At 70.3% G+C, this 112,493-nt stretch carries 103 protein-coding genes, 2 tRNA genes and 1 riboswitch (1 of these 106 cut by a window edge); of the genes, 44 read left to right on the plus strand and 61 right to left on the minus strand.

Going from position 1 to position 112,493, the window contains the following annotated elements:
* Positions 1–46: 46 nt before the first annotated feature.
* From ACIBCK_RS28760 to ACIBCK_RS28770, 3 genes are read left to right on the plus strand one after another with little or no spacing between them, the layout of a single operon-like run.
* Positions 47–1,009, plus strand: coding sequence for an ABC transporter substrate-binding protein (locus tag ACIBCK_RS28760; protein ID WP_399394880.1), 963 nt, complete (start codon positions 47–49; stop codon positions 1,007–1,009).
* 35 nt (positions 1,010–1,044) lie between these two features.
* Positions 1,045–1,983, plus strand: coding sequence for an amino acid ABC transporter permease (locus ACIBCK_RS28765; protein WP_399394882.1), 939 nt, complete (start codon positions 1,045–1,047; stop codon positions 1,981–1,983).
* On the plus strand, positions 1,980–2,741 hold the full coding sequence (locus tag ACIBCK_RS28770) for an amino acid ABC transporter ATP-binding protein (RefSeq protein ID WP_399394884.1): 762 nt from the start codon (positions 1,980–1,982) through the stop codon (positions 2,739–2,741). The genes ACIBCK_RS28765 and ACIBCK_RS28770 overlap by 4 nt, the downstream gene beginning before the upstream one ends.
* A gap of 59 nt (positions 2,742–2,800) precedes the next feature.
* Here ACIBCK_RS28770 and ACIBCK_RS28775 read toward each other — a convergent pair whose 3' ends face one another.
* Positions 2,801–3,562: a class I SAM-dependent methyltransferase gene (locus tag ACIBCK_RS28775; protein ID WP_399394886.1), complete on the minus strand. Its 762-nt coding sequence runs from the start codon at positions 3,560–3,562 to the stop codon at positions 2,801–2,803.
* 104 nt (positions 3,563–3,666) lie between these two features.
* Here ACIBCK_RS28775 and ACIBCK_RS28780 point away from each other — a divergent pair, with 104 nt between their 5' ends.
* Positions 3,667–4,296 carry a CGNR zinc finger domain-containing protein gene (locus ACIBCK_RS28780; RefSeq protein WP_399394888.1) on the plus strand — a complete coding sequence of 210 codons (630 nt, stop codon included), beginning with the start codon at positions 3,667–3,669 and terminating at the stop codon, positions 4,294–4,296.
* Here ACIBCK_RS28780 and sodX read toward each other — a convergent pair.
* Positions 4,200–4,640 carry a nickel-type superoxide dismutase maturation protease gene (gene sodX / locus ACIBCK_RS28785; protein WP_399394890.1) on the minus strand — a complete coding sequence of 147 codons (441 nt, stop codon included), beginning with the start codon at positions 4,638–4,640 and terminating at the stop codon, positions 4,200–4,202. The genes ACIBCK_RS28780 and sodX overlap by 97 nt on opposite strands.
* A 144-nt stretch (positions 4,641–4,784) precedes the next feature.
* On the opposite strand from sodX, the gene sodN reads away from it, so the two are divergent.
* Positions 4,785–5,180 (plus strand): superoxide dismutase, Ni, encoded by a 396-nt coding sequence (gene sodN, locus ACIBCK_RS28790; RefSeq protein ID WP_190081992.1) that lies wholly within the window; start codon positions 4,785–4,787, stop codon positions 5,178–5,180.
* 74 nt (positions 5,181–5,254) lie between these two features.
* Here the strand turns inward: sodN and ACIBCK_RS28795 are convergent, their stop codons facing one another.
* Positions 5,255–5,548 carry a DUF3303 family protein gene (locus tag ACIBCK_RS28795; RefSeq protein WP_399394892.1) on the minus strand — a complete coding sequence of 98 codons (294 nt, stop codon included), beginning with the start codon at positions 5,546–5,548 and terminating at the stop codon, positions 5,255–5,257.
* Between the two features lie 32 nt (positions 5,549–5,580).
* Positions 5,581–6,231, minus strand: coding sequence for a LysE family translocator (locus tag ACIBCK_RS28800; protein WP_399394894.1), 651 nt, complete (start codon positions 6,229–6,231; stop codon positions 5,581–5,583).
* Positions 6,232–6,404: 173 nt separating this feature from the next.
* Here ACIBCK_RS28800 and ACIBCK_RS28805 point away from each other — a divergent pair, with 173 nt between their 5' ends.
* Both ACIBCK_RS28805 and ACIBCK_RS28810 read left to right on the plus strand, forming a co-directional pair.
* Positions 6,405–8,426 (plus strand): GTP-binding protein, encoded by a 2,022-nt coding sequence (locus ACIBCK_RS28805; protein ID WP_399394895.1) that lies wholly within the window; start codon positions 6,405–6,407, stop codon positions 8,424–8,426.
* Positions 8,427–8,672: 246 nt separating this feature from the next.
* Complete coding sequence (locus ACIBCK_RS28810; RefSeq protein ID WP_399394897.1) at positions 8,673–9,140, plus strand: pyridoxamine 5'-phosphate oxidase family protein; 468 nt, start codon at positions 8,673–8,675, stop codon at positions 9,138–9,140.
* A 26-nt stretch (positions 9,141–9,166) separates the two neighbouring features.
* Here the strand turns inward: ACIBCK_RS28810 and ACIBCK_RS28815 are convergent, their stop codons facing one another.
* The 6 genes from ACIBCK_RS28815 to ACIBCK_RS28840 form a co-directional block, all read right to left on the minus strand.
* Complete coding sequence (locus ACIBCK_RS28815; protein WP_399394899.1) at positions 9,167–10,348, minus strand: HAD-IA family hydrolase; 1,182 nt, start codon at positions 10,346–10,348, stop codon at positions 9,167–9,169.
* Complete coding sequence (locus ACIBCK_RS28820) at positions 10,345–10,530, minus strand: hypothetical protein (RefSeq protein ID WP_399394901.1); 186 nt, start codon at positions 10,528–10,530, stop codon at positions 10,345–10,347. Before ACIBCK_RS28820 ends, ACIBCK_RS28815 begins: the two co-directional genes overlap by 4 nt.
* A gap of 496 nt (positions 10,531–11,026) precedes the next feature.
* Positions 11,027–11,410 carry a hypothetical protein gene (locus ACIBCK_RS28825; protein WP_399394903.1) on the minus strand — a complete coding sequence of 128 codons (384 nt, stop codon included), beginning with the start codon at positions 11,408–11,410 and terminating at the stop codon, positions 11,027–11,029.
* 116 nt (positions 11,411–11,526) lie between these two features.
* A complete protein-coding gene (locus ACIBCK_RS28830; protein WP_399394905.1) occupies positions 11,527–12,162 on the minus strand; it encodes a GNAT family N-acetyltransferase in 636 nt (211 codons plus the stop codon).
* A gap of 210 nt (positions 12,163–12,372) precedes the next feature.
* Complete coding sequence (locus ACIBCK_RS28835; RefSeq protein WP_399395316.1) at positions 12,373–13,431, minus strand: family 2 encapsulin nanocompartment cargo protein polyprenyl transferase; 1,059 nt, start codon at positions 13,429–13,431, stop codon at positions 12,373–12,375.
* A gap of 117 nt (positions 13,432–13,548) precedes the next feature.
* Positions 13,549–14,955 (minus strand): family 2B encapsulin nanocompartment shell protein, encoded by a 1,407-nt coding sequence (locus ACIBCK_RS28840; RefSeq protein WP_399394907.1) that lies wholly within the window; start codon positions 14,953–14,955, stop codon positions 13,549–13,551.
* 243 nt (positions 14,956–15,198) lie between these two features.
* Here ACIBCK_RS28840 and ACIBCK_RS28845 point away from each other — a divergent pair, with 243 nt between their 5' ends.
* The 3 genes from ACIBCK_RS28845 (at position 15,199) to ACIBCK_RS28855 (ending at position 17,180) form a co-directional block, all read left to right on the plus strand.
* Positions 15,199–15,447: a hypothetical protein gene (locus tag ACIBCK_RS28845; protein WP_367044902.1), complete on the plus strand. Its 249-nt coding sequence runs from the start codon at positions 15,199–15,201 to the stop codon at positions 15,445–15,447.
* 137 nt (positions 15,448–15,584) lie between these two features.
* A complete protein-coding gene (locus tag ACIBCK_RS28850) occupies positions 15,585–16,175 on the plus strand; it encodes an N-acetylmuramoyl-L-alanine amidase (RefSeq protein WP_399394909.1) in 591 nt (196 codons plus the stop codon).
* Positions 16,176–16,241: 66 nt separating this feature from the next.
* Positions 16,242–17,180: a 1-aminocyclopropane-1-carboxylate deaminase/D-cysteine desulfhydrase gene (locus tag ACIBCK_RS28855; RefSeq protein WP_399394911.1), complete on the plus strand. Its 939-nt coding sequence runs from the start codon at positions 16,242–16,244 to the stop codon at positions 17,178–17,180.
* Here ACIBCK_RS28855 and ACIBCK_RS28860 read toward each other — a convergent pair.
* Positions 17,159–18,757: a Na+/H+ antiporter gene (locus tag ACIBCK_RS28860; protein ID WP_399394913.1), complete on the minus strand. Its 1,599-nt coding sequence runs from the start codon at positions 18,755–18,757 to the stop codon at positions 17,159–17,161. The two genes, ACIBCK_RS28855 and ACIBCK_RS28860, sit on opposite strands and share 22 nt — an antisense overlap.
* Positions 18,758–18,803: 46 nt before the next feature.
* Here ACIBCK_RS28860 and ACIBCK_RS28865 point away from each other — a divergent pair, with 46 nt between their 5' ends.
* The 3 genes from ACIBCK_RS28865 (at position 18,804) to ACIBCK_RS28875 (ending at position 20,786) form a co-directional block, all read left to right on the plus strand.
* On the plus strand, positions 18,804–19,064 hold the full coding sequence (locus tag ACIBCK_RS28865) for a UBP-type zinc finger domain-containing protein (protein ID WP_160507162.1): 261 nt from the start codon (positions 18,804–18,806) through the stop codon (positions 19,062–19,064).
* Between the two features lie 247 nt (positions 19,065–19,311).
* Positions 19,312–19,725 (plus strand): anti-sigma regulatory factor, encoded by a 414-nt coding sequence (locus tag ACIBCK_RS28870; RefSeq protein WP_135332116.1) that lies wholly within the window; start codon positions 19,312–19,314, stop codon positions 19,723–19,725.
* Positions 19,726–19,742: 17 nt separating this feature from the next.
* Positions 19,743–20,786 carry an RNA polymerase sigma factor SigF gene (locus ACIBCK_RS28875; protein ID WP_399394915.1) on the plus strand — a complete coding sequence of 348 codons (1,044 nt, stop codon included), beginning with the start codon at positions 19,743–19,745 and terminating at the stop codon, positions 20,784–20,786.
* A 95-nt stretch (positions 20,787–20,881) separates the two neighbouring features.
* Here the strand turns inward: ACIBCK_RS28875 and ACIBCK_RS28880 are convergent, their stop codons facing one another.
* Positions 20,882–21,334, minus strand: a complete 453-nt coding sequence (locus ACIBCK_RS28880) for a hypothetical protein (RefSeq protein ID WP_399394917.1) — start codon at positions 21,332–21,334, stop codon at positions 20,882–20,884.
* A gap of 92 nt (positions 21,335–21,426) precedes the next feature.
* Between ACIBCK_RS28880 and ACIBCK_RS28885 the strand changes: the two genes are divergently transcribed.
* Complete coding sequence (locus tag ACIBCK_RS28885) at positions 21,427–22,395, plus strand: diacylglycerol/lipid kinase family protein (RefSeq protein WP_399394918.1); 969 nt, start codon at positions 21,427–21,429, stop codon at positions 22,393–22,395.
* 319 nt (positions 22,396–22,714) lie between these two features.
* Positions 22,715–22,972 carry a WhiB family transcriptional regulator gene (locus tag ACIBCK_RS28890; RefSeq protein ID WP_016639615.1) on the plus strand — a complete coding sequence of 86 codons (258 nt, stop codon included), beginning with the start codon at positions 22,715–22,717 and terminating at the stop codon, positions 22,970–22,972.
* Between the two features lie 193 nt (positions 22,973–23,165).
* Here ACIBCK_RS28890 and ACIBCK_RS28895 read toward each other — a convergent pair whose 3' ends face one another.
* Both ACIBCK_RS28895 and ACIBCK_RS28900 read right to left on the minus strand, forming a co-directional pair.
* The gene (locus tag ACIBCK_RS28895) at positions 23,166–24,632 is read right to left on the minus strand and encodes a sensor histidine kinase (RefSeq protein ID WP_399395318.1); all 1,467 of its coding nucleotides are present in this window, start codon (positions 24,630–24,632) and stop codon (positions 23,166–23,168) included.
* A 271-nt stretch (positions 24,633–24,903) separates the two neighbouring features.
* Positions 24,904–25,521 carry a TetR/AcrR family transcriptional regulator gene (locus tag ACIBCK_RS28900; protein ID WP_399394920.1) on the minus strand — a complete coding sequence of 206 codons (618 nt, stop codon included), beginning with the start codon at positions 25,519–25,521 and terminating at the stop codon, positions 24,904–24,906.
* A 93-nt stretch (positions 25,522–25,614) separates the two neighbouring features.
* On the opposite strand from ACIBCK_RS28900, the gene ACIBCK_RS28905 reads away from it, so the two are divergent.
* Together ACIBCK_RS28905 and nagB are read left to right on the plus strand one after the other, a co-directional pair.
* Positions 25,615–26,361 carry an SDR family oxidoreductase gene (locus tag ACIBCK_RS28905; RefSeq protein WP_399394922.1) on the plus strand — a complete coding sequence of 249 codons (747 nt, stop codon included), beginning with the start codon at positions 25,615–25,617 and terminating at the stop codon, positions 26,359–26,361.
* 234 nt (positions 26,362–26,595) lie between these two features.
* Positions 26,596–27,381: a glucosamine-6-phosphate deaminase gene (gene nagB, locus ACIBCK_RS28910; protein ID WP_399395320.1), complete on the plus strand. Its 786-nt coding sequence runs from the start codon at positions 26,596–26,598 to the stop codon at positions 27,379–27,381.
* 146 nt (positions 27,382–27,527) lie between these two features.
* On the opposite strand, the gene ACIBCK_RS28915 is transcribed toward nagB, so the two are convergent.
* The 4 genes from ACIBCK_RS28915 to ACIBCK_RS28930 all read right to left on the minus strand — a co-directional run bounded on the left by ACIBCK_RS28915 (position 27,528) and on the right by ACIBCK_RS28930 (position 32,234).
* Positions 27,528–29,021, minus strand: coding sequence for a glycoside hydrolase family 3 protein (locus ACIBCK_RS28915; protein WP_399394924.1), 1,494 nt, complete (start codon positions 29,019–29,021; stop codon positions 27,528–27,530).
* Between the two features lie 7 nt (positions 29,022–29,028).
* Entirely contained in the window at positions 29,029–29,835 is an 807-nt protein-coding gene (locus ACIBCK_RS28920) for a carbohydrate ABC transporter permease (protein WP_399395323.1), read from the minus strand.
* A 38-nt stretch (positions 29,836–29,873) separates the two neighbouring features.
* Complete coding sequence (locus ACIBCK_RS28925; RefSeq protein ID WP_399394926.1) at positions 29,874–30,854, minus strand: carbohydrate ABC transporter permease; 981 nt, start codon at positions 30,852–30,854, stop codon at positions 29,874–29,876.
* Between the two features lie 105 nt (positions 30,855–30,959).
* Entirely contained in the window at positions 30,960–32,234 is a 1,275-nt protein-coding gene (locus ACIBCK_RS28930; RefSeq protein WP_399394928.1) for an extracellular solute-binding protein, read from the minus strand.
* A 274-nt stretch (positions 32,235–32,508) separates the two neighbouring features.
* On the opposite strand from ACIBCK_RS28930, the gene ACIBCK_RS28935 reads away from it, so the two are divergent.
* The 5 genes from ACIBCK_RS28935 to mctP all read left to right on the plus strand — a co-directional run bounded on the left by ACIBCK_RS28935 (position 32,509) and on the right by mctP (position 37,793).
* Positions 32,509–33,315 carry a GntR family transcriptional regulator gene (locus tag ACIBCK_RS28935; RefSeq protein ID WP_399395324.1) on the plus strand — a complete coding sequence of 269 codons (807 nt, stop codon included), beginning with the start codon at positions 32,509–32,511 and terminating at the stop codon, positions 33,313–33,315.
* A gap of 99 nt (positions 33,316–33,414) precedes the next feature.
* Positions 33,415–35,562, plus strand: a complete 2,148-nt coding sequence (locus ACIBCK_RS28940) for a carbon starvation CstA family protein (protein WP_399394929.1) — start codon at positions 33,415–33,417, stop codon at positions 35,560–35,562.
* Complete coding sequence (locus tag ACIBCK_RS28945) at positions 35,559–35,756, plus strand: YbdD/YjiX family protein (protein WP_399394931.1); 198 nt, start codon at positions 35,559–35,561, stop codon at positions 35,754–35,756. The genes ACIBCK_RS28940 and ACIBCK_RS28945 overlap by 4 nt, the downstream gene beginning before the upstream one ends.
* 121 nt (positions 35,757–35,877) lie before the next feature.
* Positions 35,878–36,147 (plus strand): DUF3311 domain-containing protein, encoded by a 270-nt coding sequence (locus ACIBCK_RS28950; RefSeq protein ID WP_399394933.1) that lies wholly within the window; start codon positions 35,878–35,880, stop codon positions 36,145–36,147.
* Positions 36,144–37,793 carry a monocarboxylate uptake permease MctP gene (gene mctP / locus ACIBCK_RS28955; protein ID WP_367044886.1) on the plus strand — a complete coding sequence of 550 codons (1,650 nt, stop codon included), beginning with the start codon at positions 36,144–36,146 and terminating at the stop codon, positions 37,791–37,793. Before ACIBCK_RS28950 ends, mctP begins: the two co-directional genes overlap by 4 nt.
* 66 nt (positions 37,794–37,859) lie before the next feature.
* Here mctP and ACIBCK_RS28960 read toward each other — a convergent pair whose 3' ends face one another.
* Positions 37,860–38,597 carry a hypothetical protein gene (locus tag ACIBCK_RS28960; RefSeq protein WP_399394935.1) on the minus strand — a complete coding sequence of 246 codons (738 nt, stop codon included), beginning with the start codon at positions 38,595–38,597 and terminating at the stop codon, positions 37,860–37,862.
* 125 nt (positions 38,598–38,722) lie between these two features.
* A riboswitch (cobalamin riboswitch) is annotated at positions 38,723–38,800 on the plus strand.
* A 158-nt stretch (positions 38,801–38,958) separates the two neighbouring features.
* Between ACIBCK_RS28960 and ACIBCK_RS28965 the strand changes: the two genes are divergently transcribed.
* The 3 genes from ACIBCK_RS28965 to ACIBCK_RS28975 all read left to right on the plus strand — a co-directional run bounded on the left by ACIBCK_RS28965 (position 38,959) and on the right by ACIBCK_RS28975 (position 43,634).
* A complete protein-coding gene (locus tag ACIBCK_RS28965) occupies positions 38,959–41,355 on the plus strand; it encodes a ribonucleoside-diphosphate reductase subunit alpha (RefSeq protein WP_399394937.1) in 2,397 nt (798 codons plus the stop codon).
* On the plus strand, positions 41,355–42,377 hold the full coding sequence (locus ACIBCK_RS28970) for a ribonucleotide-diphosphate reductase subunit beta (protein ID WP_399394939.1): 1,023 nt from the start codon (positions 41,355–41,357) through the stop codon (positions 42,375–42,377). Before ACIBCK_RS28965 ends, ACIBCK_RS28970 begins: the two co-directional genes overlap by 1 nt.
* A 252-nt stretch (positions 42,378–42,629) precedes the next feature.
* Positions 42,630–43,634, plus strand: a complete 1,005-nt coding sequence (locus ACIBCK_RS28975) for a helix-turn-helix domain-containing protein (protein WP_399394941.1) — start codon at positions 42,630–42,632, stop codon at positions 43,632–43,634.
* Here ACIBCK_RS28975 and ACIBCK_RS28980 read toward each other — a convergent pair.
* The 10 genes from ACIBCK_RS28980 to ACIBCK_RS29025 all read right to left on the minus strand — a co-directional run bounded on the left by ACIBCK_RS28980 (position 43,588) and on the right by ACIBCK_RS29025 (position 53,694).
* The gene (locus ACIBCK_RS28980; RefSeq protein ID WP_399394943.1) at positions 43,588–44,937 is read right to left on the minus strand and encodes a cytochrome P450; all 1,350 of its coding nucleotides are present in this window, start codon (positions 44,935–44,937) and stop codon (positions 43,588–43,590) included. The two genes, ACIBCK_RS28975 and ACIBCK_RS28980, sit on opposite strands and share 47 nt — an antisense overlap.
* Positions 44,934–46,055 carry an epi-isozizaene synthase gene (cyc1, locus tag ACIBCK_RS28985; RefSeq protein ID WP_399394945.1) on the minus strand — a complete coding sequence of 374 codons (1,122 nt, stop codon included), beginning with the start codon at positions 46,053–46,055 and terminating at the stop codon, positions 44,934–44,936. The genes ACIBCK_RS28980 and cyc1 overlap by 4 nt, the downstream gene beginning before the upstream one ends.
* A 305-nt stretch (positions 46,056–46,360) precedes the next feature.
* Positions 46,361–47,011 carry a peptide deformylase gene (gene def, locus ACIBCK_RS28990; RefSeq protein ID WP_399394947.1) on the minus strand — a complete coding sequence of 217 codons (651 nt, stop codon included), beginning with the start codon at positions 47,009–47,011 and terminating at the stop codon, positions 46,361–46,363.
* Positions 47,012–47,075: 64 nt separating this feature from the next.
* Positions 47,076–48,056, minus strand: a complete 981-nt coding sequence (locus ACIBCK_RS28995; RefSeq protein WP_344530122.1) for a hypothetical protein — start codon at positions 48,054–48,056, stop codon at positions 47,076–47,078.
* A 102-nt stretch (positions 48,057–48,158) separates the two neighbouring features.
* Positions 48,159–49,508: an HD-GYP domain-containing protein gene (locus tag ACIBCK_RS29000; RefSeq protein ID WP_399394949.1), complete on the minus strand. Its 1,350-nt coding sequence runs from the start codon at positions 49,506–49,508 to the stop codon at positions 48,159–48,161.
* A complete protein-coding gene (locus ACIBCK_RS29005) occupies positions 49,412–50,764 on the minus strand; it encodes an HD-GYP domain-containing protein (RefSeq protein ID WP_399394951.1) in 1,353 nt (450 codons plus the stop codon). The genes ACIBCK_RS29000 and ACIBCK_RS29005 overlap by 97 nt, the downstream gene beginning before the upstream one ends.
* Before the next feature lie 192 nt (positions 50,765–50,956).
* Positions 50,957–51,301, minus strand: coding sequence for a mycothiol system anti-sigma-R factor (rsrA, locus tag ACIBCK_RS29010; protein ID WP_399394953.1), 345 nt, complete (start codon positions 51,299–51,301; stop codon positions 50,957–50,959).
* Entirely contained in the window at positions 51,298–51,978 is a 681-nt protein-coding gene (locus ACIBCK_RS29015) for a sigma-70 family RNA polymerase sigma factor (RefSeq protein ID WP_367044877.1), read from the minus strand. Before ACIBCK_RS29015 ends, rsrA begins: the two co-directional genes overlap by 4 nt.
* Positions 51,979–52,199: 221 nt before the next feature.
* Entirely contained in the window at positions 52,200–52,877 is a 678-nt protein-coding gene (locus ACIBCK_RS29020) for an alpha/beta family hydrolase (RefSeq protein WP_399394955.1), read from the minus strand.
* A 1-nt stretch (position 52,878) separates the two neighbouring features.
* Positions 52,879–53,694 (minus strand): SOS response-associated peptidase, encoded by an 816-nt coding sequence (locus tag ACIBCK_RS29025; protein ID WP_399394956.1) that lies wholly within the window; start codon positions 53,692–53,694, stop codon positions 52,879–52,881.
* Between the two features lie 61 nt (positions 53,695–53,755).
* Here ACIBCK_RS29025 and ACIBCK_RS29030 point away from each other — a divergent pair, with 61 nt between their 5' ends.
* The 4 genes from ACIBCK_RS29030 (at position 53,756) to ACIBCK_RS29045 (ending at position 57,299) form a co-directional block, all read left to right on the plus strand.
* Positions 53,756–54,478, plus strand: coding sequence for a M50 family metallopeptidase (locus ACIBCK_RS29030; protein WP_399394958.1), 723 nt, complete (start codon positions 53,756–53,758; stop codon positions 54,476–54,478).
* A 41-nt stretch (positions 54,479–54,519) separates the two neighbouring features.
* Positions 54,520–55,836, plus strand: a complete 1,317-nt coding sequence (gene aroA / locus ACIBCK_RS29035; protein WP_399394960.1) for a 3-phosphoshikimate 1-carboxyvinyltransferase — start codon at positions 54,520–54,522, stop codon at positions 55,834–55,836.
* A gap of 16 nt (positions 55,837–55,852) precedes the next feature.
* Entirely contained in the window at positions 55,853–56,866 is a 1,014-nt protein-coding gene (gene rsgA, locus ACIBCK_RS29040; protein WP_399394961.1) for a ribosome small subunit-dependent GTPase A, read from the plus strand.
* Positions 56,867–56,975: 109 nt separating this feature from the next.
* Positions 56,976–57,299, plus strand: a complete 324-nt coding sequence (locus ACIBCK_RS29045; protein WP_344525002.1) for a multidrug efflux SMR transporter — start codon at positions 56,976–56,978, stop codon at positions 57,297–57,299.
* A gap of 44 nt (positions 57,300–57,343) precedes the next feature.
* On the opposite strand, the gene ACIBCK_RS29050 is transcribed toward ACIBCK_RS29045, so the two are convergent.
* Entirely contained in the window at positions 57,344–57,949 is a 606-nt protein-coding gene (locus ACIBCK_RS29050) for a TetR/AcrR family transcriptional regulator (RefSeq protein WP_399394963.1), read from the minus strand.
* A 162-nt stretch (positions 57,950–58,111) separates the two neighbouring features.
* Here ACIBCK_RS29050 and hisN point away from each other — a divergent pair, with 162 nt between their 5' ends.
* The gene (gene hisN / locus ACIBCK_RS29055; RefSeq protein WP_361181617.1) at positions 58,112–58,912 is read left to right on the plus strand and encodes a histidinol-phosphatase; all 801 of its coding nucleotides are present in this window, start codon (positions 58,112–58,114) and stop codon (positions 58,910–58,912) included.
* A 146-nt stretch (positions 58,913–59,058) separates the two neighbouring features.
* Complete coding sequence (locus ACIBCK_RS29060; RefSeq protein WP_399394965.1) at positions 59,059–59,460, plus strand: cyclic nucleotide-binding/CBS domain-containing protein; 402 nt, start codon at positions 59,059–59,061, stop codon at positions 59,458–59,460.
* An 89-nt stretch (positions 59,461–59,549) separates the two neighbouring features.
* Here the strand turns inward: ACIBCK_RS29060 and ACIBCK_RS29065 are convergent, their stop codons facing one another.
* A complete protein-coding gene (locus ACIBCK_RS29065; RefSeq protein WP_399395326.1) occupies positions 59,550–61,019 on the minus strand; it encodes a catalase in 1,470 nt (489 codons plus the stop codon).
* Positions 61,020–61,145: 126 nt separating this feature from the next.
* On the opposite strand from ACIBCK_RS29065, the gene ACIBCK_RS29070 reads away from it, so the two are divergent.
* The 4 genes from ACIBCK_RS29070 (at position 61,146) to ACIBCK_RS29085 (ending at position 64,548) form a co-directional block, all read left to right on the plus strand.
* Positions 61,146–61,562, plus strand: a complete 417-nt coding sequence (locus ACIBCK_RS29070; RefSeq protein WP_399394967.1) for a Fur family transcriptional regulator — start codon at positions 61,146–61,148, stop codon at positions 61,560–61,562.
* Between the two features lie 110 nt (positions 61,563–61,672).
* Positions 61,673–62,467 (plus strand): ABC transporter ATP-binding protein, encoded by a 795-nt coding sequence (locus tag ACIBCK_RS29075; protein WP_399394969.1) that lies wholly within the window; start codon positions 61,673–61,675, stop codon positions 62,465–62,467.
* Positions 62,464–63,342 (plus strand): ABC transporter permease, encoded by an 879-nt coding sequence (locus ACIBCK_RS29080; protein WP_399394971.1) that lies wholly within the window; start codon positions 62,464–62,466, stop codon positions 63,340–63,342. Before ACIBCK_RS29075 ends, ACIBCK_RS29080 begins: the two co-directional genes overlap by 4 nt.
* A gap of 54 nt (positions 63,343–63,396) precedes the next feature.
* Positions 63,397–64,548, plus strand: coding sequence for an ABC transporter substrate-binding protein (locus ACIBCK_RS29085; protein WP_399395328.1), 1,152 nt, complete (start codon positions 63,397–63,399; stop codon positions 64,546–64,548).
* A 58-nt stretch (positions 64,549–64,606) separates the two neighbouring features.
* On the opposite strand, the gene ACIBCK_RS29090 is transcribed toward ACIBCK_RS29085, so the two are convergent.
* From ACIBCK_RS29090 to ACIBCK_RS29105, 4 genes are all read right to left on the minus strand, one after another.
* Positions 64,607–64,680 (minus strand) — tRNA-Met (locus ACIBCK_RS29090).
* Between the two features lie 135 nt (positions 64,681–64,815).
* Positions 64,816–66,615, minus strand: coding sequence for a sel1 repeat family protein (locus ACIBCK_RS29095; protein ID WP_399394973.1), 1,800 nt, complete (start codon positions 66,613–66,615; stop codon positions 64,816–64,818).
* A 219-nt stretch (positions 66,616–66,834) separates the two neighbouring features.
* Positions 66,835–66,908 (minus strand) — tRNA-Met (locus ACIBCK_RS29100).
* Between the two features lie 50 nt (positions 66,909–66,958).
* Positions 66,959–69,880, minus strand: a complete 2,922-nt coding sequence (locus tag ACIBCK_RS29105; protein ID WP_399395330.1) for a UPF0182 family protein — start codon at positions 69,878–69,880, stop codon at positions 66,959–66,961.
* Positions 69,881–70,025: 145 nt separating this feature from the next.
* Between ACIBCK_RS29105 and ACIBCK_RS29110 the strand changes: the two genes are divergently transcribed.
* On the plus strand, positions 70,026–70,565 hold the full coding sequence (locus ACIBCK_RS29110) for a PPA1309 family protein (protein ID WP_399394974.1): 540 nt from the start codon (positions 70,026–70,028) through the stop codon (positions 70,563–70,565).
* 67 nt (positions 70,566–70,632) lie between these two features.
* Here ACIBCK_RS29110 and ACIBCK_RS29115 read toward each other — a convergent pair whose 3' ends face one another.
* The 4 genes from ACIBCK_RS29115 to ACIBCK_RS29130 all read right to left on the minus strand — a co-directional run bounded on the left by ACIBCK_RS29115 (position 70,633) and on the right by ACIBCK_RS29130 (position 73,796).
* Positions 70,633–71,721, minus strand: coding sequence for a PDZ domain-containing protein (locus ACIBCK_RS29115; protein WP_399394976.1), 1,089 nt, complete (start codon positions 71,719–71,721; stop codon positions 70,633–70,635).
* 66 nt (positions 71,722–71,787) lie between these two features.
* Entirely contained in the window at positions 71,788–71,958 is a 171-nt protein-coding gene (locus ACIBCK_RS29120) for a hypothetical protein (RefSeq protein WP_363209163.1), read from the minus strand.
* Between the two features lie 140 nt (positions 71,959–72,098).
* Positions 72,099–72,563, minus strand: a complete 465-nt coding sequence (locus tag ACIBCK_RS29125; protein ID WP_399394979.1) for a molybdenum cofactor biosynthesis protein MoaE — start codon at positions 72,561–72,563, stop codon at positions 72,099–72,101.
* Positions 72,564–72,683: 120 nt separating this feature from the next.
* Positions 72,684–73,796 carry an NAD-dependent epimerase/dehydratase family protein gene (locus ACIBCK_RS29130; protein ID WP_160507120.1) on the minus strand — a complete coding sequence of 371 codons (1,113 nt, stop codon included), beginning with the start codon at positions 73,794–73,796 and terminating at the stop codon, positions 72,684–72,686.
* A 191-nt stretch (positions 73,797–73,987) separates the two neighbouring features.
* Here ACIBCK_RS29130 and ACIBCK_RS29135 point away from each other — a divergent pair, with 191 nt between their 5' ends.
* Complete coding sequence (locus ACIBCK_RS29135; RefSeq protein WP_399394981.1) at positions 73,988–75,433, plus strand: zinc-dependent metalloprotease; 1,446 nt, start codon at positions 73,988–73,990, stop codon at positions 75,431–75,433.
* Positions 75,430–75,954, plus strand: coding sequence for an NUDIX hydrolase (locus ACIBCK_RS29140; RefSeq protein ID WP_399394984.1), 525 nt, complete (start codon positions 75,430–75,432; stop codon positions 75,952–75,954). Before ACIBCK_RS29135 ends, ACIBCK_RS29140 begins: the two co-directional genes overlap by 4 nt.
* A gap of 108 nt (positions 75,955–76,062) precedes the next feature.
* Here ACIBCK_RS29140 and ACIBCK_RS29145 read toward each other — a convergent pair whose 3' ends face one another.
* The 4 genes from ACIBCK_RS29145 to ACIBCK_RS29160 all read right to left on the minus strand — a co-directional run bounded on the left by ACIBCK_RS29145 (position 76,063) and on the right by ACIBCK_RS29160 (position 79,908).
* The gene (locus ACIBCK_RS29145) at positions 76,063–76,818 is read right to left on the minus strand and encodes an AIM24 family protein (RefSeq protein ID WP_399394986.1); all 756 of its coding nucleotides are present in this window, start codon (positions 76,816–76,818) and stop codon (positions 76,063–76,065) included.
* Between the two features lie 16 nt (positions 76,819–76,834).
* Positions 76,835–77,515, minus strand: a complete 681-nt coding sequence (locus tag ACIBCK_RS29150; protein WP_399394988.1) for an AIM24 family protein — start codon at positions 77,513–77,515, stop codon at positions 76,835–76,837.
* A gap of 11 nt (positions 77,516–77,526) precedes the next feature.
* Entirely contained in the window at positions 77,527–79,194 is a 1,668-nt protein-coding gene (locus ACIBCK_RS29155) for a TerD family protein (RefSeq protein ID WP_399394990.1), read from the minus strand.
* Between the two features lie 117 nt (positions 79,195–79,311).
* A complete protein-coding gene (locus ACIBCK_RS29160) occupies positions 79,312–79,908 on the minus strand; it encodes a M48 family metallopeptidase (protein ID WP_399394992.1) in 597 nt (198 codons plus the stop codon).
* Between the two features lie 226 nt (positions 79,909–80,134).
* Between ACIBCK_RS29160 and ACIBCK_RS29165 the strand changes: the two genes are divergently transcribed.
* Entirely contained in the window at positions 80,135–81,283 is a 1,149-nt protein-coding gene (locus ACIBCK_RS29165) for a ThiF family adenylyltransferase (RefSeq protein WP_399394994.1), read from the plus strand.
* Between the two features lie 41 nt (positions 81,284–81,324).
* Positions 81,325–82,680, plus strand: coding sequence for an ABC1 kinase family protein (locus tag ACIBCK_RS29170; protein WP_399394995.1), 1,356 nt, complete (start codon positions 81,325–81,327; stop codon positions 82,678–82,680).
* Between the two features lie 20 nt (positions 82,681–82,700).
* On the opposite strand, the gene ACIBCK_RS29175 is transcribed toward ACIBCK_RS29170, so the two are convergent.
* From ACIBCK_RS29175 to ACIBCK_RS29195, 5 genes are all read right to left on the minus strand, one after another.
* Entirely contained in the window at positions 82,701–82,901 is a 201-nt protein-coding gene (locus ACIBCK_RS29175; protein ID WP_399394997.1) for a hypothetical protein, read from the minus strand.
* Between the two features lie 119 nt (positions 82,902–83,020).
* A complete protein-coding gene (locus tag ACIBCK_RS29180; protein ID WP_399394998.1) occupies positions 83,021–83,344 on the minus strand; it encodes a hypothetical protein in 324 nt (107 codons plus the stop codon).
* On the minus strand, positions 83,341–83,712 hold the full coding sequence (locus tag ACIBCK_RS29185; protein ID WP_344522157.1) for a WhiB family transcriptional regulator: 372 nt from the start codon (positions 83,710–83,712) through the stop codon (positions 83,341–83,343). Before ACIBCK_RS29185 ends, ACIBCK_RS29180 begins: the two co-directional genes overlap by 4 nt.
* A 167-nt stretch (positions 83,713–83,879) precedes the next feature.
* The gene (locus ACIBCK_RS29190; RefSeq protein ID WP_399395000.1) at positions 83,880–84,254 is read right to left on the minus strand and encodes a hypothetical protein; all 375 of its coding nucleotides are present in this window, start codon (positions 84,252–84,254) and stop codon (positions 83,880–83,882) included.
* Between the two features lie 168 nt (positions 84,255–84,422).
* Complete coding sequence (locus tag ACIBCK_RS29195) at positions 84,423–86,735, minus strand: ATP-dependent DNA helicase UvrD2 (protein ID WP_399395332.1); 2,313 nt, start codon at positions 86,733–86,735, stop codon at positions 84,423–84,425.
* 45 nt (positions 86,736–86,780) lie between these two features.
* Between ACIBCK_RS29195 and ACIBCK_RS29200 the strand changes: the two genes are divergently transcribed.
* A complete protein-coding gene (locus ACIBCK_RS29200) occupies positions 86,781–87,020 on the plus strand; it encodes a mycoredoxin (RefSeq protein ID WP_344522160.1) in 240 nt (79 codons plus the stop codon).
* On the opposite strand, the gene nudC is transcribed toward ACIBCK_RS29200, so the two are convergent.
* The 6 genes from nudC to ACIBCK_RS29230 all read right to left on the minus strand — a co-directional run bounded on the left by nudC (position 87,017) and on the right by ACIBCK_RS29230 (position 97,861).
* The gene (gene nudC, locus ACIBCK_RS29205; protein ID WP_399395003.1) at positions 87,017–87,964 is read right to left on the minus strand and encodes an NAD(+) diphosphatase; all 948 of its coding nucleotides are present in this window, start codon (positions 87,962–87,964) and stop codon (positions 87,017–87,019) included. The genes ACIBCK_RS29200 and nudC overlap by 4 nt on opposite strands.
* A gap of 58 nt (positions 87,965–88,022) precedes the next feature.
* A complete protein-coding gene (locus ACIBCK_RS29210; RefSeq protein ID WP_399395004.1) occupies positions 88,023–89,444 on the minus strand; it encodes a dipeptidase in 1,422 nt (473 codons plus the stop codon).
* Between the two features lie 10 nt (positions 89,445–89,454).
* Positions 89,455–93,006 (minus strand): UvrD-helicase domain-containing protein, encoded by a 3,552-nt coding sequence (locus ACIBCK_RS29215; protein WP_399395006.1) that lies wholly within the window; start codon positions 93,004–93,006, stop codon positions 89,455–89,457.
* 90 nt (positions 93,007–93,096) lie between these two features.
* On the minus strand, positions 93,097–93,792 hold the full coding sequence (locus ACIBCK_RS29220) for a hypothetical protein (protein WP_399395008.1): 696 nt from the start codon (positions 93,790–93,792) through the stop codon (positions 93,097–93,099).
* 113 nt (positions 93,793–93,905) lie between these two features.
* Positions 93,906–97,286 carry an ATP-dependent helicase gene (locus ACIBCK_RS29225; protein ID WP_399395009.1) on the minus strand — a complete coding sequence of 1,127 codons (3,381 nt, stop codon included), beginning with the start codon at positions 97,284–97,286 and terminating at the stop codon, positions 93,906–93,908.
* Positions 97,287–97,453: 167 nt separating this feature from the next.
* On the minus strand, positions 97,454–97,861 hold the full coding sequence (locus ACIBCK_RS29230; RefSeq protein WP_399395011.1) for an MGMT family protein: 408 nt from the start codon (positions 97,859–97,861) through the stop codon (positions 97,454–97,456).
* A 200-nt stretch (positions 97,862–98,061) separates the two neighbouring features.
* On the opposite strand from ACIBCK_RS29230, the gene ACIBCK_RS29235 reads away from it, so the two are divergent.
* The 3 genes from ACIBCK_RS29235 to ACIBCK_RS29245 all read left to right on the plus strand — a co-directional run bounded on the left by ACIBCK_RS29235 (position 98,062) and on the right by ACIBCK_RS29245 (position 104,233).
* Complete coding sequence (locus ACIBCK_RS29235; RefSeq protein WP_399395012.1) at positions 98,062–100,938, plus strand: lysylphosphatidylglycerol synthase domain-containing protein; 2,877 nt, start codon at positions 98,062–98,064, stop codon at positions 100,936–100,938.
* 93 nt (positions 100,939–101,031) lie between these two features.
* Positions 101,032–102,576, plus strand: a complete 1,545-nt coding sequence (locus tag ACIBCK_RS29240) for an alpha/beta hydrolase (RefSeq protein WP_399395014.1) — start codon at positions 101,032–101,034, stop codon at positions 102,574–102,576.
* A 91-nt stretch (positions 102,577–102,667) separates the two neighbouring features.
* A complete protein-coding gene (locus ACIBCK_RS29245; RefSeq protein ID WP_399395016.1) occupies positions 102,668–104,233 on the plus strand; it encodes an alpha/beta hydrolase in 1,566 nt (521 codons plus the stop codon).
* Positions 104,234–104,313: 80 nt separating this feature from the next.
* Here the strand turns inward: ACIBCK_RS29245 and moeZ are convergent, their stop codons facing one another.
* From moeZ to ACIBCK_RS29280, 7 genes are all read right to left on the minus strand, one after another.
* A complete protein-coding gene (moeZ, locus tag ACIBCK_RS29250) occupies positions 104,314–105,492 on the minus strand; it encodes an adenylyltransferase/sulfurtransferase MoeZ (RefSeq protein WP_399395018.1) in 1,179 nt (392 codons plus the stop codon).
* 63 nt (positions 105,493–105,555) lie between these two features.
* Positions 105,556–106,305 (minus strand): spherulation-specific family 4 protein, encoded by a 750-nt coding sequence (locus ACIBCK_RS29255; RefSeq protein ID WP_399395020.1) that lies wholly within the window; start codon positions 106,303–106,305, stop codon positions 105,556–105,558.
* Entirely contained in the window at positions 106,293–107,246 is a 954-nt protein-coding gene (locus ACIBCK_RS29260) for an NAD-dependent epimerase/dehydratase family protein (RefSeq protein WP_399395022.1), read from the minus strand. Before ACIBCK_RS29260 ends, ACIBCK_RS29255 begins: the two co-directional genes overlap by 13 nt.
* Positions 107,247–107,424: 178 nt before the next feature.
* Positions 107,425–108,663 (minus strand): hypothetical protein, encoded by a 1,239-nt coding sequence (locus ACIBCK_RS29265; protein ID WP_399395024.1) that lies wholly within the window; start codon positions 108,661–108,663, stop codon positions 107,425–107,427.
* The gene (locus ACIBCK_RS29270; protein WP_399395025.1) at positions 108,660–110,438 is read right to left on the minus strand and encodes a DUF3492 domain-containing protein; all 1,779 of its coding nucleotides are present in this window, start codon (positions 110,436–110,438) and stop codon (positions 108,660–108,662) included. The genes ACIBCK_RS29265 and ACIBCK_RS29270 overlap by 4 nt, the downstream gene beginning before the upstream one ends.
* Positions 110,439–110,672: 234 nt before the next feature.
* Positions 110,673–112,454: a DUF3152 domain-containing protein gene (locus ACIBCK_RS29275; RefSeq protein ID WP_399395027.1), complete on the minus strand. Its 1,782-nt coding sequence runs from the start codon at positions 112,452–112,454 to the stop codon at positions 110,673–110,675.
* A gap of 8 nt (positions 112,455–112,462) precedes the next feature.
* Positions 112,463–112,493 carry the 3' portion of an alpha/beta fold hydrolase gene (locus tag ACIBCK_RS29280; protein ID WP_399395028.1) on the minus strand. 959 nt of this gene lie beyond the right edge of the window, so only the last 31 of its 990 coding nucleotides appear in the window; the start codon falls outside the window, past its right edge; it ends in the stop codon at positions 112,463–112,465.

Here is a 112,493-nt window from a genome sequence, read left to right on the forward strand (position 1 = left end):
GTGTGCACGACCGCTCGGCAACTCCCTCGTCCGCCGGAGGACCCTCATGACCGCACGCTCCGTTTGTCGTACCACCGCCGGTAAGTCCGCGAAGTCCCGGATGGCCACGGTCGGCGCGATCGCGGTCGCCGGCGCGCTGCTGCTGACCGGCTGCGGTGACCAGACCAAGAGCAAGGACGAGGGCGGCGAGAAGGTGAGCAACGCCCCGCTCGCCGACAAGCTCCCCAAGGACATCCGGGACGCCGGTGTCATCAAGGTCGGTTCGGACATCGCGTACCCGCCCGTCGAGTTCAAGGACAAGTCGGGCAAGACCGTCGGCATCGACCCCGACCTGGGCGAGGCACTGGGCAAGCAGCTCGGCGTGAAGTTCGAGTTCGCCAACGGCACCTTCGACACCCTGATCGGCGGTCTGCGCTCCAAGCGCTACGACCTCGCGATGTCGGCGATGACCGACACCAAGAACCGCCAGGAAGGCGTCGACGAGGAGACCGGCAAGAAGCTCGGCGACGGCGTCGACTTCGTGGACTACTTCACGGCGGGCGTCTCGATCTACACCAAGAAGGGCGACGACCAGGGCATCAAGACCTGGGCCGACCTCTGCGGCAAGAAGATCGTCCTGCAGCGCGGCACCGTCTCGCACGACCTGGCCAAGGCCGAGGCGAAGAAGTGCAAGGGCGGCAAGGACATCGCCATCGAGTCCTTCGACAACGACCAGCAGGCCCAGACCCGGCTGCGCTCCGGCGGCGCGGACGCGGGCTCGTCGGACTTCCCGGTCGCGGCGTACGCGGTGAAGACCTCCGGCGGCGGCAAGGACTTCGAGCTGGTCGGCGAGCAGGTCGAGGCCGCTCCGTACGGCATCGCGATCTCCAAGAAGAACTCCGAGCTGCGCGACGCGATCAAGGCCGCGCTCGACGCGATCATCAAGAACGGCGAGTACGGAAAGATCATCTCGAAGTGGGGCGTCGAGGACGGCGCAGTCGAGGAAGCCAAGATCAACGGCGGCAAGTGACCGCGTAACCGTCCCGCCGCTGAAAGGCCACCCCCGTGACAACCGACATCACCAAGAAGGGCCCGGAGGACACACCCCCGTCCTCCCACCCTGAGGCCATCAAGGCCATCCCGGTCCGGCACTACGGCCGGTACGTCTCCGCGGTCATCGCCATCGGCGCGCTCGCGGCCATCGTCGCCGCGTTCGCGCAGGGCGACATCAACTGGAACGCGATTCCGGAGAACTTCTTCGACGACCGCATCCTCAAGGGCGTCCGGGAGACTCTGCTCCTGACGTTCCTCTCCATGCTCATCGGCGTGGTCGGCGGCATCCTGCTCTCGGTGATGCGCCTGTCGAAGAACCCGGTGACCTCGTCGATCGCCTGGTTCTACATCTGGTTCTTCCGGGGTACGCCGGTTCTGGTCCAGCTCTTCATCTGGTTCAACCTCGGCTTCGTCTTCGAGTACGTGAACCTCGGCCCCGTCTACAAGGACGAGTGGTCGGACTTCATGACGCCGTTCCTGACGGCGCTGCTCGGCCTGGGGCTCAACGAGGCCGCGTACATGGCGGAGATCTGCCGCGCCGGACTGCTCTCGGTCGACGACGGACAGACCGAGGCGTCCCACGCGCTCGGCATGAGCCACGGCAAGACGCTGCGCCGGGTCGTGCTGCCGCAGGCGATGCGCGTGATCGTGCCGCCGACGGGCAACGAGGTCATCAACATGCTCAAGACGACCGCGCTGGTCGCCGCGGTCCAGTACTTCGAGCTCCTGCGGTACGCCCAGGACATCGGTACCTCGTCCGGCGCGGTGGTCGAGGCGCTGCTGCTCGCCGCCACCTGGTACCTGATCATGACGTCGATCCTCAGCGTCGGTCAGTACTACCTGGAGCGTTACTACGCCCGCGGTTCGTCGCGCGCCCTGCCGGACACGCCGTGGCAGAAGATCAAGGCCAACATGCTGTCCCTGAACAGCCCGCGGGGAGGCACCGCATGACCGCCATGGTGAAGTCCGAAGGCGTCCACAAGTCCTTCGGCAGCGTCGAAGTGCTCAAGGGCATCGACCTGGAGGTCAAGTCGGGCGAGGTCTTCTGCCTCATCGGCCCGTCCGGCTCCGGCAAGTCGACGTTCCTGCGCTGCATCAACCACCTGGAGAAGATCAACGCCGGGCGGCTCTACGTCGACGGCGAGCTGGTCGGCTACCGGCAGAAGGGGGACAAGCTGTACGAGCTCAAGGACAGCGAAGTCGCCCTCAAGCGCCGGGACATCGGCATGGTCTTCCAGCGCTTCAACCTCTTCCCGCACATGACGTCTCTCGAGAACGTCATGGAGGCGCCGGTCCAGGTCAAGGGCGAATCGAAGGCGGCGGCCAGGGAGCGTGCCGGGCAGCTCCTGGAGCGGGTGGGCCTCGCCGACAAGGCGAAGAACTACCCCTCGCAGCTCTCGGGCGGCCAGCAGCAGCGCGTGGCCATCGCCCGCGCGCTCGCGATGGAACCGAAGCTGATGCTGTTCGACGAGCCGACGTCGGCGCTCGACCCGGAGCTCGTCGGCGACGTCCTCGACGTCATGCGCGACCTCGCGGAGTCCGGCATGACGATGATCGTCGTCACGCACGAGATGGGCTTCGCGCGCGAGGTCGGCGACAGCCTCGTCTTCATGGACGAGGGCGTCGTGGTCGAGTCCGGCCACCCGCGGGAGGTCCTGACGAACCCGCAGCACGAGCGGACGCAGTCGTTCCTCTCCAAGGTGCTGTAACTCCTGATCACGCAGAGGGCGGTACGGATCCCGGATCCGTACCGCCCTTTGCATACCCGCTACTTGAGTCCGAGCACCATCGCATCCGAAGGCGAGGACCACACCGTCCGCGCCTCGCCGAAGCCCGCGTCGCGCAGCGTGCGCGCGTGCCACTCGGGCGAGGGGGTGTCGCCGTCCGCGTGCTCGCCGTAGATCTCGAAGCGCTTGGCGGTGGGCCCGGCGAGTACCGGGTCCGCGGCGGCCAGCTGCCACCACTCCCGCCAGTCCACGGCGCCCTCGGCCTTGGCCGCTTCCATCCGGGCGTGCCGCTGGGCCCGGTCGGCGTCGTTCAGGCGGGGCGTCGCCGGGTCGGGCATGTGGTCGGCGTTCATGAAGACGCCGCCGTCGCGCACGACGCCCGCGATCTGCCCGTAGAGGGTGGTGAGGGGCTCGCTGTGCAGCCAGTGCAGGGCGGTGGCGGTGAGCACGGCGTCGTACGCGTCGTACGGGAGCTGGGCCGTCCACTCGGGGTCCTTGAGGTCCGCGGTCACGAACGTGACGCGGTCGTCCCCGGCGAAGGTGCCCTCGGCGATGGCCAGGAGCGCGGGGTCGAGGTCGACGCCCGTACTGACCGCGTTCGGGAACCTCTTGAGCAGCCGGTCCGTAATACTCCCCGTACCGCACGCGAGGTCGAGGACGCGTGGCTCGGTGCCGACGACGGCCTCGACCATGTCCAGCATGACCCGGAACCGCTCCTCGCGGTCCGGCAGATACCACTCCTGCTGCCGGTCCCAGCTGTCCTGCCAGGCACGCCAGTCGGCCTTGGCCACCGTTTCCGTCATGAGAAGCCCTCCCGTACGTAATACGCTCTCGTAATACCCTAGAAGCGCGCGCAACTGTTACTCACGCACCTGACGAAGATAGCCCGCCCCGGTAAGGACTACAAGTGGAACTGGCCTATTACTCGGACTACGCCGTACGTCTGGTCAACAGCGAGGAGCCGGGTCGCAACAAGGACACGCTGACGTCGGTCGACGCGGTCCGTGAGCTGTTCGGAGGCAATGCGCAGGCGGCACGTCGCGCCACGGACTCCGACGTCACCCGCTTCCGTTCGGTGCGGGCCAGGCTGCGGGGGGTCTTCGAGGCGGCCGACGGCGGGGACGAGACCCTCGCGGTCGACCTGCTGAACTCACTGCTCATGGAGTTCCCGGTCAGCCCGCAGATCTCGGGCCACGACCACCGCGACGACAACGGCAACCCGTTGTGGCACATGCACCTCGCGGACCACCCGTCGAACGCGACGTCCGGGTACGCGGCGATCGCCGCGATGGGCCTCGCCTTCCACCTCACCGAGCACGGGGTCGACCGCCTGGGCCTGTGCGAGGCAGCGCCGTGCCGCAACGCCTATCTGGACACGTCGACGAACCGCTCCCGACGCTACTGCTCGGACCGCTGCGCGACCCGCGCCAATGTCGCCGCCTACCGCGCCCGCAAGCGCCTGGAGACGGAGCGGTCGGCGAGCACGGGCCGCGCGGCCGAAACGGCCCAGCGCAGCAAGCTGAACGGCGAGCGCTGACCGGACCTCGACGGGGGCGGGCGGTAGCGGAACCACACCTTCCCCAGGACGAGTTCCTCGGGCACCGTGCCGTAGTCCGTGCTGTCCCCTCCCGCGTACGTGTTGTCCCCGAGTACCCACCAGCCGCCCTCGCGCCGCTCGGCGGCGCGCTTGACGACCAACAGGTCCTGCTGGAACGGATGGCGGAGCACCACCACGTCACCCGCTCGGACCCGCGCGCCCCACTGCACCACCAGGCGGTCCCCGTGGTAGAGCGTGGGCACCATCGAAGGGCCGGTCACCTCGGCCGCGCCCAACGGCAGGATGGCCCTTCTGCGTTCGCTCCCCTGCGACAGCTCCGGCATCACCGCACCTCCCCGGTCCTATCCTCCACGAGTCCCAGTCTGACCCTGGACTTTTGTCCTAAGCCCATGGGGGCACTCGCGAAAACCCGTCTCTCACGGAGTAATGTCCCACCTGAGAAGACGATCACGAGGAAGGACCGCTGCATGCTTTCCCGCCTGTTTGCCCCCAAGGTAAAGGTCAGCGCCCACTGCGACCTCCCCTGCGGCGTGTACGACCCGGCCCAGGCCCGCATCGAGGCCGAGTCGGTCAAGGCCGTCCAGGAGAAGATGGCCGGCAACGACGACGCGCAGTTCCAGACGCGCGCCATCGGCATCAAGGAGCAGCGCGCGGAGCTCGCCAAGCACCACGTGTCGGTGCTCTGGAGCGACTACTTCAAGCCCCCGCACTTCGAGAAGTACCCGGAGCTGCACCAGCTGGTCAACGACACCCTCAAGGCCCTCTCGGCCGCCAAGGGCTCGTCGGACCCGGCCACGGGCCAGAAGGCGCTGGACTACATCGCCCAGATCGACAAGATCTTCTGGGAGACGAAGAAGGCCTGAGCCTTCGCGTCACGTCAGCTGAAAGCACCCGGCATCCGCGCGGAGCCGGGTGCTTTCGGCGTTCCGCCCCCTGATCAGCCCTGCTGTGCCGCAAGGCCTTTGCGCAGGTCCTCCGCGTTCATCACCGGGTGGATCTCGATCTCCGCGCCGAGTTCCAGGAGGAACGGCTCGGCGACGGCCGGGATCTCCGAACTGTCCTGCATGTCGAAGACGAAGGTGGCGGTCCTGCCGCCGTCGGACGGACCGAAGTACGCCGCCTCCGGCTTGAGCTGTTCCGTCACCGACTGGATGAGCTTCGGCAGCGTGCCGTTCCGGTACGCCTCGTTCGTGACCTGGGTGTCCAGACGCGCTCTGAGCATGACTCTCATGGCACTCACTTCCTCCCTTCCAGGGTCCCGCATCAGGCCCGGTCGTGCAGCGCCAGGTTCGCGGCGAAGCCGAGGAACGCCACCCCGCTGAACTGCTCGAGACGGCGCCGGAACGACGGACGGCGGATGCGCTCGCCCAGCGCTGATGCCGCGTAGGTGACGATCCAGTACCAGAGCGCGAGTTCGACCAGGTCGACCGCTGTGAGCAGCAGCGTCGCGCTGAACACGGGGGCGCCTTCCGGGATGAACTGCGGAAGCAGGCTCATGTAGAAGAGCCCGGCCTTGGGGTTGAGCAGGTTCGTGGCGAGCCCTGCGCGGAAGGCCGCCCAGCGGTCCCGGGGAGCGGGCGACTCGGCCCGCGTCTTTTCCTCCCGCTCCGGGGCCGGCTCCCGTACCCGGTGGCGCGAGCGCCACAGTGCCGTTCCCCCCAGCCACGCCAGGTACAGGGCGCCCCCGATGCGCAGGGCGTCGTACGCGAAACGGGACGCCGTGAGGACTGCCGTCAGGCCGATGGCCGTCGCCACGCCCCAGGCCAGACAGCCGGTGAGGATGCCCAGCGCGGCGGCGAGACCGCCGTCCCTGCCGTGCGCCATGGAGGTGCGCAGGACCAGGAGTGTGTCCAGGCCCGGCGTGATGTTGATGATCGCGGCGACGCCCGCGAACGCGAGTACGGCGGTGAGCATGGCGGGAGGCTAGTGGCCCGCCGCTGTGTCGCGCCTCCCGATAAATCGGTTGCCGCCGCACGTCGCCCCTGTTGCACTTGCCGAACACCCGACCCGTCAAGGAGACGCAATGCGCCGTTTGTTCATGTCCAGCCAGAAGGGAATCGCCACCGACCCAGAGGACATGACACCCAGTGCATACGTCGAGCACGTGCAACACCCTGAACTTGGGCATCCTGGCGCATGTTGACGCCGGTAAGACCAGCCTGACCGAGCGGCTTCTGCACGCCGCCGGTGTCATCGACGAGATCGGTCGCGTCGATGCGGGCAGCACCCAGACCGATTCCCTGGCCCTGGAGCGGCAGCGCGGCATCACGATCAAGTCCGCCGTCGTCTCCTTCGCCGTCGACGACGTCACCGTGAACCTCATCGACACCCCCGGGCACCCTGACTTCATCGCCGAGGTGGAACGGGTGCTGAGTGTGCTCGACGGCGCCGTACTCGTCGTCTCCGCGGTCGAAGGCGTGCAGGCGCAGACCCGCGTGCTCATGCGGACGCTGCGGCGCCTCCGCATTCCCACGCTCGTCTTCGTGAACAAGATCGACCGGCGCGGCGCGCGCCACGAGGACCTGCTGCGGGACATCTCGGAGCGGCTGGTGCCGGACATCGTGCCCATGGGGGCTGCCCACGGCCTGGGGGGCCGCGACGGGACCTTCGTGCCCTTCGGTGACCGCGACCCCTTCTTCACCGCCCGCCTCGTCGACGTACTCGCCGCGCACGACGACGAGCTGCTCGCCGCCTACGTCGACGACTCGGCGGCTCTCTCCTACGGGCGGCTCCGCGCCGAACTCGCCACGCAGACCAAGCGGGCCCTCGTGCACCCGGTGTTCCTCGGCTCGGCCGCCACCGGCGCGGGCGTCACCGAACTCATGGCGGGCATCCGGGAGTTGCTCCCCTCCGCTGACGGATTTCTGCGGGCCGACGATCCGGTCTCCGGCACCGTCTTCAAGGTCGAGCGCGGGGACGCCGGGGAGAAGATCGCCTACGTACGAATGTTCGCGGGGACGATCCGCACCCGGGACCGGTTGCCGTTCGGCGGCGGGCGCGAGGGCAAGGTCACCGCGGTGAGCGTCTTCGACCGCGGATCGGCCACCTCGCGCGAGGGCGTGTCCGCAGGGCAGATCGGGAAGTTGTGGGGGCTCGGCGACATCCGGATCGGTGACGTCATCGGCGTACCGCACGCGAAGAGGGGCGGGGACGGGCAGCGCTTCTTCTCGCCACCCACCCTGGAGACCGTCGTCGTCCCCGCCCGCCCCGGCGACAAGGGGGCGCTGCATCTCGCGCTCGCCCAGCTCGCCGAGCAGGACCCGCTGATCAACTTGCGGCAGGACGATCTCCGCCAAGAGGTGTACGTGTCGCTCTACGGCGAGGTCCAGAAGGAGGTCATCCAGGCGACGCTCCTCGACGAGTACGGCATCGACGTGGCGTTCCGGGAGACCACGACCATCTGCGTGGAACGCGTGAGCGGCAGCGGCTCCGCCTTCGAGATCATCGACAAGGACGACAACCCCTTCCTGGCCACCGTCGGCCTGCGCGTCGAGCCCGGCCTGCCGGGCTCCGGCGTGGAGTTCCGCCTGGAGGTGGAGCTCGGTTCGATGCCGTACGCGTTCTTCCGTGCCGTCGAGGAGAGCGTGCGCGAGGCCCTGCACCAGGGCGTCCACGGGTGGGAGGTCGACGACTGTGCCGTCACCATGACGCACTGCGGGTACTGGCCCCGGCAGAGCCACGCGCACGGCACCTTCGACAAGAGCATGTCGAGCACGGCCGGCGACTTCCGGCAGCTGACCCCGCTGGTCCTGCTGAGCGCGCTGCGGCGGGCGGGCACCGAGGTGCACGAGCCGCTGCACCGCTTTCGGCTCAGTGTCCCGGACGACGTGTTCGGGCAGCTCCTGCCCGCGCTCTCACGGCTGCGGGCGGTCCCGCACACCCAGACGGCGCGCGGCGCCTCGTACGTGGTCGAGGGCGAGATCCCGGCGGCCCGCGTCCACGAGCTGGAGCAGCTGCTGCCCTCGCTGACGCGTGGCGAGGGCGAGCTGGAGTCGGCCTTCGAGCGGTACCAGCCGGTCCGGGGCGAGGCCCCGGACCGGCCGCGGACCGACCGCAACCCGCTCTGCCGCAAGGAGTACCTGCGGGAGGTGGCCGGTGTCCGGCGCTAGAGCGAGGGGGCCTTGGTACGGGTCAGCGCCGGAACGCGGGCAAGTCCGAGCTGCGGCAGGCGACTGCCTTCAGATGCGGCCGGTGGTCTTCGAAGCGGGCCGCCGGCGCCTCGTCACCCTCGACGCTCGGCCCACCGCTGACTTGTTCTGATCCATCTGATCCAGCTGACCCAGCTGTCACATTTCCTCGTCGCGGTACGTCGTACAAGTGACGCACCGTGCCAGGGCACTTGGAGGTAAGAAGTAATGAACACGCAGACGCCGGGGCCCCGAACTCCCGAGCGGCGCAAGCAGGACGCGCTGCACCGTCTCGTCCACGACATCGACGCCTGGGTGGCCACGGCCGACGCGGAGAGCGGGACCCCGTACCTCATCCCGCTGTCCTTCCTCTGGGACGGCGAGAGCCTGCTGGTGGCCACCCCCGACGCCAGCGTCACCGGACGCAACCTCCGGGCCACCGGCAGGGCGCGGGTCGGTCTCGGGCCGACCCGCGACGTCGTCCTCATCGAGGGGGCCGTACGGGCCCTGGGCGAGGACGAGTTGACCCCTGAGGACCGGGACGCCTTCGCCGAGAAGACGGGCTTCGACCCCAGCAAGCTCACCACCGTCTACACCTACTTCCGCATCACCCCCCAGCGGCTCCAGGCCTGGCGCGAGGCCGACGAGCTGGAGGGCAGGGAGCTGATGCTGGGCGGGCGGTGGACGGTGCGGTAGCCCGGCGGCGCTCAGGGCGGGTCGGGTCAGGGCCGGCCGAGCACCGGGGCCAGCGCCTCCCTGAGGTCGTCGGGTCCCGTGTAGTGCAGCCCGGTCATGCCGAGCGCGACGGCCGCGTCCACGTTCTCCTTGCGGTCGTCCACGAACAGGCAGCGCGCGGCGGGGACCCCCGTACGCTCCACGGCGATCTCGTAGATCCGGCGGTCGGGCTTCACGATGCCGACGTCGGCGCTGCTGACCACGGTGTGCGCGAGGTCGGCGATGCCGAGTTCGGCGAGGTCCTGGTCGAGCCAGGGGGTCGCGTTCGTCACGAGCGCCACGTGCAGGTGCGCGCGGGCCCGCCTCAGCAGGTCCACCACCGTGGGGTCGGCGGAGAAACCGGCCTCGGCGAGCGCGGCACCCAGGGCGTGCCCGCGCTCGTAGGGCACCCGGTCCGCGAGGCCGTGCGCGATGGCCTCCACCCACTCCTTCTTGCCGATACGCCCGAGCATCAGCGGCAGGTCGGTCTCTGGCGCGAAGGCGAACTCGGCGGTGCTGCCGTGGGGCAGACCGGCGGCGCGTTCCATCTCCTCCATCTGCGACATGTCGTAGAAGCGGATCACGCCGTCGAGATCGCAGAGCACGGCGTCGAACGGCAGCGGGGGTTGCGGCGAGGGCTGCCGCAGCTGCCAGCCGAAGCGCAGCTTCTCCTTGGCCTCGGCGCCGATCCGGCCGTAGAAGCGGATGGCGCCCTCGTTCCACGCGGGCGTCTGCCACTGGACCTCGGTGAGGCCAAGGGCACGGGCCTCGGCCGCCACCGCGTCCGTCAGCAGCTCGCCGAGGCCGAGTCCCCGGTGGCCGTCACGCAGGAAGAGGCAGTCCATATGGAGGTACTCGGCGCCGTCCCAGGTGGAGATCTCCGGCGCACACGTCGCGTAACCGACGACCTCGCCGCCACCGGGCAACTCGGCCACCAGACAGCGCAGCCGCGGGTCGGGCACCCCGAAGAGCAGTTCGCCGAGCCGCCGGTCGAGCCCGGGGGCAGGCGGGGCGCCCTTCTCGTACGCGGCATGCTCGGCGACGAGCTCCACGATGCGGGGCAGGTCGGCGGGCCGGGCACGCCGGACGCGGGCGCCGCCGGTCCGGACGGGGGGTGCTTCGCCGTTCCGGGGGCGGGAGCCGCCGTGCGCCGCTGCGCCTTCGTGCGCGATGGGGCTGTCGTACGTCATCGCGTGGCCCCCTCTACGACGTCCCGGCCCCACGCGGTGAGCCGTTCCGCCTTCCCGGGGCGCCCGCTGGCCTCGCCGGCACCCAAGAGCCCTGCGGTGCGGGCGTGATGGCCGTCGGCGAGCGCGAGCAGCCGCTCACCGCCGAAGGCCGACGGAAGGTGATCCAGCGCGGTCATGTCCATGAGCCCATGATGCAGATGCCCGCCACTGCTCGCCCAATACCCGCTTCACTTCCCGCCGAGCGCCCGCCTCACTTCTCGCCCAGCACCCGGATCACTTCTCGCCCTGCGCACGCTGTACTTCTCGCCTAGTACCCGCGTCACTTCTCGCCCGGCGCCCGCATCACTACCAGCCCAGCCCTCGCGTCACTTCCCGCCGAACACCCGCATCACCTCTCCGCCGAACACCCGCATCACCTCTCCGCCGAGCACCCGCATCACTACCCGCCTAGCACCCGCATCACATCTCGCCCGGCGGCCGCATCACTACCCGCCTAGCACCCGCATCACATCTCACCCAGCGCCCACATCACTTCCCGCCCAGCGCCCACATCACTACCCGCCCAGCGCCCACATCACTACCCGCCGAGCGCCCGCATCACATCTCACCCAACGCCCGCATCACTTCCCGCCGAGCACCCGCCGAGCGCCCGCATCACCTCTCGCCGAGGCGCCCGCTTCACGCCCGCAGGGCGGTGTCCACGAGGGAGCGCACCTCGTCGGCCGAGAGGCCGAGCTGCTGCGCTTCGGCGACGAATACCCGCACCCGGTCGGCCAGTTGAGCCCGCGCCTGCACCGCGGCGGTGTCCACGGCGATCGGCCCGGGGCCCTGCGGCAGCTCGATCGGCCGGAGCGAGTCCGGCCCCGTCTCGGCGTCGGCTGCTTCGCGTGCGTCGACGCACGCGTCACACCGCGGGTTGTGGCAGGGACCGGGGCCCCACACAGGGACGTACACCCCGCGCAACTTGCGTCGTCTGATGGCCGTGCCGACAGGCCGTCCGCAGCTCGCGCACACCGGCTCGCTCCGCGGGCGGGGGCCGGACGGGCTCCCATCGCTGCCCATGCGTTCAGGGTAGGGCGGGTCGACCCGGCCGGATAGCCCGGCGAGACGGGACCTTGGCGGAATCCCCCGTCACCCGAAACGCCGAGACGCCGAGCAGCTCCACGCAGCGCACGGCTTCATGCGAAACGGTCGGTGTCGCCACCGTCCGTGCCGTAAGGCCGGGGCTCCCGCCACATCGGCCACAGGTGCGGGCCGTCCGGCAGGTCTATGGCCTTTCCGGTGAAATGGAATCCGAGCCGTGTGTACAGCGCGCGGCTGCGGCTGCTGCTCGCCTCCAGATAGGCGTGCAGCCCTTCCCTGTCGCAGCGTTCGAGCACGGCACCGATCAGCGCGGAGCCGAGCCCCTCGCCCTGCCGCTCCGGGCTCACGCCGACCATGTGCAGATACTGGTGGGGCCGGTCGGTCGGGTGCGCCTCGTCGGTCAGCCTGCCGATCTCCTCGATCCGCGCGTTGTCCGGGTCGATGGCCGCACGCAGCTGCGCGGGCCCCTCTTCCCCGCCCTCGCCCGCGTCTGCGCCCGCGGGCACGGACCACCACAGCGCCACGGCCGAGCCGTCCTCCGCGACGTCCACGTAGCCCTGACTCAGCGCCAGGTCGTAGAAGGCCTCCATCAGAGCGCCGTGCCTGCGGCGGCGGTACTCCTCGCCGGGGAAGACCCAGCTGCTCACCGGATCGTTCTGGAACGCCACGTCGAGCAGCCGGACCACGTCCGCTCTGTCGCTCTCCCCGGCCCTCCGGATGATTACGCCCACAGCCCCGCCCCTTCGCCCCTCGCCCGCGCTCAACTGCGCTTACTTCCCCACCGGTTGCTTCGGTCGCAGCCTAGGCGATCGGGCCCCCACACGCGGGCGAGCCCCGCACCCTGACCGGATCCCGGCGGGGTGCGGGGCTCGTCTCCCCTCAGTTCCTCTCGGTTCCTTTCGTCTCCTCCCCGTGCGTTCCGTGCGTTTCCGTACGTTCATTCAGTGCGTGCGCCGCGTCACGAACTCCGCGAGCGCCAACAGGCTGCCCGCCGCCTCCGGCACCGGCACCGCGCCGGCCAGCTGGTTGATCGCGCGGGACATCCGGTCGCCCGCGTGCAGCAGCGCCCAGTCCCTGCCGCCCGCCGTCTCGACGGCCTGCGCCATGCGGTCCAGGTCGCCGTCGGCCGACGGGTGTCCGTACAGCTCGGCCAGTTCGGCGCCTGCCGGGGTGCCGGAGGCCAGCGCCGCGACCACCGGCAGGGACTTCTTGCGGGCGGCGAGGTCGGCGCGGGCCGGCTTGCCCGTGTGCCCCGGATCACCCCAGATGCCGATCACGTCGTCGATGAGCTGGAAGGCGAGCCCCGCCTCACGGCCGAACCCGTCGAGCGCATCCACCTCGCTCCGCCCCGCCCCCGCGTACAGCGCCCCGACCGCGCAGGCGCAACCGAGCAGCGCCCCCGTCTTGGCCTCGGCCATCGCGAGGCATTCGTCGAGCGTGACCTCGTCGGGCCCGCGCCGCTCGAAGGCGCCGTCCGCCTGCTGGCCCGCGCAGAGCTCCACCACACAGGAGGCGAGCCGGGCGGCCGCCGCCGGGGCCCCGGGGTGCGGGTCCTCGGCGAGCAGCCGCTGCGCCAGCGCCTGGAGCGCGTCACCGGCCAGGATCGCGTCGGGTTCACCGAACACGGTCCATGCGGTGGGCCGGTGCCTGCGGGTGGTGTCGCGGTCGATGACATCGTCGTGCAGCAGGGTGAAGTTGTGGGTCAGCTCCACCGCCGCCGCGGCCCGGACGGCCAGGGCCTGGTCCCCGCCGAGGGCGCCCACCGCGGCGAGCACGAGCGCGGGCCTGATCGCCTTGCCCGCGTGCCCGGCCGCCGGTGTGCCGTCCGCGTGTTCCCAGCCGAAGTGGTAGAGCGCGATGCGGCGCATCACTCCGGGCAGGGACTCGATCGCCCGGCGCAGCTCCGGGTCGACGCACGCCCGCGCCGACGCCAGGATCTCCGCCGCTTCGGACGATTCGTGCCCCGCCTGGTCCTCCGGCTCCGTCGTGTCCGTGGTCATGTCCGTAGTCGTGTCCGTCATGGACTCACCCCGGGAAGGATGCGGACGGTGGCGTTTCCTGGGCCTGCGGGCGCGTACGGATGGGGTGTACCCGGCGGCGCGCCCACAGACACGGCCTCATCGCCAGCGGCCGATCTCGACGTTCTCCAGCACGCCCAGCGCGTCGGGCACCAGGACCGCCGCGGAGTAGTAGGTCGACACGAGGTACGAGATGATCGCCTGCTCGCTGATCCCCATGAAGCGCACGGACAGGCTCGGCTCGATCTCGTCCGGAAGGCCGACCTGGTGCAGGCCGACGACGCCCTGCTCCTCCTCGCCCGTACGCATACAGATGATCGAGGTGGTGCGGGCCTCGGTGACCGGGATCTTGTTGCACGGGTAGATCGGCACCCCGCGCCAGGTGGGAATGCGGTTGCCTCCCACGTCGATCGTCTCCGGCACGAGCCCGCGTTTGTTGAGCTCGCGGCCGAAAGCGGAGATCGCGCGCGGGTGGGCCAGGAAGAGCTTCGACCCCCGCCTGCGGCTGAGCAGTTCGTCCATGTCGTCCGGGCTCGGTACGCCCTCGTGGGGCTGCAGCCGCTGCTCGTACTCACAGTTGTTGAGCAGCCCGAACTCGCGGTTGTTGATCAGCTCGTGCTCCTGGCGCTCCTTGAGCGCCTCGACCGTGAGCCGCAACTGCTGCTCGGTCTGGTTCATCGGCTGGTTGTAGAGGTCGGCCACGCGCGTGTGGACGCGCAGAACGGTCTGGGCGACGCTCAGTTCGTACTCACGCGGCGCCGACTCGTAGTCGACGAACGTGCCCGGCAGCACGGCCTCGCCGATGTGCCCCGCGGAGAGGTCGATGGGCGATTCGCCGAACTTGTTGGTCCGCTGGGCCGGAATGGAGCGCAACCGCCGCAGGTGCTCGCGCAGCGATTCCGTGCGCTCGGCGACCTGCTCCAGGTCCTGGCGCGGCAGGGTGAGCACGGTGCACGCGGTCACCGCGCGCGTCGTGTACTCCCAGATGGCCTCCGGGTCGAGCAGTGCCTGCTCGCCGAAGTAGGCACCGTCGGCGAGCGTCCCGAGGACCGTGTCGTCCCCGTAGGGCCCGGTGCCGATCTTCTCGACCCTGCCGTGCGCGAGCAGGTACACCTCGTCGGCCTGGCTGCCGAAGGAGGTGATGACCGAGCCGGCCTCGAACTCCCGCTGCTGGCAGCGCTGGGCCAGCTCCCCCAGGACCTCGACGTCCTCGTAGTCCCGCAGGGTCGGCAGTTCGCCGAGCTCCGCCGGGATGACCTGGACCCGGTCCCCGGTCTTCACGAACGTCACACGGCCGTCGCCGACCGAGTAACTCAACCTCCGGTTCACTCGATACGTACCGCCCTGCACCTGCACCCACGGCAGCGTCCGCAGGAGCCAGCGGGAGCTGATCTCCTGCATCTGCGGCGCGGACTTGGTGGTGGTGGCCAGATTCCGCGCGGCCGACGTACCCAAGCTCTGTTGCTGCTCGGACTGTTCCGCACGGACCTCTTCGCCTACCGACATTGGCTATGCCCTCCCGATCAAGCGCTGATCTGCGACGACAACCCTTCCAGCACGGTGCGTGTCGGCGCCATTACACAAACGAGCGGGAATGGATCGGGCGAGAACGGGGCACTCACCCGCGTACCAGGAACGGGGTTCTCAGGGACGGGGAACTCCAAGATCCGTGCATCCGTTGAACAGGACACAACGGCCGATACTGTTCGTACCGATATGCACCACTCCGCACCCCCGTAGGAGACGGCAATGGCAGGCTTCCTGGATCGCGCCAAGGAACAGGCGCAGCGCGGACTCAATCAGGGCAAGCAGAAGATCGACGAGGTCCAGGCGCAGCGCACGGGCAGCGACCTGCTGAAGAAGCTGGGCGCCGCGTATTACGCACAGCAGCACGGCACGGGAACCCCCGTGGCCACGCAGCAGGCCCTGCAGGCGGTGGAGGCCCACATCGCGACGAACGGCGACGCGTTCCTGCACAGCGGCGACCACCGCGGCTGACCAAATCGGCTCGCACGGTGCCCGAACAGCAACGGAATCCTTCCCAACGGCTGGTCCGGGCACCGTGGTTCCGGTAAAAGCGGGCGTACAAGACGGTCCGCGGCAGGCGGCCGTCGTGCTCCGCAAAGGAGTCGGCCATGGCCCCACCCATGTCCGCGGGCAAGTTCCTGGACGTGCTCAAGGACGAAGGTGTGACGGTCGTCGAAGTCGGCGACTGGCCGCACCACAACCGCAACCACAAGGGGCCGTGGGGGCCCGTGCACGGCGTGATGATCCACCACACGGTCACGTCGGGCAGCGAGCGGACGGTGGAGCTCTGCCGTGACGGGCACCCGTCACTGCCGGGCCCGCTCTGCCACGGCGTGATCACCAAGGACGGCCGCGTCCACCTCGTCGGGTACGGCCGCGCCAACCACGCGGGCCTCGGCGATGACGACGTCCTGCGCGCGGTCATCGCCGAGAAGGCGCTCCCGCCGGACAACGAGGCGAACACCGACGGAAACCGCCACTTCTACGGCTTCGAGTGCGAGAACCTCGGCGACGGCGAGGATCCGTGGCCCGACGCGCAGCTGGAGGCCATCGAGAGGGTCTCGGCGGCCATCTGCCGCCACCACGGCTGGACCCACCGGTCGGTGATCGGCCACCTCGAATGGCAGCCGGGCAAGATCGACCCCAAGGGCTTCACCATGAACGCCATGCGGGAGCGCGTCGAGGAGCGCCTCAAGTAGGGCAAGCGCCCCGGGCGGGCCGACCGTGACCGTGCCCGTCCGCACGGTGCCGGGCAGAATGGCGGGGTGAGCACCACCCCGCCGACCACCCCGCGCCCCCGACTCCCGTCCCCGCTGCAGGAGCTCCAGGACGACCGGTTCGCGCGGCACGGCGTCACTCTCACACTCAAGCGGGACGACCTGATTCACCCGGACCTCCCGGGCAACAAGTACCGCAAGCTCTTCCTGAACCTGGACGCCGCCGTCGCGGCGGGGCACAAGGCCCTGCTGACCTTCGGCGGCGCCTACTCCAACCACCTCAGGGCGACCGCCGCTGCGGGCCGCCTCCTCGGCATGGAGACCATCGGCGTGGTCCGCGGCGACGAACTCGCGGGCCGCCCCCTGAACCCGTCGCTCGCGCACTGCGCGGCCGACGGAATGCGCCTGCACTTCATCGACCGGGCGACGTACCGCAGGAAGACCGAGCCAAAGATCCTGGCCGCCCTCCTGCACGCGACAGGCGCCGAAGATCCGTACGTCATCCCCGAAGGGGGCAGCAACTCCCTGGCCGTACAGGGCTGTACGGCCCTGGGCGAGGAGCTGCGCGGTCACACCCACACGGCGGCCGTGGCCTGCGGCACCGGCGGCACCCTGGCCGGGATGGCCGCGGGCCTCGCCCCGGACCAGTGCGCGCTCGGCATACCGGTACTCAAGGGCGGCTTCCTCGGCCCCGAGATACAGGCGCTGCAACAGCGGGCCTTCGGCGTCCCCACCACCAACTGGCACCTGGACGAGCGCTTCCACTTCGGCGGGTACGCCCGCACTCCCCCCGAACTCACCGCGTTCGCAAACGACTTCGAGGACCGCCACGGCCTCCCCGTGGAGCCCGTCTACGTGGCCAAGCTCCTGTACGCGCTGACAGCCCTCTCCGAAGAGGGCGCGTTTCCCCCCGGCAGCAACGTCACGGCCGTGATCACCGCGACGGACGCGGCGCCGCCCGCGGCTCAGTCCTCGACCTCCCGGTAGGCCGCCGCCTCCTCCAGGTCCAGCTTCCGCAGCAGCGTCCGCATCATCTCGTCGTCGATGCGCCGTTCGTCCCGCATCGTCACGAACACCTCCCGCTCCGCGGCGATCGCCTCGCGGGCGAGCCTGCGGTAGGTGTCGTCGGCGGACTCCCCCGTCACCGGGTTGGACTGACCGAGCCGCTCCCACACGGAGTTGCGGCGCCGCTCGAGGACGGTGCGCAGACGGTCCTGGAGGGGCTCTGGAAGGCGATTGCGCTCCTCCCGCATGAGTTCGTCCACCCGACGCTCCGCGGCCTGCGAGGCGGCGTTCTGCGCCTGCGCCTCCGCGAGCGTCTCCGCCTGCGCGTCACGCCCCGGAAGCTTCAGGACCCCGATCAGCCACGGCAGCGAGAGCCCCTGCACGACCAACGTGCCGATCACCGTGGTGAAGGTCAGGAACAGGACGAGGTTCCGCGCGGGGAACGGCTCCCCGTCGTCCATGACGAGCGGGATGGAGAAGGCGATCGCCAGCGACACCACACCGCGCATCCCGGCCCAGCTGACGATCAGCGGCCGCCGCCAGTCCAGGTCGGACTCCCGCTCCTTGATCCGCGTCGACAGGAGCCGCGGCAGATAGGTCGCCGGATACGACCACACGAAGCGCACGAGGACGACGAAGAAGAAGACCCCCAGCGCGTACCAGGCCGCCTGGAGGCCGCTGTACTCGCCGAGCCCCTTGAGCACGAGCGGCAGTTGCAGACCGATGAGCGCGAAGACCGCCGACTCCAGGATGAACGCGACGACCTTCCACACGGCGGCTTCCTGGAGCCGCGTCTCGAAGTCGACCTCCCAGGAGCGGTGCCCGAGGAACAGGGCGACGACGACCACCGCGAGCACTCCGGAGGCGCCGACCTGCTCGGCGGCCGCGTACGCGACGAAGGGAATGAGCAAGGAGAGGGTGTTCTGGAGCATCGCCTCCTTCATGTGCCGGCGCAGCCAGTGGAGCGGCACCATGAGGATCAGCCCGACACCGACCCCGCCGACCGCGGCCACCAGGAACTCCCTGATCCCGCCCGCCCAGCTCGCGCCCTCGCCGACCGCCGCCGCCAGGGCGACCTTGTAGGCGGTGATCGCGGTCGCGTCGTTCACCAGCGACTCGCCCTGCAGGATCGTGGTGATCCGCGACGGCAGCCCCACCTTCCGCGCGATGGCCGTGGCCGCCACCGCGTCCGGCGGCGCGATCACCGCGCCGAGGACCAGCGCGGCGGTCAGCGGCAGATCGGGGATCAGCAGGTAGGCGAGATAGCCGACGGCGAGGGTCGCGAACAGCGTGTACCCGACCGAGAGCAGCGCCACGGGTCTGATGTTGGCGCGCAGATCGAGGTACGAGCTCTCCAGGGCCGCGGTGTGCAGCAGGGGCGGCAGGATCAGCGGCAGCACGATGTGCGGGTCCAGGTGATAGTCCGGCACCCCGGGCACGTACGCGGCGACGAGACCCACCGCCACGAGCAGCAGCGGCGCGGGCACCGGGGTCCAGCGGGCGGCTCCTGCCACCGCCGCACTCGCCGCGATCAGTGCCACCAGGGGCAGTACGTCCATCGGTCAGGCCCTCCGCGATACGCGTTCCCGTCGTAACCTGGCAATCATGAACGAGTGCCCGCATGTGGCAGCGCTGCCGCACCCCGAACCCGCGCCACTGAGCGAGACCTGCCCCGAGTGCCTCGCGGTCGGCAGTCACCCGGTGCAACTGCGGCTCTGTCTCGACTGCGGTCACGTGGGCTGCTGCGACTCCTCGCCCTTCCAGCACGCGACGGCACACTTCAAGGACACCGGGCACGCGGTGATGAGGACGTTCGAACCCGGCGAGAGCTGGCGTTGGTGCTTCGTGGACGGTTCGATCGTCTGAGGCCTGGGTACGTCAACCCGACGCCCGTACTCTCCAATTGGGACCGCGAGACCCCTAGCCACTCTCCGTACCCTTAGGCTTACTATGAGTGACAGCAACGGAGCGGGGTCCCCGGGACACGGAACTGGGGAGCGCGGTAGCGTCACCGCATAACTACGTGGTGCGTTACCCGTGTGACGCAGTCCGGACCGCCGTGGGACGGCGGACCTGGAGCCCCGAAAGTGCTTGTACCACCTTGGAGGTGAGGGTGTCCCAGATCGCAGGCGAGCCCGGGAATCAGGACTTCGTCGAGGTCCGCCTTCCGGCTGCGGGTGCCTACCTGTCGGTGCTGCGTACGGCCACGGCCGGTCTCGCGGCGCGTTTGGACTTCACTCTCGACGAGATCGAGGACCTCCGCATCGCGGTCGACGAGGCCTGCGCGATCCTGCTCCAGCAGGCCGTGCCCGGATCGGTGCTCAGCTGCGTCTTCCGGCTCGTCGACGACTCCCTGGAGGTGACCGTCTCGGCGCCGACCACCGACGGCCGGGCCCCGGAACGGGACACCTTCGCCTGGACTGTGCTGTCCGCCCTCGCGGGTCAGGTCGACTCCTCCGTGGCCGAGGACAACACCGTCTCGATCAGTCTCTACAAGAAGCGCGGCGCGGGACCCGGGCCGGCGTGAGGGGCAGGGAGGGGCCGGTGCGGGACGAAGAGCGCGGCACACGGGGTCTGCCCGGTGGCCGGGGAGGGACGCCGACGAGGGGGCGCGAGGCCCCGGTGGAGCCGGCCCTCACCAGCATCCCCGAGCAGCAGGCCAGGCCGCACCCCGAGGACCCGGAGCAGCCGGGTCCGTCGACTGTGGCTGACGCGTCGGAGCAGGCAGAGCCGACCGCCCAGGAGGAGCGCGCCAAGCCCTCCGCCCGGGGCGGCGCGCAACGGGCGGGATACATGAGCGAACACGGTGAGCAGCAGCACACCCGGCACGATCCGCAGGACCGCAGCGGTGCACGCGCGATGTTCATCGAGCTGCGCGAGCTGAAGGACGGCAGTCCCGAGTACGCGGACCTGCGCAACAAGCTGGTCCGTATGCACCTGCCGCTCGTCGAGCACCTGGCCCGCCGCTTCCGCAACCGCGGCGAGCCGCTCGACGACCTGACGCAGGTCGCCACGATCGGCCTGATCAAGTCCGTGGACCGCTTCGACCCGGAGCGCGGCGTGGAGTTCTCCACGTACGCGACGCCCACGGTCGTCGGTGAGATCAAGCGTCACTTCCGCGACAAGGGCTGGGCGGTCCGGGTCCCGCGGCGTCTCCAGGAGCTGCGGCTCGCGCTGACCACGGCGACCGCGGAGCTGTCCCAGCTGCACGGCCGCTCACCCACGGTGCACGAGCTCGCCGAGAAGCTGGGCATCTCCGAGGAGGAGGTCCTGGAGGGCCTGGAGTCGGCCAACGCCTACTCCACGCTGTCCCTGGACGTCCCGGACACGGACGACGAGTCCCCGGCGGTCGCGGACACCCTGGGCTCGGAGGACGAGGCCCTGGAGGGCGTCGAGTACAGGGAGTCCCTCAAACCGCTCCTGGAAGACCTTCCACCGCGCGAGAAGCGCATCCTGCTGCTGCGGTTCTTCGGCAACATGACGCAGTCGCAGATCGCCCAGGAGGTCGGCATCTCCCAGATGCACGTCTCCCGGCTTCTCGCCCGCACGCTCGCGCAGCTGCGCGAGAAGCTCCTCGTCGAGGAGTGACGAAGGAGCAGACCGCCCCTCCTGGTCTGCTCCTTCGGAAGGTCTGTCGCCTTCGGAAAGTCTGTCGCTCTCGGAAGGCCTGTCGTGCCGGACGGCTACTTCACGTCGTCCTGTACGTTCCCCGGGCCCTTGATGCCGAGCGCCTCGGTCGTGGCGGGATTGACCAGCAGGACGAGCGCGGCCACCGCGACCGCGGCGAGCGCGATGCCGCCCGGGATGGCCACGCTGTCGGCCTGCAGCAGCTGCCAGGCCACCGGAAGCGCCATGATCTGCGTGATGATGGCGGGCCCCCGGCTCCAGCTGCGGCGGCGCAGGAGGCCGCGGGCGGCGAGCAGGGGCAGGAGCGCGAGGACGATCAGCGTGACGCCGCCCGTCGTGGCCTGTTCCGGGTTGTCGGGGTCACCCGCGAGGCCCATCACGAGCATGTAGACACCGGCGGCGATGAGTGCGACGCCCTCCAGCGCGGCAAGGGCCGCTGCGGCCGTCAGACGTCCGGGACGGGGGCCTGATTCCGGGGCTTCGGGGGTGGGGTTCCGCTGTGTACTCACCCTTGCAGGGTAGCTGTGCGTGTCCGTGCTCCGGCCTCCGGTCCGCCCCCTCGGTCTAGGCCCGTTCATGACCGCTAGGTACGCTGCTTCGCATGCGTGCACTCCTTGTGGTCAACCCGGCGGCAACCACCACCAGCGCGCGCACGCGTGACGTACTGATCCACGCGCTGGCGAGCGAGATGAAACTAGAGGCGGTCACCACGGAGTACCGCGGGCACGCCCGGGACCTCGGAAGACAGGCCGCCGAGAGCAAGGACATCGAGCTCGTCGTCGCGCTCGGCGGGGACGGCACGGTCAACGAGGTCGCCAACGGCCTGCTGCACAACGGCCCCGACCCGGACCGTCTGCCACGCCTCGCCGTCGTCCCCGGCGGCTCCACGAACGTCTTCGCGCGCGCCCTCGGTCTGCCGAACGACGCCGTGGAGGCGACCGGCGCTCTGCTCGACGCCCTGCGTGAGGGAAGTGAACGCACAGTGAGTTTGGGCCACCTGTCGGGAACTCCCGGCACGGAGGACGAGGCGATTCCCGGGCACTGGTTCACCTTCGCCGCCGGATTCGGTTTCGACGCCGGAGTGGTGGGACGGGTCGAACAACAGAGGGAGCGCGGGAAGCGGTCCACCCATGCGCTGTATTTGCGCCAGGTGTTCCGTCAGTTCCTCGACGAGCCGCACCGCAGACACGGAATGATCACGCTGGAACGGGCCGGCGAGGACCCGGTGACCGACCTCGTGCTCTCCATAGTCTGCAATACCTCTCCGTACACCTACCTGGGCAATCGCCCGATGTACGCGTCGCCGCAGGCCTCCTTCGACACCGGCCTCGACGTGCTCGGTCTCAGCAAGCTCTCGACCACCGCGGTGGCCCGCTACGGCACCCAGCTCCTGACGTCGACGCCCGAGCGCGGACCCCACGGCAAGCACGCGGTTACGCTCCATGACCTGACCGACTTCACCTTGCATTCGAAGGTGCCGCTCCCCCTTCAGATGGACGGTGACCACCTGGGGCTGCGCACGAGCGTGACGTTCACAGGCGTACGCCGTGCACTGCGTGTGATTGTGTGAGTGGAAGGGCCCAAACTCCTTTCACTCGAACGTTTAGGCCAGGGTCCACCCCATGGAAGTACGGCTGTGACCCAGTCGACACTGAGGAATCAAAAAAAACTTGCCGGAAGGGGTTGTATCCGCCGCCGAGGTTTGCGAATCTCTACATGGCGATCGGGACGGCCCGCAACATCGGCCCCACAGAAAGCCAGAACCCCCTCCTCAACGCATAGGACATCGTCGCGTATGTGACGAAAGTCCCTTCCGTCGTCGAGGGATTCGTGAAAGCGTTCACATTCACAAGCAAGCTTGTACGTAATACCAAGGAGAGGTAGCAGCCATGGACTGGCGTCACAACGCCGTTTGCCGCGAGGAAGACCCCGAGCTCTTCTTCCCCATCGGCAACACCGGTCCTGCGCTGCTGCAGATCGAGGAAGCCAAGGCCGTCTGCCGCCGCTGCCCCGTCATGGAGCAGTGCCTGCAGTGGGCGCTCGAGTCCGGCCAGGACTCGGGTGTCTGGGGTGGCCTCAGCGAGGACGAGCGCCGCGCAATGAAGCGCCGTGCCGCTCGCAACCGTGCACGCCAGGCAAGCGCCTGACGGTCACGCCCCCCTACGAGCTTTAGCCCGGCGGCGCGTACAGCGAGTACGCATCTCCCGCCCCCGAGCCGCAGCCGCGCAGTACCCCCCGATGCGCAATGCAACGTGAGCAGTGAGCCCCGGACCACTTCGGTCCGGGGCTCACTGCTTTGCGTATGCGCGTTCCGTGGGCGAAGTCCCGTACCCGCGTGCGCTATTTGTCGGCGCGCACTGGGATGTCGAGGATGACCTGCGTGCCGCGCTCCGGGGCGCGCACCATGTCGAACGTGCCGCCCATCTCGCCCTCCACCAGGGTGCGGACGATCTGAAGGCCGAGGTTGCCCGAGCGCTGCGGATCGAAGCCGTCGGGCAGGCCGACGCCGTCGTCCTGGACGGTGATGAGGAGACGGGCGTCCTTGCTGGTGCCGCCGCGCACGGCCGAGACCTCGACCGTGCCGGTGTCCCCCTCCTGGAAGCCGTGCTCCAGGGCGTTCTGCAGAATCTCCGTGAGGACCATCGACAGCGGGGTCGCGACCTCGGCGTCCAGAATGCCGAAGCGGCCGGTGCGCCGGCCGGTGACCTTGCCGGGAGAGATCTCGGCGACCATCGCGAGGACGCGGTCGGCGATCTCGTCGAACTCCACCCGCTCGTCCAGGTTCTGGGACAGCGTCTCGTGCACGATCGCGATGGAGCCCACGCGGCGTACGGCCTCTTCGAGGGCCTCGCGGCCGGTGGCGGAGTCGATGCGGCGCGCCTGGAGGCGTAGGAGAGCGGCGACCGTCTGGAGGTTGTTCTTCACCCGGTGGTGGATCTCCCGGATGGTCGCGTCCTTGGTGATCAACTCCCGCTCGCGACGGCGCAGTTCGGTGACGTCACGGAGCAGGACGAGCGAACCGATGCGCGGGCCCTTGGGCTTGAGCGGGATCGCGCGGAGCTGGATCACGCCGTCGCCTCCCTCGATCTCGAACTCGCGGGGCGCCCAGCCGCTGGCGACCTTGGCGAGCGCCTCGTCCACCGGGCCGCGGGACGGGGCGAGTTCGGCGGTCGCCGTGCCGAGGTGGTGGCCGACCAGGTCCGCCGCGAGGCCGAGTCGGTGGTACGCGGAGAGCGCGTTCGGCGACGCGTACTGGACGATGCCGTCGGCGTCGAGCCGGAGCAGACCGTCGCCCACGCGCGGGGAGGCGTCCATGTCGACCTGCTGGCCGGGGAACGGGAAGGACCCCGCGGCGATCATCTGGGCCAGGTCGGACGCCGACTGAAGGTAGGTCAGCTCAAGGCGCGAGGGGGTGCGCACCGTGAGCAGGTTCGTGTTGCGGGCGATGACCCCGAGGACCCGCCCTTCCCTGCGTACGGGGATGGACTCGACCCGCACCGGGACCTCTTCGCGCCACTCGGGGTCGCCCTCGCGCACGATGCGGCCCTCGTCGAGGGCGGCGTCGAGCAGCGGGCGGCGGCCGCGCGGGACGAGGTGGCCGACCATGTCGTCCTGGTAGGAGGTGGGCCCGGTGTTGGGCCGCATCTGCGCCACGGAGACATAGCGGGTGCCGTCGCGGGTGGGAACCCACAGCACGAGGTCGGCGAAGGAGAGATCGGAGAGCAGCTGCCACTCCGAGACCAGCAGATGCAGCCACTCGAGATCGGAGTCACCGAGAGCGGTGTGCTGGCGTACGAGGTCGTTCATGGAGGGCACGTGTGCGAGCGTACCTGGCACGTCCGGCGGGCCCGCTCCGGGCGATTCCCGACGAGCCGCGGCGCCAGGGCGGGACCCTCAACCCACCCACGGCACCGCAGCCCTTCAGGAACACCGACCACCGGAATGTGCGGTACCGGACGGTCGATCTAAGGATCCGACACGGTCAGGGCAGAGAGTGCCGGTTCCTCGGTCCGCCCTCCTGTGCGGGAAGGGCGGATGCTTTTACCAACGCATTGTGGACTAGACCATTCGCTTGTGTCTACGCGTCGGCAGATGTTTGTTGTACATCGGGCCAGACCCGCATGGCCAGCCCGGCCACCGCTTCCAGCTCCTGTCGGCTGGCGCCGTCGCGGGACTGCTGGGACATGCCCTGGAGCACGGCTCCGGTGTAGCGGGCCAGAGCGGGGGCGTCGGTCTCCGGGGGGAGCTCGCCCGCGGCGACGGCGGCCCTTGTGCGGGACTCGATGGAACTGATGTTGGCGTTGCGCCGGTCGCGCAGGCCGGCCTCGATCTCCGGCGTCGTGCAGTTCGTGGCGGCGCAGATGACCAGGCAGCCGTGCGGGTGTCCGGCTTCCGTGTACTTGTCGGCGGCCTCGTACAGCATCCGCGCGACTGCGCCGCGGACGGTCGGCTCCTCCGCGAAGGCGCGCTCGCCGAAGGAGCCGTGCGTCTGGCCGTACAGCAGCACGACCTCCTCGAACAGTGACCTCTTGTCACCGAAGGCCGCGTACATGCTCGGGGCGCCGATGCCCATCGCCCGGGTGAGGTCGGTGACCGACGTCGCCTCGTACCCCTGCTCCCAGAAGGTGCGCAGGGCCTGCTCCAGTGCGGTCTCGCGGTCGAAGGAGCGGGGGCGGCCGCGCTGTTTCGTCGCCATGGAGTGAATTGTATAGCGGCCGCTAGAAAAACGGCGCGGAGTGGGTTACGGTTCTTTCTGTAGCGACCACTAGAGAAATAGGGGGCGGCTCTCATGGGCACGCTTGCGGGGAAGACGGCACTGGTCACGGGCGGCAGCCGCGGTATCGGGCGGGGCATCGCCGAGCGGCTCGGGCGGGACGGCGCGCGGGTCGCCGTGCATTACGGCAGCAATGAGGTGGCGGCGAAGGAGACGGTCACGGCGATCGAGGCCGCGGGCGGCTCCGCCTTCGCGATCGGGACCGAGCTGGGCGTCCCCGGCGACGCCGAGGCCCTCTGGGCCGAGTTCGACCGTCACGCCGACGGCCTGGACATCCTGGTGAACAACGCGGGGATCGGGCTCTACAGCCAGGTGGGAGAGGTCCAGGAGGCGGATTACGACCGGGTGTTCGCGGTCAACGCGAAGGCGCCGTTCTTCATCATCCAGAAGGGCTTGTCGCGGCTGCGCGACGGCGGCCGGATCATCAACATCTCCTCGGGCGTCACCCGCATCGCCTTCCCGATCACGATCGGGTACTCGATGACGAAGGGGGCGCTGAACGTCCTGACGCACACTCTGGCGCAGGACCTGGGTCCGCGCGGGATCACGGTCAACGCGGTGGCGCCGGGGATCATCGAGACGGAGATGATGGACGGGATTCCCGAGGCACAGCGCGCCGATATGGCCGGGTACTCGACCTTCGGCCGCATAGGCCGGCCCGGGGATGTGGCGGACATCGTCAGCTTCGTCGCCTCGGACGACGCACGGTGGATCACCGGTCAGTACATCGACGCGACGGGCGGCTCGGCGCTCGGGGTGTGAGGCCCCGCGCCAAGGGGCTCGACCTGCGGGGGCGCTCCGGAGAGCCGAGCATGGAACGGGAGCGACGCGTCGACGGTAGGCGGAAACGCGTGACGGAAGGCGGGAACCCGAAGCCCCGGAAGCGGGGTACCTGGCGGGCCAGCTCTGCTAGATTGGTCTATACCACATAGCCAGTTGTCCCCCGTGGGTCCTCTCTCCGGGCCCGTGAGCCCTCTCCAGATCGGCAGGCCCAGCGTGGAAGTTGTCATCGTCCCGGACGCCAAGGCAGGCGGCGAGCTCATCGCGGAGGCCATGGCCGCCTTGGTCCGCCGCAAGCCTGACGCCCTGCTCGGTGTCGCCACCGGATCCACCCCGCTGCCCATCTACGAAGCCCTGGCCGCCAAGGTCGGCTCCGGTGCCGTGGACGCGTCGCAGGCGCGGATCTGCCAGCTCGACGAGTACGTGGGGCTGCCCGCCGGGCATCCCGAGTCCTACCGCTCCGTGGTGCTGCGTGAGGTAGTCGAGCCGCTGGGGCTCAGCGAGAAGTCCTTCATGGGGCCCGATGGCAGCGCGCAGGACGTGCAGGCGGCCTGCGAGGCGTACGACCAGGCGCTCGCGGACGCCGGGGGTGTGGACCTCCAGCTGCTCGGGATCGGCACGGACGGGCACATCGGGTTCAACGAACCGTGTTCCTCGCTCGCCTCGCGTACGCGGATCAAGACGCTGACGGAGCAGACGCGGGTGGACAACGCGCGCTTCTTCGACGGGGACATCGAGCAGGTGCCGCACCACGTGATCACGCAGGGGATCGGGACGATCCTCGAGGCGCGGCATCTGGTGCTGCTCGCCACCGGTGAGGGCAAGGCGGACGCGGTGGCCGCGACGGTGGAGGGGCCTGTCGCCGCGATTGTTCCGGCTTCGGCTCTGCAGTTGCACCGGCATGCGACGGTCGTCGTGGACGAGGCGGCTGCCTCCAAGCTGAAGCTCGGCGAGTACTTCCGGGCCACATATGCGGCGAAGCCGGCCTGGCAAGGGCTTTAGTCGGGCCCCTGGGCCCTGAGCGGAGGTGCCGGGCCTGCCCCCTGCTGGGGGCGGGCCCGGCACCTCTCTGGTTGTAGCCACACCTGCCGGTGCGTGGGGGCTCGGCGCGCAGTTCCCCGCGCCCCTTGCGGGGCGCCCCCTGGCGCCTAGCCCCCCGTGATCACCTCTGCTGCCGCCAGGCCGCAGACCCTTGCCGCGCCGTGGGTGGCGATGTGGAGGGAGCCGGTCGGGGGTGATTGGGGGACGCCCATCTCGACCACGATCGTGTCGGGGCGGGCGGACAGCAGGGTGTCCAGGGACTCCGCCATCCACGCGTGGCGGTGGGCGTCGCGGACCACGGCCACGATGCGCCGCTCCCCCGCCTCCGCGAGGGCCAGCGCACCCGCGTCCGCGCCCGTGAAGCTGCCGGTCTCGGTGCCCGGGAGCAGGCGCTCCAGCTCCGCGGCCACGCCCCACGGGGTCTCGTCGCCCACCGCGATGTTGGCCATCGGCGTGAAGGCGGCGACGAACGGAGCTTCGGTGAGCGGGGCCGCGTAGGTCTCGCCCCGGGTGACCGTCAGGGCGCGGCGGGCCGCGACCAGGCCGATCTCGGTGCCGGGCGCGCCCCCCGAACGATCGGCCGCGCCCGACACCGAAGTCCAGTGGGCCAACGCCCGTACCCGCGTGGCCGCGTCGGCGAGGCGCTCCTCGGAGAGCTCGCCCGCGCGCACCGCCCCGACGAGCGCGTCGCGCAGGCGCAGGACCGTGTCGTCGTCCGCGAGGCCGCCGCCCACGCAGATCGCGTCGGCGCCCGCGGCGATGGCGAGGACGCTGCCGCGCTCGATGCCGTAGGTGGCGGAGATGGCCTGCATCTCCATGCCGTCCGTGACGATCAGGCCGTCGTACCCGAGTTCCTCGCGCAGGATGCCCGTCAGGATGCGGCGCGAGAGCGTCGCCGGGTACTCCGCGTCCAGCGACGGGACGAGGATGTGCGCGCTCATCACAGCCCGCGTGCCCGCGGCGATGGCGGCCCGGAACGGCGCGAGGTCACGCGCCCTGAGCACCTCGGGGTCGACGCCGATGCGCGGCACGTCATGGTGCGAGTCGACCGCGGTGTCGCCGTGCCCCGGGAAGTGCTTGGTGCAGGCGGCGACGCCCGCGGACTGCAGCCCCTCGACGTAGGCGGCCGTGTGCCTGGCCACCAGGAGCGGGTCGGCGCCGAAGGAGCGCACGCCGATGACGGGGTTGTCCGGGTTGGAGTTGACGTCGGCGGACGGCGCCCAGTTGAGGTTGACGCCGCACGCGGCGAGCCGGCGGCCCAGCTCGGCGGCCACGTCACGAGTGAGCGCCGTGTCGTCGACCGCGCCGAGCGCGTGGTTGCCGGGGAAGGAGGAGCCGGAGCGGACCTCCAGGCGGGTCACGTCACCGCCCTCCTCGTCGATGGCTACCAGGACGTCGTCGCGCTCGGCACGCAACTGGGCCGTCAGTGCGGCCAGTTGTTCGGGCGAGGCGATGTTGCGGCCGAACAGGCCGACCGATGCGAGGCCTTCACCGATCCTGCGGAGCAGCCAGTCCGGCGCGCTGGTCCCGACGAAGCCGGGCTGCAGGACGGTCAGGGCGTCGCGGGTCAGGGTCTCGGTGGGGCTGGTGAGTGTCGTCATATGGCGGTTATCCCTTCACGGCACCGTCGGTCAGACCGCTGACGGCCCTGCGCTGCAGGAAGACGAAGAGGACGAAGATCGGGACGGCGAAGAGCGAGGCGGCGGCCATGGTGGCGCCCCAGTCGTCACCGAAGGCGGTCTGGAAGCCGGACAGCCACACCGGCAGTGTCTTGGCCTCCGCCTCCTTGTTGAGGACAAGAACCAGCGGGAATTCGTTCCAGGCGGTGATGAAGCCGAAGAGCGAGGTCGACATCAGGCCCGGCGCGAGCAGGGGCAGGATCACCCGGCGGAACGCCTGCATCCGGGAACAGCCGTCGACCATCGCCGACTCCTCCAGCTCACGCGGCACCGCGGCGACGAAGCCGCGCAGCGTCAGGAGCGTGAAGGGCAGGATCATCACCATGTAGAACAGCGTCAGCGGAACCAGGCTGTTCAGCATGTCGGCGTCGCGCACGATGATGTAGATCGCGATGACCATGACTTCCCAGGGCGCCATCTGCGCCAGCATGAAGCCGATGATGAAGCCCTTGCGGCCCTTGAAGCGCATCCGGGCGAGTGCGAACGCCGCCGCGAGGCCGATGATCAGCGAGAAGACCACGGCGAGGAGCGTGACGGTGAGGGAGTTGCCGACCATCGTCCAGAAGTGCTCGGCCTCGACGGCCGTCTTGAAGTGCTCGAACGTGGCGTCGGTCGGGAACCACACCGGGTCCTCGCTGATGATGTCGCCGGTCGGCTTGAAGGCCGTGGCGAACATCCAGTAGACCGGGAAGACGAGGCCGATGAAGAGCACGACGGCCACGGCGTTGGGCCAGATGCGACGAAACTTCCACGACCTCGACGAAGCGGTGCGGTTCACAGCTCGTCCTCCTCTTGCTTGAGCACGATCCGCAGGTAGAAGGCGGTCAGGGCCAGCAGGATGACGATGGTGAGCAGCGCGATCGCCGCACCCATGCCGAAGTGCTGGTTGCCCATGCCCTCGATGTAGGCGTAGACGGGCAGGATCTCGGTGAGCCGGTCCGGGCCGCCCTCGTTGAGGGCCATGACCTGCGCGAACGCCTTGAAGACCCAGATGATCTCCAGGAACGTCGTCGCGTAGAGGAAGGGCCGCAGGTAGGGCAGCGTGACGTTCGTGAAGCCCTTCCAGGCGCCGGCGCCGTCGAGCGACGCGGCTTCGTAGAGCTCCTTGGGGATCACCGTCGTCGCGGCGTACAGGTTGATCGCCACGAAGGGGACGGACATCCAGACGATCAGGGTGATGACCACGAAGAACGTGGAGGACTGGCTGCCCATCCAGTCGTAGTCGGCCATCGAGTGCCAGCCGGCCTTGTCCAGGACCCAGTTGACGACGCCGAAGCGCTGCGCGAACAGCCACTGGTAGACGGTGGTCGCCGCGATCACCGGCATCGCCCAGGCGAGCACGAGACCGACCAGGAGGAACGTCCGCATCCGCTTGCCGAGACGGGCGAGCAGCAGGCCTATCAGGGTGCCGATCAGCATGATCAGTGCGACATTGACCGCGGTGAAGGCGATCGAGCGGCCCGTGACGCGCCAGAAGTCCTCGCCGCTGAGGACCTCCTTGAAGTTGTCGATCCCGTTCCACTCCGTGAGGTGGAGGATGAACTGCCTCATGTTGAGGTTCTGGAACGACAGGATCCCGTTGTTGACCAGCGGCCAGCCGAGGAACAGCAGGGTGGCCGCGAGCGCGGGGAGCAGGAGCAGATAGGGGGCGAGCGACCGGGCCCGCTCGCGGGGCTTGCCGGGATCAGCCGGCCGTCCGTCCGTTTTCACGACGTCCGTCGGGCCGGAGGGCGGCCGTTCGGTCTGCACGGTCATGCTCGCCATCTCTTTCGTGGGCATCGCGGAACGCAGCGCTATGCCGGGGCACCGGGCCCGGGGGGATGTCACCCCGGGCCCGAGGTCCCCGGCAGGAGCGCGTCCTTACTGCTTCTGCGCCAGGCGCTTGTTGAGCTCGCCCTCGACCTGCTTGGCCGCGGCGTCGTTCGACTTACCGTTCAGGACCGCGGTCATGTAGTTCTTGATCGGGTTCGGCGGGTTCTCCACCGCGGCCCACTCCGGGATCAGCGGGGTGGTGCCGCCGCCGGCGGTGGCGGGTGCGGCGGCCTCGGCGGCCGCGTTGCCCTTGAGCTGGGCCTCCAGGGCCTTCTTGTTCGGGATGACGCCGCTTTCCTTGGCGAGCGCGCCCTCGTACTTGTCGGACAGCGCGATCTTGAGGAACTCCTTGGCGAGCTCCTGCTTCTTGCTGGTCGCGGCGACGGCGAGGTTCGAGCCGCCGAGGAAGACGCCCTCGGGCTTGGCGGCGGTGGCGCCGGGGATCGTGAAGTAGCCGATGTCCTTCTCGATCTTCGGGTTGGCCTTGATCGCGGTCGCGGCCTCCCAGCTCATGCCGATGAAGGCGCCGGTCTTGCCCTTGGCGAAGACCTCGGCCTGCTGCGGGGTGGCCTCGTCCTTGTTCTTCGGGGCCTTGGAGAGGTCCGCGAACTCCTTGTACGTCTTCATGGCCTTGGCGACCTTGGGGTCGGTCAGGTTGGAGACGTACTTGTCGCCGTCCTTCTTGACCAGATCGGCGCCCTCACCGATGGTCAGGCCGACGAAGTGGTACCAGTTCTGGCCGGGCAGGTAGATCGGCTCGGCGTCCGTCTTCGACTCGATCGTCTTGAGGTTCTCGAGGAACTCCGCGCGGGTCTTGGGCGTCTCCTTGATGCCCGCGTCGGCCCAGACCTTCTTGTTGTAGATGACGACGCGGTTCAGGACGAACCACGGGGCGGCGTACTGCTTGCCATCAACGACCGAGGACTCGTTGATCGACTCGGTCCAGTCGGCGCCGAGCCCTTCCTTGAGGTCGCCGAGCTCGGCGAGGCCGCCGGTCTTGGCGTACGCGGCGGTCTGGGTGTTGCCGATCTCGAAGACGTCCGGCGGGTTCTCCTCGGAGAGGGCGGTCGTCAGCTTCTGCTGGATGCCGTTCCACTGCTGGACTTCGAGATTCAGCTTGGCGCCGGTCTTCTTCTCGAAGGCGGCCTTGACGTCCTTGGTCCAGCCGTCGGGCGTGGAGCCGTCCATCGCCCAGAGCGTCAGGGTCTCCCCCTTGAAGCCGTCCACTCCGGCCTTCTTGTCGTCGCCGTCGTCGCCGCCGCAGGCCGCGATCGAGACCAACATGCCCGCGACACCGATGGCCGCTATGAGCTTGCGCTTCACGTCACCCTCCTCAAGGGATGCCAGTCAACCCCCCACCCGCAGCGACCAAATGGACCGAGATCTGCCCGTGGGACTGGAACCTGGTCTTTAATGGTGTAGACCAGTACGGGGAGCTTGGCCTAGACCTTTAGGGGTGTCAAGGGTGTATAAGAAGGGCTGTCAGGTCCGTTATCGGACCGACACCTGAGCGGGCACAGTACGCCCGGCCCGGTACGTGCCACGATGTGAGCCGCGACAGACGGAGGAGCCGGTGACGGCAGCAGGAAGGCGGGCCATGGGCACCGAGGCGGGGAGTACGGGAACCGACGCGGGCGCGTCCGCGCCCATGGAGGCCACGGACACCGGCTCGGCCCCGGCAGTCGGCCGTACCGCGCGCGTCCCCAAGTACTACCGCCTGAAGCGGCACTTGCTCGACATGACCGAGACGCTGCCGCCGGGCACCCCGGTCCCGCCCGAGCGCACGCTGGCCGCCGAGTTCGACACCTCGCGCACGACGGTGCGCCAGGCCCTGCAGGAGCTGGTCGTCGAGGGCCGCCTGGAGCGGATCCAGGGCAAGGGCACCTTCGTGGCCAAGCCGAAGGTCTCCCAGGCCCTCCAACTCACCTCGTACACCGAGGACATGAGGGCCCAGGGCCTCGAACCGACCTCGCAGCTCCTGGACATCGGCTACATCACCGCCGACGACACCCTCGCCGGGCTGCTCGACATCAGCACGGGCGGCCGGGTGCTCAGGATCGAGCGCCTGCGCCTGGCCAACGGCGAGGCGATGGCCATCGAGACGACGCACCTCTCGGCCAAGCGCTTCCCGGCCCTGCGCCGCTCCCTGGTGAAGTACACCTCCCTCTACACCGCACTCGCCGAGGTGTACGACGTCCATCTCGCGGAGGCCGAGGAGACCATCGAGACCTCCCTCGCCACCCCGCGCGAGGCCGGCCTGCTCGGCACGGACGTGGGCCTGCCGATGCTGCTCCTGTCACGGCACTCCCTGGACGGCGGCGGCCAGCCGGTGGAGTGGGTCCGCTCGGTCTACCGCGGCGACCGCTACAAGTTCGTGGCACGGCTCAAGCGCCCCACGGACTGACCCGCTCCCCTTCAAAGGACTCTTCCGGGGTCTGGCGCGGGGGAACCGTGCTGCTCTACGTTCCTCCCGTCATCGCATGATGAACGGGAGGACGACCCGGTGCGCACAGCGAATCCCCGAACCATCGTCATCTGGACCCTCGTCGCGCTGGTGGGCGCCGCGGGCTGGACCGTGCTCGCGCTCTCGCGGGACGAGGAGGTGTCGGCCGCCTGGATGGTGGCCGCGGCCCTCGGCTCGTACGCCATCGCCTATCGCTTCTACTCCAAGTTCATCGTCAACCGCGTCCTGAAGGTCGACAAGAAGCGGGCCACTCCGGCGGAGCGCCTGGACAACGGCATCGACTTCCACCCCACCGACCGCCGTGTCCTGCTCGGCCACCACTTCGCGGCCATCGCGGGCGCGGGCCCGCTGGTGGGGCCCGTACTGGCCGCGCAGATGGGGTACTTGCCCGGCACCATCTGGATCATCGTCGGCGTGATCTTCGCGGGCGCCGTGCAGGACATGGTCGTCCTCTTCTTCTCCACCCGGCGTGACGGCAAGTCGCTCGGCCAGATGGCGCGCGAGGAGATCGGGCCCTTCGGCGGGGCCGCCGCACTGCTCGCCGCGTTCGCCATCATGATCATCCTGCTCGGGGTGCTCGCGCTCGTCGTCGTCAACGCCCTCGCGGACTCGCCGTGGGGCACCTTCTCCATCGCGATGACCATTCCGATCGCGCTGTTCATGGGCTTCTATCTGCGGATCCTGCGGCCGGGGCGGGTCAGCGAGGTCTCCCTCATCGGGATCGCGCTGCTGCTGCTCGCGCTGGTCGCCGGCCGCTGGGTCGCCGAGTCCTTCCTCGCCGAGACGTTCACGCTCGCGCCGTCCACCCTGGTCATCTGGCTGGTGGCGTACGGGTTCATCGCCTCGATCCTGCCGGTGTGGATGCTGCTCGCGCCGCGCGACTACCTCTCCACGTTCATGAAGATCGGCACGATCCTGCTGCTCGCGCTCGGCGTCGTCATCACGCTGCCGACGCTGAAGATGGACCCGGTGACCGACTTCGCGTCGCGCGGCGACGGGCCCGTCTTCGCGGGCTCGCTCTTCCCGTTCGTCTTCATCACCATCGCCTGCGGTGCCCTGTCCGGCTTCCACGCGCTGATCTCGTCGGGCACGACGCCGAAGATGGTCCAGAAGGAGACGCAGATCCGGATGATCGGCTACGGCTCCATGCTGATGGAGTCGTCCGTCGCGGTCATGGCGCTCATCGCGGCCAGCATCATCGACCCGGGGCTCTACTTCGCGATGAACGCGCCCGCCGGAGTCATCGGGGACAACGTCCAGGCCGCGAGCCAGGCCGTCGCGAACTTCGGGTACTCCATCTCCCCCGAGGATCTCGCACAGGCCGCCAAGAACGTCGAGGAGTCCTCGCTGCTCTCGCGCACCGGCGGCGCGCCCACGCTCGCGGTCGGCGTCTCCGAGATCTTCTCGAAGGTCACCGGCGGCTCCATGAAGGCGTTCTGGTACCACTTCGCGATCATGTTTGAGGCGCTGTTCATCCTGACCGCCCTGGACGCGGGCACGCGCGTGGGCCGCTTCATGCTGCAGGACATGCTCGGGAACGTCTACAAGCCCTTCAAGAACGTCAGTTGGAAGCCGGGGCTCATCATCACGAGCGCGGTCGTCACCGGCCTGTGGGGCTACTTCCTGTGGGTGGGCGTGCACGAGCCGCTCGGCGGGATCAACCAGCTCTTCCCGATCTTCGGCATCTCCAACCAGCTCCTGGCCGCGGTCGCGCTCGCCGTCTGCACGACGCTCCTGGTGAAGTCGGGGCGCCTCAAGTGGGCCTGGATCACGGGCGTTCCGCTCGCCTGGGACGCGACGGTGACCCTCACCGCGAGCTGGCAGAAGGTGTTCTCCGGCGATCCGCGCGTCGGCTTCTTCAAGCAGCGCTCGATCTACCAGGACGCCATCGACGACGGAAAGATCCTGCCGCCCGCCAAGTCCATGGACGACATGCACACCGTCGTCACCAACTCCACCGTGGACGGCGTCCTGTCGGCCGCGCTCGCCCTGCTGATCGTCATCGTGATCGCGGACGCGGCCCGCATCTGCGTGAAGCACATCCGCGACCCCCAGGCGTCGAAGCTGAGCGAGGCCGAGTACGTCGAGTCGAAGCTGACCGCGCCGGCCGGGCTGATCGCGACCCCGGAGGAGAAGGCGGAAGTGGCGGCGGCGAAGGCGGCCGAAGAGGCGAGGGTCTCGTCGTGACGTGGGTGCTGCGCGGATTGCGCTGGGCGCGTTGGTACGCACGGGAGTTGACCGACGAGTCCGCGTACGACCGATATGTCGCGCACACGCGGAAGACGCATCCCGGGGCATCCGTGCCCTCTCGCAGGGAGTTCGAGCGAATGCGGATGGATCAGCAGGAGTCGGACCCGAGACAGGGGTTCCGCTGCTGCTGAACCCCCGCGGGGCAGGCAGGTCGACGCGTCCGGTATCCGGACGGGGGTTCCATAGATCAATCCTCTCGCTTAGATTTCCCGCACGTTAAAGGTGGGATAAGCGAGGGAGCGGAGCCGCGAAGTGTCAGATGCGCCTGAAGTGAGCAGACCGGTGGTCACGCCGGTCCGCGTGGTCGTTGCCCTCTGTCTCGTCGCGCCGTTCGTGGCGATGCTCTGGGTGAGCTCCTACGCGAAGGTCGAACCGACCTTCATCGGCATCCCGTTCTTCTACTGGTACCAGATGCTGTGGGTGCTCATCTCCACCGCTCTCACCATGATCGCTTACAAGTTGTGGCAGCGTGACCAGCGCGCCCGCAAGGCCGAGCAGGCCAAGGGGGGTGCGACCCGATGAACGTGCTCGCAGCGGACACCGGCGGCGTCAACGGCATCGCCCTCGCCGTCTTCATCTTCTTCTTCGCCGCCGTCACGGCGATGGGCTTCCTGGCCGCGCGCTGGCGCAAGGCCGAGACCGAGAGCCTGGACGAATGGGGCCTGGGCGGCCGGTCGTTCGGCACCTGGGTCACGTGGTTCCTGCTCGGCGGCGACCTCTACACCGCGTACACCTTCGTGGCCGTCCCGGCGGCGATCTACGCGGCGGGCGCGGCCGGCTTCTTCGCGGTGCCGTACACGATCCTCGTCTACCCGTTGATCTTCACGTTCCTGCCGCGCCTGTGGTCGGTCTCGCACAAGCACGGTTACGTGACCACCTCCGACTTCGTGCGCGGGCGTTTCGGCTCCAAGGGGCTCTCGCTGGCCGTCGCGGTCACCGGCATCCTCGCCACGATGCCGTACATCGCGCTCCAACTGGTCGGCATCCAGGCCGTGCTCGACGTGATGGGTGTCGGCGGCGGTCCGGACACCAACTGGTTCATCAAGGACCTGCCGCTCCTGATCGCGTTCGCGGTGCTCGCCGCGTACACGTACTCGTCGGGCCTGCGCGCTCCCGCGCTGATCGCGTTCGTGAAGGACGGCCTGATCTATCTCGTCATCGCCGTCGCGATCATCTACATCCCGATCAAGCTCGGCGGCTTCGACGAGATCTTCCAGGCGGCGAACGACAAGTTCTCGTCGGCGAACGAGGCCGCGGGCAAGCCTGTCGCGGGTCTCGCGCCGGGCGAGGCCGGGCAGTGGACGTACGCCACGCTGGCGCTCGGCTCCGCGCTCGCGCTGTTCATGTACCCGCACTCGATCACGGCGACGCTCTCCTCCAAGAGCCGCAACGTGATCCGCCGCAACACCACGATCCTGCCGCTCTACTCGCTGATGCTGGGCCTGCTCGCGCTGCTCGGCTTCATGGCGATCGCGGCCGGGGTCAAGGTGGAGAACGGTCAGCTGGCGATCCCGCAGCTGTTCGAGAACATGTTCCCCGACTGGTTCACGGGCGTCGCGTTCGCGGCCATCGGCATCGGCGCGCTCGTCCCGGCCGCCATCATGTCCATCGCGGCCGCGAACCTCTTCACCAGGAACATCTACAAGGACTTCCTCAAGCCGGACGCGACACCCGCGCAGGAGACCAAGGTCTCCAAGCTGGTCTCGCTCCTGGTGAAGGTCGGCGCGCTCGCCTTCGTCCTCACCATGGACAAGACGGTCGCGATCAACTTCCAGCTCCTGGGCGGCATCTGGATCCTGCAGACCATGCCCGCGCTCGTCGGCGGCCTGTTCACGCGGTGGTTCCACCGCTGGGCGCTGCTCGCGGGCTGGGCGGTCGGCATGGTCTACGGCACTGCCGCCGCGTACGGCGTCGCCTCGCCCACGCAGAAGCACTTCGGCGGCTCGTCCGACGAGATCCCCGGCATCGGCGAGATCGGCTACATCGGCCTCACGGCATTCGTCCTGAACGTGGTGGTCACCGTGGTCATGACGTTCGTCCTGCGTGCCATGAAGGCCCCTGACGGCATCGACGAGACGTCTCCCGGCGACTACACGGCGGACGCCGGCGACCCGGGCGTCGTGGAGGAGCTGCCGCCGGCCACGGCGGGAGCGCCGGGCGGGCACTGAGGTTCTTCGTACGAAGGTGAGCGCGGGCCGTCGGATTCCTCCGGCGGCCCGCGCTCGCGTTCGGCCTCACGGGGCCGTGTAGAGCTCCGTGCGGACCCGTTCCGCCGCATGGGCCGCCGAGGTGATCGTGAGATCCTTGTCGGAGCCCGCGTCCACCAGCACGAGCACCCCGCCGACCCGCACCTCGGCCTTGTAGTACGGGGTTTCACCGTCGAGGTCGTCGCCGCCCTCGGTCCGCGTGGTCTCCAGGATCGCCTCGTCGCCCAGGTCCGGCAGCTCCTCCACCGTGTGCTGCTCCACCACCGGGGCCGCGTCGGTGTCGACGGTGACCCGGGGGCATGCCTCGTGGAGATCGCGGCGCAGCGCGACGTGGCGCCCCGCCTGCCCGGCCGGCATCGAGACCAGGCTCTGGGAGACGAAGGGGTCCCCCTCGTCGGCCATCGCCCCGGGGAAGGGGCGGATCGAGTGGCCCGCGCTCGCCCCGCGCAGGGCGAACAGCTCGTCGCGGGCCTTCCTGCCGGGCTCGCAGGTGCCCCAGTCACCGCCCCCGTAGTGCTGGTTGAACGACCCCGTGGTGGCGTTGACCGCCTCGGCCCGCGCACCGACCGTCCTCGCGGGCAGCAGCGCGGCCTTCAGCTCGGCGTCCGGGAAGACCTTGCGGGGATCCGCGGCACCGTCGACCCCGGCCGCCGTGGTCGCCCCCGGGGTCCGCGTAGGCTTCGTCCTCGCCTCCTCGCCGGCGTCCCCGCACCCGGCGAGCAGCATCAGCAGCACCGCGGCACAGCCCGCTCCCCGCCCTCGCACGGCACCTCCCCCTGGTCGCCCATCAGTTCGGCCGCCACCCTAGGGGATACACGTGCCGACACAAGATATGGGGCTGCCGCTCAGAGCCAGCACAAGATGTATGCTCGTGCTCGCTGTCGCCGCAGGGGAATCCGGTGCAAGTCCGGAACTGTCCCGCAACGGTGTATGAGTGCGCATTTGTCGTGCTCGCAAGTCCGAAGACCTGTCGACAGTGTGCCCGTTCCGACCGGTCCGGGTGCCGACGACGTCCGGGCCTCGTGGAATGGGCTGGTGGACGCGGAGCGCAGCCCTGCCCAAGGGCCGGCCCCCGTGTGTTCACTCACCCCTCCCCAAGGCTCCGAGCCGAGCGAGGGAGTGCTCCGTGACCATCGCGCCAGCCGAACCTGCGTCAGCGCAGACCACCGACGGGTCGCAGACCGCCGACGGCCCAGGAACCGCGCTGCTGCGTACCCTGACCGACCTCACCGCCGACCTGCCCGACGCCGACCCCGGCCGGGTCGCCGCAGCCGCGCTGCGGGGCCGCTCGGCCAGGGCGGATGTGGCGGAGCTGCGGGAGCTGGCGACCGAGGCCGCGGCCGGCCTCATCTCCGAGGACCCGACGTACTCACAGCTCGCGGCCCGGCTCCTCAGCCTCAGCATCCGGGACGAGGCCGCGTCGCAGGGCGTGCGCTCCTTCTCCGACTCGGTCGCCGTCGGGCACCGCGAGGGCCTGATCGCCGACCGCACCGCCGAGTTCGTCACCGACCACGCGGAGCACCTCGACGGTCTCGTGGAATCCGCCCTCCAGGACGGCGCCGACTTCCGCTTCGGCTACTTCGGCCTGCGCACCCTGCACAGCCGCTATCTGCTTCGCCACCCGATCACCCGGCACGTCATCGAGACCCCGCAGCACTTCATGCTGCGCGTCGCGAGCGGCCTCGCCGAGGACGGCTCCGCACGCGCGGTGGACGAAGTCGCCGCCCTGTACCGCCTGATGAGCCGCCTTGACTACCTGCCGTCATCGCCGACGCTCTTCAACTCCGGCACGCGCCACCCGCAGATGTCCTCCTGCTACCTCCTCGACTCCCCGCTGGACGAGCTGGACTCCATCTACGACCGCTACCACCAGGTCGCGCGCCTCTCCAAGCACGCGGGCGGCATCGGCCTCTCGTACTCCCGCATCCGCGCCCGCGGTTCACTGATCCGCGGCACGAATGGCCACTCCAACGGCATCGTGCCGTTCCTCAAGACCCTGGACGCCTCCGTCGCCGCCGTGAACCAGGGCGGCCGTCGCAAGGGCGCCGCCGCGGTCTACCTGGAGACGTGGCACTCCGACATCGAGGAGTTCCTGGAGCTGCGCGACAACACGGGTGAGGACGCGCGCCGCACGCACAACCTCAACCTCGCGCACTGGATCCCGGACGAGTTCATGCGCCGGGTCGCCGCGAGCCAGGACTGGTCGCTGTTCTCACCGGCCGACGTGCCCGAGCTCGTCGACCTGTGGGGCGAGGAGTTCGACGCCGCCTACCGCAAGGCCGAGGCCGCGGGGCTCGCCCGCAAGACCATCCCGGCCCGCGACCTCTACGGCCGCATGATGCGCACCCTGGCGCAGACCGGCAACGGCTGGATGACGTTCAAGGACGCCGCCAACCGCACCGCCAACCAGACGGCGGAGCCCGGCCACACCGTCCACTCCTCCAACCTCTGCACGGAGATCCTGGAGGTCACGGACGACGGCGAGACGGCCGTCTGCAACCTGGGTTCGGTGAACCTCGGCGCGTTCGTGGACACGGCCGCCGGTGACATCGACTGGCAGCGGCTCGACGAGACCGTCCGTACCGCCGTCACGTTCCTCGACCGCGTCGTCGACATCAACTTCTACCCGACCGAGCAGGCCGGCACGTCGAACGCCCGGTGGCGTCCTGTCGGTCTGGGTGCGATGGGTCTGCAGGACGTCTTCTTCCAGCTGAAGCTGCCCTTCGACTCCCCCGCCGCGCGTGCCCTCTCGACGCGCATCGCCGAGCGCATCATGCTCGCCGCGTACGAGGCATCCGCCGACCTCGCCGAGCGCAACGGGCCCCTGCCCGCCTGGGAGAAGACCCGCACCGCGCGCGGCGTGCTGCACCCCGACCACTACGACGTCGAGCTGACCTGGCCGGAGCGCTGGGCCGCGCTGCGGGAACGTATCGCCGTGACCGGCATGCGCAACTCGCTGCTTCTCGCCATCGCGCCGACCGCCACGATCGCGTCCATCGCGGGCGTGTACGAGTGCATCGAGCCGCAGGTCTCCAACCTCTTCAAGCGCGAGACGCTGAGCGGTGAGTTCCTCCAGGTCAACGCCTACTTGGTCCAGGAGCTGAAACGGCTCGGCGTCTGGGACGCGCAGACCCGCGAGGCGCTGCGCGAGTCCAGCGGCTCCGTGCAGGGCTTCAGCTGGATCCCCGCCGAGGTACGCGAGCTCTACCGCACCGCGTGGGAGATCCCGCAGCGCGGTCTGATCGACATGGCCGCCGCGCGCACGCCGTTCCTGGACCAGGCACAGTCCCTGAACCTGTTCCTGGAGACGCCGACCATCGGCAAGCTCTCCTCGATGTACGCCTACGCCTGGCAGCAGGGCCTGAAGACCACGTACTACCTGCGTTCGCGCCCGGCGACCCGCATCGCCCGCGCCGCGGCCGGCAAGACCGCCGAGCCCCTTCCCGTACCCGCCCAGGCGTCGGCCGAAGAAGCCGTCGCCTGCTCCCTGGAAAACCCCGAGTCCTGCGAGGCCTGCCAGTAATGTCCAGCACCACGAACGCCGAGAAGAACCTGCTCGACCCGGGCTTCGAACTGACCCTGCGTCCCATGCGCTACCCCGACTTCTACGAGCGCTACCGCGACGCGATCAAGAACACCTGGACCGTGGAGGAGGTCGACCTCCACTCGGACGTCGCCGACCTCGCCAAGCTCTCGCCCGGCGAGCAGCACATGATCGGCCGCCTGGTCGCGTTCTTCGCGACCGGCGACTCGATCGTCTCCAACAACCTCGTGCTCACGCTCTACAAGCACATCAACTCCCCCGAGGCGCGGCTCTACTTGAGCCGTCAGCTCTTCGAGGAGGCCGTGCACGTCCAGTTCTATCTGACGCTGCTCGACACGTATCTGCCCGACCCGGAGGACCGCGCGGCGGCCTTCGACGCGGTCGAGGAGATCCCCTCCATCCGCGAGAAGGCCGAGTTCTGCTTCAAGTGGATCAACGAGGTCGAGAAGCTGGACCGCCTGGAGACGCAGGCCGACCGGCGCCGCTTCCTGCTGAACCTCATCTGCTTCGCCGCGTGCATCGAGGGTCTCTTCTTCTATGGTGCCTTCGCCTACGTCTACTGGTTCCGCTCGCGCGGCCTGCTGCACGGCCTGGCCACCGGCACCAACTGGGTGTTCCGCGACGAGACGATGCACATGAGCTTCGCCTTCGACGTCGTCGACACGGTCCGCAAGGAGGAGCCGGAGCTCTTCGACGACGCCCTGGAGACGGAGGTCACGGACATGCTCAAGGAGGCGGTCGAGGCCGAGCTGCAGTTCGCGCGCGACCTGTGCGGTGAGGGCCTGCCCGGCATGAACACCGACTCCATGCGCGAGTACCTGCAGTGCGTCGCCGACCAGCGGCTCCAGCGACTCGGCTTCGCGCCGGTCTACGGCTCCTCAAACCCGTTCTCGTTCATGGAGCTCCAGGGCGTCCAGGAGCTGACCAACTTCTTCGAGCGGCGGCCTTCGGCCTACCAGGTCGCGGTCGAGGGTTCGGTCTCCTTCGACGACGAGTTCTAGCCCGGCCGGTTCTCGTCGTACGTCCGGGCTGCGCGGGGCGGTTTCCGCCTCGCGCAGCTCGCGGTCGATCCGGCGGTCGTGGACGTACCCGACGAGCGAGGGGGCGGCCAGCAGGAGGAAGACGGTCAGGACGGTCACGTATCCGAGGAATGTGTTCATGTCCTCACTGTCCTGCGTGCCGGACGGACGCGGCAGTGGCAGGACTGCCACACACCATCGACTTACTGCCAGCCCTGCGGCACACTGGCGCTCATGCTGAACAACGTGGCCGCCGTGCTGCTCGACGGCGTGAACCCCTTCGAACTCGGCGTCGTCTGCGAGGTGTTCGGCCTCGACCGCAGCGAGGCGGGCCTTCCCGTGTACGACTTCGCGGTGGTCGCCGCGGAGAGCGGGCCCCTGAGCAATCACGCCGGGTTCTCGATCACCACTCCGTACGGCCTCGACCGGCTGGAGGAGGCCGACCTCATCACCGTGCCCGCGGGCCAGGAGTTCGTGCACCGCGACTACCCCGAGGAGCTGCTCGCCGCCCTGCGCCGCGCGGTGGACCGCGGGGCCCGCGTCCTCTCCGTCTGCTCCGGCGTCTTCGTGCTCGGCGCCGCGGGCCTGCTGGACGGCCGGCGCTGCGCCGTGCACTGGCGGCACGCCACGGAGCTCGCGGTGCGCTATCCGCGCGCCCGGGTCGAGCCCGACGTCCTGTACGTGGACGAGAGCCCGGTCATCACCTCGGCCGGCACCGCCGCCGGGATCGACGCGTGCCTGCACATCGTGCGCCAGGAGCACGGCATCGAGGTCGCCAACACCATCGCCCGGCGCATGGTCGTGCCACCCCATCGCGACGGCGGGCAGGCCCAGTTCGTGGCGCGCCCCCTGCCGCGCACGCAGTGCGACACCGTGGGCGGGGTGCTTGCCTGGATGGAGCGCCATCTGGACGCGGACGACATCACCGTCGAGCGGCTCGCCGAGCGGGCGCACATGTCGCCGCGCACCTTCGCGCGCCGCTTCCAGCAGGAGACCGGCACCACGCCCTACCGCTGGCTCCTGCGCCAACGCGTGTTGCTGGCACAGGAGTTGCTCGAAGGGTCGGACGAGACGGTGGACGCCATCGCCGGACGCGCCGGTTTCGGCAACGCCGCGGCGATGCGCCACCAGTTCCTGCGGGCGCTCGGCACCACGCCGAACGCCTACCGCCGCACCTTCCGCGGGCCTGCCGTCAGCGCCGCTCGGCCCGCAGGACCAGATGCTTCGGCTGTAGCGTGATGCCGATCTTCGTGTCGGCGTCGGTCTCCGGGACCGGCGCCAGGTGCCACTTCGGAGCCACCGTCGCCAGGATGATGGCCAGTTCGGCCAGGCTGAAATGGTCTCCCGGGCACTTGCGGTTACCGGTACCGAACGGCATCATCGCGAACTCCGGTACATTACCGACACGTTCAGGATTCCAGCGGTCCGGGTCGAACTCGAGGTGCTGCTCGAAGGAACGTGGATCGCGTTGCATCGCGTACACGCTGTAGACGATGTCGGAACCGGCCGGAATGCGGTAGCCACCCAGGTTGGTTTCCCCCACCGACCTACGGGTGAATATCCAGGCGGCGGGTTGTATACGCATGGCCTCGGTGACGACATTCCGGGTGTGCGGAAGGGACCCCAGATCGGCGAATGTGATCTCCCGGCCCGGCGCGACGGAATTTACTTCTTCAACCAATCGCCTTTCCTGTTCGGGGTGTTGGGCCAGCAGATGGAACGTCCACGACAGGGTCGACGCGACATTCTCGGCACCCGCCACGACAAGGGAGATCACATGGTCGTGGACCTCCTGATCGCTGAGCGGCCGGCCTGATTCATCGCGTGCCCGCAGCATTTCGGCCAACAGGTCGTTCTGCTCCGGTCCTGCCGCCCTGCCTTCGGCGATGATCTCGTCGACCAGTGCGTGCAGATCGGCGAGGGCGCTCTGGAAGCGGCGGTTGCCCTGGGTCGGCACGCGGTACAGCGGCCCGACCGAGAGGACCATCCTGCGGTAGAGGCCCTCGAAGACGGTGTGCAGCGAATCGGCGATGCGGTCCGCCTTCTCGCTGATCGCGTCGACCTCCAGGAGCGAGCGGGACACGACACGCACGGCGGTGCGGAACATCTCCGCGTTGACGTCGACGATGTCGCCCGGCCGCCAGCGCGCGGCCGTCCGGCGGGCCTCCTCCTCCATCACCTTGGCGTAGTCGGCGATCCTGTCGGGCCTGAACGCGGGCTGCATCATGCGCCGTTGACGCCGGTGCAGCTTGCCGTTGCTGGTCGCCACGCCCTTGCCGAGCAGCACCTCCAGGGTGTCCCAGAGCGGCCCTCCGACGACGTAGTCGGGGCTCCGCAGCAGCTGCCCCACCAGCTCGGGGTCGCAGACCGCGTACGCGGTCTTGGGCCCCAGCCTTATGCGCACGAGATCACCATGGTCCCGCAGCGCGGCGAGGAAGCCGAGCGGGTCGCGCACCAGGTTCCAGGCGTGCCCGATGAGCGGGGCACCGCCGCTGACGAGCGGTGGAGTTGTTGTCGCGGGTATCGCGGATTCGACGCTCATTCCTCACCTACCAATTCAGTTTCGGCCAGGTCACTCTGTTCCGCGTCGCTCACATACGGGGGAATGGACCTGTCGTCCCAGCTGTCCACCCGATAGCGACCGGATTCGTGATGGAACCAGTACACGGAGGAGAACCAGTTCCGCATGTTGAAGACGCACGATTCCAGCGCGTCCGCGAGTTCCCTTCCCTGCGCGCTGCCGTCCGCCAATTGCCCGGCGAGACACAGCACTTCCTTTTCCGCCGCGAGGAAATCAGATATGCATCCGGTAACCCGCCGGTGCACTTCCGCCACAGCTTCTTCCAGGGAAAGCCCCTCATGCTGGATGAGGCTGATCCCGAGATTGTGCAGTTCGTCTCCCGCGAGTTCCTTGGGGAGCGAACACAGGTCGTTGTACCAGGCGGAGAAATCCTGCGTGGCGAGCGCGGCCCGCCGATACGCCGGATGTTTCCGCACCGCCGACGGCAGCTCGTGGCGCGCCGTCGGCTCGAGCAGGTCGATCCACGTCCAGTGTGCGAACGTCAGCCTGCGCAGCTCGATGTACGCCTCGACCGTCGGGACCGTTCCGGTCCTGCGGTTCCTGAACTCCAGGTCGTACGCCTCGATCACGCTGTGGAAATGCCGGGCGAACCGGGCGTTCCAGCTGGGACCGAGGTGCGAGTACAGCCGCAGGACACAGTCGGCGAACCCCGCCACCAGAGGGTCACGGTGGCGCAGTTGTTGCCGGGGGGCCCGCAGTGTCTCGTGGAGCCCGCGGCACAGCCGGCGCCACTGCGCCGCCCTGCCGTGCACAGAGTCCCGGTCGTGCCGGTCGTCCCAGGCGAAGAACCAACTGCTGAGGTCGGCTATCGCGCTGAGCAACTCGTCGGGTGCGCCAATGTAGTAGCCCGCCACCAGGTCCGTGTAGCAGAGGCTGTCCGCGTACCGCTCGACCTTGTCCGCGGGCATCAGGCGCATTTCGCGCAGCCACGTCCGGGACTTCTCCTGGAGCTGTGGCCAATACGGATGGAGTTGGCGAGGAAACCCTGACTCGATCACCGGAAGTGACAACGCCGGTGGCACGGAAACCGCCGGCGTCCGTGTCTGTGTCGGTGAAGTGCCGTGTGAATATGCAGGCACGGACAAACCCCTCTCAGCCGCGTGAAAACGCACGCCCCTCCCGCCGTACCGGGCGCGCGCCGTTGCGTATCCCCGCGCTTTCCATTCAGCACCACAACTGACCGTTCAGGGAACAGATTTGCGCCATTCACTACCCCCCGGTGCCGAGAAAATCCCGGTACGTGACCGATTCTGGATCATCACGAGCCTGATTCGATCGCACAGCTGACCGGTTCGGACCGTTTCATGCGAACGGCCCCTGGCCGGGAAGGAGTTCCCGGCCAGGGGCCGCAGGTGGCGCGTGGTGCGCGCGAGTCCGGAGTCGACTAGGCGTTCGGCACGACGGGGTAGCGCGGAGTGCCCTCTTCCATCTGCCGCAGCGCGTCCTTGCGGTCACGCTTGGACAGGCGGTCGATGTAGAGGTAGCCGTACAGGTGGTCCGTCTCGTGCTGGAGGCAGCGGGAGAAGTACCCGGTGCCGCGCACCTTGATGGGGTTGCCCTTCTCGTCCTGCCCGGTCACCTCGGCGTAGTCCGGGCGGGCCAGGTCGGCGTAGGCCGTGGGCACGGAGAGGCAGCCCTCGCCCGCCTCGTCCAGGCGGCGCCGGTCCGCGGGGAGCTCACGCACGACGGGGTTGCAGACCACGCCGACGTGCCGCCTGCCCTCGTCGTCCATGCAGTCGTAGACGAAGACCTTCAGGTCGACGCCGATCTGGTTGGCTGCGAGGCCCACGCCCTCGGCGGTCCGCTGGCTGGCGAACATGTCGGCGACGAGCTGGTCCAGCTCCGCGTCGAAGGCGGTGACGTCCTTGCACTCCTTGTGCAGCACAGGGTTGCCGACGACCGTGATGGGCCGGGACGTGCCGCGCTCGCGGTAGGCGGTCTCCCGCTCCTCGCAGTCCTCCGTGTCGATGACGAAGCCCTCGTCGTCGACGGGGAGGACCCCGCCCGAGGCCTGCTGCTCAGTGTCCTGCGCCATTGTCCGACGTACGCCTTCCTGGGAACCCACAAGAGATAGTGCCGGTACAGCCTACGGCCAGGAGTCAGCAGACCTCTTCCAGATCCCGCCAGTCGCGGGAGTCCGGGCTGTCCGCGACCCAGCCGTCGAGCAGGCCGCGCACCAGGGCGGCGGGCGCCGCGATGCCGCACTCGCGCTCGGGCACCCACAGGGCACCGGGGCTGCGGTGGCCGAGCGGCCCGGGGTGACCCGGCTCGCTGTGGTCGTGCGGGTCCAGGTGCTCGCCGTCGCCCTCGTCGCTCGGCATGCGGCTCTCGGAGCACATACGGCACAGCAGCCGCACGGACGACGACCAGTCCTCGGCGGCGAAGCCCGCGTCCGCGGCGAGCTTCTCCAGGGCGTCCCGGTCGTCCTCGGTGGCGGCCTCCAGGAGAACCACCCAGGTGGGGACGGGTGAGGGAGCCCACAGCTCGATCTCGTCGAAGACGGGATACGAGTCCCCCGCCCCGGTCGTCCGCTCACCGTGCGGAACGCCGTCGTGCAGCACTACCTCGCCCCAGCGGCGCCCGGAGGACGGCAGCGGGATGGAGAGCACCTCGATACGGGCGGGGTCCAGCCTGCGCCCCCACACCACCTCGGCCTCACCCTCCGGCGAGAGCCGCACGGCGGCGCTGCCCAGGTCCATGCCGGTCGGCTCCCCCGAGGCGGCAACACCGCCGGGAACCCGCAGGCCATAGGCCTGCCAGGCCCGCCGGGCGAGCGGCCAGTCCTGGAGGGCGGTGGCGGCGATGCCGACGTTCCACCAGTCGGGGGCGCCCTGCGACCGGTCGAGCAGCGCGACGGCCCGCAGGCCCGCGGCCCGCGCCTGCTCCCAGTCGTGCCGGAACTTGTGGAGCAGCGCGAGGTTGAACCAGGACTCCGAGAGCCACGGCTCCAGATCCGCCGCGCGGGTCAGGAGCGCGCCCGCGTCCTCGTACCGCCCGTCGCCGATCAGCGTGAAGGCGCGGTCGGTGGCCTGCCGCCATGAGGCGGAGGGCCGGTGCCGTCCCTTGCCGAAGATCCTCACGATTCCCGCCTGCCGGTACTTGAGTTCCTGAGTTTCGCTGTGCCCGAGGGCCCTCTTCGCATCCAACCACGTACGGTCGGACGGCCGCTCATTACCCATGGGTTACCCAGCCGGCGGCAAGCTATGACCGCCCCGCGAAAGCACCCGGGCCAGGGCTTCCACGACTTCGGGCTGATAGTCGCGGCCGGTGCCGAGGCGCAGCCGCTCCAGAGCGTTGAGAGGCCCCGTGGGACCTTCTCCCCTGGTCATCTCGTCGTACGCGTTGGCGGCTCGCACAATACGGGCGGTGAGCGGCTGATCGCGATACGGGTCCGCCTGCCGCTCCACGACCACGGCGACGTCGCCGTTCACCCCCGTCTGACGCACGACGGCGCCCCCGAGCAGGGCGATCCGCCGCTGTTCCGCGTCCGGCAGGGCCGCGGTGGCGCCCGCGGGCACGGGGTCGACGAGGGAGAGCTGCCCGATGTCGTGCATCAGCGCCGCGTGCTCGAGGACGGCGAGGTCCGGCGTGGAGAGCCCCAGCTCACGCCCCACGGCGCGGCTGAGCGCGGCGACGCGGCGTGCGTGGCCCTGCGGGGTGTACCCGGCGATCTCGGTGGATCGGGCCAGGGAGGTGATGGTCTGCCGGTAGGTGGTCCGCACCGCCGCGTACCGCCCGAAGGACAGCTGGGTCAGGAGCAGCGGCAGGCTGAACACGGGCAGCGCCCAGAGCCCCGCCACGGCGACCGCGAGCGCCATGACGGCCCCCGTCGCGCACACGGCGGACCCGATGCCGAGCATGGCCCGCAGCTCGTCGCGCAGGAGCGGTCCGAAGGGCCAGAGGGTACGGGCGTGCGCCATGGCCGCGGCGAGCACGGCGTCACAGAGGGCGGTCAGGACGAGCAGCGCGACGATGACGGCGGCGAAGGCGGGCCCCTGGCCCACCCACTCCCCCAACTTCCCGGCGTTGTAGAGCGGTTGGAAGCAGGCGGCGGCGAATCCGACGGTGAGCACGCGCCGGGCCACGTGGTCGAGTGCGGGCCCCTTGCCGAGCGCCACGTGCGGGACGGCGCCGACGAGCGCGGCGGCGACGACCACGGCGATCACCTGGAAGACGCCGTGGTGCGTGGGCCGCCCCCCGACCTCCCCGAGCAGTGCGTACGCGAGCGCGCCCGCGGCCCCGAGCGGCGCGGGCTCGCGGTCGCTCCCGCCGGCGCCCCACCGGGCCAGCTCCCCCACGGCGACGAGCCCCCCGAAGGCGAGCGCGATCCCTGCTTCGTGCACGCCGTGCCAGAGGGTCCAGCCGAGGCCGAGCAGGGTGAGCAGCCCGGCGGCGCCGTATACACAGAGCGCCACCGTGGTGGGCAGGCGGGCCCTCACCGTGCTCCTGCCCCTGGGGTCGTGGGCACGCCGGCGGCCTCCTGCCGAGGGGCGGGCACCTCGCCGGTGTCCGAGGTGACCGCGGGGTGCCATCCGTGCCGCTCCAGCGCCCGCTGCAAGGCGGCAACCATCACAGGATCGAACTGCGCCCCCGCGCACCGCGACAGCTCGGCCACGGCGGCGGCGACCGGGCGCCCCCGCCGGTAGGACCGCGTGGACGTCATCGCGTCGAACGCGTCCGCGACGGCCACCACGCGGGCGAATTCCGGGATCTGCCGCCCCACGAGCCCGTAGGGGTACCCGCTCCCGTCGATCCGCTCGTGGTGGTGGAGGATCGCCGCCCGCGCCTCCCCGAGGAAGCCGATTCCGCGCACCATCTCGTGCCCGTACTCGGGATGGAGCTCGATGACCCGCCGTTCCTCGGGGGTCAGCGGCCCGTCCTTGCGCAGCAGCCGGGTCGGTACGCCGAGTTTGCCGACGTCGTGCAGGATGCCGGCGAACCGCAGGCTCTCCACCCGCTCGTCCGCCATCCCCAGCTCCCGCGCGATCATCACGGAGGCCCGCCCCACGCGCTCGCTGTGCCCTCGGGTGTACCGGTCCTTGATGTCGACGGCCTGCACGAGCGCCCGGATGGTGGCCTGATGGGCGGCGCGCTCGCGGTGGTACTGCGCGAAGACCCAGCAGGAGACCCCCATCGGGAGCAGCACGAGGAGCGCGGCGAGCGGCCCGTACGGACTGCGCCACAGCACCGCCATCATCAGTCCGGCGAGGCCGTGCACGGCGACGGGCGCGAACGACCGCAGGAAGAGCCCTCGCCACGCGGTCCGCACCGGCACCCGTTCCGCGGTGGCCAGGATGCCGCCGTCCAGGACGGTCAGTACGGCGGAGAAGGCAAGGACGGCAGCTCCCGCGGGCGCGAGCGCGTAGGGAAAGTCGGGCGCGGCCACGGCTTCGCGCCCGCCGAGCGCCCCGTACGTCCACGCCGACGCCCAGGCGGCCAGGGCGAGTTGAGCCACGCGCCAGAGTCTGCGCACCCACCGGGGGCGTCGCTCGACGCGGGCGAGCAGCGCCCCCGGCACCGCGACGAGCGCGGTGGAGGCCGGCGGCAGCAGGAAGACGGCGGCGAGCAGCACGGGGAAGAAGGTGCCGAGGCCGCCGAGCCCGGATGACGCACGGCGGCCGATCACCCGGCACCGCGTGATCTGCTCACACCCTGCGTAGAGCGCGGCCAGGAGCGCGAGCGCGCCCCACGGCGTGCGCGACGAGGTCAGCGCGGGCGCGGCGCAGGCGGCGCCTGCCAGGGCGGCGCACAGGATGTAGGCGCGCGCCCATGGGGCGATGGACCGCATGGCACCGTCTCCTCCCCCGTGACCGTCCCCAGGGACCACGTTCCAAGGTCCGGAGACTAGAACGAGAGCCACCCACTCCGAGCCCCCCTCGCGGAAATTGGCACGTACGAGTGACGAGGAACGCCGGGAACAGAAAAAAGCAGGCCGTGACGGACTCCCGTCACGACCTGCTCACACTCAACTACCGGATGCTCAGGCTTCCTTGGCCCGCAGACCCTTGGCGGACACGCTGCCCTCGGCGGCCGTCGTCTCGACCGTCACGTCGTGGTCGGGCACGGCCTCGCCCGAGCGGATCAGGTCGATGCGTCCCATGACCTTGGCGCGCAGGTCGACGGGGACGTCGTCCTGGCCGCAGCAGCGCTTGACCAGCTTCTTGACCGCCTGCTCGAGGCCGTACTTCTCCAGGCACGGGGAGCACTCCTCGAAGTGCGTCTCGAACTTGGTGCAGTCGCTGTCCGGCATCTCGTGGTCCAGGAACTCGTACAGATGGTCCAGGACTTCACTGCAATCCGTCTCGTGCGGCTCTCCGCAGCTCATGAGCCTGAGCCTTTCGCTTCGTTCGACGACTCTGACGCGGCGCCGGCGGGGACGAGGCCGCGGTCACGGGCGTAGTCCTCGAGCATGCCGCGCAGTTGGCGACGGCCGCGGTGCAACCGGGACATCACCGTACCGATGGGTGTCCCCATGATGTCCGCGATCTCCTTGTACGCAAAGCCCTCTACGTCGGCCAGATAGACGGCGATGCGGAATTCCTCGGGGATCGCCTGCAGGGCGGACTTCACGTCGGAATCCGGCAGGTGATCGAGCGCCTGCGACTCGGCCGAGCGCAGACCTGTGGACATGTGCGACTCGGCGCGCGCGAGCTGCCAGTCCTCGATCTCCTCGGCGGCGCTGCGCTGGGGCTCGCGCTGCTTCTTGCGGTACGAGTTGATGAACGTGTTGGTGAGGATGCGGTACAGCCACGCCTTGAGGTTGGTGCCCTCACGGAACTGGTGGAACGACGCGTACGCCTTGGCGTAGGTCTCCTGCACCAGGTCCTCCGCGTCCGCCGGGTTGCGCGTCATGCGCAGCGCCGCCGAGTACATCTGGTCGAGGAAGCCCAGGGCGTCCCGCTCGAAGCGCGCCGTGCGCTCCGCCGACGTCTCGGCGCTTCCGTCGGGTCGCTCCGCCCGGCCGTTCTCGGCCCCTGCGTCGGTCCCAGTGACCGGACCCACCTCCTCCAAAGACGTGGTGAGACCAAAAGCAGTCCCACTCGAATCGGAGGATAGACGACGATCCGGTCCCGCCGCCGCTCGAATAGGAGCGGTCTTGGGCGCGCTCAGCACCGTCCATTCCAGGTCAGAGGCGCTGGAGCGGGCCGGGCAGATGGTCGAACCCATGCGGCGGACTTCCTCTCGTACGAACAGCGTTTGGCGTCTGTTCGGCACAACAGAGGTCACGCACCCAACATTCCCGCCCACCGGATGACGCCATCCGTGATGCGCGTCATGGCCTCGGTCTCGGTGATGTCGGCGCGCTTGGGGATCGCGAAGCCGTGATCGCCGTAGGGGATCTCGACGATCTCGTACGTCCCTTCGGGGAACTCGGCGGGCTTCCCGAAGGGGTCGTTGCCGCCCTGCACGACGAGCGTGGGCACACCGGCGCCGAGCAGCTCGTCCGCGCGGGACTTCTCCGGCTTGCCCGGCGGGTGCAGCGGGAAGCTGAGGGCGAGCACGGCAGCGGCGCCGAGCTCGGTGGCCGTACGGCACGCCACGCGGGCTCCGGCACTGCGGCCGCCCGCGATCACCGGGAGGCCGGGCTTCGCCAGCGCGGGCCACAGGCCCCGCCATCCCACGTCAAGCGTCTTCGGCGCGGGCGCCAGCTTCTTGCCCGCGACGCGCCAGGGCTGCTCCACGAGGGCGACGGTGACGCCGTGCGCGGGCAGGGCGGCGGCGATGGCCCGCAGGTCACGCGCCTCGATGCCGCCGCCGGCGCCGTGGCTCAGGGCCAGGACGTGGCGGGCCCTGCTCTTCGGCGCGGGATGCCAGGTGATGCGCGCGTCACCGGCGTCGGTCTCGACGATCTCGCTCTTGGGCCCGCTGGAATCGCTCTTGGTCACGTCACTCTTGGTCACATCAGAAGAGTGTGCCTTCTTCGGGCCCCTCCAGCTCCTTGAGCAGCTCCGGGCCGTTGTTGCGTACGTTGCTGACCGCCGTCGACACCGGGTAGGCCCGCATCAGGCCGTGCGGCGGGGGCTCCAGGAGCGGCCGCAGGTCCTCGACGTCCGTGCGGGAGGGGTCGAGCCAAGCGTCCCAGCGGTCGGGGGTGAGCATCAGCGGCATCCGCGGGTGGATGTCGGCCAGCGAGCGCGGGCCTTCGTCCGGCGCGACCGCCAGAGGCGAGGTCTCCGCCTCGGTGGTGATCACCGTGCACGTCACCCACCAGGCGAGGGGGTGCTCGTCGGGGAGCGTCTTGTCACGCCAGAACTCGTAGAGCCCCGCCATCGCGAAGACCGAGCCGTCGGCGGGCGTCACGAAGTACGGCTGCTTACGGGGGCGCTTCTTCTTGCCCTCGACCTCCAGTTCGCGCTCGCCGGAGCCGGTGACCCACTCGTAATAGCCGTCGGCGGGGATGACACAGCGGCGGGAGGCGAAGGCCCGGCGGTAGGAGGGCTTCTCGTGCACGGTCTCCGCGCGGGCGTTGATCATCCGGGCGCCGCCCTCGGGCGTCTTGGACCAGGACGGGACGAGTCCCCACTTGAGTGTGCGCAGCTGGCGAACCGGGCTCGGGTCATCGGCGTCTTTCAGAGGACGGTCGAGGACCGCGTAGACCTCCTTGGTGGGGGCCACGTTGAAATCGGGGGCGAGTCCCTCCTCGGGCTCCCACTTCTCGATCTCAAAGACTCCTGCGAGATCCTCGGGCCTACGACTCGATGCATACCGTCCGCACATACGTGCCAGACTGCCAGACCCCGTACGACCAGAGGAGCCGGTCCCGACAATGGCACCAGCAATGGAAATAACCGCGAACGCCAGCCTGACCGACCTCTGGGACCGGGTCTTCGGGACACAGGCGGCCCCCGACGAGTGGCTCGTCATCGCCACCGGCGTCGTCGCCCTCGCCGTCGTCCTGCCGCACGGAATCTGGCGCGTGGCCCGCAACGCCATCACCATCGCGCACGAGGGCGGCCACGGCCTGGTGGCCCTGCTGACCGGGCGCCGCCTCGACGGCATCAGGCTGCACTCGGACACCAGCGGCCTGACCGTCTCCCGCGGCAAGCCCACCGGCCTCGGCATGATCCTGACCGCGGCGTCGGGCTACACCGCGCCGCCCCTGCTCGGCCTCTCCGGCGCCGCGCTCCTGGCGGCCGACCACATCACCGCCTTCCTGTGGATCGCGACGGCGCTGCTCATCGTGATGCTCGTCATGATCCGGAACGCGTACGGCGCCCTCACGGTGATCCTCACCGGCGGCACCTTCCTGCTCGTCTCCTGGCTGACCAGCTCGCAGGTGCAGGCGGCCTTCGCGTACGCGGTGGTGTGGTTCCTGCTCCTGGGCGGCGTGCGTCCCGCCTTCGAGCTGCAGTCCAAGCGCAGGCGCGGCGGCGCGGGTGACTCGGACGCGGACCAGCTGTCGCGGCTCACGCACGTCCCTGCGGGGATGTGGCTCTTCCTCTTCCACGCCGTCTCGCTGTGCTCGCTGATAGGCGGCGGGCGGTGGCTGCTCGGCCTCTGAGCAGCCACGACCCCTCCGCTGTCTGCCACTAAAGTGGGGGCATGACCGTGAACCCAGCGCACAGCACCCTCTGGCCAGCCCCGCACGCGAGCGGAGCCGTCGCCGCGACGGTCCATGTACCCGGGTCCAAATCGGTCACCAACCGCGGCCTCGTCCTCGCCGCCCTCGCCGCCGAGCCCGGCTGGCTGCGCCGGCCGCTGCGCTCCCGCGACACCCTCCTGATGGCGGGCGCCCTGCGCGCGCTCGGCGTCGGCATCGAGGAAGGCGTCGGCCCGGACGGCTCCGGTGAGGCCTGGCGGATCATCCCCTCCGGCCTGCACGGCCCCGCCACGATCGACGTGGGCAACGCGGGCACGGTCATGCGCTTCCTGCCCCCGGTCGCCGCCCTCGCCGACGGCCCGATCCGCTTCGACGGCGACCCCCGTTCGTACGAGCGGCCGCTGAACGGCGTGATCGACGCGCTGCGCGTGCTCGGCGCCCGTATCGACGACGACAGCCGTGGTGCGCTGCCGCTGACCGTGCACGGCGGCGGCGCCCTGGACGGCGGCCCCGTCGAGATCGACGCCTCCTCGTCCTCCCAGTTCGTGAGCGCCCTGCTGCTCTCGGGCCCGCGCTTCAACCAGGGTGTCGAGGTGCGTCACACCGGCTCAGCGCTGCCCTCCATGCCGCACATCCGGATGACCGTCGACATGCTCCGCGCGGTCGGCGCCCAGGTGGACACCCCGGAGTCGGGCGGCGAGCCGAACGTGTGGCGGGTCACCCCCGGCGCCCTGCTCGGCCGTGACCTGACCGTCGAGCCCGACCTCTCGAACGCCCAGCCGTTCCTGGCCGCGGCCCTTGTCACCGGCGGTCGCGTGACCGTCCCGGACTGGCCCGCGCACACCACGCAGCCCGGCGACAAGCTGCGGGAGATCTTCACCGAGATGGGTGGTTCCTGCGAACTGACCGCGCAGGGGCTTGTGTTCACCGGCTCCGGCTCGATCCACGGCATCGACGTGGACCTGAGCGAGGTCGGCGAGCTCACCCCCGGCATCGCGGCCGTCGCGGCCCTCGCCGACTCCCCCTCGACCCTGCGCGGCGTCGCCCACCTGCGGCTGCACGAGACGGACCGCCTGGCGGCCCTCACCAAGGAGATCAACGAACTCGGCGGCGACGTCACCGAGACCGCCGACGGCCTGCACATCCGTCCGCGCCGCCTGCACGGCGGGATCTTCCACACGTACGACGACCACCGCATGGCCACCGCGGGCGCGATCATCGGCCTGGCGGTGGAGGGCGTACAGATCGAGAACGTGGCGACGACGGCGAAGACGCTGCCCGACTTCCCCGACCTCTGGACCGGAATGCTCGGGAACTGACGGGCGGACCCAGGACATGCGCCGCTACGGAAAGAACCCCGACGAGGACGACATCCGCGTCCGCCCCAACCGCAAGGGCAACCGCCCGCGCACCCACATCAGGCCCAAGCACGAGGACGCGTCCGACGGCATGGTCCTGACCGTCGACCGGGGCCGCCTCACCGTCCTGGTCGACGACCGGATCGTGCTGGCCATGAAGGCCCGCGAACTGGGCCGCAAGGCCGCCGTGGTGGGCGACCGGGTCTCGCTCGTCGGTGATCTCTCCGGCAAGAAGGACACTCTCGCGCGCATCGTGCGCATCTCGCCGCGTACGTCGGTCCTGCGGCGCACGGCCGACGACGACGACCCGTACGAGCGGGTGGTCGTCGCCAACGCCGACCAGCTGGCCATCGTCACCGCGCTCGCCGATCCGGAGCCGCGCACGCGCCTGATCGACCGCTGCATCGTTGCGGCGTACGACGGCGGTCTCACGCCGCTCCTCGTCCTGACCAAGTCCGACCTGGCGTCCGCCGACAAGATCCTGGAGACCTACTCCACGCTCGACATGCCCTATGTCGTCACCAGCCGTGAGGAGTTCACCGACGACGCGGAGCTCGCCCGGGTGCACGAGGTGCTCGACGGCAAGATCACCGCGTTCGTCGGGCACTCCGGGGTGGGCAAGACGACACTGGTCAACGCCCTGGTCCCGGAGGACCGTCGGCGCAGCACCGGGCACGTCAACGCCGTCACGGGCCGCGGGCGGCACACCACCGTGTCGGCGCTCGCGCTCCCGCTGGCGGGCTCGGACGGCGGCTGGGTGGTCGACACGCCCGGCGTGCGGTCCTTCGGCCTGCACCACGTGGACCCGTCCCGCGTCATCCTCGCCTTCCCCGATCTGGTGCCGGGGACGGAGGAGTGCCCGCGCGCGTGCAGCCACGACGAACCGGACTGCGCGCTGGACGCGTGGGTGGAGCAGGGTCACGCGGACCCCGCGCGGCTCTACTCACTGCGCAGGCTCCTCGCCACCCGTGAGCGACGCGAGGACGACTGACCTCGCCGTTGTTTGCGCCCGGGGACCGGCGGCAAAGGCATAATCGCACCATGCCTGATCCAAGCCAGGCGAAGCGGTCACCGAGCGTACGGTTGCGGGAGGCAGAAACATGGCGTGGCTGCTGGTCATCGTCGCGGGGTTCCTGGAGACCGGTTTCGCGGTCTGCCTCAAGCTCTCGCACGGCTTCACCCGGCTCTGGCCGACGATCACCTTCGCCGCCTTCGCGCTGGGCAGCTTCGGTCTGCTCACGCTCGCGCTGCGCAAGCTCGACGTGGGTCCCGCGTACGCGGTCTGGACGGGCATCGGCGCCGCGGGCACCGCGATCTACGGAATGATCTTCCTCGGTGACGTGGTCTCCACGCTCAAGATCGTCTCCATCTCGCTGGTCATCGCGGGCGTCATCGGCCTGCAGCTCTCGGGCTCCGCGCACTAGAACGGCTCCTCGGGTGTTCCAGGCGTTTCAGGTGTTTCAGGCGTTCAGGCGTTGATCCAGCGTCCGACGGCCCCGCGCACGAGTTCCTCTGGGTCCTCACCCGCCGATGAGGGCGCGACGACGTACGACAGCGCCATCCGTACGGCGCTCTCGCAGGCCATGGCCAGTTCCTGTGTGTCCTTCGGCCGCGCCCTGCCGTCCAGCGCGTTCACCGCCTTGTCCCGGACGAGAGCGAGCAGTTCGGCGGGCGAGGGGATGCCCGCGTCCGCGCGCCGCTGTGCCGGTACGGGTGAGGCGGAGACCCCGGGCCTGCTCGGCGCGGGCAGGCGTTCGCTCCAGCAGCCGGTGAGCATCGCCCGCGTGAGTTCGCTGCCGCGGGCGGCGGCGATCGTCCACGCGCCCACGGCCGCGAGCCGGTCCACCGGGCCGCCCGCCACGGCCAACGCCCGCTCCACACCGTGCAGATACGCGTCGCTCTCGCGCCGGAGCAGGGCGCGCGCGAGGCCGTCCTTGCTGCCGAACTCGTTGTAGAGGGTCTGCCGGGACACCCCGGCGGTGGCCGCGACATCGACCATGCGGACGTTTGGCCACGGCCGGCGGGCGAGCGCCGTCCTGGCCGCGTCCAGTAAGGATTCCCGTGCCGCAGGCATCGTCGCCTCCAGGGGCCGAAGCGGCTCTGCGGCCAGAGTTGACGCGCTCGGGAGCGGTGTCAATAGCCCTGGCGCGACCTGGAACCGTATGCGTCATGTCCCGGAATGGCCCGGACATACGGCGCTGTGGCTCAGGCACAACGAGATCGATACTGTTCACTCATGCCCGACTACCACGATGATCTGCGTCTTGCCCATGTCCTCGCGGACGCCGCCGACGCCGCGACGATGGACCGGTTCAAGGCTCTCGACCTCAAGGTCGAGACCAAGCCGGACATGACGCCGGTGAGCGAGGCGGACAAAACGGCCGAGGAGCTGATCCGTTCGAACCTGAAGCGGGGCCGGCCGCGCGACGCGATCCTCGGCGAGGAGTTCGGCGTCGAGGGCACGGGCCCCCGCCGCTGGGTGATCGACCCGATCGACGGCACCAAGAACTACGTACGCGGGGTGCCGGTCTGGGCCACGCTGATCTCCCTGATGGAGGCGGGCGAGGGCGGCTTCCAGCCGGTGGTGGGAGTCGTGTCGGCGCCCGCGCTCGGCCGGCGCTGGTGGGCGGCCAAGGGCGCCGGGGCCTACACCGGGCGCAGCCTGACCTCCGCGACCAGGATCCACGCCTCCAAGGTCTCGCGGCTGCAGGACGCGTCCTTCGCGTACTCCTCGCTCTCGGGCTGGGAGGAGCAGGGCCGCCTCGACGGGTTCATGGACCTCACGCGCGCGGTCTGGCGCACCCGGGGGTACGGCGACTTCTGGCCGTACATGATGGTCGCCGAGGGCTCGGTCGACATCTGCGCGGAGCCCGAGCTCTCGCTCTGGGACATGGCGGCGACCGCGATCATCGTGACCGAGGCGGGCGGCACCTTCACCGGCCTCGACGGGGCTCCGGGCCCGCACAGCGGCAACGCCGCGGCGTCGAACGGCCTGCTCCACGACGAGCTGCTCGGCTACCTCAACCAGCGCTACTGAGGCGCACTCCTCCTGGACGCACGCCCTGAACTGGCAGCACGCGCCCCCTTGTTGACGCACCGCATGGCTGCGACTCTGAGAGTTCCCCCACTTGTGAACTTGTGAATCGCTTCTCTTGCGGTCCACTCAGGAGGTGGCTCAAGCCCATGCTCGTCCGCGACGCCATGAGCACGGTGGTCCTCACCATCGGTCCCGCCCACACACTGCGCCAGGCGGCCCGCCTGATGTCGACGCGCCGCGTCGGCGCGGCCGTCGTCCTCGACTCCGACAACTCCGGTCTGGGAATCCTGACCGAGCGCGACGTCCTCATCTCGCTGGGGCTCGGCCAGAACCCCGACACCGAGACCGCCGGCACCCACACCACGACCGATGTCGTCTTCGCCACCCCGTCATGGACTTTGGAGGATGCCGCCGACGCCATGTCGCACGGCGGCTTCCGGCACCTGATCGTGATGGACGGCAACGAACCGTCCGGCATCGTCTCGGTCCGCGACATCATCCGCTGCTGGGCGCCGAGCAGGCGCCACGGGGCATCCCTTACGGTCTGAGCGCACCCCGGAAACGAAAGAGGGCGGGCCGGACCCCCGAAGGGAACCCGGCCCGCCTTCCTCCCCGAAGGGAGCCACGACAAGCGGTCTCAGCCGCGAAGGGCCTGGACCGCGGCCTCCAGACGCTTGCCGAAGTCACCGTCCGCCTGACGGAAGTTGTTGATCGCGCGCTCGGCGATGTCGTCGCGGGAGACGCCCGCGATGTTGCCGGCGAGGTTCTCGATCAGACGGCCCTTCTCGTCCTCGGACATCTTGCGGTAGAGGTTGCCCGCCTGCACGAAGTCGTTGTCCTCGGCGTGCGAGGGCGCCTCGTGATTGCCCGTGCCACCACTGACCGGGGTGGTCACCCAGAGCGGCCGGTCCGTCTGGAACGGGCCGCCGAAGGAGTTCGGCTCGTAGTTCTTCGTGCCCTTGTGGCGGCCGTCGTACAGCGCGCCGTCACGCGAGTTGGTGCGCGCCTCGGTGGCGTGCGGGCGGTTCACCGGCAGGTGGTCGGCATTGATGCCGACGCGGTAGCGGTGCGCGTCGCCGTACGCGAAGAGACGGCCCTGGAGCATCTTGTCCGGGGACGGACCGATGCCGGGAACGAAGTGCGCGGGCGAGAAGATGCTCTGCTCGACCTCGGCGAAGATGTTCTCCGGGTTGCGGTTGAGCTCCAGCTTGCCGATCTCGATCGGCGGGTAGTCCTCGTGCGGCCACACCTTGGTGAGGTCGAACGGATTGAAGCGGTACGTCGCCGCATCGGCCGCCGGCATGATCTGCACCTGCACGGTCCAGGACGGGAACTCGCCGCGCTCGATGGCCTCGCGCAGATCGCGCTGGTGGGAGTCCGGGTCCATGCCGGACATCTGGTTCGCCTCGTCCGTGGTGAGGTTCTTGATCCCCTGGTCGGTCTTGAAGTGGTACTTGACCCAGAAGACCTCGCCGGCCTCGTTGTTCCACTGGTACGTGTGCGAGCCGTACCCGTTCATGTGGCGCAGCGTGGCGGGGATGCCGCGGTCGCCGAAGAGCCAGGTGACCTGGTGGGTCGACTCGGGGCTCAGGCCCCAGAAGTCCCACACGTTGTCGGCCTCCTGCGAGCCCGTGTACGGGTCGCGCTTCTGCGTGTGGATGAAGTCGGGGAACTTGATGGCGTCCTTGATGAAGAAGACGGGGGTGTTGTTCCCGACCAGGTCGTAGTTCCCCTCCTCCGTGTAGAACTTCAGGGCGAAGCCACGGGGGTCGCGCACGGCGTCGGCGGAGCCGAGGTTGCCGGCCACGGTGGAGAACCGGAGGAAGGTCTCCGTCTGCTTGCCGACCTCGGAGAGGAACTTCGCCCGCGTCCACTGCGAGACGTCGCGGGTCAGCGTGAAGGTGCCGTACGCACCGGCGCCACGCGCGTGGACGATGCGCTCCGGGATGCGCTCGCGGTTGAAGTGCGCGAGCTTCTCGAGCAGCGCCTGGTCCTGGACGAGAACCGGACCGCCGACACCAGCGGTCTCGCTGTTCTGGTTGTCGGCGACCGGCGCGCCGGCCTCCGTGGTGAGCGGTCCCTGCGTCACGTGCGCCTCCTGCGTCATTTCCTGCAAGTCCTGTCCTTGGGTTTCGCTGAACCCGATCCTACGATGGACTTTGTCTAAGTCAAGTAAACATCCAAAGTCACACCTCGTCGGGAGTTAGGCATCTCGCCTGCTAGGCTGGTTCGCATGAGCGACCTGTTGGAACGACTGCGCGGCCGCGGCTGGCGCATGACCGCGCAGCGGCGCGTCGTGGCCGAGGTCCTCGACGGGGACCACGTACACCTGACCGCGGACGAGGTGCACGCCCGCGCCGTGGACAAACTGCCCGAGATCTCCCGGGCGACCGTCTACAACACCCTGGGCGAGCTGGTGACCATCGGCGAGGTCCTCGAGGTCTCGACGGACCGCAGGGCCAAGCGGTACGACCCGAACGCCCACCGTCCCCACCAGCACCTGGTGTGCGCGAAGTGCGGCACGATCCGCGACGTCCACCCCACGGGCAACCCCCTGAGCAGCCTCCCCGACTCGGAACGCTTCGGCTTCACGGTCGAGGCCGCGGACGTCACGTACCGGGGCACGTGCCCTAACTGCGCGGGGGCGTAGCTCGGCACCTGCGGTGCATCTCAGCCACGACACACCCTCTTCCGGAATCTGACGGTGCGTCATATGGTCGGCGGCGCCCAACATCCGCCTGCCCTCCGCAAGGAGACCCCGTGGGAGACCCGCACCCGAAACTAGAAGCCCACGCAGTAACGAGAACCTTCGGCCGAGGCTCCAGGGCGGTAGAAGCCCTGGGCCCGGTGGACCTCACCATCGCCCCCGGCGAGTTCACCTGCATAGTCGGCCCCTCAGGCTGCGGAAAATCAACGCTGCTCCGCATCGCCGCAGGCCTCCTGCGCCCCAGCAGGGGCGAGCTGACCATCCGCACAGCCGCGCAGCGCCCCGCCGCGATGATCTTCCAGGACTACGGCATCTACGACTGGAAGACCGTCCAGGCCAACGTCCGCTTCGGCCTGGACATCCAGAAGGTCCCCCGCCGCGAGGCGAACGCCCGCGCCAGGGACTGGCTCACCCGCTTGGGCCTCGCCGACTTCGCCGACGCCTACCCCGCCACCCTCTCCGGCGGCATGCGCCAACGCGTGGCCATCGCCCGCGCCCTGGCCGTGGAGCCCGAAATCCTGCTGATGGACGAGCCGTTCGCGGCCCTGGACGCCCAGCTCCGCACGATCCTCCAGGACGAACTCCTCGACCTCACCCAGACCACCCGCACCACCACCCTCTTCATCACCCACAGCCTCGAAGAGGCGATCGTCCTCGGCGACCGCGTCCTGGTCATGTCCGCCCGGCCCGGCCGCATCATCGCCGAACACCGCCCGCCGTTCCCGCGACCCCGCAGCGGTGACGTACGCACGACGCCCGAATTCACCGCCCTCAAGGGCGAGTTGTGGGATCTGCTGCGCGGCGAGGTGGTCCGCGACAGCTCACGGGACGAGGCGGCCGCGGCATGACGACGACCACCTCGCCCAAAGCGCCCGAAGAACCCCAGGACGGCGTGCTCGTCCGCAAGCCCGGCCCCCAGGAGCTGCACCCCGCCCGCACCCACCGCAGGCGCCGCACCCTGGAGATCGGCCTCGCCGTCGCCGTCCCCCTCGCCCTGATCCTGCTGTGGCAACTTGCCGCCACCCAGGCCTGGATCGACGACCGCGTCTACCCCGCTCCCCAGACCATCCTCGAGGACGGCTGGGAGCGCGCGGCGGACGGTGACCTGTGGCCCGACGTGTGGGCCACGCTCAAGCGCGTCCTCGCCGGCTACGCGATCGGCACGGTCACCGGCTACGCGCTCGGCCTCCTCATGGGCTCGCTCTCCCTCGTACGCGCGGCGCTCGAACCGCTCCTGGACGCGCTGTACGTCGTACCGAAGCTGGCCCTGCTGCCCGTCTTCCTGAACATGTTCGGCCTCGGCGAGGGCCCGCAGATCGCGCTCGTGGCGGCCACCGTCTTCTTCTTCGTCTGGATCTCGACGATGGCGGCGGTGCTCGCCGTGCCGTCCGGACACCGCGACGCCGGCCAGGTCTTCGGGGCCTCGCCGTGGCAGATGTTCCGCCATGTCCTGCTGCCCGCGTCGCTGCCCGCGGTGCTCGTGGGCGCGCGGATCGCGGCGGGTGTCGCGGTCCTGGTGATCGTGGCGTCGGAGCAGATCGCCGCGTCGAACGGCCTCGGCCACCTGATCTTCGACTCCCGTGCCCTTTTCCAGAACGACGTGATGTTCGTCGGCATCGTCTGCGTCGCCGTGCTCGGCGTCGTCTTCTCCGAACTGGTGCGGATCGCGGGGCGGTTGCTCACCCCGTGGGCCCCACGCGACCGCGGCAGAAGCCAGTCATGAAGCACCCATCGTGAACCACCGGTCATGAACCATTCGTACGCGTACGGAGGCTCCATGCACACCCGCATCCGCACCCGGTTCTCCACCCTGGCTGTCCTCATCGCCGGCGCGCTGCTCGCCTCCGCGGGCTGCGCGAAGGAGGACGACGCCCCGGACTCGGCGGCGCCCACGAAGCCCCGCACCGTCGAGGCGGTCCCCGGCTGCGGCAAGGGCAGCTGGACGGACCCCTCCGACCTCGCCAAGGACCGCGCGCCCGCCCGCTGCGCCAAGGGTGCCCCTGCCCCGCGCCCGCTGCCCAAGGAGCGCAGCCTCACCATCGCGACCGGCACGCTCAGCGCCGAGTACGTCGCGCCCCTCCAAATGGCCGTGCAGAAGGGCGAGTTCAAGAAGGAGGGCCTGGACGTCGACCTCAAGGTCCTGCCGACCCCCGACGCCCTCCCCCTCCTTGCCAAGGGCGACATCGACGCCCAGTGGGCCGCCCCCGAGGCCGCCGTCATGAACGGCATCACCGGCGGCTTCACGATCAAGTGGGCCGCCGGAAACTTCTCCCCCGACGCCCGCTCCAAGAGCGGGCTGTGGGTGAAGCTGAAGAAGGGCGAGAGCGCGGGTCACGTCCCGATGGCGGGCCGCAGGCTTGGCACCATGATCGGCAAGGGCTCGGTCATCTCGTACCCCATGGGCAAGGCCCTGAAGAAGCACGGCGGCGGCCTCGACAAGATCCAGTTCCAGCAGCTGGGTTCGGCGGACGTCCTGACCGCCCTCCAGAACGGCGGCACCGACTCCGCCTGGCTCCTCGACCCGGTCTGGCGCAAGGTCGACGGCGACAAGCAGTACGCCTTCCTCGGCGGCCAGCCCCGGGGCGAACCGCTCGGCGGACTCCTGTTCGGCCCCAACCTCCTGACCGAGGACCCGGACGCGGGCGTCGCACTGCTGCGCGCGTACATCAGGACCGTGAACACGTACTTCGCCGGGGACTACAAGGCGGACAAGACCTTCGTGGCCGAGCTCGCGAAGCTCCTGAAGAACGACGAGGCGGTCCTGCGCTCGACTCCGTCACTGCGCATGGACTGGGAGATCCGGTCCGGCACCACGGACCGGCTCCAGACGGCGTACGAGGCCGCTGGTGTCGCCGAGGGCGAGAAGGTCCCGGAGGGGAAGGCGGTGGACCGCAGGCTGTACGAGGAGGCGGTGGGCCACAGGCGGTAGCGGCCGCTAAACACACCAGAGGCCGGGAAGCTAATGCTTCCCGGCCTCTGGCCTTTAGTAGCGGGGACAGGATTTGAACCTGCGACCTCTGGGTTATGAGCCCAGCGAGCTACCGAGCTGCTCCACCCCGCGCCGTTGTGTTGCAACCGTACGTCAGGGTCGACGACCAGCGCAAATCCGTTCCGCGCCCCGCTGTGCCCCCACCGGCCTGCACCCGCCCGACAGCCGCACGTCACGAAGAGCTGAGGCGCAGGGCAAGCACAGGGGCTACGCAGTGAGCTCCTGCTGCAAAGCTTCCCGCAGCCGAGCCGCCCGCTCGGAAACCTCAGCCGGCCCCAGCTCCACCGCACGGGAAGCCCACCGCTGCCCTTCGACCAGCTGCCCGCGCCGAGCGTAAAGCAGCGCAAGCCGCAGCGCAGCGCGCCCGTGCCCCGCGTCGGCGGCCCGGGTCCACCACAGCGCGGCCTCGGGCTCACTGCCCTCACGCGCAAGCAGCAGCCCCAAGTTGAACGCGCCGTTCCGGCTGCCCGCGTCCGCCGCGAGGCGGTACCACCGAGCCGCCTCGACGACGTCCCCGCGCCCCGCGGCCAGCATCCCGACCCGCACCTGCGCACGCCGGTGCCCCTGCTGGGCCGCCCGCTCGTACCACTCCTCGCACTCGGTCTTCTCCGCGGCGGGCTCCCCGAGGGCGGGCGGGCCCGCGGCGGAGCGCCGCGCGTCGAGCACGGTGCCGAGGCGGTATGCCGCCTCCGCGCTGCCGCCACCAGCGGCGCACCGCAGATGCCGCTCGGCGTCCTGCTCGTCGCCCTCCCGCAGCCGCGCGGTGCCGACCTGGAGCGCGGCCTCGGTGTGCCCGGCGGCCGCCGCACGCTCGTACCAGGGCAGGGCGGAGTCCTCGTCGTCACGGGACGCGTACAGAATCCCGAGGTTGAAGGCCGCGTCCACGCTGCCCGCCTCGGCGGCCTTGGAGAACCACGGCTCGGCGCCCGCGGCGTCGCCACCCTGGAGCAGCAGCACGGCGAGCGCGTTGGCGGCCTCGCGGTGACCGGCGTACGCGGCACGCCTGTACCACTGGTCGGCCTGCACGGTGCGCCCCTGCTCGGCGCAGAGCAGCCCGAGGTTGTACGCGCCGTTCACGTCGCCCGCGTCCATGGCCGCCCTGTACCACCGCTCGGCGGTCTGGGTCTCGCCCCGCTCGGCGTGCAGCGCACCGAGGGCGTTCGCGGCGTTGCCATCGCCGTCCTGGGCCGCCTTCAGCCACCAGACGGCGGCGCTCTCCTCGTCGCCCGCGTCACGCAGCAGGAAGCCGAGGGCGCAGGCGGCACGCGCCTCGCCGTCCTTCGCGGAGTTCAGGTACCAGCGCCCGGCCTCCTTCAGCTCGCCGCGCTGCTCCAGGATCGCGCCGAGGTGCAGCGCGGCACGCCGGTGACCGCGCGCGGCGGCCTGGCGGTACCACTGCTCGGCCTCGACGGCAGCGGAACGTACGCCTCCGTCGTCGGAGCGCCGCTCGGCGGTGGCGCGCCGGTCGAGGGCACGGGCGATGCGGTACGCGGCCTCGCGGTGACCGCGCTCGGCCGACGCCCGCATCCAGCGCTCGGCACCGACGTCACCGCGGTGCTCAAGGAGATCGGCGAGGGCGTACGCCCCCAGGGCGTGGCCCTGCTCGGCGGACTGCCGCAGCCAGTACTCCGCGGCGGGCTCGTCGCCGCGCTCGCGGTGGTGGCGTCCGAGCGCGTGCGCGGCCGCCGCGGAACCGGCGACGGCGGCGACCCGCCACCAGCCGGCCGCCTCGTCGGCGTACCCACGCTGGTGGAGGAGGACTCCGAGGTTGTTGGCCGCGGCGCGGTCGCCCTCGGCGGTCGCGGCGCGCAGCAGGGACTCGGCGCCGTCGAGATCACCGCGGCGCAGCAGCAGGCTTCCGAGGACGCTCATCGCGTCGACATCTCCGGCCTCGGCGGCCAGCCTATGGCGCAACTCTTCGGCGGCCGTCCCGGGATCCTCCCGGTCGACCGCCTGCACAAACCGCCCTGTATCCAACAGAGTTGCCTTGTCCCCCATAACGTCCATCGTCGCACCACCTGCACCCTGGGTACACCGGGTATACCGCCTCCAGCGAGGTCACTTCAGCGTTTTGTCGACATGCCCACAGAGAGATAAGTGAAACACAGTTTTCCCAACTCCCCCCGGGCGGAGCACGGTTCGCACAAGCCAGCGCATGACTCCACGGGCCCCACGCACACACGACGAAGGCCCGGATCCGATAAGGATCCGGGCCTTCGTCTTGAGTAGCGGGGACAGGATTTGAACCTGCGACCTCTGGGTTATGAGCCCAGCGAGCTACCGAGCTGCTCCACCCCGCGCCGTTGTGTTGCAACCGTACCACGGCGCGAGGAGGGTGTTTCGCAGCTGGTCAGCCGCCGTTCTTGTCTCCGTTCTTGTCGGCGTTCTTGTCGCCGCTCTTGTCGCTCTTCTTGTCCGCCGCGGCCTGGGCGTCCTCGGCTCGCTGCAGGGCGTCCTCGAGCTTCTCCTGCGCTTCGCCGTAGGCCTTCCAGTCGCCGTCCTTCAGGGCCGTCTGCCCGTCCTCGAACGCCGTCTGGGCGTCGTCGAGGGCAGCCTGCACCGTCGGGTCGTCCGACTTGGGCGGATCGGCCGGCTGGTCCGTGTCACCCTCGTCGGCCGGTGGCTTGGTCGTCCCCTCGGCGCCGAAGACCTGGTTGAGGCCGTCGCTCAGGGAGTCCGCGAAGGCGGTCTCCGTGCCGTAGGACACCGCGACCTTCTTCAGGAGCGGATACGCCGATTTACGTCCCTGTACGTACACCGGCTCGACGTAGAGGAACCCGTCGTCCAGTGGCACCGTCAGCAGATTTCCGTAGAGGACGTCGGAGTCGGCGCCCTTCATGTCCCGGACGAAGTTACCGACCTCGGTCATCGAGTTCAGCTTGTTCTGGACCTGTTCCGGGCCGTCCACGTCGCCCGTGACTCTCAGCAGTTTCATCTTGCCGAAGTCCTTGCTTCTGGCGTCGGCGTCGACCGTCATGAAGGCGCGCAGATTGGGGCGCCCGCTGGGGGTGAACGTCGTCGTCAGTGCGAACTGCTGCTGCGTCTGGCCCGGCGTCTTCATGGACAGGTAGTACGGCGGGACCGCGCTGTTGTCCTTCTTCGTCGGGTCGTTCGGCACCTGCCAGGCGTCACTCGCGTTGTAGAACTGGCCGGGGTCCGTGACGTGGTAGAGCGTCAGGAGCTCGCGCTGCACCTTGAACATGTCCTGGGGGTAGCGCAGGTGATCCATCAGGGCCTTGGGGATCTCTCCCTTGTCCTTGACGGTGTCCGGGAACGCCTTCTTCCAGGTCTTGAGGACCGGGTCCTTGTCGTCCCAGGTGTAGAGCTTGACCTCTCCGGTGTACGCGTCGACGGTCGCCTTCACCGAGTTGCGGATGTAGTTGACCTGGTTCTGCTGGGCCACCACCGCGCGCTGGTCGTCGGACTCGGACAGCGAGTCGGCCGTGGTGTCGCCGAGCGTGGTCCGCGAGGCGTACGGATAGCCGTTGCTCGTCGTGTAGGCGTCGACGACCCACTGGATCTTGCCGTCGACCACCGTCGGATACGTGTCGCCGTCGATGGTCAGCCAGGGAGCGACCGACTCGACGCGCTCCTTGGGGGTGCGGTTGTAGAGGATCCGCGACCCCTCGCCGATCGCGCCCGAGTACAGCATCTGCGGTTCGCCGAAGGACACGGCGTACGCGGCGCGGTTGATCGGGTTGGAGAGATTGACCCCGCTGTCGCCCTTGTAGCTGTAGGTCTTCTGGCCGCCACCGTCCTCTTCGTAGTCGAGCTCCTTCTGGGGCCCGCCCACGATCGAGTACTGGGTGGTCTTCTCGCCGTAGTAGATCCGCTGCTCGTACTCGCCGAGGTTGCCGCTGGTCGGCAGGCCGTAGTTCGTGAAGTCCGGGGCGCCCTTGGACCCCTTCTTCGTCTCCGTGCCCTTGGCCGTGACCATGCCGTACCCGTGGGTGTAGGCGAAGTGGTCGTTGATCCAGTTGCGCTTCTCGAGCTTGTCGAGGCTGAGCTCACGCAGACCCACGATGGTGTCCTGGCCGTTGTATCGGTCCACGTCCAGGGTCGTCGGGAAGCGGTAGTACTCGCGCTCCTGCTCCAGCTGCTGGAACGTCGGCGAGACGATGTTCGGGTCGTTCAGCCGGTAGTTGGCGGCCGAGTCCGCGTCGTCGCGCTTCTTCTTGGGATCCTCGTCGGCCTTGCCCGCGCCCTTGTAGTCCTCGGGCTTCACACCGCTGATGCCGTACGCGTTGCGCGTCGCAGCGATGTTCTTCTTGATGTACGGCGCTTCCTTGGCCTGCTCGTTCGGCTGGACCTGGAACTTCTGCACGATGGCCGGGTACAGACCGCCGATGAGGATGGCGGAGAGGACCATCAGGCCGAAGCCGATGACCGGCAGCTGCCAGGTGCGCCGCCACAGCGTCCCGAAGAAGAGCAGGGCGCAGATGACGGCGATGCAGAACAGGATGGTCTTGGCCGGCAGGTACGCGTTCGCGTCCACGTAGCGAAGGCCCGTCCAGTCGCCCGTCGCCTTGAAGTCACTGGACTTCACCGCGAGGCCGTACCGGTCGAGCCAGTACGCCACTGCCTTGAGCGTCACGAAGACGCCGAGCAGCACCGAAAGGTGCCCGGTGGACGCCGCCGTGGCGCGCGCGCCGGGGCTGGTGATCCGCAGCCCGCCGTACAGGTAGTGCGTCAGGGCGGCGGCGATCAGGGAGAGCACCGTGGCCGCGAAGCCGAAGCCGAGCAGGAAGCGGTACCAGGGCAGGTCGAACGCGAAGAACGACACGTCCAGGTGGAACTGCGGGTCCTTCTGACCGAAGGAGACGCCGTTCACCCACAGGAGCCACGTGCGCCATTGACCCGCGGCCGACGCGCCGGCGATCAGACCGACGAGCGTGGCGATGCCGAGCAGCAGCCACTTCTTGTACGGCGCGATGCTCATGCGGTACCGGTCGAGGCTCTGCTGCTCCATCGACATGGCGCTCAGCGGCGGACGCAGCCGGTGCGCCAGCCAGATGTTCAGTCCGACCGCGGCCGCCATCAGGAGGCCGAAGACGAAGAAAAGGCCGATCTTGGTCCACAGGGTCGTCGTGAAGACCGACGAATAGTTGACCGAGCGATACCACAGCCAGTCCGTCCAGAACCCCGCGAACATGACGAACACCATGGCGAGAACAGCCAGGATGCCCAGTGTCATGAGCAGGGTCCGGACGCGACGGGACGGTCGGCCCACTCTGATCCGTGGCCCCGTCGGGCCTCCGCCGCGGTCCGGCATCTGGAAAGCCAAGGTGCGCACCTCGAAGTCGATGTTGATTCTGTTGATCCGTCAGGGCCCTGTGATCGTGGACCCACACCTATGCAACTTACCTACGCTTTACTCGGTTCCCGTTTCTCGGGACTAACGAGGCAGGATTGTGACCATGTCCAACACTCCCATGGCAGCGAGCCCCCTCACCCGAGCCGTACTCGAGATCGACGAGTACGCGTCCGGCCTCGGCTGGGACCGGCCCGCACGCCTCTTCGCGCTCGTCGACACGGCGCGACTGCGCTCCCAGGAACCCGGCCTCGCCAACCAGCTCGGCCTCGACAACTCCCCCGAGGAAACCGGCCTCACCCCCATCGAGCAGGAGGAGATCCCGGAGGGCAAGCCGCTGGACGAGTTCCTCGGCACCATCGCCTGGCCGGACGCCGTGGCCGGCTGCGCCCTCACGGTGGAGCGCCTGATGCTGCCGCCGTCCGCGGAGACGTCCGTCCCCGAAGGGCTCAGCGAGGCTCAGCTCGCGAAGTGGGTCGCCGAGCACCCGGACCGCCAGGAGGTCCGCATGACGGTCGCGGTGCTTCGTGACGGTGCGCGTGAGTCGGCCCTGCGGCTGCGCGAGAAGGACTCGCCCACCGAGGTCCTCACGGGGTCCGACCTGGTTCCGGGACTCGCGGACGCGCTGGCGGCCACGTTCGCCTGACGCCACCCCGTCCCGTACGCGGGCGGGGCCGCCCCCGCCCGCGTACGTCCTTCTACTTCTTCACCGACTACTTCTTGACCGTGCACTGCGGCAGGTCGGTGGTGTCGCCCTTGCGGATGTCGTCGAGGGCGTCGACCGCGTCGTCGATGGTGTCCACCTTGACGAGCGTGAGGCCGTCCGGGACGTCCTTCGCCGCCGTGGCGCAGTTGTCCTTCGGCGTCAGGAAGTACTCGGCGCCCTTGGCGCGCGCGCCGACCGTCTTCATGCCGATGCCGCCGATGGGGCCGACCTTGCCGTTGTCCTCGATCGTGCCGGTGCCGGCCACGAAGTTGCCGCCGGTGAGGTCGTTCGGGGTCAGCTTGTCGACGATGCCGAGCGCGAACATCAGTCCGGCGCTGGGGCCGCCGACGTCGGCGAGCTTGATGTCGATGGTGAACGGGAACGTGTGATCGGTGCCCGCCTGGATGCCGACGATCGCGCGGCCGTCCTTCGCCTTCTCCGTGGTGATCTTCACGTCCTCCGTCCGGGTCGGCTCCTTGCCGGCCTTCTCGGCGGCGGCCGCCTCCTTGACGGGGACGAGGCTGAAGGTCACGTCCTGGCCCGGCTTGTGCTTGGTGACCAGCTCGGCGACGTCCGACATCTCCTTCACGGGCCTGCCGTCGACCTTCCTGATGACGTCGCCCGCGTGGAGCTTGCCCTCGGCGGGGCTGTTCTTGAAGACGGTGGAGACGACGACCTGCGACTTCACCGGGAGGTCCAGTTCCCTGAGCGCCGCGACCTTCGCGCTCTCCTGGGACTGGCTGAACTCCTCGGCGTTCTCCTGGGTCGACTGCTGCTCGGTCTTGCCGTCCGGGTAGAGGGTGTCGTGCGGCACCACGATGTTGTCGTGGGCCAGCCAGCCGTACACGGCCTCCGCGATGTTCATGTTGTAGTCGGCGCTCGTGACCCGGACCGTCGTCATGTTGAGGTGACCGGTCGTCGGGTAGGTCTTGTGGCCGGAGATCTGCAGCACCGGCTCGCCGCCGTGGTCGCCGAGGGTGTTCACCGTCGGACCCGGGGACATCTCCGAGTACGGCACTTTGATGAGGACTCCGGCGCAGAGCAGCGCGATCAGCATCAGGGTGGAGGCGAGCATCGTCGCGGTGCGGCGTGGCATGGAACGACAGTACGGGACCTGCCTGTCAGTGCACCCCTGGGGCCGGTCCGTACGGGGCCCGGGGCCTCAGGTCCCGGAGTGCGACTTCTCCATCGCCTCGCGGAAGGCCGCGTAGCCGTTCAGCTCGCTGTGGTCCCCGGTCTTGCCGGACTTGCGGTTGCGCGCCGCCAGGGCGGCCCACAGCCCCGCACCGACGGCTGCCGCAAACGGAATCAGCAACCAGGCAAGTGATGCCATGTCGACCTCCCGACCCCTTGAGCGACCGCAACTGACTGATCAGCAGATTAACCATCCGCTGCGTCAACGCTCACGCCAGGGGTCGGGTTACGCAACTGGAGGCTCTTGGGGCCAATTGGCCGGATGGGATCAGCAGGACGTCAGCAGGCGCCGACCCACTCCTCTTGGCCATCGGAGAAGCGCTGGTGCTTCCAGATCGGCACCTCGTGCTTGAGGTCGTCGATCAGCTTGCGGCAGGCGGCGAAGGCCTCCGCGCGGTGCGGGCAGGAGACCGCCACCACGACCGCGAGGTCGCCCACCGCCAGGTCACCGACGCGGTGGACGGCAGCCAGGGCGCGCACCGGAAATTCGCCGACGACCTTCTCGGCCACCCGGCGCATCTCGGCCTCGGCCGTCGGGTGGGTCGAATAGCCGAGCTCGTCGACGTCCGCACCGCCGTCGTGGTTGCGCACGGTTCCCACGAAGAGCGCGGTGCCGCCCGCGGCCTCGTCACCGACGGCCCGGAAGACCTCGTCCAGGGAGAGCGGTGCGTCACGGATCGCCAGGAGCCTGATGGGGTCCTGTGCGGCCTGCTCGCCGGGGTGGTCGTTCGTGGTGCGTGCCATGCGGCCATGGTGCCGCACGGCACGGACATCACGGAATAGCGCTTTCGCCCGGCACGCGCGCGTGCCGCGTTGGAGTTCTCTACAGGGGGCGACAGCTCCCGGCCCGTCCCGCGGCGAGTCTCAGATCCGGCGCCGCGCCTTCCGCGCGCGCCGCACCACCGCCGCGGCGCCCAGCAGCGCGACCGTCGCACCCGCGGCTCCCGCGGCCGTCGCGTCCTTGCGGCCGAGCCTGCGTCCCGCCACGGTCCTGCGCCCAGCGACCTCCTCCAGCAGCTCCGCGAGGACCTCCTCGTTCGTCCACTGGGGCCGCCAGCCCGCGTCGTGCAGCCTGCTGACGCTGACCACCCACGGGTACATCGTGTACGCGAGGTCCCCGGCCGGAGACGGGGTGAGACCGATCCGGTGCAGCCTCGCGGCGGCGCCCAGGGCCACCGTTGAGGGCAGCTCCATGCGCCGGATCTCGCTGAGCTCCTCGACCTCTTCCTGCTCCAGCCAGCCGTCACAGCCGACGGCCAGCTCCCCGTCGACCTTCTCCAGGACGGCGTACTCCAGGGCGCTGCACAGGTCCTCGACGTGGCAGAACTGCCAGGCGGGGCGCGAGCCCGCCACCACGAGCAGCCGGGGCGACTCGAAGTACCGCGTGAGGGCGGTGTCCGTGCCGCCGACCAGGATCGCGGGGCGCACCACGGTGACGTTCAGACCGGGGTGGGCCCGGGGCGCGCGCCGGGCGAGGCGCTCCACCTCCAGGAGGTCACCGACGCCGGTCGCCTCCGCGGTGGCGCGCAGTTCGGCGTCTTCGGAGAGGGGCAGTTCGTTGTCGGACAGCGCTCCGTAGACCATCGCGGAGGTGCAGAGCACGACGCGGTGGACGCCAGCCGCGGCGGCGGCCGTCAGCACCGTCTGCGTACCGCGGACGTTGTACGCCGTACGGGCCGCCGCGTCGGTCTCCAGGTCGAGATCGAGCGCGAGGTGGACCACGACGTCCGCGCCCCGCAGCTTCTCGGCGATGGCGGGGTCCCTGACGTCCAGGATGTGCCACTGGGCCTGGGCGCACTCGCCCCGCCGCTCGTCGATGGCGACGACCTGCTTGATCTCCTCGGACGCGGCCAGGCGCTCGGTCAGGAGCGCGCCCACACCGGAGGCGGCGCCGGTGACGGCGACCACGGGCCCTCGGACGGGGGCCGGGGTTGAAAGGTTTCGCGCTGCGCGAACCTGTGGATCTGGGGAACTCACCAGGCGTCTCCAGCGGTTGTCTTCAGTAGATACGCGAATGACGCGTACGTACCAGGTGGCATCCATCCTGCCGCAGGCCATGAGTCGGCGAAGCACTGAGGCCCGATCCCGTCACGGTGTCTACGCTGGGTGGTGTTGTAAGGCAGCCGCCGCCGGAACAGTACCGGCGGCCTGACGAGCCGAGGAATCCCGTGAGTGACACCCCATTCGGATTCGGCCTTCCGCCGGAGGAGCCGGAGAACGGCGACGAGGGCAAGAAGAAGGACAGCCCCGGAGGGGGACAGGGTGCAGGTGGCCCTGGGAACCCGTTCGGCTACGGAGGCCTGCCCGGCGCGGGCGGCCCGGGCGGTGACAACCCGTTCGCAGCCATGTTCGGTTCGATGAACCCGAACGACCTGGGCGCCGCGTTCCAACAGCTCGGCCAGATGCTCTCGTACGAGGGCGGTCCCGTGAACTGGGACATGGCCAAGGACATCGCCCGCCAGACGGTCTCCCAGGGGACGTCGGACGGCACGAAGGACGCCAGCGTCGGCCCCACGGAGCGCGGCGCGGTCGAGGAGGCCGTCCGCCTCGCCGACCTGTGGCTCGACGACGCGACGTCCCTGCCGTCCGGCTCGGGCGTGGCCGTGGCCTGGAGCCGCGCCGAGTGGGTCGAGGCGACCCTTCCGGTGTGGAAGGAGCTGGTCGACCCGGTCGCCGAGCGTGTCGGCCTCGCCATGGGTGACGTGCTCCCCGAGGAGATGCAGGCCATGGCGGGCCCGCTGATCGGGATGATGCGCTCCATGGGCGGCGCCATGTTCGGGCAGCAGATCGGCCAGGCCGTGGGCGTGCTCGCGGGCGAGGTCGTCGGCTCCACCGACATCGGCCTGCCGCTCGGCCCGGCCGGCAAGGCGGCCCTCCTTCCGGTGAACGTCGAGGCCTTCGGCAAGGACCTGGGCGTCCCCCAGGAGGAGGTCCGGCTCTACCTGGCGCTGCGCGAGGCCGCCCACCAGCGGCTCTTCGCCCACGTGCCGTGGCTGCGCTCGCATCTGTTCGGCGCGGTCGAGGGGTACGCCCGCGGCATCAAGGTCGACACCGCCAAGCTGGAGGACGTGGTCGGCCAGCTCGACCCGCAGAACCCCGAGCAGCTGCAGGAAGCGCTCCAGCAGGGCATGTTCCAGCCGGAGGACACTCCCGCCCAGAAGGCCGCCCTGGCCCGCCTGGAGACCGCTCTCGCGCTCGTCGAGGGCTGGGTGGACGCGGTCGTGCACGCGGCGGCCAAGCCCCGCCTGTCGTCCGCCGACGCGCTGCGCGAGACGCTGCGCCGCCGTCGCGCGTCGGGCGGTCCCGCCGAGCAGACCTTCGCCACGCTCATCGGCCTTGAGCTGCGCCCGCGCCGTCTGCGGGACGCCTCGCGCCTGTGGGCCTCGCTCACGGACGCGCGCGGCGTGGACGGCCGCGACGCCCTGTGGGCCCACCCGGACATGCTGCCGACGGCCTCGGACCTGGACGACCCGGACGGCTTCGTGCACCACGAGCAGCTGGACTTCTCCGAGCTGGACAAGATGCTCGGCGAGGCGGCGGGCGGCCCCGCCAAGCCCGACCTCAAGAAGGACACCACCGAGGACGACGGCGACAAGGGCGACGACGAGAAGTGAGCCTGTACGACGACGCGGTCCTCGTACTGAAGGGTTACGAGGACCAGGAAGACCTGCGCCAGTACTACCTGGACCACCTGGCCGCCCACCCCGGGGACGGCATGTGGAAGGCCTGCACGGACGGCCATGTGACGGCCAGCGCCCTGGTGATCGACCCGGAGCGCGGGCGCGTACTGCTGACCCTGCACAAGAAGCTGCGGATGTGGCTCCAGATGGGCGGCCACTGCGAGCCGGGTGACCCGACCCTGGCCGCGGCGGCGCTGCGCGAGGCCACGGAGGAGTCGGGCGTGCCGGGCCTGACGCTTCTCTCCGGGGGCCCCGTCCGGCTGGACCGCCACCCGATCCCGGGGCCCTGCACGCAGCACCTCGACGTGCAGTACGCCGCTCTGGCCCCTTCCGGAGCGATCGAGGCGATCAGCGACGAGTCACTGGACCTGCGCTGGTTCACGTACGACGAGGTGGCGGGCGTGGCCGACGAGTCGGTGGTGCGCTTGGTGGAGGCAACAAGGGCGCGACTTTGAGAGCGTCCCTCAGGGGCGCCCCGTGAGGGGCGCGGGAACTGCGCGCTCAGCCACAGCCGACCCGCAGTCTCCCGCGCTCATGTCACCGCTCCCGCCCCCGCGTAGGGGCTAGCTCCAGACGTTGCCCTGGTTCTGCCCCCGCGCACCCTGCTGGCCCATGCCGTACTGAGCCCTGGCGCCCTGCCCGATGACTGCGTTCTGGGGCGGCAGCATCTCGCTCGGCTGGACGAGGGCGTAGCCCTGGCCCATGAAGCTGAGCTCCCAGCCCTCACCGGTGTTGCCACGGCGCCGCCACACACCCGATGAGTGCGTCTGGGCCTGCATCTGCACCCGCAGTCCGTTGGACCAGGCGACGATCGCGTCGGCGTCGGCGTTCACGTACTGGTCGGGCGTGACCTGCAGCATCAGCGGCTGGCCCGAGGTCATCAGCGCGACCTTGCCGCGGCCCGTGATGTTGAGCTGGTACTTGCCGGAGCCGGAGATGCCGTACTGGCTGTCCACGGCGATGACCTGGTGGGTCAGCGACGAGTCGAGCGCGAGGACATAGCTGCTGTCCACGGTCAGGCCGTCCTGGTCCACATCCACCAGGTGGATGTACTGGGCGAGGTTGGCGAGATAGACCGTGCCCTGACCGTGGCAGCGCATCAGGTCCAGGCCCTCGCCCGTGTGCGCGCGGGCCCGCTGGTTGCCCTGGCTCTGGTACTCGGCGTCGAACTCGATCAGACCCTGGTAGGCGACCATCGCGCCCTTGCGGGCCAGGATGTCGTCGTGGCCCGCGAGGGCGACCCGCAGCAGCTGCGGGTTCTGGACGGTGTAGCGCTCCTGAGTCTGCTGCTCGGTGTGCGCGAAAAGTGGGCTCTGCATGATGTGTTGCTCCCCCTCAGCCCCGAGCTCGGAGACGGTCGGTGCTGTCCTCGCTGGGCTGTACGACGACGATGCCCTCCCCGGAGAAGCCCATCTGGTAGGCCTCGCCACTACCGCGCCCGATGAGCGAACCGGCCTTGAAGCTGCGCTTGCCCTTCACCTTGAGGTTCGGGGACCAGGCGATCAGGGCGTCCGGGTCGACGTACGTCTCGTCCTCGCCGCGGCCGCAGTCGACGACGATCGGGGTGCCGCGGGAGGTCAGGGCCACCCAGCCCTGGCCGGAGATCTTGATGTTCCACAGGCCCTGGCCCGCGAACTTGGCGAGGCCCTTGACCCGCTCGACGCCCCACTGGAGGTTCGCGTCGAAGGCCAGGAGGTTCGTGCCGTTCACCGAGAGCGAGTCGCCCGCCAGGTTGATGACGACGACGTCCGCCCCGTAGTCGGCGAGATAGAGCAGGCCGTCTCCGGAGCACTTCATCAGAGGTGCGCCCTCGCCGGTCATCCACTCCTTCGCGATCTGGCGGACCGCGGGCGGATTGGGCTCGTACTGCACGAACCCTTCGTAGGCGACCATCGAACCCACGCGCGCGAGGAGGTCGTTCCCCGTCTGCATCGCCACCTTGACCATGTGGTGGCCGTGGTTCTCCATACGGGCGGCGACGGGCGCGGGGGCGAAGCCCGCGAGTTGCTGATTCATGACGGGCTCCCTCAGACCTCGAACGGCTGGACGATGATGAAGTTGCCGGGAGCACCCCGGAACTGAAGGTTGACGCTCTCCCCCGTGGGGCCCGCGGACGCGTTGGCGCGCAGCCGCACCTGACTGGAGACGATCGCCTGGGACGCGGCCGACCAGGCGACCACGGCGTGGCAGTCGGCGAACGTCGTCGGCGTGACGGGCAGGACGACGGGCACACCGTGCGTCTTGACGATGACCGTGCCGGTGCCCTGGAACTGCATCACGAACAGCGCGCCGCCGGGGATGCCGTGGCCCTCGATCCTGCGCACCTCGTGCTGCAGGGACTCGTCGAAGGCGAGGACGTTCTCCGCGGAGACACAGATCGCGTCGCCCTGGAGTTCGATGGGGTGCAGATGCGTCGCTTCCTCGGCGAGGAACACCTGGCCGCGGCCGGAGCAGCGCATCAGCTGCATCTCCTGGCCGGTCGAGTTGCCCACGACGCGGCCCGCGAAGCCCGCGCCCTTGTAGCTGAACTCGACCTTGCCCTGGTAGAGCACCATGCTGCCCTGGCGGGCGAGCACGGCCTGCTCGCTGACGCCGAGGTCGACGCGGATCATCTTCTCGTTCTGCTGCGTCCAGCGCTGCCCGGTGGGGGCCTCGCGGTACGCGGCGAGAGCCGCTGCCACGCCACCGGCCTGCGGAGCACCCTGGGGTGCGCCGGTTGCGCCGGTTCCGTACGGGGACGGGGCGGCGGGCTGCCCGGGGAACTGGCCGGGAGGCTGCTGGCCGTAGCCGGGAGGCATCGGGGCGCTCGGCTGCTGGCCGTAACCGGGCGGCGGGGGCGCCGACTGGCCGGGGACCTGGCCGAACTGCGGCTGCTGCGGCGGCTGCTGGCCGGGCTGGCCGTACGGGGCGGGGGCCGGCGGGGGCGGGACCGTGCCGCCCTGCGGCGGGGTCATCGGCGCCACGATGGTCTGCGCGGCATGCACCGAGGGGTCCACCGGGGCCGGAGCCGGCGGCGCGAAGTTCTGGGCCGGGGCCGGAGCGGGCGTGGGGGCCGGGGGCTGCGGGGGTCCGGCGGGGGCGCCGAACGCGGGCGGCGCGGCGGCCTGGCCTGGGGGCGCGAAGGACGGGGCTGGGGTGGCCTGCGGTGCCTGCGGCGCGGGCTCCTCCTCGGCGACCTCGCCGCCGAAGTTCTTCAGGAGCGCGTCGAGACCGCCGTCGAAGCCCTGGCCGATCGCGGCGAACCGCCAGACGTCCTTCAGGTAGAAGTCACCCAGCATCACGGCGCGTTCCGTGGAGAACTCCGCGCCGTTGAAGGAGTAGCGGGCCACTTCCTCGCCGCCAGCGACGATCCGGATGTACCCGGGGGCGACCTGCGACATCTGCCCGGCGCCGTCGATCGTCGCGGTGAACGACAGCTTCTGGATCTTCGCCGGGATGCGGTCGAGCGTGACGCGGAAGGACTCCGTGTCGCCGGCCTGCGCGCCGAGGAGCTGGATGGACTCCTCGGGAGACTTCGGCTGGTTGAAGAAGATGAAGTAACTGTCGTCCGACAGGCGCTCGTCCGCGTCCAGGCCGAAGCAGCTGATGTCGAAGCTCAGTCCGGGGGCGGAGATCTGCACACCTACGTACAGATCGGTACCCGCGGTGAGGTCACTGATCTTGGCCTTGTGGCCGCGTTGGAATTCCCTGGCCATACGTAACGACCGTCCCCCATCCCGAATGTAAATGCGTCGCGTCAGGCTATCCGCAAAGTCCGACAGCGGACCAAGCCGGTACAGACCCGGTACACAACCTCCGCGCCCGGCGGAAGTTCACTCGTCGCGGGCGGCGGGCAGATGGGGCAGCCGGTCGGCCGCGACCACACCTTCGAGGTACCCACGAGCCCGCTCCGTACGGGGATAGGCCTCGAGGAGCTGCCAGAAGTTGGGCCCGTGCCCGGGGACGAGAAGGTGCGCGAGCTCGTGGACGAGGACGTAGTCGACGACGTACTCCGGCATGCCCTGCAGCCGGTGCGAAAGGCGGATGCTGCCCTCCGACGGGGTGCACGAGCCCCACCGGGTGTTCTGGTTCGTGACCCAGCGAACGGACCTGGGTCTGGCCCGGCCGTCGAAGTACTGCTCGGAGAGACGCTCGGCGCGCTCGGCGAGCTCCGCGTCGCCAAGGACCCGCTTGCTCTCCTGCGCCGCGAGCTTGTCGAGCATGACGTTGACCCAGCGCTGTTCCTCGGCCTCGGACATACGGGCGGGGATGAGCACGACGGTTCGATCGCCCTCTCGGTACGCGGAGACCGTTCTGCGGCGGCGGGCGCTCCGTCGGACCTCGACCGCACTCGTCCCCGAGCCGGGTGACGGCGGGCTGGACGTGCTGCGCTGTGGGTTTGCGGCGCGGTGCAGTGGGTCGGCGGGCACGCCCCGACGTTACCCGCTGGGCGTGGGGGAAGTCCCGCCTCCGGGACGGTTCGGCGGGGTATCGCTCCCCGTGCGATCGATTAGTACGACGAATACCCCCTGCCTGTGGACAACGCTCGGCGCCCTTTTCGTGGGGCGGGCATTCTGGCTGTGAACCGGTGATGCGCACGGGGACAGCGCCGGAGAAGCACGGGCAAGCACGGGGAAATTCGGGGGGACGAAGACCATGCATCCGATCTTGAAACCGGCGTTGCGGCGCGGCTGGCGCGATCTGAACACCATCCAGTTCGGCGTGGCGCCCGCGCACGCCCTGGTGCTCGGCCCTGTCGACACGGCGACGGGCAGCTTTCTCCAGCTCCTGGACGGGACACGCGGCCTTCCGCTCCTGCGCGACGAGGGCAAGCGGATGGGTCTGCCCGACGATCACGTGGACAAGCTCGTGCGGCGGCTGTCCGGAGCCGGTCTCCTCGACGACGCGACGGGAGGGGGCGCGGCGGCCGACGCCCTGCGCAAGAAGACACCGGTCATGGACCGGCTGCGCCCCGATCTGGCCTCCCTCTCGGTCGTGACGCGCGGGCCGGGCGACGGGATGAGGAAGCTGGCGGCGCGCCGGGCGATGCGGGTGCAGGTCCGGGGAGTGGGCCGGGTGGGGGCGGTGGTGGCTTCGGTCCTGTCCGGGGCGGGGGTGGGACAGGTGGACGTGCTGGACGGAGGGGTCGTCGAGTCCTGGGACGTGGCGCCGGGCGGCCTGCCCGTCGAATCGGTCGGCCAGCGCAGGGACACGGCGGCCCGGCGGCTCGTGCGGCAGTCGGCTCCGGACGGAGCGCCCCGCCGGGTCCGGAAGGGAGCGGGGACACCGGGAGAAGGGGAGGCGGGTCTCTCCCTCGTGATCATCGCTCCGCGGGACGGGCTCGACGCCCACGCGCCCGATCCGCTCACCGCCGAGCCGCTCGTCTCGTCGGGTACGCCCCATCTCTACACGGGCGTGATCGAGGGAACCGGAGTGGTCGGGCCGCTTGTCCTGCCGGGGACGACAGCCTGTGCCGGTTGTCTTGCGCTGGATCGCGCGGACCGGGATCCGACCTGGCCGCGCATGCTGGCACAGTGGCGTTCGGGACGTGCGCGCCATGTGCACGCATGCGATCTGGCCCTGGCGACCACGGTCGCCGGCCTTGCCGCCGCGCATGCCCTGGCGTATCTGGACGGGGCGGCACCGGCGAGCGCGGGGGTTCGCTGGGAGGCCTCGGTGCCCGGATTCGACTGGCACGCACGGCCGGTGTCACCGCATCTCACGTGCCCATGCGGGGCGGGTGTGGTGGATAAGGGGGAACACCTCGTCGGGGACACAGAGCCGCAGGACACAATGGCCGGGTAACCGCCTGCGAAGGCGTGGCTGTCTGGGACTTGGAGGGGCGCATGTCTGATCTTCCCCGGAAGGCGGTAACCCGTACCGCCAAACTGGCCGCGCTGCCACTCGGCTTCGCCGGGCGGGCGACCTGGGGGCTCGGCAAGCGGATCGGGGGCAAGTCGGCGGAGATCGTCGGCCGTGAGCTGCAACAGCGCACGGCGGAGCAGCTGTTCAAGGTGCTCGGCGAGCTCAAGGGCGGGGCCATGAAGTTCGGCCAGGCCCTGTCGGTCTTCGAGTCGGCGCTGCCGGAGGAGGTCGCCGGGCCCTATCGCGCCGCGCTGACGAAGCTGCAGGAAGCGGCGCCGCCGATGCCGACCCGCACCGTGCACGCCGTGCTCGCGGAGCGGCTCGGTGAGGACTGGCGCGAGCTGTTCCTGGAGTTCGAGGACAAGCCGGCCGCCGCCGCCTCGATAGGCCAGGTCCACCGGGCGGTGTGGGCGGACGGGCGCGAGGTCGCGGTCAAGGTGCAGTATCCGGGGGCCGGCGAGGCGCTGCTCTCCGACCTGAACCAACTCAGCCGGTTCGCCAAGCTCCTTGGCCCGCTGATCCCGGGCATGGACATCAAGCCGCTCATCACGGAGCTGCGCGACCGGGTGTCCGAGGAGCTCGACTACAGCCTGGAGGCCCAGGCGCAGCGGGCGCACGCCGAGGAGTTCGCGGACGATCCGGATGTCGTGGTGCCCGACGTGGTGCATCAGTGCGAGCAGGTCCTGGTGACCGAGTGGATGGACGGGACACCGCTCTCGGACGTGATCGCGGACGGCACGCAGGAGCAGCGGGACCGGGCGGGACAGCTCCTTGCCCGCTTCCTCTTCTCGGGTCCGGCGCGCACCGGCCTGCTGCACGCCGACCCGCACCCGGGCAACTTCCGCTTGCTGCCCGACGAGAAGGAAGGCTGGCGGCTCGGGGTCCTCGACTTCGGCACGGTGGACCGGCTGCCCGGCGGGCTCCCCCCGACCATCGGCCGCTCCCTGCGGATGACACTCGAGGGCGAGGCCGACGCGGTCTACGCGATGTTGCGCGAGGAGGACTTCGTCCAGGAGTCCGTGGAGCTCGAACCCAACGCGGTGCTCGACTATCTCCTGCCGATCATCGAACCGATGCTGGTGGAGGAGTTCACCTTCACCCGTGGCTGGATGCGCGGTCAGGCGGCGCGGGTCGCCGATCCCCGCTCCCCCGCCTATCAGTTGGGCAAGCGGCTGAATCTCCCGCCGTCGTATCTGCTGATCCACCGTGTGACGTTGAGCACGATCGGTGTGCTGTGTCAGCTCGGGGCGACGGTGCGGATGCGGGACGAGCTCGAGGAGTGGCTGCCGGGCTTCCTTGAGGAGCCGGAGGACGAGGAGGACCGCACCACCGGCTAGACCGCACCACCAGGCGGGCCTCACCACCAGGGGGAGTCGAGTCTTCCCTCGATGGCTCTGAGGTTCTCGCGGGCGCAGGAGTCGCAGAAGTAGCGCCGGATGCCGCTCTCCACGGAGCAGGTCCAGGTGGGTGGCGCGCCGTCGGCGACCGTGCCGCAGCAGTAACACACGAGGTTCTCGGCATTCTCGATGCCCGCGGGCTGAGGAGTCTGCTGGTCCACCCGGCGACCCTATCTCCGCTCCCGGAGGTTCGCCCGGCACAACGCACCCCGGGGGCCGGTCCGTTCGGACCGGCCCCCGGGGCATCTTGGTGAAGCTCAGTCAGCGCGCGGTCGGCTCGTCACTGCATGACGGCGATGGCGAGCGCGCGCCTGGCGCGCAGCGACGCGCGCTCGGCGCGGCGCTGCATCCGGCGGGCCGCCATCAGGCGGGCTGCCGGACGCTGGGCCTCGGCCTCGCGCATGCGTTCGTGCATATGCGCACGAGCCAAGGCTTCTGGGATGAGTTGCATCTCGCGGGTCCTGTTCTGGCGCGAGTCGTTCGCACCGGTGGTGGTGAAGTCTGTGGTTGCGGAGCGCGTGGGCTCGGCGGTGGCTGCCTTCATCGGGGCCTGCTTCTTGGGGTCGTGCGTCAGGGGGCGATCGATCGTTCCGATGGCGTTCATGCGGCAACAACCGGGTTCTTGCGCGGACGGCCACGCGGCCGCTTGCGGGCCACGACGACACCCTGGACGAAAAGCTCGCCACCCCAGACGCCCCACGGCTCACGCCGCTCCTTGGCGCCGGCCAGGCAGGCCTCCATCAGCGGGCAGGTACGGCAGAGGGACTTGGCGTACTCGACGTCGGCGGGCGACTCGGCGAAGAAGACCTCAGGGTCGTAGGCACGGCAGGGGACGGGAACGCCGAGGTTCTCGATGGCGTCGTCGAGCGCGGTGAGCGCGGTCAGGGGAGTCAAGGTCGGGTCCTCCGTGGGAGCGGGCGGGGGGAGAGTCTCTGAAGGCGGTACGGACGGGGCGTGCGCTTCGAGTTGCACGGTGGTGTTTTCCTCGTCTGGTCGTGCCGGCCTGGGTCGGCCGGTTGGCGGCTGGTACCGGGTCTTGCTCGGCCCCTTCGCTCCGTCATCCCGTTTTGGGGAAAACAGAAGGGCCGCGGATCCCGGGTGGGGTTCCGCGGCCCTGAAGGCGCCGGTCTGATCGAGGATCAGACTGGATCACTCCAGGGTTCGAGCCCACGGAAGGCCCACATCGTGTGGTGCTGCGTCGTCTGCTTCTTGGATCCGGCACCGGCTGCGGCAAAGGCATAGGCCTGCGCCTGTGCCGTCACTACTGCTTCCGGTGCCTTGGTCGCTCGCTCGCTGCCTTCCTTGACCTCACGCATCGGAAGCACGTTGAGAGCGGTGCCGGCGTTACGCGGGAGGGACAGAGGCAGGACAGAGGACTCCGGACGGATCGCGGCGGCAGCGATGCCACCGGACAGACCGGTGCCCAGGTTCGAGAAGCCGAGCAGGCAGGAAGCGACGACCGAGCGATCGGTCATTTTCGCGGTGCTGATGAAGCTCTCGTTGATGCTGATCACTGGAAATCGCCTCCTCTCGGCGTCTATGGGATCGGCCGGAACCGATCCTGCGGGCGGACTATTAAGTACAGCACGAGGCCAGGGCTTCGGAGAAGCCGCCGTTCCCGTGCTTAAGAACCTATGGGTCTTCCTTGCGCCTGCGCAAACTATTTTTTCGACGAGTTTGAATCAGTTGCCATCGGCGCCCCTTACACGGCCGTCACCTGCACAAATGGCGAGGACATCAGATCCGAAGCGGTTGAGCTTGCGCACGCCGACGCCAGGGATCCGGGCCAGCTCTCCCTCTTCGTCGGGTGCGGCCTCCGCGATGGCGATCAAGGTCTTGTCCGTGAACACGCAGTACGCGGGCTGACCGAGGAGCTCCGCCTGGCCCGAGCGCCACTCCCGCAGGCGTTCGTAGAGCCCTTCGTCCATGTCGGACGGGCAGTCCTCGCACCGCATCAGTTTCATCTCGCCCGCGTCGGTCAGGGTCCGCCCGCAGACCCGGCACCGGGCCGGGGACTTGCCCGTCCTGCGGCGGCTCCTGACAACGCCGCTCTCCTCACCGCCGCTGCCGCGCTCGATGCCCCCGGGGCCGCCGGCCGCGGCGCGCGCACCGGCGCCGGCGCCCGAGCCCGGACGCAGCCCGTCCAGGAAGCGGCTCGGGCGGCGTCCCGCGCGACCGCCGGGCGAACGCGACAGCGCCCAGGAGAGGGAGAGGTGGAGACGGGCCCGGGTGACGCCCACGTACAGGAGGCGGCGCTCCTCCTCCACCTGCTCGTCGGTCTTGGCGTACGTGATCGGCATCATGCCCTCGGCGAGACCGACCAGGAAGACGGCGTCCCACTCCAGGCCCTTGGCGGCGTGCAGTGAGGCGAGGGTGACGCCCTGGACGGTCGGCGCGTGCTGGGCGCTCGCGCGTTCGTCGAGCTCCGCCACGAGGTCGGCGAGCGTCGCGTCCGGCTTGGCCCGCGCGAAGTCCTCGGCGAGGCGCACCAGGGCGGCCAGTGACTCCCAGCGGTCGCGGGCGGCCCCGGAGCCTGCCGGGGGCTGTGTCGTCCAGCCCTTCGTGGAGAGGACCGCCCGGACCTGTGAGGGCAGGTCGACGACGTCGTCGAGGAGGGAGTCGTTGCCGCCGAAGCGGGCCGCGCCGCGCAGCGCAGCGCCCGCCTCCCTGACTTCGGTGCGCTCGAAGAACCGTTCGGCGCCCCGCAGCTGATAGGGCACACCGGCGTCGGCGAGCGCCTGTTCGTAGATCTCGGACTGGGAGTTCGTGCGGAACAGGACGGCGATCTCGCTCGCCGGGACGCCGTCGGCGATGAGGGCACGGATGCGGCGGGCGGCGCCCTCGGCCTCGGCGGGCTCGTCCGCGTACTCCGTGTAGACCGGTTCGGCTCCGGCGTCGCGCTGGGAGATCAGTTCGAGACGGTGGTCCGCGGCGCGGCCGCGGGCCTGGGAGAGCAGGCCGTTGGCGAGATGGACGACCTGGGGCGTGGAGCGGTAGTCCCTGACGAGCTTGACGACCGTCGCCCCGGGGTGGCGGGTGCGGAAGTTCAGCAGGTGGTCGGGGGTCGCGCCGGTGAAGGAGTAGATCGTCTGGCTGGCGTCGCCGACGACGCAGAGGCTGTCGCGGTCGCCGAGCCACAGCTCCAGGAGACGCTGCTGGAGCGGGCTGACGTCCTGATATTCGTCGACGACGAAGTGTTGGTACTGGGCGCGGACCTGGTCGGCGATGTCGTGGCGGTCCTGGAGGATGCCGACGGCCAGGAGCAGGACGTCTTCGAAGTCGATGACGGCGCGGTCGCGCTTGAGGTCCTCGTACGCCCCGTAGATCTGGGCGATCTCGGCCGCGTCCCTGGGGATGAGGCGGCCGGACTTCGCGGCGGCGGCAGCGTAGTCCGCGGGGACGGTCTGGGTGACCTTGGACCACTCGATCTCGCTCGTCACGTCGCGCAGTTCGTTGCGGTCGAGGCGGATGCGGGACGCGGCCGCGGCGTCCGCGACGAGCTTGATCTTGCGGTCGACGATGCGGGGCAGCTGGCCGCCGACCGCTTTCGGCCAGAAGAACTGGAGCTGGCGCAGGGCGGCGGAGTGGAACGTGCGTGCCTGGACGCCGGAGGCGCCGAGCTGGCGCAGGCGGCCGCGCATCTCACCGGCCGCGCGGTTGGTGAACGTGACGGCGAGCACGCTGGCGGGCTGGAGGATTCCGGCGCGCACGCCATAGGCGATGCGGTGCGTGATGGCCCGGGTCTTGCCCGTGCCGGCGCCTGCCAGGACACACACCGGCCCGTGCAGGGCGGTGGCCACCTCGCGCTGCTCGGGGTCGAGCCCGGCGAGCACCGCGTCGGCAGAGTCCGGGACCTGCGGGAAGAGGGTGGAGTGCGTTGCTGCTGTCACCCCGCCATGCTGCCAGGTCGCCGGAGGCGCGTGAGCCGGTTGTCCACAGGGAGGCCAGTGCGGTCGTACAAATGCGGGAATGGTGGCCGGGTCACGTACGTTCAGGTCATTGCGATGACGCACCCCGAGCAACAAAGGAGCGCGAGACACATGCCGGGCACTGTGACGATGTACAGCACCACGTGGTGCGGCTACTGCCGCCGGCTCAAGGGCCAGATGGACCGCGAGGGCATCACGTACAACGAGATCAACATTGAGCACGACCCGGACTCCGCGGCCTTCGTCGAGAAGGCGAACGGCGGGAACCAGACGGTTCCCACCGTTCTCTTCCCGGACGGCTCGACGCTGACGAACCCGTCGCTGGCCCAGGTGAAGCAGAAGCTGGCCTAGCCGACGGTGCCCGGCTTCGGCAGGGGCTTTCCGTACCAGAGCTCGATCAGTCGGGCCGCAATCGAGATCCCGTAGGGAGGCAGGACCTCCCCGGACTCGAATGCGGCCCGCAGGTCTTCCCGGGAGAACCAGCGGGCCTCGGAGATCTCCTCGCCGTCCACGTTGATCTCCGACGACGTGGCGTTGGCCATGAAGCCCAGCATCAGGCTGGAGGGGAACGGCCAGGGCTGGCTCGCGACGTACTCGACGTCGCCGACCATGACACCGGCCTCCTCCCAGACCTCGCGCCGCACCGACGTCTCGATGGACTCGCCCGGCTCCACGAAGCCCGCCAGCGTCGAGAAGCGGCCCTCGGGCCAGTGCACCTGGCGCCCGAGGAGCGCGCGGTCCTGATCGTCCGTCACGAGCATGATCACGGCCGGGTCCGTACGCGGGTAGTGCTCGGCGCCGCACGCCTGGCAGCGGCGGATGTGTCCTGCCGCGGCGATGACGGTGCGCTCGCCGCAGCGCGAGCAGAAGCGGTGCAGGCGCTGCCAGTTCTCCAGGGCGACGGCATGCACCATCAGACCCGCGTCACGGGGCGACAGCAGGAGCCCGGCCTCGCGCAGGCCAGCGGGGCGTGCCTGCTGGTCCATGCGGCCCGGCAGGGAGTCCTTCTGGAGCGCGAAGTAGCTGACGCCGTCGTCGTCCGTGCCCAGGAAGTAGCGGTGGGCCTCGGTGAGGGGCGCCTCGAAGGACGGTGTCATCACCAGTTCGGTGGTGCCGTCGGGCGTCTCGTCGATGAGCACCTGGCCGCCGGAGACCACGAAGACCCGTGTCGTGGGGTGGCTCCAGGCGGCGGCGAGCCAGGCCTCGTCGAGGCGGTGGTGGGCCGCGCGGTCGATGCCGCTCGGTGCGGTGAGCGAGACGGGACGGTCAGCGGTGCGGTCGGTCCAGGTGGTCACAGGTGCTTCCAACTCCCCCGATGGAATGGGCGGTGCGGCAAGGTCGACAAGGCGCGGCTCAGTGTGCATCGCGCCAGTGCTCGGCGAGATCGCCCCACAGGTAGGCCGTCGTCTCGACTCCCTTGAGGAGCAGATCGAGTTCGACCTTCTCGTTCGGTGCGTGCCAGCCGTCGGACGGCACGGAGATGCCCAGGAAGAGCACGGGGGCGGCGAGCACGTCCTGAAGGTCGGCCGCCGGTCCCGAACCGCCCTCCCGGGTGAAGCGGATCGGCTGTTCGAAGGCCTGGCCCATCGCCCGTACGACGGACTGCAGGGCGGGGTGGTCGAGCGGCGTCAGGCACGGGCGCGTGGCGGCGCCGAAGGTGATCGTGTGGCTGATCCCGTCGGGCAGCTGGTCGGCGACCCACGTGCGTACGGCCTCTTCGACGCGGTCCGGGTCCTGGCCCGCGACCAGGCGGAAGGACAGCTTCAGGAAGGCGGACGACGGGACGATCGTCTTGCCGCCGGGTCCTTGGTAGCCGCCGCCGATGCCGTTGACCTCGGCGGTGGGGCGGGCCCAGATGCGCTCCAGGGTGGTGTGGCCCGCTTCTCCGTACGTCGCGTGCGACTTGGCCGTGCTCAGCCAGCGCTGCTCGTCGAAGGGCAGCTCGGCGAAGAGTTCGCGCTCACGGTCGGTGAGTTCCGTGATGCCTTCGTAGAAGCCGGGGACGGCCACGCGCGCGTGCTCGTCGTGCAGTGCGGCGACGAGGCGGGCGGCAGCGGTCGCCGGGTTCGGGACGGCGCCGCCGAAGGAGCCCGAGTGGATGTCCTGGTCGGGGCCGCGCAGCTGGATCTCGCAGTCGGCGAGGCCGCGCATGCCGGTGCAGACCGTGGGGGTGTCCTCCGCCCACATACCGGTGTCCGAGACGATCACCGCGTCGGCCGCGATGCGCTCCTTGTGCTCCTCGATCAGCGCGCGGAAGTGCGGGGAGCCCGACTCCTCCTCGCCCTCGATCAAGAGCTTGAGGTTCACGGCGGGGGCGGTGCGGCCGGTGGCGGCGAGGTGGGCGCGGACGCCGAGTGTGTGGAAGAACACCTGGCCCTTGTCGTCGGCGGCACCGCGCGCGTAGAGGCGGTTGCCCTGGACGACGGGCTCGAAGGGGTCCGTGTGCCAGCCGTCCTCGCGGGCCGCGGGCTGCACGTCGTGGTGGCCGTAGACGAGGACCGTGGGGGCCTCGGGGTCCCCGGAGGGCCACTCGGCGAAGACGGCGGGAGCGCCGGCCGTCTGCCAGACCTCGGCGGTCGGGAAGCCGGTCTCCTTCAGCTGTGCGGCGAGCCAGTCGGCGCTGCGCCGGACGTCCTCGGCGTGGTCGGGCTGCGCCGACACGGAGGGGATGCGCAGCCACTCGGCGAGATCGTCGAGGAAGGCGGCACGGTGGGTCTGAATGTACGTACGAACGGCGCTGACGCCACTGACGTCACTGTCAACGGACTGGCTCATGGTCACGAGCCTAGCCGCCCCCGGGAGCCGATTCGTCCGGTGGTTCGTCACCCGGCTGCCCATCCGGTTCCGCAAGGAGGATCCGCTCCAGTTCGGCCCGGCCCAGCAGGTGCGCGGGGCGGGAGACCTCGCCGCTGCGCACGTACAGGAACGACGCCTTCACGGACTCCGGGGGCACGTCGTGCAGCTCCGCCCAGGCCAGGCGGTAGACGGCGAGCTGGAGGGGGTCGGCGGTGCGGGTGCGGCTGGTCTTCCAGTCGACGATCTCGTACGTCACGTCGTCGCCGTCGACTTCCTTGTAGACCGCGTCGATCCGGCCGCGGACCACACGTCCGGCGAGCGTCAGCTGGAAGGGCACCTCGACGCGGTGCGGAGTGCGGTGGGCGTACTCGGTGCGCTCGAAGGCCTCCTTCAGTGCGTCCAGGTCGCGCTCGTCGGCGATCTCGGCCTCTCCCGGGCCACCGCCCGGCAGGTCCTCGGGGCCGAGCAGCGGGAGGCGCAACTCCTCGAAGCGGGTCTCGATCCAGGCGTGGAAACGGGTGCCTCGTCGGGCCGCGGGCTGCGGCGGGCGCGGCATGGGGCGCGCGAGTTCCTGCGCGAAGCCCTCCGGGTCGGCGGCAAGGCGCAGCACCTCGGATGCGGTGAGCGAGGCCGGCACGGGGATGTCCCTGATCGTCTCCCTGGCGCGCAGGAGTTCGCCGGTGAGGGCGTCCAGGTCACGGTCCCAGGAGGCGAGCGTGCGGGCCTCCTCCGGGGTGAGGCGGGGCTCTTCCGGGGTGAGGCGGGGCTCCTCCGGGTCGGGGGTCGGGGGGTGCGGGCGGGCCTTCGGCTCGGAGGGCGGGGCGGCTGCCTGGTGCGGGATCGCCGGGCGGGCCGATGTCCAGGAGTCCCAGTCCCCGGGGTCGGCGTCCCCAGCGCCACCCGCGCCCGGCGGCTCTTCGTCCTCCGGAGGGGGCGGCCAGTCCGGGTCCTCGGCCGGGGGCACGTCGTCGTACGCCGACGGGTGGGGCTCCTCGTGCGAGCGGGCGTCGTCCGTCGCATCGGGTGCCCCCTCCCCCGTCAGGTGGTCCAGATGCGTGAGGACCGTCCGGGCGGCGGCCCTGCGGCGAGCCAGCGACGTGTCGTCCAGCGGGAGCGGCCACGCGTGCTCGGCGGCGTCCTCCGCCAGGGCGGGGTTCTCCTCTCCCTCCTCCGGTTCGTCCGCCCAGGCCTCGATCTCGCCGTGACCCACTGCGCAGTGGTCGTACAGCGCCCTCAGGAAGTCCGACGGGCCGCGCGGCTTCTTCTGCGAAGGGCCCCACCAGTGGCCGGAGCCCAGGAGCAGCGAGCGGGGGCGGGTGAACGTCACATAGCCGAGGCGGAGCTCCTCGGTGCGCTGGTGCTCCTTCATGTCCTCGTGGAACGCCTTCATGGACCGGGAGTCCCACGTCTCGATGTCGGGCAGGGTCGCCGCGTCCCCGCGCAGCGCGTGCGGGACGACCTTGCCCTGGGCCGTCCACTTCTCGCGGCCCTGGGTGCTCGGGAACGTGCCGGTGACCAGGCCGGGGACGGCCACGACGTCCCACTCCAGGCCCTTGGACTTGTGCGCGGTGAGGACCTTGACCGTGTTCTCGCCGCCGGGCAGGGCGTTGTCCAGGCCCTTCTCGTACTGCGCGGCCGTCCGCAGGAAGGCGAGGAACGCCAGCAGGCTCGCCCCGCTGTCGTTCGCGGCGAAGGACGCGGCGACGTCCAGGAAGTTCGAGAGCGTCTCGCGGCGGCGGGCCGCCAGGGCGTGCGGTGACGCGGAGAGTTCGACCTCCAGGCCCGTGACGGCGAGCACCCGGTGCAGCACGTCCATCAGCGGGTCCGCCAGCGAGCGGCGCAGATCGCGGAGTTCGGCCGCGAGGCGCGCGAACCGCACCCTCGCCTCCGGCGAGAAGGGCAGCCCGTCGTCCTCGCCGTCCTCCTCCAGAGGCGTCTCCAGGAACGTGTCGAGCGCGTCCGCGAGCGATATCACCTCGGCGGGGTCGACCCCCTCGACCGCTTCGGCGAGACGCCGGTCAGGGTCGTCGTCCGGGGACGCGTGCCCGTGGCGTACGAGAAGGCGCGCGCGGCGGCCGAGGAGGGCGAGGTCGCGCGGGCCGATGCGCCAGCGCGGGCCGGTCAGCAGGCGCACCAGGGAGGCGTTCGCGCCCGGGTCCTGGAGCACCTCGCAGACGGCGACCAGGTCGGCGACCTCCGGGAGGTGCAGAAGCCCGGAGAGGCCGACGACCTCCACGGGGACGTCGCGGGCGACCAACGCGCCCTGGATCTGCGCGAAGTCCGTCGCCGTGCGGCACAGGACCGCGATCTCGGCGGGGGCCTTGCCGGTGCGCACGAGGTGCGCGATCGAGTCGGCGATCCAGTCGATCTCCTCGGCGTGCGTACGCAGCAGGGCGCAGCGCACCATGCCGTCACGCTCGGCCCCGGGCGCGGGCCGCAGCGCCTCCACGCCCGCGTGCATGGCGCGCAGCGGCTCCGCGAGGCCGTTCGCGAGGTCCAGGAGACGGCCGCCGCTGCGGCGGTTCTCGCTGAGCGCGTGGCGGGCGGCGGGGCGGCCGTCGGCGTACGCGAAGTGCTCGGGGAAGTCGTCGAGGTTCGCCACGGACGCGCCGCGCCAGCCGTAGATCGCCTGGCAGGGGTCGCCGACCGCGGTCACGGGGTGGCCCGTGCCGCCCCCGAAGAGGCCTGCCAGGAGGATGCGCTGGGCCACCGACGTGTCCTGGTACTCATCGAGCAGGACGACCCGGAACTCCTCGCGCAGGATCTCGCCGACCTCCGCGCGCGTGCGGGCCAGCGTCGCGGAGAGGGCGATCTGGTCGCCGAAGTCGAGGAGGTCGCGGGAGCGCTTCGCGTCCCTGTAGCGGCCGACGAGCTCGGCCAGTTCGAGCCGGGCGGCGGCTGTCTCCGGCACCTTGCGCAGGTCGGCGTTGGAGAGCTTGGCGCCCTCCAGGGCGCGTAGCAGTGCGGTGTCGTACGCGCGGAGCTTCTCGGGCCGTACGAGGTGTTCCGCGAGCTCGCTGTCGAGGGCGAGGAGGTCGCTGACGAGGTCGGGGAAGGAACGGGTCAGCGCGGGATAGGGGCCCGGCGCCTCGCGCAGCACGCGCGCGGCGAGCTGGAAGCGGGTGGCGTCGGCGAGCAGCCGGGCGGTGGGTTCGAGTCCCAGGCGCAGGCCGTGGTCGGTCAGGAGGCGGCCCGCGAACGCGTGGTACGTGGAGATGACCGGCTCGCCCGGAGGGTGGTCCGGGTCCAGGGCCTCGGGGTCGGTGACGCCGGCCTTGATGAGCGCCTGGCGCACGCGCTCGGCGAGTTCACCCGCCGCCTTGTTGGTGAACGTCAGGCCGAGGACCTGCTCGGGGGCGACCTGCCCGGTGCCGACCAGCCAGACCACGCGGGCCGCCATCACCGTCGTCTTGCCCGACCCGGCTCCGGCCACGATCACCTGCGGGGCGGGCGGCGCGGTGATGCAGGCCGTCTGCTCCGGGGTGAACGGGATGCCGAGGAGCTCTTTGAGCTGCTCGGGGTCGGTGATACGAGGTGGCACGTCAGAGAGGCTAGCGGCGGCCACTGACAATCGGGGCGGGCCCGGGTGTCAGTGACCGCCTTCGCTCCTGGCGTCAGGACTTTCCGGGCGTCACGACTTCATGAGCTCTTCCATGTCCATGACGTCGCCCGGGGCCGGGGCCTTGACGGCGACGGGCTTGCCGTAGTCCGAGAAGTTCATCGTGCCCGGGTCCTCCTTGCCCGAGGTGACGACCTTCAGGAAGTAGGGCTTGCCCTCGGCGGCGACGTAGAAGGTGGTCTTCTTGCCCGACTTGCTCTTCGTGAGGACGGCCGCCTTCTCGCCGTCGACCTCGGAGTCCTTCTCGCGCTTCATGTCCTTGAGGTCCTTGGACTGGAACATGGCGTCGGGGTCGCAGACACCGCCGGTCTCGCCGTTCGGCGTCTTGACCCACTTGTCCTTGAGGGCCGCGGCCTTGCCGCTGCCGCCCATGGCCTTCTTCCAGTACGCCTCGTCGCCCTTCATGTACTGGGTATTGCCGGACACGAGCAGCTCGGCGGTGCCGGCCGCGCCACCGCCCACCTTGCCCTTGCAGTCACCGGACTTGGCGACCGAGAAGTCGACCTTGACCGTCTCGGCGTCCTGCTTGCCCTCGCCGGAGACCCGGAAGGAGCCGGCGTCCTTGGACGCGTCGGACGCCTTCTTGGCGATCTTGTCGGCGCTCATCCCATCGAAGGGGTCCTTCTCCTCGCTGGAGCAGCCCGTGATGCCGACGAACGCGGCGGCGCAGGCGACTGCCGCGGCCAGGAGCTTCCGGTTGGCTGCCATGTGTGTTTCTCCTCAGAAGACGTAGAGCTTTGCCGTGACTGTAGATGGCCTGTGAGCCTGCTATGAACACAAGGTGTGAGAGGTGACGTTGGCCACTGGCTTTTCCGGGGGCGTCACTCCACGACCTGCCGGCCCTCCGGCTTGGCACTGCACGAGGCGCGGAAGGCGCAGTGCGTGCAGTGCTGGCCGGTGGTGGGCGTGAAGCGTTCGTCGAGGACCTTGCCGGCGGCGGTGGCGAGGAGGTCGCCCACCCACTCCCCGGAGAGCGGCTCCTGGGCCTGCACCTTGGGGAGGGCTTCGCCGCCGTCCTTCTTGGCGGCGCCCTGGCGCAGCTGCACCAGTTCCGCGCCGCCCGCCTCCGGGCGCACGCCTTCGAAGGCGTCGTCGACCGCGCCCTCGCGAAGGGCGAGTTGGTAGACGGCGAGCTGCGGGTGGCGGGCCACTTCGGCGGCGGTGGGGGTCTGTTTGCCGGTCTTGAAGTCCACTACGTAGGCACGCCCGTGCGCGTCCTGCTCGACGCGGTCCATGGACCCGCGCACGCGTACTTCGTAGGGGCCCGCATCGAGGGTCACGTCGAAGTCGTGCTCGCTGCTGACGGGGGTGCGGGTCGCGCGGTCCATCACATGCCACTGGAGGAAGCGTTCGAGCGCCACGCGCGCGTGCTCCTTCTCCTGAGCCGACTTCCAGGGGGCGTCGAAGGCCAGCGCGTCCCACACCGAGTCGAGCCGCTCCATGAGGACGGCGAGGTCGGCGGGTGTCCTGCCGGACGCGACCTCGTCAGCCAGGACGTGCACCACGTTGCCGAAGCCCTGCGCCGCGGTCGCGGGGGCGTCCGCCTTCACCTCGCGGCCGAGGAACCACTGCAGGGAGCAGGTGTTGGCGAGCTGGTCCAGGGCGCTTCCGGACAGGACGACGGGCTTGTCGCGGTCCCTCAGGGGGACTTCGCTCGCCGTCGGCTCGTACATGCCCCACCAGCGGTACGGGTGCGCTGACGGCACGAGCGGGCGCCCGTCGGCGTCGCTCAGCGCGGCGAGCCGGGCCAGGCGGTGTGCGGCTGCCTCGCGCAGCGGCTCCGAGACCCGGGGGTCGACGGTGGTGGAGCGCAGCTCGGCGACGAGCGCGGAGACGGACAGGGGGCGGCGCGGGCGGCCCGTTATGTCCTTGGGTTCGACGCCGAGTTCGGTGAGGAAGCGGGACGGCTGGTCTCCGTCGTCCGCGGGCGCCTTGACGGCGGTGACGACGAGGCGCTCACGCGCGCGCGTGGCGGCCACGTAGAACAACCGGCGCTCTTCGGAGAGGAGCGCTCCGGGCGTGAGGGGCTCGGCGAGGCCATCCCTTCCGATGCGGTCGGCCTCCAGGAGGGAGCCGCGGCGGCGCAGGTCGGGCCAGAGGCCCTCCTGGACACCGGCGACCACCACGAGCCGCCACTCCAGGCCCTTGGAACGGTGCGCCGTCATCAGGCGTACGGCGTCGGGGCGTACCGCCCTGCGCATGAGGGTGTCCGCGGCGATGTCCTGCGCCTCGGTCTCCTCCAGGAAGTTGAGGGCGCCGCGCCCTCCGGTGCGCTCCTCCGCACGGGAGGCGTACGCGAACAGGGCGCAGACGGCGTCGAGATCGCGGTCCGCGTTGCGCCCCGCCGCGCCTCCTCGGCGGGCGGTCCGCTCCAGGCGGCGCGGCCACGGTGTGCCCTCCCACAGCTCCCAGAGCGCCTCCTCGGCGGTGCCACCGCCCGCGAGACACTCACGGGCCTTGCTCAGCAGCGCGCCGAGCCGCTGGGCACCACGCGCGTACGCGGGGTCGTGCGCGACGAGCCGCTCCGGTTCGGCGAGCGCGCGGGCGAGGAGCTCGTCGGAGGGCGGCGGAAGGTGGTTCCCCGCGGCACGCTCCTCCGCACGGAGGGCCCGGCCGAGACGCCGGAGATCAGCGGCGTCCATGCCGGCGAGGGGGGACGCGAGGAGGGTGAGAGCGGTCTCGGTGTCGAGCCAGACGGGCGACGTGGCGTCTGCGGCTTCGGGGGCTTCCGAGTCCGCGGCTTCGGGGCCTTCCGAGTCCGCGGCTTCCCCCTCGGTCCCGGTGGACGGCGGCTGGGTCACCACCGCCGTCGCCACCGCCCGCAGCGCCGTCAGCAAGGGTGTGACCGCCGGTTCGTGGCGCAGGGCGATGTCGTCGCCGTCGATGTCCAGGGGGACGCCGGCCGCGGTGAGGCTGCGGCGGACCGCGGGGATCGTGTGGGCTCCCGCGCGGACCAGCACCGCCATCTCGCCCCAGGGGACGCCGTCCTCCAGGTGGGCGCGGCGCAGGATGTCCGCGATGTTGTCGAGCTCGGCGCCGGACGTGGGGTACGTGTAGGTCTCCACGTGGCCGCCGTCCCTGACCGCGGCCAGCTCCCGGTGGGCCCGTACCTTCTCGGCGGGCAGCCTGGTCAGCGGCATACGGCGGGTGAGCAGGCGCGTGGCGGCGAGAAGGCCCGAGCCGGACCTGCGGGACGTGGTCAGGACCTCGACCGGCGCCGCGGTGCCGTCCGCGCGCGGGAAGCAGTCGGGGAACTCCAGGATGCCGTTCACGTCGGCGCCCCGGAAGGTGTAGATCGACTGGTCCGGGTCGCCGAACGCGACGAGGGAGCGGCCGCCGCCCGCCAGCGCGTCCAGCAGCCGTACCTGCGCGGGATCCGTGTCCTGGTACTCGTCCACGAACACCGCGTCGTACTGCGCGCCGAGGGCCCGCGCGACCTCGGGACGCCGGGCGAGCAGCACCGCGCGGTGCACCAGTTCCGCGTAGTCGAGCACTCCTTGCATGTCGAGTACGTCCAGGTACTCGGCGAGGAACGCCGCCGCCGCGCCCCAGTCCGGGCGGCCCGCGCGGCGGGCGAAGGCGTCCAGGGCATCGGGGCCGAGGCCCAGTTCACGGCTCCGGGCGAGCACCGCGCGCACCTCGTCGGCGAAGCCACGCGTCGTCAGGCAGGCGCGCAGCTCGTCCGGCCAGCGGACGTGGGCGCGCCCCTCGCCCGCGAGGTCGATCTGGCCCGCGAGCAGCTCCCGTACGGCCACGTCCTGCTCGGGACCCGAGAGGAGGCGCAGGGGCTCGACGAACAGGTCCGCGTCCTGGTGGGCGCGGATGAGGGCGTAACAGAAGGAGTGGAAGGTCGTCGCCTGCGGGGCGTTGGCCGCTCCTATGCGCAGCGCCATGCGGTCGCGCAGTTCCACCGCGGCCTTGCGGCTGAAGGTGAGGACCAGGACACGCTCCGGCTCCGTGCCCTTCGCGACGCGCGCGGCGACGGATTCCACGAGCGTCGTCGTCTTGCCGGTGCCGGGCCCCGCAAGGACGAGCAGGGGTCCTCCGGGGTGGTCAACCACCGCCCGCTGCCGTGCGTCAAGACGAGGGGGGTCCACGCGGACCGGCGGGGTACGCACCAGTCGATAGGCGCCCTGGGCCCCCTGTCGCACCGGGTGGTGCGACGGGTGCCGGGTGTGCCGGGCGGAAGAAGTGGAGCTCACGTGGGTCGCCGGTCCTGGTGGGTGTACGTGGAGAAAAACGGCTGCGCGATGGCTGCGGGGTGAGAGAAATGCGTGCTGTCGACGCTACGCCAGCGGGCGTGCGGGACGCGTGGCTTCCCCCGTACGGGCCACCGGCCCCCCGTGACTGTGCGGGATGGCCGAAGCTGTCAGATGTGAGCCTCCGGAGCCTGCGGGCGGTCGGCGCCGCCTCCCGCCGCGTCGTGGACCGCTGCCGTGCCGTCCCACCGCGCCCGCCGCATGTCGAGGCGCGGCACGTGGCCCTGGGCGGCCCGGCTCGCCTCACGCAGCGGGGTGCCCTCCGCGCGGTAGTGGGCGATCGCACGCAGTTCGTGTCCGGGCAGGAGCACGCCGTCCGAGCGGACCACGCGCCACCACGGAACCGCACCCCCGTAGAGCGCCATCACCCGGCCGACCTGCCGGGGCCCGCCCTCCTCCAGCCACTCCGCGACGTCCCCGTACGTCATCACCCGCCCCGGAGGGATCAGCTCCGCAACCTCCAGGACCCGCTCCGCGTACTCCGGAAGCCCTTGCTCCGGTCCGCTCTCCTCGCTCATCCGGACCATCCTGCCGTACCCCACCGACACCGTGAGCGGCCCGCGACAGAGTCTGCGGCAGGAGACAAACTGGAGCTGGGTGAACACTTTGCGCCCCCGCATTGCACCCTGATGCCCCCCTCTGTCGGCGGGGCATGCCACCATCGTGCGGGCGGTGACTGGTGATACGAGATCAAGAAGAGGCGACGGAGCAGCAGGATGTGCACCCCGATGAGACGGCGGGCACCCCTGCGGCCGAGGCGCACCCGGACACCGGTGGGCACTCCCTGACGAAGCACGAGAAGCACGAGAAGCACGAGAAGTCCGGCAGAGACGAGGACGCTCGGCCGGCAGCCGAGCAGGGCGCCCACGCCGCCTTCGTTCCCGAGAACGCCGAGGGCTCCGACGGCCGCGGCCCCGAGGGCTCCGACGGCTCCGACGGCTCCGAGGACTGCGTCGAGGACTGCGACAGCGAGGCGCACTCCGACCGCGTCGCCGGCGACGAACCGCTGCTCGCCGCGCGCGTGCACCGCCCTTCGGACCTGATGCGGCTACTCGTCGGCGTCCTCGGGATCGTCGTCGTCCTCGCCATCGCCGCCTTCGCGCACGGCACGACGTCGGGCCTCGCCCAGGACATCGACAAGGGCACGGAACAGGCCCCCGACCTCCTGATCAAGTTCGCGGGCCTCACCGCGAGCATCGGCGTCCTGCTCGTGCCCGTCGCGTTCGCGATCGAGCGGCTGGTCAAACGGGACGGTCTGCGCATCGCGGACGGTGTCCTCGCGGCCGTCCTCGCGCACGGCGTCACGCTCGCCACCGACCTCTGGGTCGCCAAGGCCGCGCCGGACTCCATCCAGGAGGCGCTGACCCGGCCGTCGCCCGGCGATCTGCACGCGCTCACCGACCCCGTGCACGGCTATCTCGCGCCCGTCATCGCGTACATGACAGCGGTGGGGATGTCCCGGCGGCCACGCTGGCGGGTGGTCCTGTGGGTGGTGCTCCTGCTCGACGCCTTCACCATGCTGGTCACCGGCTACACGACGCCGTTCTCGATCATCCTGACGGTCCTGCTCGGCTGGAGCGTGGCCTACGGCACGCTGTACGCGGTCGGCTCACCGAATGTCAGACCCACCGGCCAGACGCTCCTCGCCGGTCTGCGGCACGTCGGCTTCCGCCCGGTGAGCGCGGCCCGCGAGGAGTCCCCCGACAGCGAGCACGGCGACCGGGGCCGCCGCTATTTCGTCACCCTGGAGGACGGCCCGCCCCTGGACGTCACGGTCATCGACCGGGAACAGCAGGCGCAGGGCTTCTTCTACCGCGTGTGGCGCAGGCTGACGCTGCGCGGCATCACCCAGCGCCGCAGCCTGCAGTCGCTGCGCCAGGCCCTGGAGCAGGAGGCCCTCCTGGCGTACGCGGCGATCGCGGCCGGGGCCAACGCACCCAAGCTGATCGCCACCTCCGAGCTCGGCCCCGACGCGGTGATCCTCGTCTACGAGCACACAGGTGGCCGCACCCTGGACTCCCTGCCGGACGACGTCATCACCGACGAGCTGCTGTGCGACACCTGGCGGCAGGTGCAGGCGCTCCAGTCACGGCGGATCGCGCACCGCAGGCTCGCGGGCGACGCGATTTTGGTGGATCGTTCCGGCACGGTGATCCTGACCGACCTGCGAGGCGGTGAGATCGCCGCGGGCGACCTGGTCCTGCGGATGGACATCGCCCAGCTCCTGACCGCCTTCGGTCTGCGCGTGGGCGCCGAACGCGCCGTCGCGACCGCGGTGGACGTGCTCGGCCCCGACACGGTCGCCGACTGTCTGCCGCTGCTCCAGCCCATCGCCCTGACCCGCTCCACCCGGGGGACGCTGCGCAAGCTGGCCAGGGAGCGGTCCCAGCGCGAGCGCGAGGCGGTCCTCGACGCGTCCCGCAAGGACAAGCTGGCCCGCGCGGCGGAGGCGGACGCCGACGCGGCGGCGGAGGCGCTGGAGACCGCCCAGGGCGGCGCGAAGGGACCCGACCGCAAGGCCGTGCGCGCGGAGAAGCAGGCCGAGAAGCAGGCGATAGATGTCGCGCTCGACCAGGCCCGCGAGGAAGATCTGCTCACCCAGATCCGCCACCAGGTGCTGCTGATCCGCCCGCAGGCGCCCGTCGAGCCCGCGCAGCTGGAACGGATCAGGCCGCGCACGCTGATCAGCTTCATCGCCGGTGCCATCGGCGCGTACTTCCTGCTCTCGCAGCTCACCCACGTCGACTTCAACACGATCATCGGCGAGGCCGAGTGGGGCTGGGTCGCCGTGGCCGTGGCGTGCTCGGCGCTGAGCTACTTCGCGGCGGCGATGAGCCTGCTCGGCTTCGTGCCGGAGCGTGTGCCGTTCCTGCGGGCCGTGCAGGCGCAGGTCGCCGGGTCCTTCGTGAAGATCGTGGCGCCCGCTGCGGTGGGCGGCGTCGCGCTCAACACGCGCTTCCTGCAACGCTCCGGAGTGCGCTCCGGCCTCGCGGTGGCGAGCGTCGGCGCCTCGCAGCTGTTCGGGCTCGGCTCGCACATCATGCTGCTGATGATCTTCGGCTATGTGACCGGTACGGAGAAGACGCCGTCCCTGTCGCCGTCCCGGACCGTCATCGCCGGTCTCCTGTCGGTCGCGGTGCTCGTGCTCGTGGTGACCGCGATCCCCTTCCTGCGGAAGTTCGTCGTCACGCGCGTGCGGTCGCTGTTCGCGGGCGTCGTGCCGCGCATGCTCGACGTACTGCAGCGCCCGCAGAAGCTGCTCACCGGCATCGGCGGCATGCTGCTCCTGACGCTGATGTTCGTGCTCTGTCTCGACGCTTCGGTACGTGCCTTCAGCACCACGGAGATGAAACCCCTGACCCTGGCCAGCGTCGCCGTGGTCTTCCTCGCCGGCAACGCGCTCGGCTCCGCGGCGCCCACGCCCGGCGGTATCGGGGCCGTCGAGGCGACGCTCACCCTCGGTCTTGTCGCGGTGGGCGTGCCCAAGGACGTGGCGGCTCCGGCGGTGCTTCTGTTCCGGCTCCTCACGCTGTGGCTGCCGGTGCTCCCGGGGTGGCTGTACTTCAACCACCTGACCAGGAAGGGCCTTCTTTAGAGAAGGGAGCGCCTTCTTTAAGAGAAGGACGCCTGTTCACGGAAGGCCGAGCCAGCCGTGCGCCCCGTCTGCGCCCCCCGCAGGATGGGGAGCATGCCCAACCTCACGGCTCGTGCCGCCGCCACCGTCGTCCTGTTGTCCACGACCCTCGCGGCCTGCGGCGGTGACGGATCGAAGGACTCCAAGGCGGAGGATTTGTCGGCCCAGGACCTCAGCTGGAAGGACTGCCCGGCACCCGCCGCCTCCGAGGGCGGAGGTGAGGCACCCTCTCCGCTGCCCGGCGGCGCCAAGTGGCAGTGCGCCACCATGAAGGCGCCCCTCGACTGGGACAAGCCCAAGGGGGACACCATCGACATCGCCCTGATCCGCGCCGCGTCGAGCGGCGACAAGGACCGCAGGATCGGGTCACTCGTCTTCAACTTCGGTGGTCCCGGCGGCTCGGGCATCACCACTCTGCCCGCCTTCGGAGAGGACTACGCCAAGCTGCGCACCCGCTACGACCTGGTGAGCTTCGACCCGCGCGGGGTCGGCCGCAGCGCGGGCGTGCGATGCGAGGACGACAAGCAGCTCGACACGTACTTCCAGCAGGACTCCACGCCCGACGACGGCGCCGAGCGCACGAAGCTCGTCGACAACGTGAAGGGCTTCAACGGAGCCTGCGAGAAGAACTCCGGAGAGGTGCTCCCCCACGTGCGCACCACCGACGCGGCCCGCGACATGGACCTGATGCGCCAGGTGCTCGGCGACGACAAGCTGCACTACTTCGGCATCTCCTACGGCACCGAACTCGGCGGCGTCTACGCGCACTTGTTCCCCAAGAGGGTGGGCCGCGCCGTATTCGACGCGGTCGTGGACCCCACGGAGACGGCGGAGGAGGGATCGCTCGGCCAGGCCGAGGGCTTCCAGCTCGCGCTGGACAACTACGCCAAGGACTGCACGTCGAAGGTCGAGGACTGCCCCGTCGGCGACACCGAGAAGGACGTCAAGGACAAGATCGCGAAGCTCCTCAAGGACCTGGACGCCAAGCCGCTGCCCGCCATCGCGCCGCGCAAGCTGACGCAGACCGCCGCCACGAACGGCATCGCGCAGGCGCTGTACTCCGCGGACTTCTGGCCGTATCTCACGGAGGGCCTCGACGAGGCGTACGACGGCGACGGCAAGATCCTCATGACGCTCTCCGACGCCATGAACGGCCGCAACCAGGACGGCACGTACAGCAACATCCAGGCGGCCAACATTTCCATCAACTGCGCGGACGACAAGGCGCGCTACACGCCGGAGTACGTCGAGCAGAAGCTCCCCGAGTTCCGTAAGGCGTCACCGCTGTTCGGCGACTACCTGGCGTGGGGCATGGTCGGCTGCACGGACTGGGCGGTGGACGGCGCCGCCGAGCACCCGGACGTCAGCGCCGCGGCGGCGCCCCCCATCGTCGTCATCGGCAACACGGGCGACCCGGCCACGCCGTACGAGGGCGCGAAGAAGATGGCGGACGCGCTGGGTGAGGACGTCGGTGTCGAGCTGACGTACAAGGGCCAGGGGCACGGGGCGTACGACAGCAAGAACAAGTGCGTGCGGAACGCGGTGAACGGCTATCTCCTGGACGGCACGGTGCCGAAGGAGGGCACGGTCTGCACGTGACAGGGCTGCGGCCGTCCGCCGGGCCGCCCAGGTCACTGTCAGTGGCCCCGCCTACTATGGCTTGACTGTCTTCCGAGGGGGGAAGCGCTCCATGCCGCGTTTCGTACGGTCCGCAGCTCTGGCCGCCGCAGGGGTTCTGGTGGCGGGGCTCGCCGTCGGCTGCGGCGGCTCCGACGAGGGCGGGGGCAAGGACGACGCGAAGCCCGCGCCGACCGGACCCGAGCAGTCACCGAAGCCCGACCCCTCCTCCACCCTGCCCGCCTCGCTCACCACCCAGAAGCTCGACTGGGGCGGCTGCAAGGCGAGCGGCACGGAGCCCGCGCCCGGCTCCGAGTGGCAGTGCTCGACCCTCAAGGTCCCCTTGGACTACGCGAAGCCGGACGGCGAGACGATCGACGTCGCCCTGATCCGCGCCAGGTCCACCGGCGAGGGCAAGCGCATCGGCTCGCTCCTGTTCAACTTCGGCGGCCCCGGCGGCTCCGGCGTCTCCATGCTGCCGTCGTTCGCGGACATGTACGGCACGCTGCGCGAGCGGTACGACCTGGTGAGCTTCGACCCGCGCGGGGTGGCGGGCAGCGAGGGCGTGCGCTGTCGCAGCGACAAGGAGACCCAGGCCGCGGAGTCCGTCGACCTCACCCCGGACACCCCGGCCGAGGAAGCGGCGTACTTCAAGGACGCGGCGGACTTCGGCGCGGGCTGCGCGCGTGACGCGGGCAAGCTCCTCGGCCATGTCTCGACGGTCGAGGCCGCCCGGGACATGGACGTGATGCGCCAGGTCCTCGGCGACCAGAAGCTGCACTACATGGGCATCTCGTACGGCACCGAACTCGGCGGCACGTACGCCCACTTGTTCCCCAAGAAGGTGGGGCGCCTCACCCTGGACGCCGTCGTCGACCCGACCGCGGACTCCGTGGGCCACGCCAAGAACCAGGCGCGGGGCTTCCAGCGCGCCCTGGAGAACTACCTGAAGTCCTCGGGCCAGGACCCGAAGGACGGCTCGCAGAAGATAGTGCGCCTCCTGAAGCGCCTCGACGCCAAGCCACTGCCCGGGACGGGCGATCGCAAGCTCACCCAGTCCCTGGCCCTCACCGGCATCACGGTCACGCTGTACAGCAAGCAGAGCTGGCCCGCCCTGACCCGCGGCCTCGAACAGGCCGAGAAGGGCGACGGCTCGGCCCTGCTGCAGATGGCCGACGCCTACAACGAGCGGGACGAGTCCGGGCGTTACAGCACGCAGAGCCACTCGCAGCGCTCCATCTCCTGCCGCGACGGCAAGGCGCGGACGACACCCGCCGAGGCGAAGCGGCAGCTGGGCGAGTTCCGTGCGACATCGCCGGTCTTCGGCGAGTTCATGGGCTGGGACACGGCGGGCTGGTGCCACGACTGGCCGGTGGCCGGGCTGCACGAGTCCCCCGAGGTCAGCGCCCCCGGCTCGGCGCCGGTCCTGGTGGTCGGCAACACCGGTGACCCGGCGACGCCCTACGAGGGTGCGCGGAAGATGGCCGACGAACTCGGCAAGGGGGTCGGCACGGTGCTGACCTGGAAGGGCGAGGGCCACGGCGCGTACGGCATGGGCAGCGACTGCGTGGACGACACGGTCGACGCCTACTTGCTGAACGGAAAGACGCCGAAGGACGGCAAGGTCTGCGAGAACTGAGGGGTCGAGCAACGAGAAGGGCCCGCACCACACGGTGCGGGCCCTTCTCCGTTCAGGCGCTAGGCCTACCGGCGCCAGGCCTAGTAGACCGGCTTCTCGGGCTCGATCTGGTTGACCCAGCCGATCACGCCGCCGCCCACGTGCACCGCGTCGCTGAAGCCCGCGGACTTCAGCACGGCGAGGACCTCCGCGGACCGGACACCCGTCTTGCAGTGCAAGACGATCTTCTTGTCCTGCGGAAGGCTCTCCAGGGCGGTGCCCATGAGGAACTCGTTCTTGGGGATCAGCTTGGCGCCGGGGATCGAGACGATCTCGTACTCGTTCTGCTCGCGTACGTCGATGATCTCGATCTTCTCGTCGGCGTCGATCATCTCCTTGAGCTGCTTGGGAGTGATCGTCGCGCCGAGCGCCGCCTCCTGGGCCTCGTCCGACACGACGCCGCAGAAGGCCTCGTAGTCGATGAGCTCGGTGACGGTGGCGTTCGGGCCGCAGACCGCGCAGTCGGGGTCCTTGCGGACCTTGACCTGGCGGTACTGCATCTCCAGGGCGTCGTAGATCATCAGGCGGCCGACCAGCGGGTCGCCCACGCCGGCCAGGACCTTGATCGCCTCGGTGACCTGGATGGACCCGATCGACGCGCAGAGCACGCCGAGCACGCCGCCCTCGGCGCAGGACGGGACCATGCCGGGGGGCGGGGGCTCGGGGTAGAGGCAGCGGTAGCACGGGCCGTGCTCGCTCCAGAAGACGGACGCCTGGCCGTCGAAGCGGTAGATCGAACCCCAGACGTACGGCTTGTTGAGCAGCACGCAGGCGTCGTTGACCAGGTAACGCGTGGCGAAGTTGTCCGTGCCGTCGACGATCAGGTCGTACTGGCTGAAGATGTCCATCACGTTCTCGGCCTCGAGCCGCTCTTCGTGGAGGATCACGTTCACGTACGGGTTGATGCCGAGGACGGAGTCCTTCGCCGACGCCGCCTTGGAGCGGCCGATGTCGGCCTGGCTGTGGATGATCTGGCGCTGCAGGTTCGACTCGTCGACCTCGTCGAACTCCACGATGCCGAGCGTGCCGACGCCCGCCGCGGCGAGGTACATCAGCGCCGGCGACCCGAGGCCGCCGGCGCCGACACACAGCACCTTGGCGTTCTTCAGCCGCTTCTGCCCGTCCATCCCGACGTCGGGGATGATCAGGTGGCGGGAGTACCTGCGAACCTCGTCGACGGTGAGCTCAGATGCTGGCTCGACCAGGGGTGGCAGCGACACGGAGACTCCGTTGGTCGGTATATGGAAACGGTTGTTCTGTCCGTAACACTGCCACGCCCCTCTTCATTCCGAGACACCCGTTCCGATGCGCGAGACGATTTCGTCCCAGTACCCGGGCATGGACTCCCACGGGTCGTCCGCTCCCCCGGCCTCCACGCGGTCGGTGAAGTAGATCGTCGACGCGCCCTGCCAGCGCGCGATGCGCAGGGCCTCGTCGAGATGGCCGCGCGGCATGCCGTGCACGAAGTGGCAGAAGCGCTCGGGCGGGTAGTCGGCGGTCCACTCCGCCACCTGTGACCAGCGGTAATCGCTCCACGGGCCGGAGAAGGTCACCAACTGGTCGCCGGATTCGGCGTATCCGGGATACGGGTGGGTGCCGTGCCCGAGGACGATGTGCGCGTCGTCGCAGAGCGCCCGCAGCGTCGTGACCGTCCTGCGCACCTCCGGGAGCGCCGCCCGCTCCGTGGGACAGCGGTCCAGCGAGAAGCCGTCGACCTGGTACCAGTCGAGGTAGCGATGGGCGTCGGAGATCAGCTCTCCGAAGCTGCGCGCGCCGTACGTCACGTCGAGGTGACCGAGAACACGCACGCCCGCGTTCCGCAGCCGCCCCGCCGCCGCCAGGCAGTGCGGGTCCGGACGATCGCCGGGGCCCTTGCTGACATTCAGGACAACCCAGTCCAAAGGGGTTCCCGGGCGGGTGAGTTCGGACCATTCGGCGGGTGCGACGAGGGGGTGCGCGAAGCCGGGGATGCCGAATCCGAGACGTACGTCGGTGTGCGCTGTGCCCGTGGCTGTGCTGGTCAGATGCGGCATGCCGCCTCCATCCAGATGTCGGCGAGTGATTCCTCGAGGTTGATCCGGGGGCGCCAGCCGAGCCGGTCGCGCGCGGTGCGCACGTCGGCCTGCTGCCAGCTGCCGCACCCGTCGGGGTAGGGGTAGGCGGCCGGGTTCGCGTGCTCGGACTCGGCGCGGGGGTGTCCGATGGTCTGCCGCATGGCGCCCTGGTCGAGCTCGTGCAGGGCTCCGCCGTAGCCGGCGACGCGCGCCAGGACGGCCGCCGCGTCCCGCAGCCGCACCGCACGGCCCGCGCCGATGTTCACGATCCCCTGGGCGGCGGAGAGCGAGGCGGCGTGCACGGCGCGCGCCACGTCGCGTACGTCGATGAAGTCCCGCTGGACGCCCAGGCCCCCGAGCTTGAGCTCGCCGTCACCGGCCTGCATGGCCCGCCGCATGGCCTCGGCCAGCCGTCCGAGCGGCGATCCGGCCGGGGTGCCAGGCCCTGCGGGCGAGAACACCCGCAGGACGACGGCGTCGAGACCCGACCCGAGGACCAGCTCGGTGGCCGCGAGCTTGCTGACGCCGTACGGTCCGCCGGGCCTGGGCACGGCGTCCTCCGCGGTGGAGGACCCCGGCTGGCTCGGCCCGTACTCGGCGCCGCACCCCAGCTGCACGAGCCGCGCCCCGCATCCGCTGCGGCGCAGGGCCTCGCAGATCGTGGCGACGGCGACGGTGTTGTGCCGGGTCAGCTCGCGGGCGCCGCCACGGGTGGCGCCCGCACAGTTGATGACGACGCCCGGGTGCACGGCGTCCAGGAAGCGGGTGAGCGCGCCGGGGCTGCCGCTCGCGAGGTCGAACCGTACGTCCGAGTCGTCGCCGCGGCCGAGCGCGGTGAGCTGCACCGCCGGGTCGGCGAGCAGCCGGTCGGCGACGAACCGGCCGAGGTATCCGTTGGCTCCGATCAGCAGCACCCTCATCGGGCGGCTCCCGGGCCGGATTCTCGGATGCTGGGGGTGCTCATCTGGCGTTCTCCTTCAGGGGGTTGCCGTAATTCACGGGGTAAGGCCCGCGGTGTCGGCCCCGCGGGAGAGAAAGTTTTCGAATGGGGCCCGGAAGATTTCGCATGAGGCCAGGGAGTTCTGGCGGCGCGCATCCTCAGGGCGCTCCGTCGCCGTGCGCGGACGCCCGGCTGAGCATCCGCAGGGAATGGAGCAACAGCACGCCCGCGGCGGCGCCGCACGCGACGAGCGGTACGGCACCGGGCCCCCAGGCGCGGACCGCCGCCTCCACCGGCGCCGCGAGCCACGCGCCCCCGGGCAGCCGCCCCGCGAACACGGAGGCGAGCAATACCGCCTCCACCGCGACCGCGGCCCCCAGCATCAGCAGGGGTGCCCGCGTGAACCCGTACGAGGAGAGCAGCCGGGACAGCAGCAGCAGTGCGCCGAGCGCCCAGGCGCCGGCGGAGGCGGGCACCCCGTAGAAGGCCCCTGCCCCCACGAGCAGGGCGCCCAGGGCGCACAGGTACAGCGCGACGACTCCCAGCAGCAACGGCCGCACGGCTGCGGTGAACTCGGCGAGCCCCCGGCTGAGCGGAAGCCGTCCCCGTGCCCCCACGGCGAACAGGCGCGCGCACCACACAGCGGGCGCCACGGCGAGCGAGAGCCCCAGTGCGGCGGCGGTCGACGGCGCCCAGGGGCCGTCGGGCCCGCCCGCGACGGCGGCCCGCAAGAGCCCGTCGCCGAAGAGGGCGTACGCCACGAGAAGGCACACCCACGCGCGCGTGGCCGGCGCGACATGGTGCGCGGAACGCAGCGGCCCGTACCGAAGGGCCGCCCGGAGCGCGACGGCCACGGCGAGTGCTCCGCCGAGCCCCACCGCATACCGCGCACGCCCCTCGCTCAGCTCGATCCCCACGGCGGCGAGCCCGCAGGCCACACCCGGCAGCAGGGCGAACAGCGCCCACCCGGCGGGCACTTCGGGGGCTCCGCGCGAGGGAGCGACCACGGAGGCAGCGCGCTCCCCCTCGCCGCGATCGTCGCGCTCGTCGCGCGGCACGCGCGCGTACATCTCCTCCGCGAGCGCGAACACGTCACGGTGCCTGAACCGCGCTGCCGTCCGGTCGGTCACTCCGTGCGCCTCCAGGCCCGCGGCGATCTCCAGCGGGTCGACGGCGCGCTCGCACAGCTCCCGGTGCCGGTGCATCAGCGCCTTCACGGGATCCACGGCACCGCGCCGCGCGGGCTTGGCACTCGCTCCGACGCCACCGCCGGAGCCCCGCCAGGCGTCGGGCTCCCGCACCAGTGCCGCGTCGGCGACCAGCTCCTCCGACCGCACGTCCCACCCGCCCGGACTCCCCGGAGCCCGCGGTGCGTCGACCTGCTGCTCCCTGCTCATACCCCCGCCCCCTTCAACCGCTCCGGTCTGTCCGTCTCCTGGGCCCAACTGGGCGCCCCACCCGGGCCCGCGCCCCCGTCCCCGTCCGCGCCGGCACCACCCGCGGCGACCGCCCACCGCCCCGGCATGTACGCCTCCGCCGGATGACCGAAGGGCACCGGCTCGCCCGCGTCGTCGACCGCCTCCCTGCGCACCGGGCAGTGCGAGACGATCTCCAGGTAGATGCCGCGGAAGGCCTCGGTGTTCTGCTCCACGGTGAACAGTTCGAGCGCCCGCGCACGCGCCGCCGCCCCGAGCCGTTCGCGCCGCCCGGCGTCGCGCAGCAGTGCCACGCACGCCTCGGCGAGCGCCCGCGGATTGCGCGGCGGCACCACGAGCCCGGTGCCACCGATGACCTCGACGACCGCGCCGACGTCCGTGGATACCGTGGCGCGCCCGCAGAACATCGCCTCGACCAGGCTGATCGGGAAGCCCTCGACGACGCTGGAAAGGACGACGACACTCCCCGCGGCGTACGCGTCCGCCAGCTCGGGCGTCTCGGGCGAGCCGATCTCCTCGAAGGACACGGGGTTGTCGCCGACGGCGTGGGCGCCCTGCGCCTCGTCGGGGAAGAGCTGCGCGGCGAGCGCCCTGCAGTGCGCGAGGTAGGCGTGCGCCTCCGGGCCTTCCGCGGGCGCCCCCACGATGCGCAGCCGCGCCTTCGGCTCCTCCTTGCGGACCTCCGCGAAGGCGTGGAGCAGGGAGATCAGGTCCTTGGCCGGCTCGATGCGGCCGACCCACAGGAGGGTGTCGGGGTCCCCCGGGTCCTCCCGGTCGCCGACCTCGGCGAAGCGGGACGTCTCCATGCCGGGGTACACCGTGCGCAGCTTCGTCCGCTCGGCTCCGCACCGCTCCTGCCAGCGGCGGGCGTGCGTGTTGCCGGGGGTGATGATCGTGGCCTGGCGGTACACCTCGGCGGCGAGCCTGCCGTGGAAGGAGGTGAGCAGCGCCCGCGCCGGCGCACTCAGCGCCTCGTCGCCGGTCGCGAGGTAGTGCGCCCGCAGTTGCACGCCGTACTCGGTGACCAGGAGCGGCACTCCGGAGAAGTGCTTGGCGAGGAGTCCGGGGAGCGCCGCCGGGCCGCCGGACGTGGCGTGGCACAGGTCCACCGCGCCGAGTCCGTCGTCCCCGTACCAGTCGAGGGAGAGCGGGCGCAGGGCGCGCTCAAGGTGGCTTGCCACGGCGAGCAGGTCAGGTACGCGTGCGGCGCGCGCCGTGCGGAGTGCGCCGGGCGCGCGGCACGCGCTCTCCAGGGCGCGGACTGCGGCTTCGGAGCGCAGCGCGGTGACGAGGCCGCCGTGGTCACGCGCGAGTTCGGCGAGGCCGTAGAGCGCGCTGCCGAAACGGTCCGCCAACGCGTCGGTGGAGGCGGACGCGTCGGTGGAAGCGGACGCGTCGGTGGCGCCGGACGCCCCCGCGGCGCCCGCCGCTCCGGAGTCGCACACGGCGGCGGCCAGTTCGCCGAAGCACTCCGCGAAGCGCCGCCGCGCCCGCCGTCCGTGCCCGGCCCCGCAGGCCACGCCGTGGTCGTCGACCGTCCACAGAGGCGCCGTCCGCACGCGGTTCACCTGGGGCGGCAGCTCGATCCAGCCCTGCGCCTCCTGCCGCTCGCTGCGGCTGAGGGCGTAGATGTCGAATTCGTGCTGCCCGAGCCCGCGCACGAGCCGGTCGCACCAGAGCCTGGCCTCACCGCTCACATACGGATAGCCACCCTCCGTAAGCAGTCCGATGCGCACGCGTACACCCCCGATCTCCCATGTGGGGAGCCGCCGTTGGGCCGGCGGCTCGCAGCGGGACGAACGTATGCGGACAAGCCGGTGGCGCGATGGACGGTTGTCCATCGCGCCACCAAAAGGGGTGAACGGCAGTAACTTTCCCGCGCCGGTAGCGTTCTGTCGCGCTATGAGGGCGGGAGAGCGCTCTTCAGCTACGGAGCGTCAAGTTGCGGCCAGCCATCGCTGACGGCGGGCTCAACTCTTGGGGAAAGCCCAGGGGTTGGCCTTGCACTTGATCCCGTCGTGATCGAGGAACTTCGTCTGCTGCTGCATGACGGGTGCGAGTTCGCCGTCCTTCGTGCAGTCCGTGTGATTGAAGCCGAGCCGGTGGCCGACCTCGTGGTTGATCAGCATCTGCCGGTACGGGTGGATGCGGTCGCCGTAGGTCTTGGCCCCCTGCGCCCACCGATAGGCGTTGATCATCACGCGGTCCGTCGCGGCGGAGTCGCAGGAGACGTTCTGCTCCATGGTGTCGAGCCCGGACTTCGCGCACCACTTCGCGGTCGTCCCCGGGCTGGCGAGCGTGATGACGAAGTCGGGCCTGCCCGAGGAGATCCGCTCGAAGGTGCGTCCTCCGCCGTGCGCCCAGCTCCGCTCGTCGTTCAGGGTCTTCTGCACGGCCGACGCGAACAGCTCGCCGTCCAGGCCCATCCCCTTCTCAACGTCGACACGGTAACGGAACAACTGCCCCTTGCCCGGGGCCTTGTCGAACCCGGCCATCGCGTCGAAGTCGCCGGACGATGTCAGCTTGGCGTCGAGCGGGTACTTCTTGGCCATCTTCGTCTCGTACGTCGCCGGGGCCGACTCGGGAGGCGTGGGGCGGTCGTCCGAACGGGACGCGTCCCCGCCGGCCGCCCGCTTCTCCTGGCCCTTCGCCGCCTGCGGCCGGGGTGCGGAATCCTTCGGCCCGTCGGTCACCTGGCCGGCCACGACGATCGCGAGGACGGTGGTGACAGCGGCGGCGGCGATGCCGGTGAAGGCGCGGCCCTTGCCGCCGCCCTTGCTGTCGCTGCCGTCACCGTCGTCGAAGCCGCCGGGCCCGTCGGGGCCGAAGCTGTCGACTCCGTCAGCCTCGTCAACTCCGTCAGCCCGGTCGGCCGCGTCGGCCCAGAGCGCTCCTTGAGCCTCCTCGTCCTCGTCGACCGCGCGGTCCCAGTCGGTGACGGAGGCGTACGGGTCGCGGGGCGGGGCGTCGGCCGACATGGACGAGGGACGGCTCGCGCCGCCCCCGAAGAGGTCTTCGTCGGCGAACTCGCCGCTGAACGCGTCCACGTACTCGCGGCGCGGCCCCGGCATACGGGGCGGTGCGGGCCGCACGCCGGGCGCCCCGTATGAGGCACCGAGCCGCGGCCCGGCCCCCCACGCCTCACCCGGCTCACGCTGCTCGGGATGCCCACCACGAACATGCGGCACGCCGTGCGAGGGAGTCGCGTGCGGGGTGCCGTGCGGAGGGGTGCCCTGCGGCGAGCCGTGCGCGGGTGTCGCCTGGGGAGTTCCGTGCGCAGGCGTCGCCTGCGGGATCCCGTGCGGCGGAGTGGCCTGCGGGAAGCCGTGCGGAGGGGCGCCCTGCGGCGTGCCGTGCGACGGGGTCCCCTGGGAACCACCGCGGGCCGACGCGGCCCGCGGGACCCCGTGCGACGGAGTCGCCTGCGGAAAGCCGTGTGCAGGCGTCGCCTCAGGGATCCCGTGCGGCGGAGTGGCCTGCGGGAAGCCGTGCGGCGGAGTGCCCTGCGGCATGCCGTGCGGCGGGGTGCCCTGGGGTCCACCGTGGGCCGGAGTGGCCCGCGGGACCCCGTGCGACGGAGTCGCCTGCGGGAAGCCGTGGGCGGGGGTGCCGTCGTCTCCCGGGGCGCGTCGGCGGCGGCCCGTGCCGGGGGCCGGCGGGCGTGCGCCCTGCGGTGACGGTATGTCGTCGGTATTCGTGTTGCCCGTGTTGTCTGCGAGGTCGGCCGAACCCCGGCGGCTATGACGTCCCACTCGCCGCCTCAGCTCCCCGCGCCCGAATGACCGGATGCA

It is taken from the genome of Streptomyces sp. NPDC051218, from assembly GCF_044455475.1.
Taxonomy (GTDB): domain Bacteria; phylum Actinomycetota; class Actinomycetes; order Streptomycetales; family Streptomycetaceae; genus Streptomyces.

What these genes read in the sequence shown, in the direction of transcription:
- ACIBCK_RS29200 (WP_344522160.1), top strand. Translation starts at nt 86,781, where the DNA reads ATGCCGGGCACTGTGACGATGTACAGCACCACGTGGTGCGGCTACTGC.
- ACIBCK_RS28770 (WP_399394884.1), top strand. Translation starts at nt 1,980, where the DNA reads ATGACCGCCATGGTGAAGTCCGAAGGCGTCCACAAGTCCTTCGGCAGC.
- sodN (WP_190081992.1), top strand. Translation starts at nt 4,785, where the DNA reads ATGCTTTCCCGCCTGTTTGCCCCCAAGGTAAAGGTCAGCGCCCACTGC.
- ACIBCK_RS29210 (WP_399395004.1), bottom strand. Translation starts at nt 89,444, where the DNA reads ATGAGCCAGTCCGTTGACAGTGACGTCAGTGGCGTCAGCGCCGTTCGT.
- ACIBCK_RS29220 (WP_399395008.1), bottom strand. Translation starts at nt 93,792, where the DNA reads ATGGCAGCCAACCGGAAGCTCCTGGCCGCGGCAGTCGCCTGCGCCGCC.
- ACIBCK_RS28865 (WP_160507162.1), top strand. Translation starts at nt 18,804, where the DNA reads ATGAACGAGTGCCCGCATGTGGCAGCGCTGCCGCACCCCGAACCCGCG.
- ACIBCK_RS29115 (WP_399394976.1), bottom strand. Translation starts at nt 71,721, where the DNA reads ATGCCACGCCGCACCGCGACGATGCTCGCCTCCACCCTGATGCTGATC.
- ACIBCK_RS29260 (WP_399395022.1), bottom strand. Translation starts at nt 107,246, where the DNA reads ATGAGGGTGCTGCTGATCGGAGCCAACGGATACCTCGGCCGGTTCGTC.
- mctP (WP_367044886.1), top strand. Translation starts at nt 36,144, where the DNA reads ATGAACGTGCTCGCAGCGGACACCGGCGGCGTCAACGGCATCGCCCTC.
- ACIBCK_RS28905 (WP_399394922.1), top strand. Translation starts at nt 25,615, where the DNA reads ATGGGCACGCTTGCGGGGAAGACGGCACTGGTCACGGGCGGCAGCCGC.
- ACIBCK_RS29170 (WP_399394995.1), top strand. Translation starts at nt 81,325, where the DNA reads ATGTCTGATCTTCCCCGGAAGGCGGTAACCCGTACCGCCAAACTGGCC.
- ACIBCK_RS28795 (WP_399394892.1), bottom strand. Translation starts at nt 5,548, where the DNA reads ATGAGAGTCATGCTCAGAGCGCGTCTGGACACCCAGGTCACGAACGAG.
- ACIBCK_RS28825 (WP_399394903.1), bottom strand. Translation starts at nt 11,410, where the DNA reads ATGGGCAGCGATGGGAGCCCGTCCGGCCCCCGCCCGCGGAGCGAGCCG.
- aroA (WP_399394960.1), top strand. Translation starts at nt 54,520, where the DNA reads ATGACCGTGAACCCAGCGCACAGCACCCTCTGGCCAGCCCCGCACGCG.
- sodX (WP_399394890.1), bottom strand. Translation starts at nt 4,640, where the DNA reads ATGCCGGAGCTGTCGCAGGGGAGCGAACGCAGAAGGGCCATCCTGCCG.
- ACIBCK_RS29070 (WP_399394967.1), top strand. Translation starts at nt 61,146, where the DNA reads ATGAGCGACCTGTTGGAACGACTGCGCGGCCGCGGCTGGCGCATGACC.
- ACIBCK_RS29180 (WP_399394998.1), bottom strand. Translation starts at nt 83,344, where the DNA reads ATGAACGCCATCGGAACGATCGATCGCCCCCTGACGCACGACCCCAAG.
- rsgA (WP_399394961.1), top strand. Translation starts at nt 55,853, where the DNA reads ATGCGCCGCTACGGAAAGAACCCCGACGAGGACGACATCCGCGTCCGC.
- ACIBCK_RS28850 (WP_399394909.1), top strand. Translation starts at nt 15,585, where the DNA reads ATGGCCCCACCCATGTCCGCGGGCAAGTTCCTGGACGTGCTCAAGGAC.
- ACIBCK_RS29045 (WP_344525002.1), top strand. Translation starts at nt 56,976, where the DNA reads ATGGCGTGGCTGCTGGTCATCGTCGCGGGGTTCCTGGAGACCGGTTTC.
- ACIBCK_RS28975 (WP_399394941.1), top strand. Translation starts at nt 42,630, where the DNA reads ATGCTGAACAACGTGGCCGCCGTGCTGCTCGACGGCGTGAACCCCTTC.
- ACIBCK_RS28895 (WP_399395318.1), bottom strand. Translation starts at nt 24,632, where the DNA reads ATGAACGACCTCGTACGCCAGCACACCGCTCTCGGTGACTCCGATCTC.
- ACIBCK_RS29095 (WP_399394973.1), bottom strand. Translation starts at nt 66,615, where the DNA reads ATGGACGTTATGGGGGACAAGGCAACTCTGTTGGATACAGGGCGGTTT.
- ACIBCK_RS29145 (WP_399394986.1), bottom strand. Translation starts at nt 76,818, where the DNA reads ATGCAGAGCCCACTTTTCGCGCACACCGAGCAGCAGACTCAGGAGCGC.
- ACIBCK_RS29240 (WP_399395014.1), top strand. Translation starts at nt 101,032, where the DNA reads ATGCCCAACCTCACGGCTCGTGCCGCCGCCACCGTCGTCCTGTTGTCC.
- ACIBCK_RS28890 (WP_016639615.1), top strand. Translation starts at nt 22,715, where the DNA reads ATGGACTGGCGTCACAACGCCGTTTGCCGCGAGGAAGACCCCGAGCTC.
- ACIBCK_RS29000 (WP_399394949.1), bottom strand. Translation starts at nt 49,508, where the DNA reads ATGGCACCCCGCGGTCACCTCGGACACCGGCGAGGTGCCCGCCCCTCG.
- ACIBCK_RS29120 (WP_363209163.1), bottom strand. Translation starts at nt 71,958, where the DNA reads ATGGCATCACTTGCCTGGTTGCTGATTCCGTTTGCGGCAGCCGTCGGT.
- ACIBCK_RS29110 (WP_399394974.1), top strand. Translation starts at nt 70,026, where the DNA reads ATGTCCAACACTCCCATGGCAGCGAGCCCCCTCACCCGAGCCGTACTC.
- ACIBCK_RS28775 (WP_399394886.1), bottom strand. Translation starts at nt 3,562, where the DNA reads ATGACGGAAACGGTGGCCAAGGCCGACTGGCGTGCCTGGCAGGACAGC.
- ACIBCK_RS28800 (WP_399394894.1), bottom strand. Translation starts at nt 6,231, where the DNA reads ATGCTCACCGCCGTACTCGCGTTCGCGGGCGTCGCCGCGATCATCAAC.
- ACIBCK_RS29150 (WP_399394988.1), bottom strand. Translation starts at nt 77,515, where the DNA reads ATGAATCAGCAACTCGCGGGCTTCGCCCCCGCGCCCGTCGCCGCCCGT.
- ACIBCK_RS28760 (WP_399394880.1), top strand. Translation starts at nt 47, where the DNA reads ATGACCGCACGCTCCGTTTGTCGTACCACCGCCGGTAAGTCCGCGAAG.
- ACIBCK_RS29005 (WP_399394951.1), bottom strand. Translation starts at nt 50,764, where the DNA reads ATGCGGTCCATCGCCCCATGGGCGCGCGCCTACATCCTGTGCGCCGCC.
- ACIBCK_RS28860 (WP_399394913.1), bottom strand. Translation starts at nt 18,757, where the DNA reads ATGGACGTACTGCCCCTGGTGGCACTGATCGCGGCGAGTGCGGCGGTG.
- ACIBCK_RS28980 (WP_399394943.1), bottom strand. Translation starts at nt 44,937, where the DNA reads ATGAGCGTCGAATCCGCGATACCCGCGACAACAACTCCACCGCTCGTC.
- ACIBCK_RS29085 (WP_399395328.1), top strand. Translation starts at nt 63,397, where the DNA reads ATGCACACCCGCATCCGCACCCGGTTCTCCACCCTGGCTGTCCTCATC.
- ACIBCK_RS29050 (WP_399394963.1), bottom strand. Translation starts at nt 57,949, where the DNA reads ATGCCTGCGGCACGGGAATCCTTACTGGACGCGGCCAGGACGGCGCTC.
- ACIBCK_RS28815 (WP_399394899.1), bottom strand. Translation starts at nt 10,348, where the DNA reads ATGACGTACGACAGCCCCATCGCGCACGAAGGCGCAGCGGCGCACGGC.
- ACIBCK_RS28925 (WP_399394926.1), bottom strand. Translation starts at nt 30,854, where the DNA reads ATGACCGTGCAGACCGAACGGCCGCCCTCCGGCCCGACGGACGTCGTG.
- ACIBCK_RS28915 (WP_399394924.1), bottom strand. Translation starts at nt 29,021, where the DNA reads ATGACGACACTCACCAGCCCCACCGAGACCCTGACCCGCGACGCCCTG.
- ACIBCK_RS29255 (WP_399395020.1), bottom strand. Translation starts at nt 106,305, where the DNA reads ATGCCGCATCTGACCAGCACAGCCACGGGCACAGCGCACACCGACGTA.
- ACIBCK_RS28820 (WP_399394901.1), bottom strand. Translation starts at nt 10,530, where the DNA reads ATGGACATGACCGCGCTGGATCACCTTCCGTCGGCCTTCGGCGGTGAG.
- ACIBCK_RS29165 (WP_399394994.1), top strand. Translation starts at nt 80,135, where the DNA reads ATGCATCCGATCTTGAAACCGGCGTTGCGGCGCGGCTGGCGCGATCTG.
- ACIBCK_RS29025 (WP_399394956.1), bottom strand. Translation starts at nt 53,694, where the DNA reads ATGTGCGGACGGTATGCATCGAGTCGTAGGCCCGAGGATCTCGCAGGA.
- ACIBCK_RS29245 (WP_399395016.1), top strand. Translation starts at nt 102,668, where the DNA reads ATGCCGCGTTTCGTACGGTCCGCAGCTCTGGCCGCCGCAGGGGTTCTG.
- ACIBCK_RS29230 (WP_399395011.1), bottom strand. Translation starts at nt 97,861, where the DNA reads ATGAGCGAGGAGAGCGGACCGGAGCAAGGGCTTCCGGAGTACGCGGAG.
- hisN (WP_361181617.1), top strand. Translation starts at nt 58,112, where the DNA reads ATGCCCGACTACCACGATGATCTGCGTCTTGCCCATGTCCTCGCGGAC.
- ACIBCK_RS28810 (WP_399394897.1), top strand. Translation starts at nt 8,673, where the DNA reads ATGAACACGCAGACGCCGGGGCCCCGAACTCCCGAGCGGCGCAAGCAG.
- ACIBCK_RS28935 (WP_399395324.1), top strand. Translation starts at nt 32,509, where the DNA reads ATGGGCACCGAGGCGGGGAGTACGGGAACCGACGCGGGCGCGTCCGCG.
- ACIBCK_RS28970 (WP_399394939.1), top strand. Translation starts at nt 41,355, where the DNA reads ATGTCCAGCACCACGAACGCCGAGAAGAACCTGCTCGACCCGGGCTTC.
- ACIBCK_RS29105 (WP_399395330.1), bottom strand. Translation starts at nt 69,880, where the DNA reads ATGCCGGACCGCGGCGGAGGCCCGACGGGGCCACGGATCAGAGTGGGC.
- ACIBCK_RS28835 (WP_399395316.1), bottom strand. Translation starts at nt 13,431, where the DNA reads ATGACCACGGACACGACGGAGCCGGAGGACCAGGCGGGGCACGAATCG.
- ACIBCK_RS28900 (WP_399394920.1), bottom strand. Translation starts at nt 25,521, where the DNA reads ATGGCGACGAAACAGCGCGGCCGCCCCCGCTCCTTCGACCGCGAGACC.
- ACIBCK_RS28840 (WP_399394907.1), bottom strand. Translation starts at nt 14,955, where the DNA reads ATGTCGGTAGGCGAAGAGGTCCGTGCGGAACAGTCCGAGCAGCAACAG.
- ACIBCK_RS29080 (WP_399394971.1), top strand. Translation starts at nt 62,464, where the DNA reads ATGACGACGACCACCTCGCCCAAAGCGCCCGAAGAACCCCAGGACGGC.
- ACIBCK_RS28885 (WP_399394918.1), top strand. Translation starts at nt 21,427, where the DNA reads ATGCGTGCACTCCTTGTGGTCAACCCGGCGGCAACCACCACCAGCGCG.
- ACIBCK_RS29155 (WP_399394990.1), bottom strand. Translation starts at nt 79,194, where the DNA reads ATGGCCAGGGAATTCCAACGCGGCCACAAGGCCAAGATCAGTGACCTC.
- ACIBCK_RS29065 (WP_399395326.1), bottom strand. Translation starts at nt 61,019, where the DNA reads ATGACGCAGGAGGCGCACGTGACGCAGGGACCGCTCACCACGGAGGCC.
- ACIBCK_RS29125 (WP_399394979.1), bottom strand. Translation starts at nt 72,563, where the DNA reads ATGGCACGCACCACGAACGACCACCCCGGCGAGCAGGCCGCACAGGAC.
- ACIBCK_RS29265 (WP_399395024.1), bottom strand. Translation starts at nt 108,663, where the DNA reads ATGAGCAGGGAGCAGCAGGTCGACGCACCGCGGGCTCCGGGGAGTCCG.
- ACIBCK_RS29060 (WP_399394965.1), top strand. Translation starts at nt 59,059, where the DNA reads ATGCTCGTCCGCGACGCCATGAGCACGGTGGTCCTCACCATCGGTCCC.
- ACIBCK_RS28845 (WP_367044902.1), top strand. Translation starts at nt 15,199, where the DNA reads ATGGCAGGCTTCCTGGATCGCGCCAAGGAACAGGCGCAGCGCGGACTC.
- rsrA (WP_399394953.1), bottom strand. Translation starts at nt 51,301, where the DNA reads ATGAGCTGCGGAGAGCCGCACGAGACGGATTGCAGTGAAGTCCTGGAC.
- def (WP_399394947.1), bottom strand. Translation starts at nt 47,011, where the DNA reads ATGGCGCAGGACACTGAGCAGCAGGCCTCGGGCGGGGTCCTCCCCGTC.
- ACIBCK_RS29030 (WP_399394958.1), top strand. Translation starts at nt 53,756, where the DNA reads ATGGAAATAACCGCGAACGCCAGCCTGACCGACCTCTGGGACCGGGTC.